This is a genomic window from Pseudomonas sp. RT6P73, from assembly GCF_054897715.1.
Genome location: NZ_JBUBUV010000002.1, coordinates 3,131,051 through 3,243,530, shown reverse-complemented (window position 1 = coordinate 3,243,530; position 112,480 = coordinate 3,131,051). Strand labels below are relative to the sequence as shown.

The following is a 112,480-nucleotide window of genomic DNA, read 5'->3' as shown; positions in this document are numbered from 1 at the left end:
GACCCACGCTTCGGGGGTGGTGATCAGGAAACTCAGGGTCACCAGCGGCGTGGCGAAGGCCAGGGCGCCGCCGAGCAGGCCGGTTTTGCGTGAGAGCGGGTTGGACAGCACCAGCACGCCGATCAGGATTTCCACCACCCCCAGGCCATGGGAGAAGGTGTAGGTGTTGTTGGCGGACTGCCAGGCGCGCTTGTCCAGGTTCAGTTCACCTTCATGGGTCAGGTGCGTTTTGTAGTCTTGCGGGTGCTCATAGAAGAACGACAGAAACGGACTGTTGGCGACAAACGGGGTGATGCTGTCGGCTTCGTACGGGACGAATTTCAGCGCGCCGATCCACAGGAAAACGATGGCGATCGCCAGGCGCATCAGGTGGGTGCCAAGGGTGTCGAGTTTGCCGATGATGCGCAGCCCGGCGGTGAAGGAATGCAGCATGGGACTTCTCCAGCAATTCACGTTGTGTGGGAATGCGGGAAGTCTGCGGGTTTGCTACCTGGCGCTTTTGTGCGACGCGCTCAGGTTTTTGCTCGATCGTCTCAAATGTCCGGAGCCACGATCCGCTGCACCGGCGCTCAACGAAATCGCTTAGTCTTGTCGCTCCCCAAGGCTCGACGTGTTCGATCCGCTCATTTCCTCTGCGATGCGCTCCTATGAAGTCGATCGATAAACTCATCTCATTGGCCAACGTGCGCGGCAGCCTGGATTTGCGCTGCCAGTTTCAGGGCGACTGGGCGCTGGAGCACGAGCAGGAAGCGTTGGGCGTGGCGCCTTATCACATCGTGCTGGCGGGGGAGTGCCGGGTGGAGTTGCCTGGCGGTCAGCGCTTGCCGATGCGCGCGGGAGACATCCTGCTGCTGCCGTCAGGCACCGCCCATGTCATTCACAGTCCGGGCAAAACCGTTGCACCGAGCAAACCCCACGTCGAGACCGGCGGCGTGTTGCAGGTGCGTCGCATCGGTAATGCCAGCCCTGATCTGGACATGCTCTGTGGGCGTTTTCATTACAACCGCGCCTCGCTGCTGTTTGCCGCGTTGCCCGCGTACCTGGTGATTCCCCGCGATGCGTTGCCGGCCAATGGACCGCTGGCGGCACTGGTCGCGATGTTGCGCAGTGAGGCGGACGGCGAGCAGGCGGGGGCGCGGTTCTTGCTCGACGCACTGTCCCAGGCCCTGTTCACCTTGATGCTGCGGGCGCACCTGGCGACTCACGGCCAGACCAGCGGAACCCTGGCCTTGTTGGCGGACAAACGCTTGGGTCTCGCCTGGCAGGCCATCCTCGCCGACCCCGCGCACGGCTGGACCATCGAGGCCCTGGCCGACGCGGCCAGCATGTCGCGAGCGACCTTTATGCGCTCATTCGTGAAGGTGGCCGGCGTGTCGCCCTGGGTGCTGTTGACTCAGATACGGATGGAGCTGGCGTTCAGCTTGTTGAGTCATTCGCACCTGGGGTTGAGCGACATTGCCGCGCAGGTCGGGTATCAATCCCAGGCGGCGTTCAGCAAAAAATTCAAGGAAGTGTATGGCGAGGCGCCGGGGCGGGTGCGCAAGGGAATTTAGCCCAGGCCTCGGCGGGGAAACTGTCAGCGCTTCCTGACCACCGCCGTGCTGTTGCGCAAGGTTAATGTGAACGGCAACACCACATGCCGTTGTTCGATCGGTTTCTTCTCGATCAGCGCAATCAACATTTCCACGGCTTTCTGGCCGAAGGTTTCGGCCGGTTGTGAAATGGTCGTCAGGGGCGGATCGCAGTACGCCGCGAAGGGAATGTCATCAAAACCCACCAATGAAATGTCATCGGGGACTCGCAGGCCCTGTTGCTTGATGCGCTTCAATGCACCGATGGCCATTTCATCGTTTTCGCAAAACAGCGCCGTGGGGCGGTCGGGCAACGCCAGCATCGCGGCGGCACCGTCATCGCCGGCCTTGAGACTGAAATCGCCATGGCAGATCAGCGCGGGATCCGACGTGATACCGGCCTGATGCAAGGCGTCCTGATAACCGGCCACGCGATCGCGGGTCAGCGGGCTGCTTTTCGGGCCTTTGATCAGGCCGATCCGGCGGTGGCCCAGCTCGATCAAATGCTCGGTCATGGCCTTGGCGGCCGCGTGGTTGTCGAGGCGGATGGTGGGATGACGGCCGCCTTGAATCACCTCGCAGGCATTGACGATTGGCGGTAGTTCGGCGCTGGGGAAGGGCGCTTCGAAAGGATCATAGGCGCGCAACTGAATCACGCCATCGGCCTGATGGGCGTACACCAATTCGGCAAACTCCCGTTCGATTTCCTCGCGGCCCTGGGTATCGCACAACAGCAGCCGATAACCGGCGAGCTGGGCGGCTTGTTGCGCGCCGCTGATCACCTTGGCGAAAAAGGTGTTGGCGATGGTCGGCACCAGAATCACCAGGTTGCCGGTTCTGCGCGAACGAAATTGCACCGCCATCAGGTTCGGTCGATAACCGGCTTTTTCCACGGCGGCATTGACCTTGTCGCGCGTGTCGGGGAGCACGCGTTCAGGCGACTTCAGCGTCCTCGACACCGTGGCGACGGAGACGCCGGCCAGCCTGGCTACTTCGCGAATATTGGACAAGACCACCTCGTTATCGAACTGTGCAGCGGCGAGCTTAGCGCAGGTCGACGCCACCCCGAAATTTTCCTGGCGAATCATTCGGGGTTTGACACCTCGTCAAACAGGGCCTAAATTTCCGCCATGATGTAACCGGTTACATCGGCTTGAGGTTTCATCCCTTTAAAGCCGTCTGAAGCCGCCTCAAATAGAGAAGACTTGCGATGAATGCTCCACTGCAAAAAATAAGAATGGGCTTCGTCGGTGGCGGGGAGGGTGCCTTCATCGGTCAGGCCCACCGCCAGGCCGCCGGGCTCGATGGCCGTTTTGAACTGGTGTGTGGCGCGTTCAGTCGCGACCCCCGCAACAATCAGGACAGCGGTGCCGCGCTGGGTTTGTCCGCTTCGCGTTGCTACGGCGACTGGCGGCAGATGCTTGAGGCCGAGCGCGCATTGCCCGCCGACCAGCGCATGGAATTGCTGATCATTGTCACCCCCAATCACTTGCACGCCCCAATTGCCAGCGAGGCACTGAGTGCGGGGTTTCATGTGTTCAGCGAGAAACCGGCGGCGTTGAATCTGGCCGAGTTGCTGCCGCTCAAGGCTGTCCTTAAAAGCAGCGATCGCCTCTATGGCCTGGCCCACACGTACCTCGGTTATCCGATGGTCTGGCAGGCGCGGCAGATGGTTCGCGACGGCGTGATCGGCACCGTGCGCAAAGTGATCGTGGAATACCCCCAGGGCTGGCTGAGCGAGGATGTGGCGGGGCAGGGCAACAAACAGGCCGGCTGGCGCGATCTGCCTGAGCAGTCCGGGCTGGGAGGCTGCATCGGCGATATAGGCACCCATGCCTTTTCATTGGCCGAATTCGTCGCGGACCAACCCATCCAGCACCTGTGCGCGATGTTGAATACCCACATTGCCAGTCGGCAACTGGACGATGACGCGGCGATGCTGTTCAAGATGGCCGACGGTGCGAGCGGTGTGTTGATTGCCAGCCAGGTGTGCGCGGGGGAAGAGAACCCGTTGAAGATTCGCGTCTACGGCGACAAGGGCGGCCTGGAATGGCGTCAGGAAGAACCGTCGAGCCTGATCCATCGCTCCCTCGATCAACCGATGCGCGTGCTGCGTTCCGGTGTCGGCCAACCCTGGTTGTGCGACGCTGCGACCCGACGCATGCGTTTGCCGGCCGGGCATCCCGAGGGTTATCTGGAAGCCATGGCCAACCTCTACGCTGATTTCGCCACTGCTATTCGCAGCAACATCGACGGCAACGAAGCCCCCGGCGTACCGGGCATCGACGTCGGGTTGCGCGGCATGGCCTTCATCGAGACCGTGATTGCCAATCATCGTGGTGACACGAAATGGACCGAACTGGTCTGCCCACAATGAACCCGGAGCACTCTCCCGTGAACCCTAGTTCTCAAGCAGGCCTGCGCGGCCCGGGGATCTTCCTCGCGCAGTTCATGTCCGCCGAAGCGCCCTTCGACACCCTGGCCAATATCGCCCAGTGGGCGGCGTCCCAAGGCTACAAGGCCATTCAGCTGCCGACCTTGGGCACGCAGTACATCGACCTGGCGCGCGCCGCCGAAAGCCAGGATTACTGCGACGAATTGAACGCCGTCTGTGCTCAAGCGGGCGTCCAGATCAGTGAGTTGTCGACCCACCTGCAAGGCCAATTGGTGGCGGTGCATCCGGCGTTCGACACCTTGTTCGACGACTTTGCCCCGGCGCATTTACGCGGCCAACCGCAGGCGCGCACCGAGTGGGCCATCGAGCAATTGAAGCTCGCAGCCCGTGCCAGTCAGCGCCTGGGGTTGAAGGCCCACGCGACCTTCTCCGGTGCGCTGTTGTGGCCTTATGTCTACCCATGGCCGCAACGTCCGAGCGGGTTGGTCGAACAAGGCTTTGCCGAGCTGGCTAAACGCTGGTTGCCGATTCTTGATTGTTTCGAGGCGGCCGGTGTCGACCTTTGCTACGAAATCCACCCCGGCGAAGACCTGCACGACGGCGCCTCGTTCGAGCGTTTTCTTGAAGCAGTGGACCACCATCCACGCGCCGCGATTTTGTATGACCCGAGCCACCTGCTGCTCCAGCAAATGGACTACCTGGGCTTCATCGATCGTTACCACGCGCGCATCCGCATGTTCCACGTCAAAGACGCCGAATTCCGGCCCGATGCGCGCTCGGGCGTCTACGGCGGTTACCAGGGTTGGGTCGAGCGGCCGGGGCGTTTCCGTTCGCTGGGTGATGGTCAGATCGACTTCAAGTCGATCTTCAGCAAATTGACCCAATACGACTTCAGCGGCTGGGCCGTGCTCGAGTGGGAGTGTTGCCTCAAGGACTCCGCCCAGGGCGCTGCGCAAGGGGCGGCGTTCATTGAGCAGCACATGATCACCAAGACGCAGAAGGCGTTCGACGATTTCGCCAGCGTTCAGTCGGACGAAGGTTTCAATCGACGATTGCTGGGCTTGCCCGACGCCTGATCACAACGTTGTTCGCTTCTCTCTCCAACAAGAAAAACAATAAGACGGTGACTGTTATGTCCACGATGACCGCGCGATTGAGCGCCATGATGTTCCTGCAATTCTTTATCTGGGGCGGATGGTTTGTCACCCTCGGTACGTTCCTCGCCAGTAACCTGGGCGCCAGCGGCGGGCAGATCGGCATGGCGTTCTCTACCCAGTCCTGGGGCGCGATCATCGCGCCCTTTGTGATCGGCTTGATTGCCGACCGCTTCTTCAATGCCGAACGCATCCTCGCGGTGTTGCACCTGGTGGGCGCCGTGTTGCTGTATCAGCTGTATCGCGCGCCGGACTTCAGCACGTTTTACCCGTACGTGCTGGCGTACATGATGATCTACATGCCAACCCTGGCACTGGTGAATTCAGTGGCGTTCCGGCAGATGCGCGACCCGGCCCTCGAGTTCTCGCGCATCCGCGTGTGGGGCACCATCGGCTGGATCGTGGCCGGTGTGGTGATCAGCTTCGTGTTTGCCTGGGATTCCCAGGCCATGATTTCGTCAGGCGGGCTGCGCAATACCTTTCTGATGTCGGCGATTGCCTCTCTGCTGCTAGGCCTCTACAGCTTCACCTTGCCGCGCACTGCGCCACTGAAGCCTGAGGAGGGCCGCAGCGGCCTCAAGCAAATGCTCGGGCTCGACGCCCTGAGCTTGCTGAAGGACCGCAGTTATCTGGTGTTCTTCATCGCCTCCATTTTGATCTGCATTCCGCTGGCGTTTTATTACCAGAATGCCAACCCGTTTCTGGCGGAGATCGGCGTGACCAACCCGACGGCGAAGATGGCCATCGGGCAGGTTTCCGAAGTGCTATTCATGCTGCTTCTGCCGCTGTTCATTCACCGCTTCGGGATCAAGATTGCGCTCTTGGTGGGCATGCTGGCGTGGGCCTTGCGCTACTTGCTGTTCGCCTACGGCAACAATGGCGACCTGGCGTTCATGCTGTTTACCGGCATCGCCTTGCACGGCATCTGCTACGACTTCTTCTTTGTGTCCGGCCAGATCTACACCGACGCCAAAGCACCGGAACGCTTCAGAAGCTCGGCCCAAGGCCTGATTACTTTGGCGACTTACGGCCTGGGCATGCTGATCGGATTCTGGGTCGCGGGGCAGGTGACCGACCACTTTGCGCTGACGGGCAGCCATGACTGGAAGAGCATCTGGTTGTTCCCGGCCGGGTTCGCCTTGGTGATATTTTTCTGCTTTGCGCTGGCGTTCAAGGGGCGGCAGGCCGCAGGTGTTCAATCGACGGTCTGATCAGCGCTTTGCGCGCACTCACCGCCGCGGCTCGGCCACCAACAGCAACGACTGCGGCACCTGGCTTTGCGGGTGCTGCGGCTCCTGCAGGTCGGCCAGCCGAAACCCGGCCATGTCCAGCGCGTTCAGCCAGCTGGACAAGGTGCGGAAATACCACGGCATGGGCTGCCACTGGCCCTTGAACCCGGTAAAGGTTTCTTCCCGCCAACCATCCTGATAGTCGCCCGCCGCTGCGGCCCACGGATGCAGCGTCTGGATCACCAGCGCACCGCCAGGGGCGAGCAGGGCGTTCATGGCGGCGAGCAGCGGGATGATGTCCTGGTGCAGCAACGCGAAGTTGGCGCAGATCAGGTTGTAGTCGCGGCCGACGTCCACCTTCGCCTCCACCAATTCGTCATAGCTCGCCAGATGCACCGAGCAAGAACCCGCCGCCCGCGCCGCCTCGACCAGCGTCCCATCGCCATCCACACCAACCGCCGTGATGCCCCGTTTAGCCAGCGCGCGCAACAGCCAGCCTTCGCCGCAGCCCAGGTCGAGCACGCGCTCCGGCTGACGTCCCAGCACTGCCAGCAGGATGGCCTGGTCGGTGACCGTGAGGCGGCTTTCGATGGCGCCGCTGCGGATGGCTTCGATCCAGGAGTGGGCGTTGTGGTGCCAGCTGTCGAGGAGGGTGGATTCGGGGGCGGGCATGTCGAAGTCCGGCGTTGTGGGTTGGTTAGAAGAATAGGACATGCGCTGCCTATTTTTTCGGCAAATGCGCCAAGTCGCGGTTGAGTTGAATGCGCAGGGCGCGGATGAATTGTTTGGCGTTGTCGGTCATGGGTTTACCCGCCTGGAAAACCAGGATGCTGATAAACGGCACGTCGACACTGAACGGCTTCACCACCAAGCCGCGCCAAGATGGTGGTCGAGCCAACCGGATGTTTGGGACTGGCGGCTGTTCGTCATTCAGGCAAGGCGCTGGAGGGGAAGCGGGTAGGGGTGATCGTCAGCGGAGGGAATATTGATCTGGAGCGGTATGCCCGGTTATTGGGTTGATCGATTGGGAGGCAGGGGTGCCTTTGGGCCCAAAGCGGACTGGGTCACCCCAGCCCGCAAGGCAGGAGAGAAGAAATGCTTTCAGCAAACGTGGCGATCAACGGAGCTGTTCGGATCATCGTGTTCGCCTGTAGCAAAAGCCTCCCCCTCAATATGATAGACCCTCGGTTCTTCCGAAAAATAATCCTGTAAGCCCATCATGAACACCCGATGGTCTTCACTCGCTTCGAAGCCCGGAGTGTGATCCTCAAGTGATTGCCATCGCACGATCAGATTGAATAACTGGGGGGTTTCGATCCCTTGCGCGAGCAAGTGCCCGCGGTAACCCTTTGCGCGGCTAAGCAACGGAGCGACCTCGGCAAATGCACGTCTGAACGTTTCGATGTGTTCTTTATGAACGGGGAGTAGAGCGATCTCATAAATCATGGCGTTCCCTTCAAGTGAGTTCAGCGGTTTAAGCGTTCGCGCTGACGAGCTGAGCCAACGGCCCGACTGCAATCGCGATTTTTCCTTGAACACCGTTGTTCGGAGTCTCCAGCCGGGCATGGGCGAGCGCAATGTCGGCAAGCGAATAAACAGCGCCAACGTGTGGCCGCAACTGACCGCGCGCTACCAATGCGCTCAGCTCATCAAGCTTGCCGCGATTTTGTCTGGTGAAAACGAAGTGATAACTCGCGTTCTTGCCCCAGGCCTGAACGATGTTTTGTGGCTGTGCAATGTCCACAATCGTGACCACGCGGCCAAGTTGTGCGAGCACGTCGGGGCTACGCGACAGTGTGTTGCCGCCGATGGTGTCGAACACGACATCGACTCCGCGGCCATCCGTCTCCCGGATGATGGCGTCGACGTAATCCTCCTTTTCGTAGTCGATGACCACATCGGCACCTAAACGTCGGACGAACTCGGAGTTTGCCTCGCGCACGGTCGTGTACACCCTTGCCCCAATGGCTTTTGCCAGTTGGATCGCCACATGACCGACGCCCCCTGCGCCGCCGTGTATGAGAACGCTTTCCCCCACTCTGAGCGCCGCACGCACGGTCAGTGCTTCCCACACGGTTCCGCCGACCAGGCTCAGGCTTGCCGCTTCAAGATGGCTCAGCGAGGGAGGCTTCTTCCCGACAATGCTTTCGGCAGCAACGTGGTACTCGGCGTAACTCCCTGGTCCGTCAAATATCTGCGGGGTGTACCAGACTTCGTCTCCCACAGCGAAGGTCGTCACACCCGGCCCGACCTCTTCGACAACGCCAGATATGTCGTGTCCGGTAATCGCCGGCAGTTGTACCAGGTCGGGATAATCGCCACGTCGGACCTGATAATCCAACGGATTGACGGAGGTTGCCTGTACCCGGACCAGGATTTGTCCCGTGTGCGGCACTGGCTTGGGCACGTCGCACAGTTGGAACGATTCCGGGCCACCAAATGCTTCAAGGATTATCGCTTTCATTGTAAAGCCTCATTTCTGGAAAAAGGGATATCGGGAAATCTCGATATGAAAAGGCAAAAAAATACGAATTTCTCTATGGCATTGCTTTCATTGCTGAACCTCATTTCTGGAAAAAGGGATATCGGGAATTGTCGATATTCTGAGGGTGAAGATTAAAGCTCTCTCCCGATGATCTCGGCAAGAGCGCTGATGGTTGCTTCATTCCGCTTGTAGTAGGTCCACTGACCGATGCGCCTGACTTCGACCAAGCCCACTCGTTGCAGAGTTGCAAGGTAATCAGACACCGTTGACTGCGACAGTCCGACGCCTTCTTGAATACTGCTGACGCAAACGCCAACCGTATGAACGTCACCCTCATCCTGCGGAGGGAAGCTTTTCGCGGGATCCTTCAAACCTTTCAAGATTTCAAGGCGCGTACGGTTCGAGAGGGCTTTGAATATTTCGAGTAATTCCATGGCCTGAAGATATCGAAATTTACCGATATGTCAATATGTCAATGCAAGAGCCAGTTGCCGTTATGTGCAGCCAGCCAGCGGCAATCGTGATCTTGGTGCCTGCTTTCTAGCTATTGCCGAGTCTGCCAGAACGCCTTAGCGCCGCACTTAGTACACGCTGTCCGTACAAACCAACCAACGGTGGTGAGGCCCAGTTTGATCACCGAGAAATTCAAACCCCCAATGGCAGTAATCGAGATGGCGAGCAGCAGGTGCCTGGCTTTCATGTGGATCTTCCTTGAAGGGGCGTTGAGAAACGGCTCGTAAAAGCCCACAGCGCCAAAGCTGCAGCGCTGATCAAGGCGCCCAGCAGGCTGGTTGCCGTCCAGCCCCAGAGCGCATAAACCTGGGTCGCGGCTGCCGCCCCCAGCGCGCTACCGACCGAGTAGAAACACATGTAGGCGCCGACCATGCGACTTTGCGCGTCGGGTCGTGCGGCAAAAATGAGGCTCTGGTTGGTGACGTGTACGGCTTGTACCGCGAAGTCGAGCAAGACCACTCCCAAGATCAGCGCGATCAGGGACGTCTCGGCAAAACTGATGGGCAACCAGGAAAGCGTCAGGAGCCCCAGTGAAAGGCCGGTAGTTCGTTGTCCCAAACCTTGATCGGCCCAGCGACCGGCTCTTCTGGCAGCCAGGGCACCGGCGACGCCGGCCAGGCCAAACAGGCCGATGGCCGTGTGTGAAAGCGACAACGGTGGAGCGCTCAACGGCAGCACCATGGACGTCCACAGCACGGAGAAAGCGGCAAAGATCAGCAAGGCCAGCAGGCCCCTGATCCGCAGAACCGGCTCGGTCATGAACAGCTTGAAAAGCGACCCGATGAGCGCCGGGTAGGCGTCTTGATTGCGTGGCGACACCGCGGCAGGCACCACTTTCCAGAACACCGCCGCGAGTATCAGCATCAACCCTGAGGAAACGAAGTAAACAGCGCGCCAGCCCGCCAGGTCTGCGATCAGCCCAGAGGTAAACCGCGCCAGAAGAATGCCCAGGACAACGCCGCTGGTGACGGTTCCCACGGCCTGCCCACGTTGTGATGGCGTTGCCAGCACGGCGGCATAGGCCACAAGCACCTGAACGACCACGGCCAACAAGCCCATCACGATCATGGCTCCCAGCAGGGCCAGCCATTGCTGGGAGGCACCGACTGCTGCCAACGCAATTGCGGACAGCATCACTTGGGTCAAAATCAGCCGTTTACGGTTGACCCTGTCGCCCAGCGGTACGATGAACAGCAACCCCAGTGCGTATCCAGCCTGAGTGGCCGTCACCACGACCCCGATCAATCCTGAGGTGACGCCCAGGCTTTCAGCCATTGAGGCGAGCAAGGGTTGGGCGAAGTAAACATTGGCCACGGCCAGTGCGCAGGTGACGGAAAACAGTAACGTGAGCGACGGAGAAAGCCCCGGAGATCGGTCGATCCTGCTGCGTTCTCCCGTATCCGTAGGCGGCAATTGCGAAGGCTGCCGGGAGAAACGTTGGGCGTCTGCTGTCATGCGCGCCTCCGTGGCGTTAAACTGGTTTCAATTAACAACTTGTTTCGATTATTGCTGAATCGAGTTTTAAATTGCAACCAGGTTGTTCAGCAGGCTTGGCAATCCTCATCCAAAAGGTAAATACGATGGTCGAAGGCACTTCACCGCAAAGCAGCGAATGCCCCGTAGCAAGAACACTGGATGCGATCGGGGATCGCTGGTCGCTCATGATCATCCGCGATGCATTCGACGACATTCGCCGGTTCAGCGAATTTCAAAAGAGCTTGGGCGTGGCCAAGAATATTCTGGCATCGCGACTGAAGGCGCTGGTTGAGATCGGTGTGTTCGACGTTCGACCGGCGTCAGATGGAAGCGCCTACAAGGAGTACGTCCTTACGGACAAAGGGCGGGAGATCTTTCCGGTGGTGATCAGCATGAGGCAGTGGGGCGAACGTTTTCTGTTCGAGGCGCAGGAGACGCGTTCGGTGCTGTTGGACAACGAATCCGGCCAGCCTCTGTTGCCGATGGATGTTCGCTCATCAAGCGGTCAAAAACTTGGACCGTCTGACTGCCACAGGGTGAGGCTGGTTGACGGCGTTTCGTGAATCGATAGCCGACTTGCCTCTTACCAGCCTTTCACTCCACTCATATCGGGCAGCTTGTGAGCAATGCCTTTGTGGCAGTCGATGCAGGTGGCCTCGCATTTTGTCGCGGCGGGGCACATGCAATTGCGCATCGACGAGGGCGCCACCCTCGACGTGCGGGCAGGCGAACTCATTCTGCTGCCTCGCAATGACGTTCATACGTTTGGCAGTGATCTGAGCATTGCGCCCATGTCCGCGCGCGACGTTATTCAGCCGCCGGAAGTCGGCGGCATTTCCCGTATCAAGTACGGCGGGGGCGGCGGGGCCACACAGTTATTGTGCGGATTCCTCGGCTCTGAAACACCGTTCAGTCCGTTGCTTTCGTCGCTGCCATCCTTGTTGAAACTGGACGTACGCGCGACGGCTTCGGGAGCCTGGATTGAGAGCTCATTCCGTTTCGCGGTCAGTGAGATCGCGGCAGGGCGCGTCGGCTCGGCAACGGTCATCGCCAAGCTGTCCGAATTGCTGTTCGTCGAAGCCGTCAGCCAGTATGTCGCGAGCCTCCCGGCCGAGCGCCGCGGATGGCTGGCGGGGTTGCGAGATCCGCATGTCGGGCGTGCATTGGCACTGCTCCATGCTCGTCCAACCGAGGGCTGGACCGCAGAAGCCCTGGCGCTTGAAGTGGGCATGTCGCGTTCGGTATTCGCGGAGCGTTTCACGGCATTGGTCGGACAGCCACCGATGCAATACCTCACGCTCTGGCGTATGCACGTGGCGGCTCAACAGCTGCGCGAAGGTCGCGGTAATGTGGCGCAAATCGGCTTCGCTGTTGGCTACGAATCCGAAGCCGCGTTCAGTCGTGCATTCAAACGCCAATTCGGCACATCGCCCGGGACTTGGCGCAGACAATCCGCATGAGCTGACATTGAACCGGGGCCGCGGTCCGGTAAAGAAACCGCGGCAGCCGATCAATCAGGCGGGGAGCAGGCCTTTCTGCTTGGCGACATGCGTTGCCATTGCGTCCATCAAGTCCGGGGACAGGCAGTCGTAGGGCTCCAGGCCGATCGAGCGCAGGCGTTCACGGACCGCCTTCATTTGCGCGGGCGGTGTGCCGGTTTCGATAATGGAAGACACAAACGCCGCGAAGCCCGGCGCCGCCCATCCGCGCTGGGGTGAGAGCTCGGTGTGGACGAAGTCCAGGCCATAAAACGCATGGTCCTTGTTCTCGATGCGCCCGAAGAGATGGGCGTGGCACTGCTTGCAGGCGTGGCGCTGGATGGTGGCGGATTCGTCGACAATCGCCAGTTTTTCGCCGTGGGCAGTGACGCTGACCTTATCCCGAGGTACCACGGCAATGACGGCGAATGTCGCGTTTTGTGGTTTCCAGCATTTGCTGCAGCCGCACGCATGATTATGCAGCGTTTGTGCGCCGATCTTGACCTCGACCTTGTCGGTCGCACACAGGCATTGCAGGGTGCCACCGGTGAAATTCGCGGCGGCGGGTTGGATACCGTTGTCCAGTAAAGGGTGAAGTTTCAAGGTAGTCATACTGGCATCTCCTTTTTCAGGGTGCCCCCAGATAAGAATAGCGGTTGCGCGTTATGACAGGCGCGATTCCCGTGTCGCGCTACTCAAACCCTCGGCCGTCACACTAATGCGCGAGTACACCAGCCACCCAAATAGCAGCACGCCGCAGCCAATGAGGATTGATGCAACGCCAATCAGTGGCTCGACTGACGGGAAGCCCTTGAGCCGCAGCGTGAGTGCACCGAGCATCACCGGGACGCCAACGTTGTACGTCCAGAACTGTGCGGCAGCAACGCGCCCTTCGGTGATCGACGGGTGCGCTGTGCCGATGATGCCGAACAGGGCCATCGACACCCATCCCAACAAATTGATATGGGCATGTACCGCGAAGAGCGAGTGGTCGCCGGACGCACCCATCGCCACACCCAACATCACGCCAATGGCAAAGTAGAGGGCAGCGAGCCGAAACCAGGTCCGCGAACGGGGGTTATGATTCATGGCATTCACCTCATGCGCCCTGAGGCGCGCTCAGTTGCTGAAACAATCGATTTGAAGTCGCCGCGAGGTTGTGCAAGCGACCTCTTGTTGGTGGGTGATTCAGTGTCTATTATGAGACTAAAGTCTCACGACAAGACAGGATCTCATTTACTCCATGCCAAATTCGAAGTCAAGCCCGTCCAGCGGTGACGGCGATCAGGGCCGCGACAATCAGAAGCGCCGAACGCGCCAGGCGCTGATCGATGCCGCCATCGCTTTGCGCGACGAAGGCCATAACCCGACACTTTCGCAAGTAGCCGAGCGCGCGATGGTGTCGCGCGCCACGGCGTATCGCTACTTTCCCTCGACCGAGGCGTTGATCAGCGAGACCGCGGCCGACCGTGACCTGCCGCCGCTGGAGCGCATCTGGCGGCCGGGAGACGATCCGGTAAAGGGCATTGGTCTGGCGGCGAACGCGTTGAACAAACTCTTGATCGACGACGAGATCGGCCTGCACGTGATGGAGCGCTCGTTCATGACGGTGTGGCTCGAAAACGAGTCCCACGAGACGCCGCTGCGGCCTGGACGGCGCATGAGCTACATCGAGCCGATTGTCGACTCACTGAAGGACGTGCTCTCACCCCGGGCGCGCAAACGGTTGAAGCAGGCGCTGTCGATCGTGATGGGCACCGAGGCATTGATCGCGGTGCGCGATATCAGTCGCGCAAGCGTCGAAGAATCACTCGACACCGCCGCCTGGGCCGCTCGGGCGCTCGTTCGTCAGGCATTGGCGGAGGATGAAGAGGCGCGACGGAAGCGCAATGCTGCGAGCTAGCGGTCTGCTTCTCCAAATGAAACGGCCGGCCGGAGTGATGTGAATCGGGTGCTGCCGTAGGCCAACCCATAAGCAGGAAAGCTGCCTCTGCCATGGGCGCCTGTATCTCATAAATGAGTGGCGTCTGTGTCTATCGAAAGTATCACTGGATGGGTACGGTCCAGACACTCTTTCACTGATGAGGCAACCATGGATCTAACGGCTATTCCCTTTGGTACGACCGATTGGTCGACTGTCGAGCCTGTCCAGTACGCTGGACAGACCGGTACCGCCTGGTGGCGAACCTGCCAGTTTGGTTCGACGCGTGTGCGGATGGTTGAGTACAGCCCCGGCTATCTGGCCGATCATTGGTGCTGGAGAGGTCATATCCTGCTGTGTCTGGAAGGCGAATTGCACACGGAACTGGAGGATGGTCGCCAGTTCACGCTCACCGCCGGGATGAGCTATCAGGTGGGCAACAACGCCGAGGGGCATCGATCATTCAGCACTACGGGGGCCAAGTTGTTCATTGTGGATTAACGCTGGGATTGATTCTTGCGGACAGAAATCGGTGGTGCGGCCTGCCCATCAGAACAATGGGCAGACCCGTGCAACTCAGCTTTTAGCGCAACGAGCGGAAGGCTGCGCGCAGTTCCTTGGCGAACAATTCAGGCTGTTCCCAGGCAGCGAAATGGCCGCCCTTGTCCACTTCGTTGAAATAGATCAGGTTGGGATAGGCGCGCTCGGTCCAGGTTTTCGGCGCCTTGTAGATCTCGCCAGGGAACACGGTCACCGCGACAGGGATCTTGATGTCCTGGGTCTTCTGTTCCACGGCATTGAAGTTGTTGGTGTTGTTTTCCCAGTACAGGCGAGCGGACGAGATAGCGCTGTTGGTCAGCCAATAGAGGGAAATGCCGTCGAGTATTTCGTCCTTGGTCAGGGATTTTTCCGCATCGCCGCCGCTGTAGGTCCATTGGTTGAATTTGTCGAACATCCACGCGGCGAGGCCTGCGGGTGAATCCGACAAGCCGTAGCCGACCGTTTGTGGCCGGGTGCTCATCATGGCGCCGTAAGCCGCATTTTTGCCGAAGAAGGTTTTCAGCGACTCATAAGCCGCGGTCTCCTTGGCCGACAGGCCGGCGGGAGGAGGGGTGCCGTCGTTGATCGCCTTGGCGACATCGGCGGGCACGGTGGCCGGCATGTTCACGTGGATCCCCAGCAGGCCGGGCGGTGCCTGGCGCCCCATGGCATCGGCGATCACCGATCCCCAGTCGCCACCTTGCGACACGTAGCGCTTGTAGCCCAGGCGCTTGACCAACACATCCCACGCCACGCCGATACGGTCGGGACCCCAGCCGCCGTCGTTGGGTCTTTGCGAGAAACCGTAGCCAGGCATCGAGGGAATGATCACGTCAAAGGCGTCTTCGGCACGACCGCCGTAGGCCGTCGGGTCGGTCAGCGGGCCGATGGCTTTGGTCAGTTCCAGAATCGAACCGGGCCAGCCATGGGTGAGCAGAAGCGGCAGGGCGTTCGGATGTTTGGATTTGACATGGATAAACTGGATGTCGAGGCCGTCGATTTTGGTCACGAACATCGGCAAGGCATTGAGTTGGGCTTCAACTTTGCGCCAGTCGTATTGGGTGCCCCAATAGCCCACGAGCGCCTGCAGCTTTTCCAGTTGCACGCCCTGGGATTGATCATTGACCGTTTCGCGGTCGGGCCAGCGGGTCGCCAGTACACGTTTGCGCAGATCGGCCACCGCGTCTTCAGGAATGTTGACCTTGAAAGGACGAATGGCGCTGTCCTTCTCGACAGTGGCGGCGGCCTCAGGCGTCGTAGCGGCCCGGGCGTAAGAGGGCGAGACGAGGGCGACCAGTGCCAGAGCACCAGCGGTTGCTGAAACAGCTAACAGGCAGCGCCGGAACGCCGGAAATGATAGTGCTGACATGGTCGTACTCCAGGAGAATTGGGGGCGATAAAATTCAACGACGGACTACATTTGGATTACGCAACGGCGGTTTTCGAGCTAGTTCAGGAAGGCGTTGGCTTGCGACACGAAATCGTTGGCATATTGGAACAGGGCGCCATGCCCCGAATTCGGATAGATCAGCAACTTGGCGTTCGGAATGTGCTGTTGCAGCGTGTAGGAGTTCTCGGTGGGCACCATCCTGTCTTTGCTGCCGTTGACCACCAGGGTTGGCTGGGTAATCTGGTTCAATTGCGAAAAAGAGCCGTCCCCGGGAACGCTCCATTTGCCCAGCGCCGCCCCTTGGGCCGCGATGACTTTCATGGAGCTGAGCTTGTCGAGGCCTTCCGTGCGTTCGTGACGCCGCTCCCAGAAATCCCGGGCTGCCTGTTGGCTTGACGGTGCCGGATCGAAGAACAGATAAGCGGTTTCTTCCTGCGTGGCGATCGATTCGCGCAACGCGATTCCAGGAACCCGTGGATCATGTCCCGAGACCCCGCCGCGCGGCGACGTGCCCGCCAGGATCAGCCGGCGCACCAGTTGCGGATGGCGCAACGCAACTTCCTGCGCCACCATGCCGCCGATTGAGAAGCCAAGCACGTCGACTTGCGTCAAGCCGCGGGCGCGGGCAAAGGCGGCTACGTTGTCGGCCATGGCTTCGAACGAATCGGGTGTTTCACCGGTGCTGAGGCCCACGCCGGCATTGTCGAACAGGTAGACCGGCCGCTGCTGTGCCAGGCCATCGGTCACGGCCGGGTCCCAGTAATCCATATTGCCGCGAAAGTGCTGGAGCAAGATGACCGGAACGCCCGTCTGCGCGCCGAACTGGCGATAGGCATATCGCACGCCGTCAGCTTCGACGAATTGATTGGGTGCGCTGTTATGCGTGGTCGCCGGCGCCGCAATGGCGCCGCTGACTGCGAAGGCGAAGACAGCCCCGAGGGCCAGCCGCTGGAAGAGGTGCATGGGTGTGCTCCTTAGGCGCCGGTTTCGGGGTTGAGGTAAGCCGCTTGCCCACTAGACAGGCTGGCTTTTATGTCGCGTGTCCCTTGGTCTGCGAGTACTTCTTTCAGGCCAGCTTCCACGCCGTCCAGCGACTGGATCACGACGTCGGATGGCTGAACTTTCGGCACGTCGAAACCATGGGTCAGGTCGGTGTCGATAAAGCCCACGTGCAGACCTTGCACGCTGGTGCCCTGGCCTTGGAGTTCGATGCGCAGCGAGTTGGTAAAGCTCCACGCTGCCGCTTTCGATGCCGCGTAGGCAGACAGAAAAGGCGCCGCAATCCAGGCCGCATCCGACAGCACGTTGACGATTGCGCCGCCGCCGTTGGCTTTAAGCACAGGGGCGAAGGCCAGGCTGACGTGCATGACGCCGTAGTAATTGGTTTCGAAGATTTCGCGGGCCATTTCCACCAGGCCAGGTTCCAGCATGGAAGGCAGCAGGCGGGCGATGCCTGCATTGTTGACCAGCAGCGTCACGTCGCCTGCTTGGGCCACTGCCGCGGCAACCGACGCCGGGTCGCTGACGTCAAGACGAATGGCGATCACCCCCGGAATGTTGACGCCTTCAGGGTTGCGCACCCCGGCGTAGACCTTGCTCGCGCCACGCGCCACGAGCTCTTTAGCGAACGCAAGGCCAAGACCACGGTTGGCGCCGGTAACGAAGGCAACGGAATTTTTTATTTTCATGATCGTGTGCTCTGGTTGGATGAGGCTTTCGCCCTGTAAGATTGCGCTCGCAATCATTGAGTTAATAATGGCGCTCGCATTTATTAAAGTCAACATAAATATTCTTGTCGTAATAAAACCTTGTAGGCGCTGGATTCTTGTTAATTGTGAGCGCAATCATAGTATGCAAGAATGAACACGGAGGAACCTCATCATGAAAATCTCGAAAGAAAAATCAGAAGCCAATCGCGCCGCCCTGGTGGAGACCGCCAGCCGCCTGTTTCGCGAGAAAGGGATCGACGGTGTGGGCGTAGCCGAAATCAGCAAGTCGGCCGGCCTGACGCACGGCGCGCTGTACGCGCATTTCCCGTCCAAGGAAGCGCTGGCCGCCGAGGCGCTGGCGTGGAGCCTGGAGCAGGGCAATGCCAAGCTCTATACGGGCACGGTCGATGGCGAGCCAGACCTGGATCGCTTCCTGTCCGAGTATCTGGCCGTCGACAACCGCGACAACTATGCCGAGCACTGCGCAATGGCGGCGTCCGCCAGCGAAATCGGCCGCCAGGATGCTGCGATCAGCGCGAAGTACACCGAGGGTTACATGGTGCTGGTGCGGGCGTTTGAGCGCAGGGTCGCCGCCAATAATCCCGACGTCGACGCACTGGCCACCGCCATGGGCATCGTTGCGGCAATGGTCGGCTCGCTCTCGGTTGCGCGGGCCACGGCGAAGGCGCGGCCTGAGGTGTCGGCTCAGGTGCTGCGGGGTGTGCGTCTCATGATCGATGCTGCACTGAGCAAACCGGTGTAGTGGGAGTTTTGTCGCAAGGCTTGCGCGCAAGAGCACCTGGCGGTCGCAAATGGAGGGCGTAAAAAAGCCCGGCTGGTTAGGCCGGGCTCATTTTTGAGTACTTCGGTAAAGCTATTCATTTATACAGCGCGGTTTTCGATCAGGCGGTCGGAACCACCTTCGGCAACGCGGTTTTCAATCAGACGGTCGGAACCACCTTCAGCAACGCGGTTCTCGATCAGACGATCCGAACCACCTTCAGCAACGCGGTTCTCGATCAGACGATCCGAACCACCTTCAGCGACGCGGTTCTCGATCAGACGATCCGAACCACCTTCAGCGACGCGGTTTTCGATCAGACGGTCGGAACCACCTTCAGCCACACGACTTTCAATCAGACGATCCGAGCCGCCTTCAGCGACAACCGGGTGAGCAGAGGAAGCGGCGAAAGCGTTAACTGCAAAAACCGAGAAAGCGATGCTGAGAAGGATTTGGCGTTTCATGATTGTGTGCTCCGGGGTGTAGTTGTTTTGGTATGGAGCCGATCTTACGCCGCGGATTTTTTATGAGAACTTCATTGAGTTGATGGTGACTATTGATGTCAGCGATGGATGCGAAAGGCCCGGGCTAGACGCGATCAGGCCTCGCTGATCTTGCTGACACTGGTCACCTGACCATTCCAGACCATCTCGTAATGCGCTGCCTGAACGATTGATAAAACCGATCTCGGCGTCATCAGCGCCCAGCAATAACTGCCCTGCATCCGCACGGAGTGGTAACGAATCCCAGGCCATCGCGCCTCTTTGACGGACCTCCCCAAACGCCGCGATTCGGTGTAATCGTCAGGATCGTAAACAGGATCAGTGATCGCAATGGCGGCAACATCCCTCATCGCTGCATCCACGAAAGAGCAGGACAACCCCCGAAACACAAACCGCTCATAGTTGAGGCCCGGGACATTCGACCAGTACAGACTCTGGTGATGCCGCACCTCGGCCAACGCCGTTTCCATGGAGTCCGCCAGATACAACACCCCAAAACTGCCATCGCTGAACCGCGAGCCCGCCGGGTTGACGTGAGTAAAAGGCGCCGTCGCGTAAGAGCAGCCAGGAATGCCGAACGGAATCTGATCCCGCGCAATCAACTCAAGATGACCCACTTCATTTTTCAGCCTGGGATTGGTCAGCGCCTGAATCTGATACAGCACCTCAAACTCGTCCGCATCCGCCACGTCATCAAACATCGCAATCGGTGGAAACTTCGAATTGACCAATCGGTAAGCCTGCAGCTGCTCGCCGGCAAGTTCTGCCAGTTCGCTCACCCTCACCATTGCGCACCGCGCAGCACATCAATGCGTTTGAAGGTTTCATACAAGGAAATCATGTCGCCTTGAGCCATGATCTCCAGCGGGCTGCGCCCATTGAAAAACTCGTTGTGGTTAGCCATCGACGGGAAGCCGTAGACGTTTTCAGGGTTATCGAAGATCAGGCGCAGTGCGGCGTGGATGTTGAGGACAAAACTGATGCGTTGCATCTGATCTGAGTCCAGCGCGACGGACCATGAGGGATCGCGCTGCCGGGCGCGGGTGTAGGTGCTGCGGGAAATGCGCAGGATGCGACAGGCCTGATCGCTGGAGGCGCTCCATTTTTCGAGGATGCCGACTGCGGCGCGTAGGCCGGTGACGCATTGGGCTTTTGTGAAGGCTTGTTCCTGGAGGGGGACTGCCATGTTCTATGCCTCTATGAATCCATGGATTCAAAACTATAGCGATTGAATCTACAGAGCAAGGCAGGCCCGACCAATGGAATCTTCAATGACAGCGTTATTCCTCCACGCTGATACCCGATCCGCCTAATTCGCCGGGGACATCCTTCAGCTTGGGCAATCCATCTTTGATCCGCAGCACCGTCTCCTGATAGTGCACGTGAACACCCGGCGAGTACTCGAGATCCGGAATGACCGCCGCATACACATCGATCAGTCCTATCTCAGGGTGTTCAGTGAACAGGTGCCCGCCGCACGTCTTGCACCACTTGCGGAAACTGCGCGGTGTCTTGTTGTAGGTGCCGATGTTGTCGGCGCCCCGAGTCACTTGCACCGCGTCGGGTTTCCACAGCGTGAAGGCATTGACCGGTCCTGCTGACCAATGCCGACACGATTCGCAATGGCAATAGCCCATTCCGGCCGGCTCGCCGCTGACGGTGAACTCGACCGCGCCGCAAAAACAACTGCCCTGGTAAGACCGTTCAATGCTCATGGCATGACTCCTTTATCAATGGCCAGGCGATTACGCCGTTGCCCGTCTTCATTCGTCGATGTAGCGCACCGCTGTGGCCGGCGTACGTCGCACCTGCAGCTCGAAAATGTCCGGGCGCGCGTAATGCCCGGTGACGTCGAGCGCCCGCCGCGCCGGTGCCACGAGTGCGACGTCGATGTCCGCATACAAAATGCCTGCCTCCCGGTGTAAGGGACCGGCCACGATCCGGCCTTGAGGATTGACCACCACCGAGTCGCCGTCGTTGATCCATTCGTCCGGATCGGGAAACAGCTGCGTACGAGCCGGGAAGTCGTCGGGGATGTCGCTGCCACGCAGCAAGGTGCCGCTGCCGAGCACCCAACAGCGGCCTTCGAGTGCAATGTGGCGCATCGTGCAGATCCAGCCATCGCCACTGTCGTACGTGGGTGCGACGTAGATCTCCACCCCTTGGGCATACAGTGAATAGCGTGCCAGCGGCATGTAGCTTTCCCAGCAGATGAGCGTGCCAACGCGGCCGACCGGTGTATCGACCGTGCGCAACCCGGTTGCATCACCGAAGCCATGCACCATGCGCTCGGGATTGGTTGGCATCAGCTTGCGGTGGCGGTTGAGCACTGCGCCGTTCGCGCCGATAACGACTACGCTGTTATAGAGCGTGCCGCCTCCGTTGCGCCGGTCGCATTCATTGATGCCGCACACGATCGTCACAGCGTGAATCCTGGCGGCCTCACACAATTGGCTCAGGTCACCGTTGGTGATATCGACGGCGTTGGCCAGCAGCCGCGTATGCAACTGGCCCATGACAGCCCCGTCCCTTCCCGCCGCCAGCCGCCAGATCCATGACGGGTAACCTGGAATAAACTGTTCGGGCAAAACGATTAGCGAGGCTCCCGCCGCCGCTGCCTCATCGACTGATTGCACGGCCCGGGCGATCGTCGCGCTGCGATCGAGCAGCACGGGCGGGCGCTGAATGATGGCTACCGTTGTCATGGCGTTCTCCTTTGGAGTTTGGCTTTCGAAGTTTCAGCGTGCGCGTGGCGAAGGGGTCGGGCTAGTTCAAAAAGTGAAGCGTTGCAGTAGCGGGAGTCCAGACGATGGAAGAGAGCTACGGTCAGTTCTGCACGGTCGCGCGCGGTGCTGAAGCCCTGTGCGAGCGCTGGACACCCTTGGTGGTGCGCGAACTGCTGTGCGGCAGCAAACGCTTCAACGAACTGCACCGCGGCGTACCCCGGATGTCCACCAACCTGCTGGCACAACGGCTGCGCCACCTGGAAGAAATCGGCGTCATACACCGCACGGCCACCGGCAAAGTCTGGGAATACAGCCTCACCGAGGCGGGCGAAGAACTGCGCCCCATCATCATGGCGTTGGGGCACTGGGGCGCACGCTGGATCGGCAGCCGCCTGCGCGACGACCAACTCGACGCCGGATTGCTGATGTGGGACGTGCGCCGGTTCGTGCGCATCGAAACCTTTCCGTCGCGACCGGTGGTCATCCAGTTCACGTTCCGCGACGCGCGGCCCGGCGAGCAAGCGTGGTGGCTGGTGGTGGAGCAGGGTGTGGCGGATCTGTGTCGCGACGACCCGGGCCGCGAACTGACGCTGGTTGTGGATTCAAGCGTGCGGGCGTTGACCGAGGTGTGGACGGGGGACCGCACACCGAAAGAGGTGCTTCAGTCGCAGGAGTTGCGTGTGGATGGCGCGGTGAAGGATGCGCAGAGTTTGTGGCGCTGGTTGGGTACGAGTGCGTTTGCGGGGACTCGGAGTGCGGCGGTGACTCGGTAAGTTGACGAAATACCCATCAGGGAGCAGGAGAGCGCATCCCGGCGATGCGCCACTCGACTCAGAGCCAGTACTCCCAGAGTCGCGCCATCTGCTCTTTGGCTTTCACCGTGAGCGAGCGGCGCTGCCACTTTTCCAGCTTGATTTCGTTCGACTTCGCCAGATCAGCCATGAATGCCGCCTGCATCTTTTTTCCGAACCCGGTGCCCAGCACAACCACGTTGACTTCATCGTTGTGCAGAAAGCTGCGCCAGTCGAAGTTGGTGGAGCCGACACTCGACCACACGCCATCGATGACTGCCGTCTTGACGTGGAGCAGCGCGTCACGGCGTTCGAAAAGCTTGACGTTGGCCTTCAGAAGCTCGCTGTAGTAAGCGCGTCCGGCATGAAACACCAGCGACGAATCAGTGCTGCTGGGCAGCACCAGTTTGACGTCGACGCCACGTGCCGCCGCCTCCTTGAGTGCCGCCAGCAACTGCGGATCGGGCACAAAGTAGGCGTTCGTCAGCCATATCTCGGTCTGCGCGCTATGCAGCGCCGAAATCAGCGTCGCGTAGATCAGGCTGAACGGCTCATCTGGCGAGCTGCCGATGGCGCGAACCACCTCGGTGCCTTTGCGCTCCTGTGGCGGAAAGTATTGGCGAGCGGCGAGCGGTTCACCTTTCTGGGTCGTCCATGTTTCGATGAAGAGCTTCTGCAGATCCGCAACCACCGGCCCCTCGACGCGCAAGTCGGTATCGCGCCAGGGCAAATCACCAGTGGGGCGAGTCTTCGAGTGAGAGCTGAACGAGCCCCCCGAATAGACGCTGCTGATGTTGATCCCGCCAAGAAAGGCAATACGGCCGTCCACTATCAGCAGCTTTCGGTGGTCGCGCTGGTTCACGTCCCAGCCCGCTTTGGCCGTCGCCGGATTGACCGGGTTGTACTCCAGCACCTTGATGCCCGCTTCGGTCAATCGAGCGAAAAACGCTGAGGGTGTTCCAAGGGTTCCGACGCTGTCACGGATCAGATTGACCTGCACACCTTTGTGTTGCTGAGCGATCAGTGCGGCGGCGAAGCGCTGGCCGACTTCATCATCGTCGAAGATGTAGGTCTCCATGTTGATGTGGTCGCGCGCACCTTCCACCGCTTTGATCATCGACTGGTAGGTGGAGGGGCCGTCCTGCAGCAAGTCGACCTTGTTTCCTTCCGTTAGCGGGCTACCGACAACGGATTCTTCGATAGCGAGGTGCACATCAAAGATGTTGGTTTCTGCGCCTGTGGACTTGAGTCGGTCGAGAATGGCTTTGCTGCGCTCGGCTGACAGAGGTCCGTGGACCCCGTCGAGTTGCACTGGCGCAGAGGGCGCGCGAGCCATGTCGGGCACTATCCTCGGCAATGCACTGCAGGCAATCACCAGTGTCAGCAACACCGCCACGCACAGCACCAGAGGAATACATACACCCTTGCATCTGGTTAGAAGATTCATCAGGCCACCTCTTGGCGAGGACGGTGATAACGCACTGTCGGGGCGTCTTGCAGACAACACAAGGCGCCTTGATAGACGGCTTTCAGCGCTTGATCAGGGAAATCTTCGTGCCCTCGATGCTGACTCCAGCCATTAACCCTTGCTGGTCAAATATGAACGCGTAGGCATCGTCCTTCAGCGTCGAACTGGACAGGTTCTTCGAGATCCCTTCATCCACTACAACGACGGTGGGCCCTACGCCGATTTCCCACCCCTTGGTTTCGCGAACATAGTTCACGGCTTTATCGGTCATGAGGAAAACCACATAGCCATACGACTGGGCACCTGCCTGCAGCCCCCATGACCCGGTCACGGAGTTGTAATAACCCTCAACTGTCTTGCCTTTGAACAAAACGCCTTCGCCATAGCTGCCACCAAACACAAGGCCAGCCTTGATGATTTTCGGGAAAACAAGTATCGCTTTGGCGTTGTGCGACATGGTCTCGGCAAATGGTTGAGTTTTGTAGAGCGTTTGCAACGCTTGCCGAGAGTCGGTATTCAGATCCTCGGCGGTTGCCGCACCGGCAGAGTTCAGGAAACTCGCTGATGCCAGTGAGGCAGTCGCGAGGACCATGGATAGGAAGAACCGCATTGACTGAGTCATTTTCGTACTCCGATACGGGAGCATTGGATGTGAGCAGCAGTCTGCACCTGCCCCCGGCAGAATCCGAGCCTACTGAATTGATCCGGCGCACCCTACAGTGTGTGAACGACTGGCTTCGTCCTTGAACGAAATAGGCTAGAAGCCTTTGATCATTGGCGATGCCATCAACTGCTTTGACCTCTGGGCGCGGGGCGGGTTCGTCGGTAAATACCGTGAGGTAGGGGAGGCCGGCCAGATGATTCTCAGATATGTTTACTGGAAATGATCTACGCCGTGTACGCGACTCCCAAGGAATGCTGCCTTCATTGCGGATGCTGATCGATTTCATGGCTGGGCGAATAAAATTACTGAATTACCCGATGCGCGGGATGTGTGCGGTCATAAGGTTGTGAACGCGCGTTATGATGGTTGTTTGCCGTTCCCGCTTAAGGCTTCGCCACAGGCCTATCTGCAACAGTCGTCGTCTGCCTGGCCGCTGGATAAGATAAAGTCAGCTGAACTCTCATATCTATGTTCATCACCTCTTAAACTAAAAAAGCGAGAGCACGCAAGCACACTCCCGCCAAAACTCAATCCGATATTACTGAAGCAGTTTCAGTACAGCGGATGGCAGCTGATTTGCCTGGGCCAAAACAGTGGTGGAAGTCTGTTGCAGAGTTTGCTGTTTGGTCAGGTTAGCTGTTTCTGCGGCGAAGTCGGTATCTTGTACGCGACCTTGCGCAGCAGTAACGTTTTCAGTGAAGTTTTGCAGGTTGGAGATGGTGCTGGTCAGACGATTTTGTGAAGCACCCAGATTTGCACGGGTTGCACCGATAGCAGCGATTGCAGCATCGATTGCGGTGATCGCGTTGTCGATGTTTGATGAGCTACCATCACCGGCAGGACCAGTCGAAACATGAGTACGACTACCTACCTGCAGGCTGTCGATGTAGAGCGTCGAGTTCAGGGTAAGGTCGATATCGCTGGCAGTACTAGTATTGGAACCCATTTGCAGGGTCATGGTGTTAGCCGAACCGTCCAACAGATTTTGGCCGTTAAAATTGGTGGAAGCTGATATACGAGTCAGTTCGTCAGACAGCTGAGCAAATTCTGTATTGGTCGCGGTCTGGTCAGCAGTACCGCTGGAGTCGTTACGTGCTTGAATAGCCAGTTCACGCATACGCCGCAGAATGTTGGCCGATTCTTGCAGAGCGCCCTCAGCGGGCTGAGCCATCGAGATAGCGTCGTTTTCGTTTCTTCCTTGCGAGTCCATACGAACACCTCATCTGTGGGGTCAAGAGCATCTACGCTTCCAAGTTCAACTTGAAAACCTTCTCACCATGGAAACTCAATACTAAAGACGAGAGCTGAAGCATTTCTACTGTCAAATCTGACAGGTATTTATAACCATTGGCGATAGCTAGGAATGCATTAATGGAGACAGGTGTGGACGCTCGCTATTTACTTCACTTGAACTGAGCAACCAGCCAATCCTTCAACCGCCCAAACGCCGGGTCCTCGGCCTTTTTCTCATTGACTATTAATACTGCACCGACTCCTGAGCGTCAGTTCTACCGTCACCGGCCGCACCAGGCGCCCCTGTTGCGTATGGGCGGGCCGTGCTATTGAAGTTTTTCGGTTTGTAATGAATCGATTTGCAGCAGGGGGCCCTGAAGCGCCAGCGACAAACTGTCTGCCAGGCTCCTGGCCTGCTGAGTCGCGGCCTCCCGCGCGCGCAAATCAACGTCTTCCCCCAGGATGGTTTTCTCCACAATCACCGAATGCACGTCTGTGACGCCGATAAATTTCAGCCAGGCTTCCACGTAGGGTTTCTGGAAGTCGAAGCGCTCCGCCGGTGTGATCGACTGCGCCGAAAAATCCAGGCCACGGGCGTACATCACCACGGCGAGCTTGTTGTGCAGCATGCCTTCCAGACCGCGGTCCGGGTCAACGCTGAACAGGATGTCTTTCTGCGATACCAGGTCGATGAAATGCTTGAGTTTGTACGGGATGCTGAAATTCCACAGCGGTACGGACATCACGAGTACATCCGCCCGGTGCAGGTGTGCAGCCAGATCTTCCAAGGTGTTCCAGGCGTCCTGTTGCGCCGGGGTCAACGGCGTGCCATTGAGTCCGGCGTATTTGGCTTCCATCGCAAGCTCATCGAATTCCGGCAGAGCCATGTTCCAGAGGTCGAGGGTGATGATTTCGGTTTCCGGGGTGTTTGCTTGATAACGCGCAATGAAGCTTCGCGCGACTTCAAGGGAAGCCGAACGGTGCTTGCGTGGAGAACATTGAATATGGAGAAGCGTCGTCATGGCACACCTTGAATGATGGGTAGGCAGGGCAGGTGGGAGCATTGCAACATAGTTATATTTGAAATATAAATCGTAAATTCCTACTCGATTGATCACGTATAAAACTATGTTCGATGCTCTCCTGCTCAAGACCTTTGTCACGGTCGTCGATGAAGACGGCTTCAGCCGTGCAGCGCAGAAGCTGCACCTTACTCAGTCTGCGGTCAGTGGCCATGTGCGGCGATTGGAGGAGCAGATTGGTAAACCCCTGTTGACGCGTACCACCCGTTCCCAGCAATTGACGGCCGATGGCGAGCGCCTGGTCTCTTATGCGCGCACGATCCTCGCGTTGAACCGCGATGCCTGGACAGACCTGACACGCACGCCGTTTCACGGGCGGCTGCGGATCGGGGTGTCCGAAGATTTTGTCGAGTCTCGATTGCTGCGCACTGTTCAGGCGTTCGCGGCGCAGTACCCCGGGATGGAAATCGAAGTGCAGGTGAACATTCCGGGTTCGTTACTGGCGCTGATGAAACAAGGGCATCTGGAGGTGGTCATCGGTTCGCTGTGCGAAACCAGCGAAGCGGGGCTGCTACTGTGGCAAGAGCCGTTGGTATGGGCCTGGTCGGCGCAACCCGTCACCCGGTTACCGACGCCGTTGCCGCTGGCCCTGTTCCCCGAGCCGTGCCCTTATCGCGAGGCCGCACTGACGAGGCTGGCGCAGGCGGGGATTGCCCAGCGCACGGCGATGTTGTGCAGCAGCACTGCCGGGTTGCGGGCGGCGGCACTGGCAGGCTTCGCGGTAGCGCCCATGCCACTCAGTCAGTTGGGGCACGGACTGGCGGTTCTTGGGGCTGAACAAGGGTTGCCGGATTTGCCGGATGCGCAGTGTCGGCTGTTCACCTCGGCAGATGCGGATCAGGCGATGGTGGCAGCGGTCACTCAGCTCATTGTGGCGTATTGCTCCACGCGCAGGGCTTGATTGTCCTGCCTTTCGGGAGCTTGGCTGAGTAAAGTCAGAGCATTAAAAAGCCCGGCTGATCAAGCCTAATGCTGTTCACTTAAGTATTTGAGTCCAAGCCGGGCTTATCCGAAAATCCGATGCCAGACCTCTGGCATCGGATTTTTTATGTCTGTTCAACAAGATCTGCTCGACCTCGGCGACCTTTTCAACTTCTGCGACCTGAGCACCTTCACCCAAAACATTCCCATCGAGTGGGTAGCGTCTGCGCTGGATCTTTCCAGTCAGGCGACCATTCGCCGACGTCGCCTGCCCGCTGACCAAGTGCTCTGGTTGGTACTCGGCATGGCCTTGTTTCGTGACGAGCCGGTTCATGAGGTGGCCAGACGATTGAACATCTGCGCTCAAGGCCTGGCCACCGACCACTTGTTGGCCCGCAGTGGTGTGACCGAGGCGCGCAAGCGACTCGGTGCCGATCCTGTTGAGTGGTTATTCCGCAAGACCGGGACCCAATGGGGCGCGGAGCGCTATGACGATGATACCTGGCATGATCTGCAGGTATTCGCGGTGGACGGTGCACTTTTGCGTACTCCGGATACGCCCGAGCTTCGAGATCACTTCGGGTCGGGAAACACTCCAAGCGACCGCCAGACGCCGTTTCCGATGCTGCGCTTGGTGGCCCTGATGAATGTGCGTTCGCACGTGATCATGGATGCTCAATTGAGCCCTTATCGACGCAGTGAAATGCGCTTGGCCGACGAATTTTTGCAGCAGATACCCGACCACTCGGTGACGCTGTTCGACAAAGGTTTTTGGGGTGCCGAGCTGCTGTCGAGCCTGAGCGGAGCAGGCATCAACCGTCATTGGTTGATCCCGGCAAAAAAGGGACTGGTCTGCGAGGAAGTGGCCCGTTACAGCCAGCACGACAGGTTAGTGCGTATGAAAGTCTCACCGCAGGCCAGAAAGCGAAACCCGGTTCTTCCAACGCACTGGGAAGTACGCGAAGTCAGTTATGAAATCAAAGGCAAGGTGAAGACCGTCATGACGTCGTTGCCGGCCAAGACCTACAACACTCAAGCCGTTGCCAAACTTTACCAAGAGCGTTGGGAAATCGAATTGGGCTTCAGGGACATCAAGAGTTCGATGCAACAGAACGCAATGACCTTGCGCAGCAAAAAAGTCGAGCTGATCTATCAGGAAGTGTGGGGGCTATTGCTGGCTTATAACGTGATTCGTCGAGAGGCCAGTCAGGCGGCGGTGGCGTTTGGCCGACCACCCTCGGACATCCGTTTCAAACCCGTTTGTCAGTACATCGCCGTGCAACTGATCGTGATGGCGGCGGCTAATCCGATTTCAGCCACAGGAAGACGCTTGGCTGAGTTGAGAGCAGGGATAGGAGGATTGTTTCTGGATCACCGCCCAAGGCCTTCGAGACCAAGGACGGTGAAAATTTCGAAAACCCGATTTCCAGTGGACCGTAAGGCTGCTCCGCTTAAGTGAACAGCATTAGGCTGATCAAGCCGGGCTTTTCGTTGAGTATCGCGGTGAAGCCATTCATTTATACAGCGCGGCTTTCGATCAGACGGTCGGAACCACCTTCAGCAACGCGGTTTTCGATCAGGCGATCCGAACCACCTTCAGCAACGCGGTTTTCGATCAGGCGGTCGGAACCACCTTCAGCGACGCGGTTTTCGATCAGACGGTCGGAACCACCTTCAGCGACGCGGTTTTCGATCAAACGGTCGGAACCACCTTCAGCGACACGGTTTTCGATCAGACGATCCGAACCACCCTCAGCCACACGACTTTCAATCAGACGATCCGAGCCGCCTTCAGCAACAACTGGGTGAGTAGAAGAAGCGGCGAAAGCGTTAACTGCAAAAACCGAGAAAGCGATGCTGAGAAGGAGTTGGCGTTTCATGATGGTGTGCTCCGGGGTGTAGTTGTTTGGTATGGAGCCGATCTTACGCCGCGGATTTTTTATGAGAACTTCATTGAGTCGATGGTGACTATCGATGGCGGCAATGGATGCGCCTTACGCCCAGGTCTGCCCGAGCCTTCCCAAATCGGCCTTTTGCAGATCCTCCGCGCTAAGCACAATTCGGAACTTGCAGTTGGCATTGAAGGTGAGAAAAAAGGGCTCGGCCAAAGCGGGGATGTCGGATGCCTCTTTCACGTCGACCAGAAAGATCCCGCCGCGCATGCCATCTTGCTCGGTAAAATACGCTGCCTCCGGCTTGATGCTCGCCAGAATGCGCTCAATCATTTCGCCCACCCTCCCGGTTTTGACAAGGGAGTTGAAGGGTTCATTAGGGCATTCGACCATCAGTAACATCTTCATCATTCAATCCTCTGCTCAACCTGCAACCCAACTCTATAGCCAGGACTTTGCGCCTGACGCCCGTGCCGCTGGCCTTCAATTCCACAGTCCTCGCAGCGCGTTCTATCAAGAATAGCGAAGCGTGTGCCGGCCCTCAGGCAGGGTTACCGGTGGTCATGAAGCCTCGCTTCGAGAGGTGAGAAGTCCTGAGGGTCGGCCTTGCTGCGCGGCTCGGGGACGAACCGCTCAACGCTCAATTCGACTGCTTAGGCGGGTAGTTGCCGCGCAAGCCCTCGGACTTGTTGCCGGTTTTGCTGGGCAGGTTTGACACGACCGGGCGGGATCTGGGTTGAGGGTTGGAGCGGCTGCGGGGTTGGGGTTGTTTGCTCATTGTGCGTCTCCTGATTTTTCAGTAATCGCGAAACGGCCTCCTGATAAAGCTTAGTTGCTTGGCGTAATCGGCTGCATGGTCTGGCGCTTGGGGAATATTCTGGGAGCGACCAAAAATGGGCAGTGACCAACCACAAATAAAACGGGCGCCTGACCAGGCGCCCGTTTTCATTTACTCCGCTGCCTGCGCCCGCAAACGCCGGCCGATTACATCCATCAAGTCACAGCCATCGCGCAACGGAATGGCCAGCAGTTTGGAAAAGTCCGTCAACACTACCGTGTCGCAACCGAGCTCGGCGCGGAAGGCGATGTTTTCCAACACCTGCGTTACTGTGCGGATGCGGTAGTCGGCCATGGATTGCAGGACGTCGAGTGGGGCTTGGGTGTCGATGAGCAGGGAGGCCGGGATCAGGTCGATTCCGGTGAGTGGCATGTATCTTTCCATAGATGAAACTCCGATCAAGGCAAAGGTTGACTGTCCCTCAATCGTCGCCAAACGAATGGGTGACAGCTGTACGCAGGTTGGCGAACCGGGATCGGAATACCGGCAGACCCGAAGGTCTCCCGCGCACAGCTGCCATAAAGACAACTTTGCGGGCATGCAGAAGCGCTTGCATTAAAGCACAGCGCTTTTGCATCCGATCGATCAGGTCGCCAAACCCGAGTCGCCATTGTGGGCGACGCAGCGGACTCTAAGCTTCATCGGAACGGTGGGCAAGGTGAGGGATTCCGAGAGTTATGTAGGAATTTTATGGTCGTCCTAGGACCTTTGCTCATCACGGCCAATCGAGCAAAGGTGAAAGCTTTATTTCAATAAGGGCGTCACCCAAATAAGCCAGCCACCCGTTAATTCATGGTTTCTTCTCCGGAACCACAAAACTCACCTCTGTACTGGTCAGAATCTTATGACTCGGATCAGCCACCTCAAGAAGCACCTTGTGAGCGCCTGGCGTCAGCCCAACCAAAATTATCGGATCTTCACTGGTGTGCGCCCATGTACCTTTCCAGTCGTCGACGGTCACGTGAAGGTGGCCGAGTCGTGGTGATACTTCAACGGCCGTTTTGCCAAAGACCGGCATGATCCGGGCGTGCTCGGTTCGATACTGGATGATGACAACTCCGCGGGCGAGCGGCGCGGCGAGTGGCGGGTAGGCAATGAGTTTTGGCCCCGTCTCGGACTCCAATGGGAGTATGGCCGGTGGGGAATGGGTGTCTGCTACCTCTTGACCCAACGCGGCTACGCAAAAGAAGGCACCCAAAGCAAGGGCGGATAGATTTCTGAGAGCGAGGGGCATGGCATTTTTCTCCCGCGTGATCTCATTCAAGGCTAGATCAAGCCGAGCCGTTGTCTATGCCAAAGCGGCCATGCTCTGCAAAATTGCCGAGTGGGGGAGGGACAGAAAATGGGTGCTGAATACGAGCCTTTTAATGACTTTGATCGGCCAAAGACAGCCCGCGGATCGAGCGACGCAAAATGAGAGCTAAGCTTCCTTCTATTGTCGGGCTTATTGAGCAGATGGCCATGGCGTATATCCGCGTTTAGCGGTCACCACGCGGTTACAACATTCTGCCGGATCTTGAGCGTCAGCCCTTCACCACAGCCTCGGAGGGGAGCCAATGAAACGTTTCGTCATGCTCATCGCGATCTCTTTGCTGACCACTGCTTGTCAGAGCACAAATGATAATGGCGTCACCCGACTGGACAATTGTGTCTGCTATAAATCGCCCGAGGCGCAACATTTGCAAGCATCGGAAATAGCTTGGAAAGACCCCGAAACGTTGCAGAAACAATTCTCACATTGCATTTGCCGAGCCTTGGTTGACCTGAAGAAGGTCGATGATCCCAGTAAACTTTTCGTACCTGGAACCGAGATAAGAACGGAGCTGAAATAAAACAAGTGGTGTGGTGTTTCCGATCACTGACTGAAGGTGGCGTGCGAAACAGGCCGGAGCTGTCCGGGCTCAACGTCCATATTCAACGTACGGGCCCAAGTCGAAACCTTGCGTATCCCAGTTGATTCGATAAATCACTTCTTTCCCTGACTTGATCTTGGCCGCCACGGTTTTGATCGCGGCACCCGCACATAATCCAGACTCGGCGAGCCCGGTGCCGAGATTCACTTCACCGGCAGGCAAAACGAAAGATGCCTTCTGACCGGGACCTATCTTGGCTGCGCGCTGACCATCAATGTAGAACACGGCGTCACATCCCGAACCGACAAACCCGTCATCACGGAGAACGGTAAGTCGTCCCGGATCTTCCGTACCTTGGCTTTTGAACGCGTACATCTCACTGGCCGGCACAGGCCGCGCTTCAGAAACCCGCATAGGTGATGTTGCGCACCCGCCCAAGGCCAGCAAGAGCGCTCCCGTTGCGATAATCCTTCGCATGATTTTTCTCTCCTGAAAAAGTGGCAGGCACCGTGATCACAGGGCGCTCGCATCGTTTTCGTGGTGATCTGCAAAGGCCATGAGCACCTCCAGATCGAGCACATCCAATTTTATCTGGGCGATAAAAGCGGAGAAGGCCAGGTTGGCGGCGAGTAGACGTAGATCGCAGGCCCAGGCCGGTAGATGGGTGGGTCCCTGGAGCCAGCCGGACTCGAATAGCGGAGCCAGGCGAACGGTATCCGCCAGGCTGAGGCGTCCCGCAAACAAATGCCCCACCAGTTCCGGTCGATTGTCGCGGATCGCGATGCGCAGCAGGGTATGGACACCCAGCAAACCCGTCAGGTAGGCGGCATCCTTGGTAAATGCCGAACCACCACGCAGGTCGGCGCCACGGAAGACCCGCTGGGTTGAGCGGAAGGACTCCTCTTGCGACTGGCCGGCGGCTAGAAAACCCTCGAATACCTGTATGAAATCGGCGCCGTCCAACGCTTGCTGGACCGCAAGAACGCGCAGGGCCAGGCGGCGCAATCGGCTGATGTCCATACTGCCAGTGAACAGTTCTGCCAGGGTGGCAATGCCTTCCTGAGTTTGAGTCGTGCGTGGCGCTCCCAAACCCAGGCTTTTGAGGTTGGGCTGGAGCGCGCCATTTTGTGCGGTAGCGACATGCACGAAGGCCTCATGTTGCAATAGCTGATTCTTGTCCAGCTCAGAGAACAGTGCGCCGCTACGCAGACGAATGCGGCTTGACCCGGCGATCGCCTTGGCAACAAGGGTCGGGTCGAGCACGACCGTGACCCGGCCCTCGCCGAAGAAACGGTCCAGTTCCGGCTGCATCCAGGCAGCGAAGGCCTCGGCCGGGATATCTGCCTGAGTCGGTGGAATCCGGGCACCCCCCAGCAGGGCGTCGGTGGTTGTGAGGAAGAAACGGGCCGCGTCCAGCATGCTGAGTTTCTGGCCCGGATAATAGAAATCCGGGCGCCGGTACAACGCGGATGAATATTGAGTGAAGGCGGGAGTGCCAATCGCACCGAGCATACGTCCAGCCGTGGCATAGCTGCGCGCTGTCATGGCGAGGTAGTTCCCGGCTGGATGCCCCTGATCGCAACGCCCGATAAAAGCTTCCAGCGCGGCGATGTCGGCGCTGTGCTCGCGCGGGTGCTGCTCGACTTGAGGCAACGCTGCTTTGCCTGCGCGCCAATGCGCCAGGAAGACTTCCTCGACACCATCCGGCCAGGACAGGGCATCCAGTACGCGAATCTTGCGAGCCAGACCGGGTAGAGCGGCATCCAGTTCAGACAGGGGGGCGCTGCTCATGAAGTCTCCCTTGAAAGACGAGGTTCCTTCGAAAAAGCTTAGCCGTTGCAACGCATTGCGTTGTAACCGGTCAAGGGACTTATGCTGTTCAGCGCCAGACCTCAACTTCGCAAAACCCTCAAAGCAACCGATCAATGGCAGAATCCCCCTCAACTTGATCGTTTTGGAGACCACCATGCTTCGTGCGTTTGAACGAAGACTCGACCCCTTTCCTCCTGACGAGGTACCACCGCCACCCGCTGGCCTGGCTCGCTTCCTGTGGGCCTGTACCCGGGGCGCCCGCGGTTACATCCTTGCGCTTGCGCTGCTCAGTGCCGGTGTGTCGATTTACGAAGCCTGGCTGTTTTCCTTCCTCGGGCAGGTCGTGGACCTGCTCTCGACCTGGCAGGCAGGCGGTGAAGCGGCGGCGCAGGAAAGTCGCGTGTTGTGGGGCATGGGCATCGTCATGGTGGCCAGTGTCGGACTGGTGGCGCTGCGTACCATGGTGCAGCACCAGATATTGGCGATTAACTTGCCGTTGCGGCTGCGCTGGGACTTCCATCGCCTGATGCTGCGGCAAAGCCTTTCGTTTTTTTCCGATGAGTTCTCCGGCCGAGTCACTACCAAGGTGATGCAGACTGCGCTAGCGGTGCGCGACGTGTTATTCACCCTTATCGAGATCGCACCCGGGATCGGGGTTTATTTCATTGCGATCATCGCACTGGCCGGCGGCTTCGCTCTGAAACTGATGCTGCCTTTCGTTGCCTGGATCGTGTTGTTCGGTCTGGCCATGCTGTACTTCGTACCCCGCCTGGGGAAAGTCGGGCAGGAACAGGCCAATGCGCGGTCGATGATGACCGGGCGTATCTCAGACGCATACACCAACATCACGACGGTGAAGCTGTTCTCCCACTCCAATCGTGAAGCGCACTTCGCGCGTGCAGCGATGGAGGATTTCAAGCAAACCGGCTTCCGCCAGATGCGCCTGGTCAGCCAGTTCGAGATCGTCAACCAGGCATTGGTCGTGGCGTTGATCATGGCTGCAGGTGGTTATGCCCTGTGGCTATGGCACCAGGGTCAGGTCGGCGCGGGTGCCGTAGCGGCAATCACCGCCATGGCGTTGCGTATCAATGGCATGTCGCACTGGATCATGTGGCAAATGACCTCGCTGTTCGAGAGCATCGGCACCGTGCAGGATGGCATGGCGACGCTGACACAGGGCGCCAAGGTGCAGGACGCGCCGGATGCGGCCAAGCTTGTGACCTCCGGCGGCGCGGTCATCTTCGATAAGGTGAGCTTCAACTACAATGGCGAACGCCAGGTGCTCGATGGCCTGAGCCTGAGCATCCGCGCTGGCGAAAAAATCGGCCTGGTTGGCCGCTCTGGCGCCGGAAAATCCACGCTGATCAACTTGCTGCTGCGCTTCTATGACGTCGACAGCGGAGAGATTCGCATCGACGGCCAAAACATCGCCCACGTGACGCAAGACAGCCTGCGCGGCTCCATCGGCATGGTCACGCAGGATACTTCCCTGTTGCACCGTTCCATTCGCGACAACATCGCCTACGGCCGTCCCGATGCGACCGACGCGCAAATCCGCAACGCCGCGGCCAATGCCCAGGCCGACGGGTTCATCAGCCAACTGAGCGACCGGCAAGGCCATACCGGCTACGACACCCTTGTGGGTGAGCGCGGCATCAAGCTGTCGGGCGGCCAGCGCCAACGCGTCGCGATTGCCCGTGTGATGCTCAAGAACGCCCCGATCCTGCTGCTTGACGAGGCCACCAGCGCGCTGGACTCGGAAGTCGAAGTCGCCATTCAGGAAAGCCTTGATGAAATGATGCAGGGCAAGACCGTGATCGCGATAGCCCATCGGCTGTCCACGATTGCGGCCATGGACCGGCTCATCGTCATGGATGACGGGCGCATCATCGAACAGGGTACTCACACCGAATTGCTTGGGAAGAACGGCGTCTATGCGCGGCTGTGGCACCATCAAAGCGGCGGGTTCCTGGGTGAGGATCAGGGAGTGGTCGAGGCTATGGATCAGGTGTGAGGGTGTAGGGTGCGCAGCCGGAGTCGGGTGCACGAAAATATCAGCCTGGATCAAAGCCATGTTTTTAGGTGGCGCGTACTCCGGGACTTTAGAGGTGCGAATTTATCTGCATAGTTTTTTGGCTGTGCCGACTGGCCGCTTCTGGCCGATGTCTGCTATTGGAAGGAGGCTGCAATCGATCCGGAGCGACAACGGAGGCGATTGATACCGCCACTTCTATCTTGAGCGGGCCAAAACGGCCGGCGCTTAGCCAGCCATATAGGTTGCGATCGACTCGGGTTAAACCACAAATCTCGAGACCAGACCATTGAGTGAAACGGCCAGCCGCGAAAGTTCCTGGCTTGCAGCGCTGGTTTGTGTCGCGCCGGCAGCGGTCTGCGAAGCCAGTTCGCGGATATTGATGAGGTTGCCATCCACTTCCCGGGCTACTTGCGCTTGCTGCTCGGCCGCACTGGCGATCACCAGGTTGCGTTCATTGATCTGCGCGAACGAGCAGGCAATCTGATCGAGGGCTTGACCCGCTGCCTGTGCCACTTCCAGGGTGTCGTGCGCGCGGGTGTTACTTCCTTGCATCGCATTGACGGCCTGCACGGCCCCTTGTTCGATGGCCATGACCAACTGCTCGATTTCCTGGGTCGAGCGCTGGGTACGATGCGCAAGGCTGCGCACTTCATCGGCGACTACGGCAAAACCGCGACCTGCCTCACCCACCCTGGCCGCTTCGATGGCCGCGTTGAGTGCCAGCAGATTGGTTTGCTCGGCAACCGTGTGAATGACATCGACCCACCTGGCTGATGTCCCGGACCCGGCCTGCCAGATTTTCTACTTCACCAGCCGTTGCAGTGACGCCGCTGGCCAGTTCGCCGATAGCGTCAACCGTGCGCAGCACCTGCTGCCGGCCAAGCTGCGCGGTCAAGTCCGACGCCCGTGTGGCATCGGCCGTGGAACTTGCGTTGCGGGTCAAGGCTCTGCGCCACTGACATTGCGATGACCAAGGTCATGCGTGATCGGCGCCGCTCGGTCGATCCTCACCTGTGCAAAGCGCTGAAACCCACGGGTGGCGTGGGGTCAGCTCGAGGAAAAGATGGCAGCCTCAACGCTCCATGACATAGGTACCAGGTGCGGGGCACAGGGGCGGGTACTTGCGCGAGCCGAGCTTCTTCGGCGGCGGCAGGCTGTCGCCCGAGCGCTGCCCGATCCATTCACGCCAATGCGGCCACCAGCTGCCTTGCTGGCGCTCCCCGGCGTCCTGCAGCCAGGCTTGCGGGGTCTCGGCGGCGGCAGGCGCCGCGTAGTAGAACGACTTGGGGTTGCCCGGCGGGTTCACCAGGCTCTGTAGGTGACCAGCGTTGGACAGTACGTATGTTGTGTCCTCGCCAAACAACCGCGCGGTGCCGTAGCAGCCCTGCCAAGGTGTGATGTGGTCGGTGGTACCGCCAACCACATAGGCTCCCACCTTTACCTGGGTCATGTCGATCGACTCGCCGGCAATATCCAGGGACCCCGGGTTGCTGTAGGGATTCTGCTGGACCAGGTCGAGGTAGTCCGAGTGCAGTTGGGCGGGTAGCCGCGTGGTGTCATTGTTCCAGGCCAGGATGTCGAAGGCTGGCGGCTTATTGCCCAGCAGATAATTGTTGACCCAGTAGTTCCAGATCAGGTCGTTGGGCCGCATCCAGGCGAACATGCGGGCCATACCCTGGCCACTCAGCACCCCTTTGCGCCGGGAACTGGCCTTGGCCGCGCGCAGGACGGACGGGGTGGCGAACAGCCCCAAGGTGGTGTCGTCCAGTGCCGAAGGCATGTCGAGCACACACACGGCCCAGCTGGTATTGGCTACCTTGTGGCCTTCGCCGCGAGCCGCCAGCCAGCCCAGATAGGCCGCCAGGGTGATGCCGCCCGAACAAGAGCCCCACATGTTCACATCCTGGCTACCGGTGATCCTGCGCGCCACGTCCACAGCTTGGTCGAGGCACAGCGTGTAATCGGACAAACCCCAGTCGCGGTGCTCGCTGGTGGGATTGCGCCAGCTGATGACGAAGAGGGTGACGCCGCTGTCCTGGATCCACTTGATCAAGCTTTTCTCTGGCGACAGGTCGATGGCGTAGTACTTGTTGATTTGCGGCGGGGACATCACCAAGGGCCGTGCATAGACCTGTTCGGTACTGGGGGCGAACTGCAGCAGTTCGAACATCTCGTTGCGAAACACCACTTCACCTTTGGCCGTGGCGATGTTTTCCCCAACCTTGAACGGCGTGCTGTCGACCTGTCTCGGTAGCCCACGGTTGGTCAGCATATCCTCGCCGAATTGGCGGATGCCCCTGGCCAGGCTCATGCCCCCGGTGTCCACCAGCTTTCGCAGCGCCGCCGGATTGGTCAGCGGCGAGTTGCTCGGCGCCATTGCATCGGCCAGGAGCGCTGCTACGAACCGGGCCCGGCTCTTTTCCAGTGGGGCAAGGTCGGTGGATTCGATGAAGCGGGTCATCTCACTTTGGCCGGCCAGGTAGCTCTGCAGTAGTGCGCGCAGGAAGGCATTGGATTGCCAGGCCGGATCGGTGAAGCGCTTGTCCTTCGGGTTCGGCGCGATGCTGGACTTGCCGCCGACGATATCCCGCAACTCCTTCAGGTAGCCCCCCAGATGAGCGCCCGCTTTGAGCGGCGACTTGCCCACGGCCTTGAGCAGGTAGCCGGCCGAGCTGGCCAGGTCCGCCGCGCGCACGCTGACGAGCGGATGGCCTGCAAGGGGCTGGTTGGCAGTTAAACCGATCAGCTCATTTTGCTGGTTGCTGTCCGGGAGATCGGCATCCTCGCGAGGGCGACGCTTTCTGCCGGTCGCCGGGGGACGCTGGGTGTGGGTTGCGGTATCGCTCGTTCGGGTGGATCTGCTCATGGAGGCTCTCGTGTTTTCGGGCGCTGTGTTGTTTTGCACCTACTCTAGGCAGCAGCGGCGTCGGCCATCTTGCATCGCACGACAGCGAATTTTCATTTCATGACAAGCAATTCGCGGGCGATGAACTGAACGGGTGTCCTGTACGTTTCAGCAGGCAGTTTCGAGCAAATGCTTCTGGCTTATTGCCGTCCGTGACGGAGGACAACTAACTACCCAAAGCGGTCATTCATGATCGGCAGGAAATGGTCGATTGCTGCCTGTCATCCAAGGTAGCAATCGACGCTGTATTCAATCTGTCGAGTTTCTGCTGCGCGTCATGTGTATGAGGGCCGATCGGCCGTTTCCCAAAGAAGGTCGCTCCTCGATGGCATAAGGTACAAACCCAAGCTTGGGGTAGAGCAGCAGCCCTGCCGTGTTTTCGTTAAAACAGGAAATCTGCACCTCGTTGGCTCCGTAACGATCGAATGCCAAGCCGGTCATCGTCTCTACGAAAAACGTGGCCACACCCTCGCCCCGAGCGCTTGGCGAGACGATGACATTGCCGATACAGCAAACGCCATTGCGTTCAGCTCGATAGAAATTGGCAAACCCGACGACAGTCCCGTTGATCTCCACGACGGTAGAGTCGAAGCGTTGAGAGATCGCGGTATTCAACTGCCTTTCCGTAAGCGGAAAGTGCGCCTTTGGAAACATGAAAAACAACTCTTGAGCGTTCTGAGGAAAGCCGCAGATCAATTTCACGTCGCTAGCCTTCACTGGCCTGTGGTTCAGTTTCATTGCTCGTCTCTAAGCTCCATGAGTCAGTATTTTAGCGGCCAGCTCAGGGTGATGGAAAGCAATGGCATGTCTGCAAATGGCTGATGGCTGCCCCTGGTGATAGGCAGCTTTTGGCCGAAAGCTAACATCGTCCATACTCTCTAAATCTTGGAAATCGGAGCGCGTTGGCGTCAGCTCCCTAGCGTAGAATTGCAAACCGCCAGCCCCACCCGAGACGGACCCTCAATGCAAATCCCCACAACCAATCACCCCCTCTGGAAAACCTACCTCCTTTTCCTCGCCCCCATGGTTCTCTCCAATTTCCTCCAATCCATGTCGGGCACCATCAACAGCATCTACATCGGCCAAATGCTCGGCACCCAAGCCCTGGCCGCCGTCTCCGGCATGTTTCCCATAGTCTTCTTCTTTATCGCCCTGGTCATCGGCCTCGGCGCAGGCGCGGGCGTGCTCATCGGCCAAGCCTGGGGCGCACGTGAACCGCATCTGGTGAAAACCATCGCCGGCACAACTTTGCTCTTGGGTGCAATGATCGGCCTGACAGCCGCGGTGCTAGGCAGCGTTTTCGCAAGACCCGCGCTGCAAGGCCTTGGCACGCCGGCCGACGTCCTCGACGACGCGGTGTCCTACGCCCACGTCATGATGTGGATCATGCCTTCGCTGCTGGTCTATGTGCTTTTCACCCAACTGCTGCGCGGGGTGAGCGATACGGTGTCGCCGCTGATCGCGTTGCTGGTGTCGACGTGTATCGGGTTGGCGCTGACGCCGGCGTTGATCAGGGGTTGGTTCGGGTTGCCGATGATGGGGATTCAGAGTGCGGCGTATGCCGGGTTGGCGGGTAACTTGTCGGCGATGGGGTGGCTGGCGTGGCGGTTGATTAGCAAGGGGCATCCGTTGGCGCCGGATCGGGAGATGTTTGCGGCGATGCGTTTGGACCTGGTGATTCTCGGCAAGGTGTTGCGCATCGGGTTGCCAACCGGGTTGCAGATGGTGGTGTTGTCGGTGTCGGAACTGGTGATTCTGGTGCTGGTGAATCAGCACGGTTCGCAGGCGACGGCGGCGTATGGGGCGGTGACGCAGATCGTCAATTACGTGCAGTTCCCGGCGCTGTCGATTGCGATCACCGCATCGATTTTGGGTGCTCAGGCGATCGGGGCAGGGCGCCTTGAGCGCATGGCGCCGATCCTGCGCACGGGGCTGTTGATCAATGTGTGCCTGACCGGTGGTTTAGTGGTGTTGGGTTATCTGTTGTCGCACTGGTTGCTGGGGTTGTTCCTCACGGATGATTCCACCCGGGCGATGGCGGAGCATCTGTTGCACATCATGCTCTGGAGTCTGTTGGTGTTTGGCTTCCAGGCGATTGTCGGCGGCATCATGCGCGCCAGTGGTTCCGTGCTGGTGCCGATGGCGATTTCGATTTTTTGCGTGGTCGGGGTGCAGTTGCCGGTGGCGTATGTGCTGGATGCGCGGTTCGGGTTGCAGGGTGTGTGGATGGCGTTTCCGGTGGCGTATCTGGGGATGCTGATGTTGCAAACGGCGTATTACAAACTGGTCTGGCAACATCAGAAGATTGAGCGGTTGGTGTAGGGTAGCGACCACAGCGATCTGTCCCTGATCGATGCCCGGACCTGCGACGCAAGTTCCGCCAGTAATTAGGTCTTCATCTTCCTTGGCGAGTGGAATGGTAAAAGTATGACTGTTTCAGTGGGGGCAGGTCCTAAATGCGAGCAGCTCGTTATTGCACTTTTCGTAAGTAACCTAACAACTAATGGATCCAATAAACAATATTGGAAACCCCTGTAATTCACCAGCCCAGTTGTCATGGGGCTGACAGAGAAGTTGATACGTTAGTACCGGCGTATGGGACGTTCACAATAACCACCGTTTGTCGGTGGTCTGCTCAAAAAATGAACATTCCGGGCTCGCAGGCCTCTGATCCTGCAGCACGTCACCCAAGACCTGCTCCTGCAGCCGCAGAAAAGAAGTGGAAAATAAACCTCATGGGCATTGAATGCCAATGGGGATTTTTTTACCTGAAATTCAGGAGGCAATAAATAGCCGGTCAATGGTTCGCCAGGCGAATCAATGGGCTACGCAGTGCCAAGTCTATGAGTTGGCATATCTTATAAAAGTAAGATCGCGCAGGGTTTTGAAAAGTTTAATACCCTGTTTAATACCGATCTGTACTATCGAATAAGGTGGAGAAAGTACCGTGGCGATAAATACAATTATGAGCCTGCTCGAAAATAAAGAATGCATGGAATTTTTGCGATTGGGCGTTATTTACGTTCATTTGGTAGCGTGTTGTGTAGCCATCGGCTTGGTATTGACCAGTGACATGGCGATGGTTAGAGACCTGTTAAAACGAAAAACATTTACTGAGCATGATAATGCTCATCTGGAAAGTCTTCAGAAGTCTGTCATCGCTGCATTGATAGCGTTGTGGGTGACGGGTGCGGCAATCATCGGTATTGATTACCTGGAAAAAGGTATGAATTACTTTATGAATCCAAAGCTTCACGCCAAAGTGATTATTGTCGTGTTGCTGAGTTACAACGGGATCTTGTTGCATCGCCTGGTATTGCCCGCACTGCAAAAGGCGGGCTCCTTGCTCAATCTCGGGTTCAGCGCACGGATGATGGCGCTGTTCTGCGGCTCGCTGTCGGCCGTGTCCTGGATGTATGCGGCCATGCTGGGGGTCGGGCGCCCGTTGGCCTGGAAATACTCTCTCTCCGAACTGTTGATGGCGTATCCGCTCCTGATTGCACTGGGTTTCCTTACGATGCTGGCATTGACTCAGCGTCTGAAAATACAGGACTCCATCGTTATTTCTCCGCGGACAGTAGCGAGCGCACGGTAGTCCGGTTCACTGGGTAAAACTTGCGGGCTTGTACTGAGCCTGACAGGCGCGACCTTCTTTGTGCAGGTGATCATAAAAGCCTGCATCAGGGAGGTCGCTTTGTTTTAAGTCAGAGGGCCGAGTGCTTCCAGGCATTAAACACTTCTGTGAAAAGCCCAGTATGAGTTCGCGCTGACGCCGACGATGCGACCTGCGGGCGGGTATATCATGGCCAAACTTGATGCAAGCCTCTGTCAGACCGACAATCCTGAGTGACCATCTGACGCGAACCGACAGGCGTGATCGCCTGAGGAGGTTTTCCAATGAGTCTCTCATCGCCCACCATTCTGCAAGATCGGGCCGCGGCCGGTCGGCGTCTGGTGGAACCGTTACTCAAATACGCTCATCGCCCCGACATCGTCGTCCTCGCCTTGCCCCGTGGCGGTGTACCGGTGGCCTATGAAGTGGCCACTGCCCTAAAAGTTCGCCTCGACCTGATGCTGGTCCGCAAGCTCGGGGTTCCGTCCCATGAAGAGTTCGCGATGGGCGCGATTGCCAGCGGCGGCATCCAAATCCTCAACGAACACGCACTGCGGGTTCACCCGATTGATCAGGCCACGTTCGAAGCCGTGGTTGCCCGGGAAACCCGGGAGCTGTTGCGGCGTGAGCAGGCTTACCGGGGAGCGCGGGCGTCGGTGCAGCTCAAGGATCAGGTGGTGATTCTGATCGACGACGGCCTGGCGACAGGCGCCTCGATGATGGCCGCGGTCCACGCGGTGCGGGTGCATGCGCCGGCTCGCATTGTCGTCGCTGTGCCGGTGGCGCCAATCGAGACGGCGGAGGCGCTGCGCAGTGAAGTGGATGAGCTGATTTGCCCGTTGATGCCGGAGTGGCTGATGTCGATCGGCCGTTGGTACATGGATTTTTCCCAGACCTCGGATGCGGAGGTGATCAGGCTGTTGCAGCGGGCCTGGCTGAGAGAGTCCAGCTCCGCTCAACGGTAAGCGGGCGGGGTAATTCCGATTGTCTTCAGTGCGTCGCTGCTTGCCTGCCCATCCGAAATCACAATTGGACTGGGCTTTGTCGTCTAGTGGGTCTCAAGCCAGTCCTGAAACCGCGTCGCACCGACAATGGGATTGGCGCCCGGTGTCAGCGACTGGTCATCGATCGGCGCACCGAAGTAAGGAACCGTGTCGTCCGCGACGGTCTGGCGCGGATCCTTGGTGTGCTTCAGGTAATCGCTCGCGAACTCGATGAGGGGGCGGTTTTCAGGGCCGGCCACCTCGACGGTCTGATTGATCGGCGCTTTCAGCGCGATGTCCGTCAATGCCGCCGCCACATCGGCCGAGGCCACCGGTTGCAATGCGGCGGACGTCAAGTGAATGGTCTCGCCTTCCTCGCGCCCGGAGTGAGCAATGGCATGGATAAACTCAAAGAACTGCGTGGCCCGCAGAATCGTGTAGGGAATGCCCGACTTCTTGATGAGTTTTTCCTGGGCCATTTTCGCCCGGAAGTAACCACTGTCGAGCATCCGCTCAGTGCCGACGACCGACAGGGCAATATGGTGTTTGACGCCGTCGATCTTCTCCGCCGCGATCAGGTTGTGCCCGGCGGTTTCGAAGAAGTGCAACGCCGCGTGGTCCTCGAAAGAGGGCGAGTTCGCCACGTCGACCACCACGTCCGCACCTTTTAACGCCTCCGTCAGCCCTTCACCGCTGATGACGTTGACGCCGGTGCTCGGTGACGCCGCCAGGGCTTCATGCCCCAGGTCCTGCAGGTTCTGGCAGAGTTTGCTGCCGATCAGCCCAGTGCCACCGATGACGACGATTTTCATGTCCTGTCTCCCGATGCGGTGAGTGCTTCCGTCATTAAACACCTGTGCGGGTGGCGGTATCGGGCGCTGGATCGCGTTGGCCGACAAATGGTCGGAAGTCTCGATGCCAAGTGGAATAAACGACGGTTCTTTGCTTTAGTCCACCTATCGCTGGCACTGCGAGTGCCACGACCGGAGCGCCCCATGAATGCTCGATCCCCGTCGTATTCCGTACTGGCCGTTGCGCTTGCCTTTGGCTTTCTCCCCTGCGCCAAAGCGGCCGAATACACGCAAGTGAATGAAACCGCGAGCACAATCTCCTTCATCTACAAACAGTTCAGCTCGCGGGTGTACGGCACGTTTGGCAAGTTCAAGGCCACGCTTGATTTCGACACGGCCAACCCCACAGCGGGCCATGCTGCGCTCACCATTCAGCTCGACAGCATCGATGCCGGCAGTCAAGACGCGAACACTGAGCTGCAAAAGCCTGCCTGGTTCTACGCGCAGAAGTACCCCGAGGCGACGTTTGAATCGACCGGCGTGAAAGCGCTGGGTGACCACCGCTACACAATCACCGGCAAACTCACGCTCAGAGGCGTCACCCGTGAGGTGGCCGTTCCGGTGCTCCTGAAAGAAGAGAACGCCATCGGGATCTTCGATGGCCAGTTAACGCTCAAGCGTAGCGACTTCAAGGTCGGTGAGGGGGAGTGGGCCGATAGCGTGGTTTCCGACGTCATCAATATCCGGTTCCGGATGGTTGCGCCGCAGCACTAGCGACAGGCATCAGCCACGGCCTTCTCGGCACGTTCAATTTCCTGCTTGATGTCAGTGGTGATGCGTTGTTCCTTGTGTCTCTGTTCGAGGAATATCTGACTCCCCTGGTTTTTCAACTCTGCGTCGGACGCGGCGTCCTGCGCCTGCAACTCGGCAGCGTGGGCGTCAATGACGGCTTCAACCTCGGCATCATTCTTCGCGGTATCCAGGGCGGAGACCAATTTGTCGACTTCCGCTTTCTCGGCATCGGCGTAAGCATCGACGGACAGCCCGGCAGCCATCGCTCGTGCGCGAATTTGCAGGGTTTCCATATGCTGATGTGCTGTCTTGCACACTGCATCCTGCCGTGCGCTCTCAACCGCTTTCCATTCAATAAACCCATACGTCGTCACACTGATCACGGCCAGGGTGATGATGGCGCTAAATAATTGGGCTCTCACATTGCACAACCTCAACAGTCAGGGGGACGGTATTGGGTGATGATCGCCGGATTCCGTTCGAGGCCTAAAAAGCGTAGCAGGGCGGGTTGCAGGTTGACGGCGCAATGTCATTTGGCTTGATCACTACAAGGCATGGGGAGCGCACTTGTGTGCTATTACTTTTCTGACGATTGTCACTGGGGCTTTCAAGTAGAAGCATGGACGCATAAGTGTGAATTAGCGCGTACCCATGAGTTTTAATTGTCTGTTTGCCTGAGTGGCAAGGTGCCACAATCGCTTTTTTTGTCGCAGCATCATGATCAGGCGGATCAAATGGGTGGCCCAGGATTTCGGCACGACCAGAATACTTTCATCGCCGCGCAGGTGCGCAGTGATCGATTGCATCAGCTATTCCACCAGTCATTCCCTGCTATTTTCGGCAGTTTCCTGGCCGCGCTCATGCTATGCGGCCTATGCTGGGAGCGTTTTGATCACGCCGTCATTTTTTGGTGGATTGGCCTGCTGACCGCCTCGTCGTTGCTGCGCATCCTGATGTTCGTTGCCTGGTTTCGCTGCCCGGAAAATGAACGCACCCCGCAACGCTGGGAGAAGAGATACTGGTTCACGCTGGTGTTCTCCGCCAGTGTTTGGGGGGCGGGCGCTCTAGCGGTCATGCCCGCAAACGACCTGTTGTCACAGGCGTTGGTCATGCTCTTCGCCGTCGGCATGTCGGTCAGCGCTGTGTCGTGTTACTCGTCCTATCGATACATGACGTTGGCGTCGATTGGCCTGGTCTTGTTGCCGTGTACCCTCTGGCTGCTGTTTCAACCGACAGCGATGCAAGTCGGCATGGCGCTGGCCGTACTTGTGTTCGCCTCGTTCGTGGCCAGCGCGACACGCAAACTGTCCGAAGCCTTGGAAACCGCGTTCCAGTTAACCCGTGAAATGGAACGCGCCCATCGGATCGCCACGTATGCCGCACAAACCGACGAACTCACCGGCCTGAAAAACCGCCGCGCTTTTTTCGAGCACGCCCAGCAATTGTTCCATGACTGCAAAAACAACCGGTTACCCCTGTGCGCGGTGATGCTGGACATGGATCACTTCAAGCACATCAATGACACCTACGGTCATCAGGTCGGCGATCAGGTTTTGCGGCAAATGGGCGTGATCATTAATCGGTCCTTCCGCGATACCGATGTCTTCGGCAGGCTCGGTGGCGAAGAGTTCGCGATCCTGCTTCCGAATACGTCGATTGAAATCGCCCTTAACATCGCCGACCAACTTATCCAGTCTATTGGTGGATTGATGACCGGGCCGGTTCACCGCATATCGGCGAGTCTGGGTGTTGCGGCGTTGGAGATCGGCGACAACGATCTGCAGAGTTTGCTGAATAACGCGGATAAAGCGCTGTATCGAGCCAAGGCGCGTGGGCGTAATCAGGTAGCGGTTTCGGAGTAACGGGGGGCATCAAGCCGGATACGTCAGTTATGACATGGGTCAACTGGATCGAGGCCAGTTACGGATAACGCGATTTTGTAGCAGCTGGCGCAGCCTGCGTTCGGCTGCGCAGCAGTCGTAAACCCTACTCGCGCGGTCTGTCTGATATACCGCGTGTTCTGATTTTACGACTGCTGCGCAGCCGAACGCAGGCTGCGCCAGCTGCTACAGGGTGCGGTGTTTAAGCGAGCTTCACGTTCATGGTGATCCGCGCAGTGAACACTTTCTTGCCTTCGGCATCATGAATATCCACCGGCACTATCTTGTCGCCCTCCGTCAGCCAATCCACCGCCTCACCATCGGCCACTGCCGTCACATCTGTCTTGGCCTTGGCCAGGTACTCGACCGTCATCCCTTTTGGAATCCAGCGCGCACCCGCGGGAATGGACACGTCGGTCATCGTCCCGGCAGCCAGTTCGGCGGCGTTGCACATCGCAATCGCGTGAACCGAGCCCAAGTGGTTGGTGATCTCCTTGCTGAACGGCACCTGCACCGTGGCATGGCCCGGACGCAACGCCGAGATCAGCGGGTTGATGGTGCTGAAGTAGGGCGCCACCTGACAGGCCATTTTGCTGAACGCTTCCGGGCCGGCGCTATTAAACATGCTGAGAAACTGACTCATTTTGAAGCCTCGCTGAGGGGGGGGTTACAGAATTATGTTCCGTACCAGAATAATGTTCTGTTACGGAACAGTATTCTGTTGCGGTGAAATCTGTCAACCTAGCGCAGCTTTCTCATCGGCAGCCGACTGCCTTGTCATTGATTTTCTTGGTCTGTGTCCAGCATGGAAACGTCAGATTTACTCGAGCGCAGTTACCCCGGCAGAAGAGCCGAACTCAAGCGCGACATCTTCAGAAGAGCTCTGGCCCTGTTCAACGAACAAGGGCTCGAAGCCACGACCATCGAAATGATCCGCGCCGAATGCGATACCAGCGTGGGCGCGATCTACCATCATTTCGGCAACAAGGAAGGCCTGGTGGCCGCGCTGTTTTTCACCGCGCTGGACGATCAGGCACTGCTTCGCGACAGCTATCTCGCCGAGGCACAGACGACCGAAGAGGGCGTGCACGCGCTGGTCCACAGCTACGTCGATTGGGTGGACAGCCAACCCGAGTGGGCGCGGTTTCAGTACCACGCGCGATTCGCCGTCACCAAAGGGCCGCTCAAGGATGAACTGGCCGCCCGTAACAAAACCCGTAATCAGAAGCTCGGACAATGGCTGGCAGAACCCGGCCGAAGGAATGAGCTGGGAGCGTTTCCTGCCGAACTGCTGCCGTCGCTGATCATCGGCCAGGCCGACAGTTACTGCCGGGCATGGTTGTCGGGGAGGGTGGCTGGCAGTCCGAAGGACTACAGGAAATTGCTGGCAGAAGCGGCGTGGCGGTCAATCTGTGACAATAGTCCCGCCGAAACCCAGTAAAGCTATCCCGGAGTCAGAATTTCAATGCCGCAACTCACCCACTTCGTAGCCCCGTGCCCGGAGCACATCAACAGCCAGATCCTGCAGATGGTCGTCGACAACCTGACCGACATCAGCATGGTCGGCATCGCGCCGAGCAACCCGCTGTACAACGTCTATCAGTACGCGGTCGGCTACGAAGTGCACCTGTACCTGGAAGCCCTCGGCGGGACCAAGGGCATTGCGGTCGAGTTGCTCGTCGCCACCGACGATGAAGATCCTGAGAAGGTCATCGGCTTTCTGCTGTACCTGCCGGTCAAGGATGATCCCGAAGCGTGTGGCGTGGCCTACATGGCCGTCGACGCGGGTCATCGTCGTCGAGGCGTCGCACGGGCCATGTTGCAAGACATGACCAGCCGCTACCCGCACGCCGAACTGACCTGCACCGTCGCCAAGGTGCCGTGGTTCGAGTCGATGGGTTTTCAGGTACTCGGCGTGCGCGGCACGCAGGTGCTGATGAACACCCGCGACCACGGCAGTGAAGGCTTGATGGGACTGCTGGATGTCACATTTATCTACAGTTCTTTAGAGGTCCGGCAGATACATACCTACTTGCTGCAAAAACACGGAAAGCGCGCAATGGTCGATGCTGAAAAACAGCGCGACCGGCATTTGGACCAAATGACCCACAACGCCAAGGTGTTTGTGCTGAATCGGTTGGGCCCGAGCGCGGCGAACGAGCCCCGTCTGGACTAGACTCATAAGTCCTTTCGGAAGCGCGCGGTCATCGAGCCGTGATATTCTGCGCCCCAACTTGGTTTGACCTATTCAGTTTGCCCGTCCCTGAGACGTGCCAGCAGGATCAATGTCGCTCAAGTAGCTGAAGCCAATAATGATAAAAAGTCAGTTCAGTAGGGACATATAACTGAGGTCGATGCAGACAGTCGGCCTTGTGTGCCCACCCTTCGATTCTTGTATACGAGCACCCACGACGTCCTGCCTGAATGTCGTGAACCAGTGGCTCCGTGAATGAGGATGGAAGGGCGGATGGCGTTTTATCATAGGTGCTACAGATGTTTAAGAAAATGAACACGGCCCTGCTGGGGCTGGCTTTGTCGATGGGGATCACGTCCGTTCACGCGGAAGAGGCAAAGAAAGTTGATGTACTGCTGATTGGCGGCGGCATCATGAGTGCGACCCTGGGTGTCTGGCTCAATGAGCTGGAACCCGGCACTTCGATGGAAATGATCGAGCGCCTCGACGGCGTCGCCCTGGAAAGCTCCAACGGCTGGAACAACGCCGGTACCGGTCACTCCGCCCTGGCCGAGTTGAACTACACCCCGGAAGACGACAAGGGCAACGTACAGATCCCGAAAGCCGTTGAAATCAACGAAGCCTTTCAGATCTCCCGTCAGTTCTGGGCCTGGCAGGTTCAGCAAGGCGTGCTGAAAAACCCGCGTTCGTTCATCAACTCCACACCGCACATGAGCTTTGTGTGGGGCGATGACAACATCAAGTTCCTGAAGAAGCGCTACGAAGCCCTGCAAGCGAGCCCGTTGTTCGCCGGCATGCAGTACTCCGAAGACCCGGCTGTGATCAAGAAGTGGGTTCCGCTGATGATGGAAGGGTGCGACCCGAACCAGAAAATCGCGGCCACCTGGAGCCCGATCGGCACCGACGTCAACTTCGGCGAGATTACCCGCCAGTTCGTTGCGCACCTGCAAACCACACCGAAGTTCGACTTGAAACTGTCTAGCGAAGTGCAAGACATCACCAAGAACGAAGACGGCACCTGGCGCGTCAGCTACAAAAACCTGAAAGACGGCAGCAAATCCGAAACCGACGCCAAGTTCGTGTTCATCGGCGCGGGCGGCGGTGCACTGCACCTGCTGCAGAAGTCCGGCATTCCTGAAGCCCAGGAATACGCAGGCTTCCCGGTGGGCGGCTCGTTCCTCGTGACCGAAAACCCTACCATCGCCGAGCAACACCTGGCCAAGGCCTACGGCAAAGCCTCCGTTGGCGCACCGCCAATGTCGGTTCCACACCTGGACACCCGAGTCCTGGACGGCAAGCGCGTCATTCTGTTTGGCCCATTCGCGACCTTCAGCACCAAGTTCCTCAAAGAAGGCTCGTACCTGGACCTGCTGACCACCACCACCACGCACAACGTGTGGCCAATGACCAAAGTCGGCATCAAGGAATACCCGCTGGTCGAGTACCTCGCCGGCCAACTGATGCTGTCTGACGAAGACCGCCTCAACGCCCTGAAAGAATACTTCCCGAACGCCAAAGCCGAAGACTGGCGCCTGTGGCAAGCCGGCCAACGCGTGCAAATCATCAAGCGCGATGAAGCGGCGGGTGGCGTGCTGAAGTTGGGTACTGAAATCGTTTCTTCCGCTGACGGCTCGATCGCTGGCCTGCTGGGCGCTTCGCCGGGCGCATCGACTGCTGCACCGATCATGCTGACCGTGCTGCAGAAAGTGTTCAAGGACAAGGTCGCTTCGCCAGCCTGGCAGGAGAAGCTGCACCAGATCGTGCCGAGCTATGGCACTCAGTTGAATGGCAGCCCTGAGAAGGTCGCGCAGGAGTGGGCTTACACCGCGAAGGTGCTGCAACTGACTCCGCCGCCGGTGATTGGTCAGGTGGTAGCTCCTGCTGCTGCTCCGGCTGACGCTGATAAAGCAAAGGCTCCGAAGGCTAATGCTGCTAGTGATATGGCTTTGTAAGTAGAAGCGTTAATCAGAAAAGCCCACTGGACCGGGGACGGTCAGTGGGCTTTTTTGTGGGGAGTCGTTTTCAAGGGGCAGATTCGTCTCGGTGCTCTGTCTGCTTTCTACTGTGGATTCAACTGGTCGATGCAGCAGATTGGCTACAGTCGACCCAGAGCTGACGGTGGCGACGGGCAGAAAGCGTCCATGAAAGAGGGGGGGCTTCAGTGACGATGTGGTCTGGGTTCTCTGCTGCCTTTATACGTTGTAAGGACCTTTGAAGTTTCCATAGTGGCAACCTGGGTTCTTGGTAAGGAAAAGAATTTCTAGGTAGGGGTTGACCAGGTATTTTGATCCTGTATTATTCGCCTCCCGCTGACGAGCAGCTTGATGCTGGCTTCAGCCTAAGTAATTGATTTTGTTAATAAATTCATGAGCTTTTAAGGGTTGCAGTTTGAGGAAGCGTGCTGTAGAGTGCGCTCCTCGGTTGAGACGAAAGATCTTAACCAACCGCTCTTTAACAACTGAATCAAGCAATTCGTGTGGGTGCTTGTGGAGTCAGACTGATAGTCAACAAGATTATCAGCATCACAAGTTACTCCGCGAGAAATCAAAGATGTAACCAACGATTGCTGAGCCAAGTTTAGGGTTTCTTAAAAACCCAAAGATGTTTGAACTGAAGAGTTTGATCATGGCTCAGATTGAACGCTGGCGGCAGGCCTAACACATGCAAGTCGAGCGGCAGCACGGGTACTTGTACCTGGTGGCGAGCGGCGGACGGGTGAGTAATGCCTAGGAATCTGCCTGGTAGTGGGGGATAACGCTCGGAAACGGACGCTAATACCGCATACGTCCTACGGGAGAAAGCAGGGGACCTTCGGGCCTTGCGCTATCAGATGAGCCTAGGTCGGATTAGCTAGTTGGTGAGGTAATGGCTCACCAAGGCGACGATCCGTAACTGGTCTGAGAGGATGATCAGTCACACTGGAACTGAGACACGGTCCAGACTCCTACGGGAGGCAGCAGTGGGGAATATTGGACAATGGGCGAAAGCCTGATCCAGCCATGCCGCGTGTGTGAAGAAGGTCTTCGGATTGTAAAGCACTTTAAGTTGGGAGGAAGGGCATTAACCTAATACGTTAGTGTTTTGACGTTACCGACAGAATAAGCACCGGCTAACTCTGTGCCAGCAGCCGCGGTAATACAGAGGGTGCAAGCGTTAATCGGAATTACTGGGCGTAAAGCGCGCGTAGGTGGTTTGTTAAGTTGGATGTGAAATCCCCGGGCTCAACCTGGGAACTGCATTCAAAACTGACAAGCTAGAGTATGGTAGAGGGTGGTGGAATTTCCTGTGTAGCGGTGAAATGCGTAGATATAGGAAGGAACACCAGTGGCGAAGGCGACCACCTGGACTGATACTGACACTGAGGTGCGAAAGCGTGGGGAGCAAACAGGATTAGATACCCTGGTAGTCCACGCCGTAAACGATGTCAACTAGCCGTTGGGAGCCTTGAGCTCTTAGTGGCGCAGCTAACGCATTAAGTTGACCGCCTGGGGAGTACGGCCGCAAGGTTAAAACTCAAATGAATTGACGGGGGCCCGCACAAGCGGTGGAGCATGTGGTTTAATTCGAAGCAACGCGAAGAACCTTACCAGGCCTTGACATCCAATGAACTTTCCAGAGATGGATTGGTGCCTTCGGGAACATTGAGACAGGTGCTGCATGGCTGTCGTCAGCTCGTGTCGTGAGATGTTGGGTTAAGTCCCGTAACGAGCGCAACCCTTGTCCTTAGTTACCAGCACGTAATGGTGGGCACTCTAAGGAGACTGCCGGTGACAAACCGGAGGAAGGTGGGGATGACGTCAAGTCATCATGGCCCTTACGGCCTGGGCTACACACGTGCTACAATGGTCGGTACAGAGGGTTGCCAAGCCGCGAGGTGGAGCTAATCCCAGAAAACCGATCGTAGTCCGGATCGCAGTCTGCAACTCGACTGCGTGAAGTCGGAATCGCTAGTAATCGCGAATCAGAATGTCGCGGTGAATACGTTCCCGGGCCTTGTACACACCGCCCGTCACACCATGGGAGTGGGTTGCACCAGAAGTAGCTAGTCTAACCTTCGGGAGGACGGTTACCACGGTGTGATTCATGACTGGGGTGAAGTCGTAACAAGGTAGCCGTAGGGGAACCTGCGGCTGGATCACCTCCTTAATCGACGACATCAGCTGCTCCATAAGTTCCCACACGAATTGCTTGATTCATTGAAGAAGACGATAGAGTTACTCTAGTTGTGTGGAGGGTGACTGTCTTTTATGTAAAAGCTTAGAAATGAGCATTCCATTGTGATGATGGTGAATGTTGATTTCTAGTCTTTGGCTAGATCGTTCTTTAAAAATTTGGGTATGTGATAGAAAGATAGACTGGACGTTACTTTCACTGGTAACGGATCAGGCTAAGGTAAAATTTGTGAGTTGCTCTTAATTGAGTATTATCGAATTTTCGGCGAATGTCGTCTTCACAGTATAACCAGATTGCTTGGGGTTATATGGTCAAGTGAAGAAGCGCATACGGTGGATGCCTTGGCAGTCAGAGGCGATGAAAGACGTGGTAGCCTGCGAAAAGCTTCGGGGAGTCGGCAAACAGACTTTGATCCGGAGATGTCTGAATGGGGGAACCCAGCCATCATAAGATGGTTATCTTAAGCTGAATACATAGGCTTAAGAGGCGAACCAGGGGAACTGAAACATCTAAGTACCCTGAGGAAAAGAAATCAACCGAGATTCCCTTAGTAGTGGCGAGCGAACGGGGACTAGCCCTTAAGTGGCTTTGAGATTAGCGGAACGCTCTGGAAAGTGCGGCCATAGTGGGTGATAGCCCTGTACGCGAAAATCTCTTAGTCATGAAATCGAGTAGGACGGAGCACGAGAAACTTTGTCTGAATATGGGGGGACCATCCTCCAAGGCTAAATACTACTGACTGACCGATAGTGAACTAGTACCGTGAGGGAAAGGCGAAAAGAACCCCGGAGAGGGGAGTGAAATAGATCCTGAAACCGTATGCGTACAAGCAGTGGGAGCCCACTTTGTTGGGTGACTGCGTACCTTTTGTATAATGGGTCAGCGACTTATTTTCAGTGGCGAGCTTAACCGAATAGGGGAGGCGTAGCGAAAGCGAGTCTTAATAGGGCGTCTAGTCGCTGGGAATAGACCCGAAACCGGGCGATCTATCCATGGGCAGGTTGAAGGTTGGGTAACACTAACTGGAGGACCGAACCGACTACCGTTGAAAAGTTAGCGGATGACCTGTGGATCGGAGTGAAAGGCTAATCAAGCTCGGAGATAGCTGGTTCTCCTCGAAAGCTATTTAGGTAGCGCCTCATGTATCACTGTAGGGGGTAGAGCACTGTTTCGGCTAGGGGGTCATCCCGACTTACCAAACCGATGCAAACTCCGAATACCTACAAGTGCCGAGCATGGGAGACACACGGCGGGTGCTAACGTCCGTCGTGAAAAGGGAAACAACCCAGACCGTCAGCTAAGGTCCCAAAGTTATGGTTAAGTGGGAAACGATGTGGGAAGGCTTAGACAGCTAGGAGGTTGGCTTAGAAGCAGCCACCCTTTAAAGAAAGCGTAATAGCTCACTAGTCGAGTCGGCCTGCGCGGAAGATGTAACGGGGCTCAAACCATACACCGAAGCTACGGGTATCACTTAGGTGATGCGGTAGAGGAGCGTTCTGTAAGCCTGTGAAGGTGAGTTGAGAAGCTTGCTGGAGGTATCAGAAGTGCGAATGCTGACATGAGTAACGACAATGGGTGTGAAAAACACCCACGCCGAAAGACCAAGGTTTCCTGCGCAACGTTAATCGACGCAGGGTTAGTCGGTCCCTAAGGCGAGGCTGAAAAGCGTAGTCGATGGAAAACAGGTTAATATTCCTGTACTTCTGGTTATTGCGATGGAGGGACGGAGAAGGCTAGGCCAGCTTGGCGTTGGTTGTCCAAGTTTAAGGTGGTAGGCTGGAATCTTAGGTAAATCCGGGATTCTAAGGCCGAGAGCTGATGACGAGTGTTCTTTTAGAACACGAAGTGGTTGATGCCATGCTTCCAAGAAAAGCTTCTAAGCTTCAGGTAACCAGGAACCGTACCCCAAACCGACACAGGTGGTTGGGTAGAGAATACCAAGGCGCTTGAGAGAACTCGGGTGAAGGAACTAGGCAAAATGGCACCGTAACTTCGGGAGAAGGTGCGCCGGTGAGGGTGAAGCATTTACTGCGTAAGCCCATGCCGGTCGAAGATACCAGGCCGCTGCGACTGTTTATTAAAAACACAGCACTCTGCAAACACGAAAGTGGACGTATAGGGTGTGACGCCTGCCCGGTGCCGGAAGGTTAATTGATGGGGTTAGCTAACGCGAAGCTCTTGATCGAAGCCCCGGTAAACGGCGGCCGTAACTATAACGGTCCTAAGGTAGCGAAATTCCTTGTCGGGTAAGTTCCGACCTGCACGAATGGCGTAACGATGGCGGCGCTGTCTCCACCCGAGACTCAGTGAAATTGAAATCGCTGTGAAGATGCAGTGTATCCGCGGCTAGACGGAAAGACCCCGTGAACCTTTACTATAGCTTTGCACTGGACTTTGAATTTGCTTGTGTAGGATAGGTGGGAGGCTTTGAAGCGTGGACGCCAGTTCGCGTGGAGCCAACCTTGAAATACCACCCTGGCAACTTTGAGGTTCTAACTCAGGTCCGTTATCCGGATCGAGGACAGTGTATGGTGGGTAGTTTGACTGGGGCGGTCTCCTCCTAAAGAGTAACGGAGGAGTACGAAGGTGCGCTCAGACCGGTCGGAAATCGGTCGTAGAGTATAAAGGCAAAAGCGCGCTTGACTGCGAGACAGACACGTCGAGCAGGTACGAAAGTAGGTCTTAGTGATCCGGTGGTTCTGTATGGAAGGGCCATCGCTCAACGGATAAAAGGTACTCCGGGGATAACAGGCTGATACCGCCCAAGAGTTCATATCGACGGCGGTGTTTGGCACCTCGATGTCGGCTCATCACATCCTGGGGCTGAAGCCGGTCCCAAGGGTATGGCTGTTCGCCATTTAAAGTGGTACGCGAGCTGGGTTTAGAACGTCGTGAGACAGTTCGGTCCCTATCTGCCGTGGACGTTTGAGATTTGAGAGGGGCTGCTCCTAGTACGAGAGGACCGGAGTGGACGAACCTCTGGTGTTCCGGTTGTCACGCCAGTGGCATTGCCGGGTAGCTATGTTCGGAATAGATAACCGCTGAAAGCATCTAAGCGGGAAACTAGCCTCAAGATGAGATCTCACTGGGACCTTGAGTCCCCTGAAGGGCCGTCGAAGACTACGACGTTGATAGGTTGGGTGTGTAAGCGCTGTGAGGCGTTGAGCTAACCAATACTAATTGCCCGTGAGGCTTGACCATATAACACCCAAGCAATTTGTGAGCTCGAAAGGGCACCAGATTGCGGTGTGTGAAGACGAAACGAACCGAAAGTTCGACTGTACTCACAACAGCAGCACAAAACACCGAAAGCTATCACCTACCCATTCGCTGGAGCGTGAACCTGCAAAGGCCCACGACCTGGCTACCGAATTTCTTGACGACCATAGAGCATTGGAACCACCTGATCCCATCCCGAACTCAGCAGTGAAACGATGCATCGCCGATGGTAGTGTGGGGTTTCCCCATGTGAGAGTAGGTCATCGTCAAGATTAAATTCCGAAACCCCAATTGCGAAAGCAGTTGGGGTTTTGTTTTGTCCGCAGGAAAGTGACGTGACAGGGAGCTCTATTCTGTAACGTCAAAAACACTGGATCGGGTAACCGCTGCCAGTCATTTGGCGAGTAGCTAAACTGATAGCGAAACCTGTAACCGTCCCACCGCAAAGAGAGGGATAACCTGCCTCAGACCATCGCTCATCAAACTTGAGGAGAGCATCATGCTATTCCACGTAAAAATGACCGTGAATCTACCCGCCGACGTAAACCCCGAGCACGCCGCCAGGCTCAAGGCCGATGAAAAAGCCTTGGCCCAGCGCCTTCAAGAGCAAGGCAAGTGGCGTCACCTGTGGCGCATCGCGGGGCTTTACGCCAATTACAGCGTTTTTGATGTGGACAGCGTAGAGGAATTGCACGACTTGCTGATGCAGTTGCCGCTGCACCCCTATATGGCGATTGAGGTCGATGCGATGTGTCGGCATCCAGCCTCCATCCATGAGGATGACCGCTAGGTCCACGCTATTTCCACTCGTCAATCAGACGTTGTTGTCGCGGTACTGGTTTCGGGCAGGACCTGCGTCCTGCGCACCCAAATCAGCAGGATCAGCACAAGAGCGATGTTCAACAGCGCGAGGCCGCCGAGGACTGCCATGGTGACCGTTGCGCCATAGCACTCTTGCAGGAAACCCCCACCCAAAGGGGTCAGCGCTTGCGCAATCAAAAAACTCCACGACGCCGCCGAACGCGCCCTCGACCACTACCTCAACCCGGGCGCCCACATCATGGCCAGCACCCACGAACCCGAACCCATGTTCCTCGCCAACCCCAAGTACGACACCGAATCCCTGCTGGCCAACGCCAGCGAGTCACTGGGCTCGGCCACCACCATGCTCAGCAATTTCGCGGCGTTGCTGGACAACTCACACCGCAAGACCCTGCTGGGGATCACGCAAGTGGTGATGCTGGGAGAATTGGCGGTGAACCAGGCATTGGATAACGTCGAACGCAAAAGCGTAAATCACCCACCCCTGTGGCGAACGGGCTATGTGGCGAGGGGGTTTGCCCCCGTTGGAGTGCGGAGCACTCCCAAAAATCTTCAATAGGTGCCGAGATTTTGGGGCTGCTACGCAACCCAACGGGGGCAAGCCCCCTCGCCACAACGCGCTGCTCGGCAGCTGCTACACATCCAGCCTTCTGATCCGTATTTTCCTTCGCCATCTGCCTCTGTAATGCACCCAGCCTGCGGCTCACAATGACAGCACGGTCCGCAGTCGCGCAGTCACTGCACCGTAAACTCATAAATGTAGGAGGCCCTATGGGCAAGATGGCAGTTTTCCTGGGTGGATTTCTGGTGTTAACCATTTTGATTGGTGCCTTGGCCACGATCTCTCCCGCTTAGTCCCTTCCTCCCGTCTGCAAAAAGCACAACGCCTCCACAGTGGGAGGCGTTGCGGTGCAGCGCAGAAATGACCGATGGCGATGGTTTCAAGCCTCGCCGTAACGAAGGCTGATCATCGCCCGGTGCGAACAGGTTAACGGTTGTCTTTACCCAGCCAACGATAGGTCACGCCACCGATGACCGCCCCCAACATCGGCGCCAGCCAAAATAGCCACAGTTGCTCGATCGCCCAGCCACCCACAATCAGTGCCGGACCTGTGCTGCGCGCCGGGTTCACCGAGGTATTCGTGACGGGGATCGAGATCAGGTGGATCAGGGTCAGCCCCAGGCCGATAGCAATCGGTGCCAGACCGGCAGGGGCACGTTTGTCGGTGGCACCGAGGATGATCAGGATGAACATCGCGCTCATCACCAACTCTGTGACAAACCCCGCCGCCATCGAGTAGCCACCTGGCGAGTGTTCGCCGTAGCCATTGGACGCGAGGCCACCGGCCAGTTCGAAGCCGGGTTTGCCACTGGCGATGAAGTACAGCAGGGCTGCTGCAATCACCCCGCCCAGCACTTGGGCGAAGATATAAGCGGGCAGTTCTTTGGCCGGAAACCTTCCGCCCACCACCAGTCCGACCGAGACCGCGGGGTTGAGATGACAGCCGGAAATGTGGCCGATGGCGAAGGCCATGGTCAGCACGGTCAAACCAAACGCCAGGGAAACGCCCAATAGACCAATCCCCACGCCTGGAAACGTCGCGGCCAAAACTGCACTGCCGCAACCACCAAACACCAGCCAGAACGTACCTAACAACTCAGTAGCCGAACGTTTAAACAGAGACATAAGACGGTGTCCTATTGAGATGGAGCCGAAACACTAACGAGAGATGTCCGCTGCCGATGTAGGACATTTCCCAAGCATCACGCTTCATTTTCCTACGCTCTGTTTACGCTGAAGATGGGGGGCAAGTGCTCCGGAAAAAAGACTCAATGCGGACTTGGCAGTTGATCAAACATCTTCCCGCCAGCGCCGCGCCTGCACGATCAGCGCCGGTGCGAAGTGCAGCACCACCATCCGCACCAAGTGATGCGTCAGGATAAACACCACGTTCAGCCCGCCACTGAACGCAACGATGGCGATGGTTTCGATGGCGCCCGGCATGTACGCCAGCCACAACGACAAGGGATCGCTGCCCAGCAACCGCCCGGCCACGCCGGCAAACGCAGCTGCGATCACCAGCATCAGGCCGACGGCGATCAGCCCGGCGCGGCCATGGCGGACGAGCTCGACAAAGGTGATGTCCTTGAATTTCGAGCCAATCAGCACGCCGATGAGGACGGAGGCGGAGTCGACACTCCACTGCGGCAGGTGGAACGTCTCGAGGTAGCCTAGCTTGATGTAGGCCCCGGTGATGACGATTGCGGTGAGCATGAACGGTGCCGGCACGCCGACGCTCAACAGCAGGCGGCCGAGCATCAGGCACAAGGCGATCAGCGACAGCAGGGTCAGTGCGGTGCTCACGTCCAGCGGGCTGCTCTGCGCAAGCGCCACGTCGATATGTCCGGGAATGCAAAAACTGACCAGCAAGGTGATCGACAACAGTCGGACCAGGTGCACAACGATCACTTTGCCGGACGCGCGTTCGGACTCGATCAAGTCGAAGACGGCGGCGAGTGCGCCGGGATACACCGATAACAGGGAGTCTTTGAGGTTCCAGCCCGAGACTCTGAACAACCAGCAACCGGCAACGGTGCTCTGGACCGTCAGGCACAGCAGCATGAAACCGAGGCTGGGCAACATGGCCGCCACGGTGTGGTTGTCCCACGAGGTGAACATCAGACCGGTCGCGATCCCCAGCACGATTTGCACGTAGCCAAGGCCGAAGGGCAGGGTGGGGGAGAATTGCAGGTTGCTGGCGATCAACGCGGTCGCGAGTATCGAACCGAGCAACAGGCCGTGGGGGATGCCGGCGTATTGCAGCGTGGTGCCGACGCCGGTGGCGATCAGCAAACACAATAGGGTTTTCATGAGTCGTCCTTGATGCTTGAAGTAAGCCAGCGGTTCCATTTGGGCCATGCACGTTTTCCCACTTAACGGCGTGAGGCGTCAAGTGCGCACTTCTCAGCGCTTTAAAACGCGATCTCTATCGTGCTGGCTCGAGACTCAAATGATTCGGGGCTCAAAGATGCTGCCCGGGGGCGCAGTCTTCCACCTGATTACCATCAGCCGATGGTGCCGCTGCGATCTGGCATTACCTACTTGGAAATGGACGTGACTGCGGTTGAGATCAACGAGCGAATAAAAGTTTGAATGAATTTTGTAGATGACCGACGACTGGCTTTAAAAGTTTGTCTTTCAGGTGGTTCAACACCGCCTGTCGCGAGCGATTAATCTTTTTCAAATTATTGGACGGGCATGAGCTTCAGATAAATATGGGCGCCGCATTGGGTGAATGACCGAATGGGTATCGGCGCCTTTTAGGCCAGAGGAGATTCGTCATGTTCTTACATAACAAACGACTTCAATACACCGTGCGCGTTGCCCAACCCAACCCAGGGTTGGCGAACCTTCTACTGGAGCAATTCGGTGGAGCCCAAGGCGAGCTGGCGGCTGCGTCACGATACTTCACCCAGGCGTTGGCCGAAGATGATCCGGGAAGAAAGGATCTGTTGATGGACATCGCCACCGAAGAGCTCAGTCACCTTGAGATCGTCGGGTCAATCATTGTGATGCTTAACAAGGGCGCTAAAGGGCGCATGGCAGAAGGCGTCGAAGATGAGGGCGAGCTATATCGTTCGATCAATGGTGCCGGTAACGACTCACACATCACCAGTCTTTTGTACGGAGCCGGCGCGCCTCTCACTAACTCGGCGGGCGTACCGTGGTCAGCTGCCTACGTCGATACCATCGGCGAACCTACGGCAGATATGCGTTCCAACATTGCCGCAGAAGCACGCGCGAAAATCGTTTACGAGCGGCTCATGAACATCACTGATGATCCTGGTGTGAAAGAAGCTTTGGGCTTTCTCATGACAAGAGAGATCGCCCATCAACTGTCCTTTGAAAAAGCCTTGCATTCGATCCAACCGAACTTCCCTCAGGGCAAGCTTCCTGGCATGCCCGAGTTCACCAACGTTTATTTCAACATGTCCCAGGGTGAGGAAAGCACTCGTGGGCCTTGGAACCAGGGGGATGATTGGGACTACGTCGAAGATCCGGCGCCAGCCGTTGACGGTGGTGATGGCACAGCGAGTGTCGAATTAAGCGCCGAAGATGAGGCGCTATTGCTGGATATGAAGGCTCGCACGATGTCTGACCCTGAAAGTAATCCGATAACGGGCGCAGACCTGGGGGCCGGTGTGCAGGGTAAACCTGAGGCCTGATGATGATCACCGCATGCCGTTCAGGCATGCGGTGCCTTACTGTTGCTGAAGCTCTGGAGTACATCAGATGGACGCTAATTCGAATCCCGTTTTCGCAGATACCACGCAGGATTTCACCCGTCTTTTCATTGCCACTAGCTGGGCATTCGAGCGAGATGCTCTGCGTATAAAAAAACTGATCTACATGGACGCACCTGTTGCAGGATTCAGGCTTTAGAACGGGTGAAATTGAACATTGGTCATCCATTGAGATGAAGCTTAGGTAACCTGACAAGGAAGGTAGTGCCGTGTCCTTGATTCGACATCACCTCAATGACACCGCCATGCGAGGCAACGATCTCTGAGGCGATGAATAAGCCCAAGCCCAATCCTTCACTAGGCCCATGGTCGATAATCGAGTGCTGAGAAAACCGGCCCATTGGATTAAAAATGAAGGGCAACACGTCGTCAGGGATCGGTTCCCCGCTGTTATGGACGGAGAAAACAACGCTCTGCCCTGAAGCGTCGAGCGCCACCTCTATGGGGGACTGGTTATCACCGTGCTTCACAGCGTTGCTTATGATATTGGAGAAAACCTGCTCCATTCGCGCACCATCAAACTCTCCGTAAGCTGACGCTTTCTTCTCGAAAAGAATATCCGTATTGGGTTGGAACGCCCGGATCTCATCTACGATGTGCTCGCACAGGGGCAATAGATCCAAGGCCTCTTTTTTGACAGGAATTCCCGGTCCCATCTGACACCTTGTGAGATCCAGTAGATCACCGACAATCTGACTGGCGCGCTTAACGCTGGTGTAAATTTGAGAGGAAATTTTAGTCGCCCTTACGCCAAGTCCCTCCGAGCGCCGCAACACATCAGCGCCGAGCAAAATAGCGCCCAACGGTGTTCGTAAATCATGGCCCAGGATGCCGAGAAAAACGTTGCGGGATGCCTCAACTGCTCGCGAGTAGCTCGCAATGGACTCTGCTAGCGCTTGGTCAATTGCTTCATGAAATCGAGTCATATCATCCACATCAAGTGGACTGCCGGCCTTGATTTGCTTTAACCACTGGCTGAGTACGCTTGTCCTGAGAGCGCGATACTCCGACACCATTTGATCAATAGTGAAACCTGCCATCAATCTCGTAACCGCGTGCGTTTCCGCAGGCGTTTCCGTATCGGTCGTTGGCGCATTTCCCTGAGCTTTCGCAATTTGCTCTTCAACCGATTGTTTGGTGCGTAGGTCGAGCACAATGGCATGAAGCATTTGCTCGGCATGATCCCGAAGAGCCTTGGTATCCAGCGGCACGCCTGGTGTGTCAATCGTTCGCGCAAAATCTTCCCAGGCCTGCAGAATTGGCTCAATATTTTCGTTGATAAAATTTGAGAGACGCATGCCTGTATTCCTGGTTGAAAAGGCGAACTCCGGACGAGAAAGGAAGGGAAGCCGCTAGGTGCAGGAGAGCACGGGTTGTTGTTTTGGCATGACCGCCAGTAGAGAACGTTATGCCGATCGGGGGGGCATGTCGTGTGTCCGTGGTTATGACCTGATTTTTTGACCCCTTACTCCTTCCGACTCCTCAAAGCTATGCGCAGTTCACTAGGCAAAAAAAGGACGAGATAGCGTGCACATAGGCGCACGTCATCCAGTCCTTTTATAACCATAACTCAGCCTATGTCTTCAGACTTGGCCGTGGTCATCGTTCAGCCGCGTGGAGGGCTGATGGCCGCCTGGCGTCAGAATGACTTTCCTGCAATCGTCTTCCTTCTTGTCGAACATCTTGTAGCCTTCAGGAGCCTGTTCCAGCGACATTCGGTGGCTGATAATGACCTCTGGCGCCAGGCGACCGGCCTCAATATGTTCTAAAAGCTCTGGGAGATAACGTTGAACATGGGTTTGCCCCATTTTGAAGGTAAGGCCTTTGTCGAATGCGTCGCCAAACAGGAAGCCATGAATGAATCCGGAGTACACGCCTGGCACACTCACAATACCGCCGCGTCTAACGGCAGCGATGCATTGACGCAACGCTTTACCACTACTGCCTTCCAGTTTGAGCGTAGCTAGCACCGTCTCTGTGGTGCTGCCTTTGGCTTCAAAACCCACCGCATCTACAACGCCGTCAACGCCACGCATACCTTTGGTTTGTCGAATGATCGTATCGGCTGGATCGTCATCTTCATCGAAATTGATTGGAATTACGCCATAGGTTTCTTGTGCGTAAGCCAAGCGATAGGGGTGGTGGTCGACCATGAAAATCTGATCTGCACCCAGCATCCTTGCGCATGCGGCACTTAACAACCCGACTGGGCCTGCACCATAGATGGCGAGGCTCGAGCCTTTGCCAATCCCGGCGTTCGTCACGGCTTGAAACGCGGTAGGCAGGATGTCAGAGAGAAACAGAACCTTTTCGTCCGAGAGTGTCCCTGGGACTTTGAAAGGCCCGGTGTTGGCTTTGGGGACACGTACGTATTCCGCTTGCCCCCCAGGTATCCCACCATACATATGACTGAAGCCAAAGAGTGCAGCACCCGAAGGGATAGCCTTTTTATTCAGAATCGCTCCCCGTCCTGTGTTGGTCGTTTCACACGCGGCGAACAAGTCCATCTGACAAAAGAAGCAGCTCCCACAGGCGATAACGAAAGGAATGACTACACGGTCGCCTGGTTGAACGGCAGTGACTGCTGAACCTGTCTCTTCAACGATCCCCATAAATTCATGACCGAAGATATCGCCATGCTCAACAGTCGGGATCTTTCCGCGATAGAGATGGAGATCAGAACCACAAATTGCGGTGGCCGTAACTCGTAGAATGATGTCGTCGCTATTCTCAATAACCGGGTCGGGAACAGTGTCGATTTTTACGCTATGCGCGCCGTGATAGGTAAGTGCTCTCATGACGTCCTGCTCCTCACATTAGCTTGATGGTTAGCGGGAGAGGAGCAATGACGGATGGAAGTTCAGAGATATGTGGATAGACGAGACTAGCGGTCGATGAGTGGGGCTGCCGTTATGGAGAGGCGGGCGAAGTCAGCAGTCGAGCTGAGTTAATGTCGGTTACAACTCTTGAATTTGTCTAATCCGCATTGTACTGAGTGAAGCATTGCTTCACACGTCCAGGGTTTGGCTAAGAAACTGATATTGGGGCCAAGCTCGAGTACTCTTTGAACGCCTCCTGAAGTCAATATCATGGGAAGCAACGGCCACCGAAGTGTCACAATTTTGCTCAGATCGTACCCATCCAAAAGGCCGGGCATGTTTATATCGCTTATTATCAGACAAAGTTGATGGGTTCCGCTTTCCAGAAAAACCATTCCATCATCCGCCGAAGCGTAAGAGACGACGATTTCCCCTATGTCTTCGATGATTTCTATGAGCAACATTCTTAGCAGTTCATCGTCTTCCAAAACAAGTACCGACGGAGCGGTCATTGTTATGTACTCCTCTGATTGGCATTTGCAGGGTGCTTAGCAGGCTCGATCGGGAGCGTTACAATAAATTCACTCCCTTTGTCCTCACCTTCACTTCGGCCAATAATCGTCCCACCATGTGCTTCAACCAACTCACGAACCACGGTTAGACCGATCCCCAATCCAGACCCGCAAAAGCCTACAGCTTTGGCGTCCCGCACATACGGATCGAATATGAAGGGGAGCGTCTTGGCGGCGATGCCAATGCCGTCATCGGAAACACGGATATGTAACAAATCAGGTTCTAAAGTAACGGATAACTTGACGTTACCTTTATTTGGTGTGTATTTGACTGCATTGCTGAGCAGGTTGTGCAGAATTTGAGTGAGGCGAACCGGGTCGCCATTCATTACCAGCGTTTCATGTGGAAACCTGGTGCTGAATTGCAGATTTTTAGCCACCATCATTGGGCGGCACGCCTCAACGGCAGCACTGATGATTTGAATAATATCGATATCTGCGCGATTAAGTTGCAGCCTGCCACCGCTGACGCGAGAGACGTCCAACAAATCCTCAACGATGCGGGACAGATGCTGAACCTGTCCTTCAATCAACGCCCGCATTCGGGGCAGTTCAACGCTGGGCACGCTGACCATTCGCTCTGCAATCATGCTGATCGGAGTTAACGGATTGCGAAGCTCGTGGGCCACCTTCGCCAGTACACTTTTTTGCTCCGCCAATGCCTGCTCAGCTTTGGATTGCATGTCTTGGGCGTTGAAGGCGGCCAGAACCAGTTGCTCGTTAGCTTCAAGCGTTTCCTGACATTGATCAGGTACTCCAGTGTGCGGCGCTGTGGAATCTGGCTCATCCAGCAGCTTCAACACCAGTTGTTGATTGGCCTCAATCAGAAGTTCAATCTTCTTCTTATCTCTAAGGTCACCCTTTACTCCAATTAGATCTTTTTCCAGCGATACAAGGAGTTCCCGAGATTGGACGATTTTTTTCCCCAACAGTAAGAGTTCGCGGGCGGCATTTGCCACTCCACGTTCGTTCTCGCTGTTGGTCTCACTCATAGGTGCACTCAACCATTTTGATCTCCAAGGGGGGCGTCATCAGGGCTGCTTTTTTTGGGCCGACCACCCAGTAAACCTTCCTGACCGTGAAGCATTTCCCCAACCTGCAAGCCATTATTGTCAATATGGTACAGGCGCAGCTCATCGGAGTGAGCGCTGGCCCGAACCTTGACTACGCCCATGATGCGCTGCAGGCGGCTGTCTACTTCGATGTAGCGTTGAACGATGATTGCATCGGTCAGGAACGCTGTACCGTAGGGGCTGAACCGTAGATCGGTGTAACGGTCTTCGAGTTCAGAGGTCATCAACACAGTAACACCGATACCGGTCAACGCTGTGACCAGCCGTGACAGCGACTCACGGTAGTCTTCGCGAAACGTTGGAGCCACTGCCATTTCGAAACCCGAGAGCGAATCGATGACCACTCTGGTGGCTCCCAAGCGGCGGATCTCTGTCAGCAGCAAATGGACGACCTCATCGATAGAAAGATCGGGTGCGTGGCTCTCGCCCAGTCCGACCTTGCCTTCAAGAATCAATGCTGCGAGGTCAGCGTTGCGCAAGCGATTGGGGCGTTGCTCGAATACCGCGATCACTCCGGTTTCACCGTTACGGGCACCTTCGGCGAGGAGCGTTGACGCCAAAATGCTTTTTCCTGAACCGGAGGGGCCAGCCACCAGCAGCGAGTAACCCTTGGGCAGACCTCCGCCGAGCATTTCATCAAGCCCCGGCACGCCAACAAGAGAAGCGTCCGTATCTCGAAGCATCGTGATAATCACATCGGCGACGTGGTCAATGTCTTCGAGGTGATCTACCGATAACGCTCCGAACTCCGCTCGTCAGCTGCTCGAAACGCTAACCACCTGCAGCAACACTAAGTGACAAGCTTTCGGGATTTATCAATCATGTGTCCAACAGTGCTGGTCGTAGAAGATGATGAAATACTGCGTTCACTGTTGGTAGAGGCTATGTCGCTGTTGGGATTATTTGTGATTGATTGTGCATCTGCGGATGATGCTCTTCTCGCGCTGGAAGACTCGTCTTCAATATCATTGGTAATGACCGACGTCTGTATGCCGGGCAGCATGGACGGACTGGAATTGGCACAGGTGATTTGGTCACGCTGGCCTTGCCTGCCTGTCATCGTCACCTCCGGGGACAGGTCGATTCCTGACGGGTTGTTGCCTTCCAACGCTATGTTCCTACGCAAGCCATCTTCGCTGGATGTATTGCATAAAGCGGTCAGGAAATATCTGCCGGTGTAAAGTCGGCATCGAACAGATCTGCAACGACGTTTATACCAGCCCAACTGTTGTTCATAACACGCGATGAACTCCGGCTCATTTATTGGGCTGCTCGCCACCCTGGTCTTATGCGAGGTTAGCGCGAGCAATATCCGCTCGCTGGCAGGTTTAAGGGACAGCCGGTATTGCCGCCGATAATCAATCCGATTGCATCACTCGTCCTGACGACGGGTGTAATGCAACAGCCGATCGGTTTCGGTCTTGACCACCAGGTAGCACTCGCAGCTGAGCCGCTCAAGGCGCGTTCTATCCAGGACAGTGATCTGGCCTCGGCTGTACTCGATGACGCCTTGGCGCTGCAGTTTGCCGGCCGCTTCAGTGACGCCTTCGCGGCGTACGCCCAGCATGTTGGCGATCAGCTCCTGGGTCATGTTCAGGCGATTGCCGTGCAGGCGATCCAGCGACAACAGCAGCCATCGACACAATTGCTGATCGATCGAGTGGTGGCGATTGCACAAGGCGGTCTGTGACATCTGGGTGATCAGCGCCTGGGTGTAGCGCAGCATCAGCATGAGCAGATCACCATGACGATTAAATTCTTTCTTGAGCTTTTGCCCAGGCAGACAAAATGCAGTACCGGCACTCTGCACCACCGCCCGACTGGAGGTGCTTTCGCCGCCCATGAACAGCGCAATGCCGATCAAACCCTCGTTTCCGACCACGGCGATTTCTGCTGACGAGCCATTTTCCGTGACATGAAGCAGGGAAACGATGGCGTCAGTCGGAAAGTAAACGTGCCGCAAGGTATCCCCGGGTTCATACAGCACATCGCCCAGCGCCAGGCTGACTTGCTCCAGATGCGGAACAAGACGCTGGAGGTCGACGGCCGGTAGCGCCGCAAGTAGATGGTTGTCGCTTGGTGCGTGGGAGGCATGCATGGCAGAGCATCCGTGGCGGAGCAGGGGTGTGCCGGCTCAGGGTACTCCCATGCACGCCAAGGTTGGTGGCCAATGTCTACTCATCGGCGGCACGCTCGTATTCCAGCGCCTGAGGCCTGGGTGTTCGGGCGCGGCAATCCACCCGAACCCAACGCTCTCGGCCGTCGTCATCCAGTGTCAGCGTAGCGTCACGCAATGGCTGGCCGTCGAGGGTCATGGAGGTGAAGGTCGAACTGCCCTGACGCACATCAAAATGGTAGAGGGTTTTGCCAAAGCGGTAGTGCAAGATAAAGCCCGGCCAATCGACGGGTATCAGCGGTTCGATTCTGAGCGTGCGGCCGCTGCGTTGTACGCCCAGCAATGACTCGACGATCAGCCGGTACATCCAGCCGGCAGAACCGGTGTACCAGGTCCAGCCTCCACGCCCGGCATGGGGCGCGGCGCCGTAGACATCGGCGGCCATGACATAGGGCTCGACCTTATAGGTGTCGATTTGAGCATTGTTGGCAGGGTCGGCGGGATTGATCAGGTTCAACAGTTCCCACGCTTTGCCGGCTTCACCCAACTGCGCAAACGCCATGCCCGCCCAAACGGCAGCATGGGTGTACTGACCTCCGTTCTCGCGCACGCCAGGCACGTAGCCCTTGATATAACCCGGGTCCAGGGCACCCTTGTCGAACGGTGGATCAAGCAGCAACACGGCACGGATCTCACGTTTTAGCAGATGCTCATCCAGTGACTGCATGGCCTGGATCTGGCGCACCGCAGAGCCGGCCCCTGACAGCACTGACCAGCTTTGAGCAATGGAATCGATACGACATTCTTCATTGCTCGCCGAGCCGAGCAGTTGCCCGTCATCGAACCATGCACGGCGATACCAGGCGCCGTCCCAGGCGTTTTGTTCGAGGTTGCGTTGCAGTGTCACCGCACCGTCGCTGCAACGCTTGGCAAATTCGTGATCACCGTGCAGGCGGGCGGTCACCGCGAATTGCTCCAACACCTGGTGGCTGAAGAAACCCAACCAGACACTTTCACCTGCACCCAGATGGCCGACGCGATTCATGCCGTCGTTCCAGTCACCGGAGCCCATCAGCGGCAGTCCGTGATGGCCGCGACGCAGGCTATGTTCGATGGCACGCACGCAGTGTCGATACAGGGACTCTCGCAGGTCCGACACCCCGGGGAGGTCATAGTAGGACTCTTCGCCGGCCCCGAGTAGACGTCCTTCCAGGTACCCGGCGTTTTCTTCCAGTACACCCACATCCGCGGTCATTTCAACATAGCGGTTGGTGGCGGCCACCAGCCACAAAAAGTCATCGGAGCAGGCCGTGCGAACCCCTCGATTCATTGGCGGGTGCCACCAGTGTTGCACGTCGCCTTCCACATACTGATGGCCGGCGCACAGCAACAGATGCGCCCGCACGGCTGCCGGATCGGCATGGATCATCGCCATGCTGTCCTGCAACTGATCGCGGAAACCGATGGCACCCCCTGATTGGTAGTAACCGCTTCGAGCCTGGAAGCGGCAGGCGATGACCTGGTACATCAACCAGCCGTTGACCATGACGTCGACCGCAGGCGCGCCCGTTTCAATACGAATCGCTCCGAGCAATGAGCGCCAGTGTTCCCGTACTTTATGCAATTCCTCGGAGGCGGCCAGGCTGCCCCGATAACGCTGCACCAGCTGGGTGGCGGCGTTACTGGAAGACGCTGCCCCCAGGCGCAGAATGACTTCCCGGGTGTCGCCCTCGCCGAGTTCGATCGACACTTGCAGGGCGGCACAAGGGTCCAGACCACCGCCCATGCGCCCGGACAGACCGGCGTGCTGCATCGCTGCCGGTGAGGCGAGGGTGCCATGGCGGCCAATGAATTCAGTACGGTCACCGCTGACACCGTGATCGATCGTGTCGGTGTCAAAGAACGCCACCCGCTCGGAAAACTCCACCGAATAGGCGTTGCGGGCGAAGAAGGCCCCGCTGGCGGGGTCCGATTGGGTGACCACATGCATCGCCGATTTGCTGCGCAGATCGCCCAGCACCCATTCCACATACCCTGTGACCGACAATGACCGGCGGCGTCCCGAGCGGTTGCTCAACAATAGCCGAGAGAATTTGATCGGCGCATCCAGCGCCACGTAGATCCACAGCTCGCTGTAAATGCCGTCTTCTTCATGTTCGAACACGCTGTAACCGAAACCGTGACGGGTCTGGTACGGGCCTTGTCCGGAGCAGGGTTGAGGCGCTGCAGACCAGAAGTGCCCGGTCTCTTCATCACGCAGGTAAATGGCTTCGCCGCTGCGATCGGTGACCGGATCGTTGTGCCAGGGCGTCAGGCGAAATTCATGGGCGTTTTCGGCCCAGGTATAGGCGCTGCCTGCCTCCGAGACCACCGTGCCGAGATGTGCATTGGCGATCACGTTGACCCAGGGCGCGGGTGTCGGATCGGGCGCGAGCCCGGTGATGATGTATTCACCGCCATCGGCGCTGAAGCCGCCATATTCGTTGCTCAACAGCAGGAAGGGACGGTTCGGTCGTACCGGTGCCGGCCGAGCCTGAAAATGCCGGGTCGCCACAAACGGCGCGTGCACCGGTGATACTTTGCGCCGGTGCATCTGTTCGGCAAGGCTGCCCAGATCTTCGTTCAACACCAGCCTGGCAACCGAGAGGAACAGCACGCGATCTTCATTCGACATCTGCTGCGCGGGGCGCACAAAAATACCGCCCGGGCGATCCAGCAGAGTGGCTTCACTGCCTGAGGTGATAAGGCCCAGGATCGCGTCTTGCAGTTGCTGGCGATAACCCGCCTGATCTTCGTTCCAGATCAGCAAATCGACCACCAGGCCTTTTTGTCGCCAGTAGGCGTGGGCCTGAATCAATTGCCGCACCAAGGCGATGTTATCCAGGCTTTGGATTTGCAGCAAAACAATGGGCAGGTCGCCGGAGATGGCCTGACCCCAGAGTCCCGGCTGATTGCGGCGATTGGCAATCAGCACCGCATTGTCGGTGCGCGTCGAGGCGTTCGCATACAGCAACGACGAGGCCATCTGCTCGAACAGACGGGCGTCCGACAACGAGGCGTTGAGCTGACGCAGAAGCACCTGGCTATGCGTCCAGGACAGGTCGAATACCCGGTCGGCGAGGTGGCGGTCGCGGTATTTGTTGATGAGATAGAGGCAGCCGTCACGGTTGTCGGCTACGCCGGTGACCAGGTCGATGGTGGCCTGCTGGCCGGGTTGCAGGGTAATCCTGCAGCGAATCGCGACCACCGGATCGAGCACCGGGCCCGCACTTCCTGATAAGCGCTGACAATTGGCATCCAGGGCGGCAGGTGACACAAGGCTGCGTCCTCGGCCGATGAACCGGGCGCGATCGGTTTCGTACGAGATCGCATCGATGTCCACTCCGTGTGCCGCCAGCAAATGGCACATCCACGGTGTTGGTTCATCGCTGGCGCGGGGGCGGCGGCTGCAAACAATGGCCTGAAGCGCAGGCAGTAATTCGGTCTGCACGAACAACTTGCTGAATGCCGGGTGCATCGCGTCGCTGGCTGGGGATGTCAGCACAACTTCGGCGTAGGTGGTGATCTCCAGTGTTTTGGCTGATGACGCGAGGTTTGTGACATGCAGGCGGCGCAGTTCGATGTTGTCTTCAGGTGAGACGACAATTTCCAGATGCGTGTCGAAATCCAGGTTGCGCGCGCGGAACTCTGCACGGGAATCGCAGAAGATCGCCTCGTGGCTCTCGGGTTTTTGCAACGTCGGTTGATGCGCAGCCGACCAGACCGTGTTGGTCTGGACATCGCGCAGGTAGCAGAACATCCCCCAATTGTCTTGAGAAGTGTCCTCCTGCCAACGGGTGACGGCCATTTCATTGTGCCGGCTGTATCCACCGCCGCCGCTGGTCAGCATGACGTGGTAGCGACCGTTGGAAAGCAACTGCACGGCCGGGCGTTTGCGTCCTGGATCAGAGAACACTCGAAGCCCCGTATCCTGGCCCGGACCAACTTCACCGAGCACTGGCGACTGTGCGGTTTGCAGGTACGGCGCGGCGGATTTGGGCACCCGCTCCTGCAACAGCAGCAAGGCTGATTGCAGCGCCGGTTGAGCCTCGAATCGGCGTTGCATGGGTTGATCGAGCAGCAGGCTGGTCAAGGCCAGCAGGCTCATGCCCTGGTGGTGAGCCATGAACGACCGGACCACGGCGAAGCGCTGGCCGCGCGGTAGGCGGGCCTCGGTGTAATCCACCGCTTCATACAGACCGAATCGCCCTGAAGAGACCAGGGCAAGACGTTGCAGGTTTTTGCAGGCCGCATCGGCATCGACCATTAATGCCAGGGCGCTGGCGTAGGGCGCTATCACGACGTCATTGCTCAGCCCGCGCTGGAGCCCCAGGACCTGAACGCCGAAAGCGCGGTATTGATAATTGAAGTGCGCGTCGACGGTGGAGTAACCCGATTCCGAAACGCCCCAGGGAATGCCCAGTCTGTTGCCATGTTCGATCTGTACCGATACGGCGGCGCGGCAAGTCTGGTCCAGCAGGCTGCCGTCATAGTTGGGCATCACCACCATCGGCATCAGGTATTCAAACATCGAGCCCGACCAGGACAGCAACGTCGGTACGCCAGCGTTTTCACTCAGTAGCCTTCCCAAGGTGAACCAGGCGCGTTGGGGAATCTGACCTTGCGCAATAGCCACGAAATTGGTCAGCCGCACCTCGGACGCCAGCAGGTCGTAATAACCGGTGTCGAGCCTGCGCTCCTCGGCGTTGTACCCGATGACGAACAGGTCACGCTGGTTGTCGTAAAGCCACGAGAAATCCATCTGCGCCAGCGACGTCGCCAATAGCGCCAACTGATCCAGGGTCTTCATTCGCTTCGCGGCGTCACTGCGGACCCGGTTGATTTGAGAATGATGGTCGGTGGCCCAGTCGGCGGGGTTCAGACCTGCCAGCTGACGCAAGGTGCGTGGTGATTCAGTCGTGACCAGGGGGGCAGGGAGTTGATAGCGCTGCAGTTCTTCTGTCCAGTCGATGCATTGCCGGGTAAACGCTGCTCGCCAGTACAGGCTTTCCGCGTCGGTGTCCGTTAGCGTGCTTGTGGCCGTGACGTGAGCCGTTTGCAGCAGGTCTGCCAGCGCCTCGGTGGTCGCCGCTTGTGAGGCATGTTCAAGGCCTTCTCTCAGTTGATTCAGGGCGTCTTCATCCGCCCCCGAGGCGCGCTGGGAGTCTGCAAGGATATCCAGGGTATCGCGCAGGCCCTTGATCACGGCAGGGCCGAACATCGGGGCGTCTGCCAGTTGCGCAATGCCGGTGCTCAAGGTCAGCAGCAGGCCCGCCAGGTTCCCGCTGTCGACAGTGGAGACGTAATGCGGACGCAGCGGCTCGAGGGTCTGCGTGTCGTACCAGTTATAGAAGTGCTGCCGATAACGCTCCAGACCCTCCATGCTGTCCAACGACGCCGAAAGCCGGGACAGCAGCCGTTCGGTACTCAAATAGCCGAAATCGTGGGCGGCCAGGTGGGCGAGCAAGGACATGCCCATATTGGTCGGCGAGGTGCGGTGGGCAATGGCAGGCCTGGGTTCTTCCTGCACGTTGTCCGGTGGCAGCCAGTGATCTTGAGGCCCGACGTATTGATCGAAGAATGCCCAGGTCTTGCGCGCCAGCACCCGCAGGAAGCGCAAATCCTCCGTCGACGGTGCGAACTCCGACTGCTGGGGTGCCGAGCTGAGCCACCAGGCGATCCAGGGACCTGCCAGCCACGACAACAGCAGCGGACTGGCAATGGCCAGCGTCTGCGGATCCTGCGCCAGCAGGGCCAGTGAGATCAGGGCCGACACCGGCGCGATCCACATCTGGCGATAGAGGCCAAACAGCTGATTATCGGTGGTGCGCTCCACCTCGCGCGAGGGCTGCCATTGCAAAAGCCGGCGTCTGCTGAAGCCGATTCGCCAGAGCGAGCGCAAGACTGCATCGGCGCTGTAGAACATCTCGAAGGGCAGCCAGGCGAGCGTCAGACACGCCCGGGCCAGGTCCTGTGCCAGATCACCCAGCACCGCCCTGAGATATTGTCCATAAGGCACATCAGCGAGGGGCTGCATCAGATCAGTCACCGCGCGAAGCACCGGTTGAATCACCATCAAGCCGATGACTGTCAGGGTCCAGTTCATCGGCTGACTGCTGGCAAACCAACCCCATGCAAACATCAGCAATAGCGCCAGCGGCTCCAGGCTGCGTCGCAGATTGTCCAGAATCTTCCAGCGTGCCATGACGCTCAACCTGTTGCGTACCCACTTGCCCTCGGCGTTGCGCGCCCAGGGCAATGTCCACGGCAGCAATTGCCAGTCACCGCGGACCCAGCGATGCCTTCGTTTGACATCGGCACCATAGCGCGAGGGGTATTGCTCGTAGACTTGCACGTCGCTGAGCAGGCCGGATCGTGCATAACACCCTTCGATCAGGTCGTGGCTGAGAATCTGGTTATCCGGCAAGCAACCTTCCAGGGCGCAGGTGAACGCATCCACGTCGTAGATGCCCTTGCCGATGAAGGAGCCTTGCTGGAACAGGTCCTGGTAAACATCCGATACCGACCGAGTGTAGGGGTCGACGCCGGCATCACTGCCAAAAACACGGGCGTAGATCGAGCGCGTGGCGCTGGTCAGGCTGATGCCCACTCGCGGTTGCAACACCGCGTAGCCGGAAATGATCTGCTCGCCCGCACTGTCGAACAATGGACGATTCAACGGGTGCATCATGGCCGCCACGCATTGGCGAGCGACGTCGCGCGGCAGCAGGGTGTCGGTGTCCAGCGTGATCACGTAACGCACCCCGCGCAACGGCGTGAGGTCACCGACGATGGCGTTGAAACGATCCAGTCCATTGCCGCGCAACAGGGCGTTGAGTTCAATCAGCTTGCCGCGTTTGCGCTCGTGGCCCATCCACACGCGTTCGCTCGCGTTCCAGCGACGCGGCCGATGCAATAGAAGGAATCGGTCGCTGAGTCCGTCCGCGTATTTTTGGTTGAGCAGGGTGATTGCACGGGAGGCCCGTGTCAGCAGCTCGGCGTCTTGCGGCTGTGACTCTTCAGTCGCATCCAGAAAATCGCTGAGCAAGGCGAAATACAGGTTGCTGTCGCGGTTGGCGAGAAAACGTACTTCCAGACCTTCCACCAGTTCGTCCACATCTGCCGGGCTGGCGATCAGCGTCGGGATCACCACCAGACTTCGCGCGTCATCGGGAATGCCGTTGGCGAAATCCATTTTCGGCAGAGTCGTCGGCAACATGCTGAACGTGACCAGCCAGTTGATCAGGCTGATCGCCAGGCGGCTGGTCATGATCAGGCAAGGAATCGCCATCATCAGAAGCGCCGCATCAGGCATCCCGTCGCGCTGCGCGGAGGCCAGTAGAGGCCAGGCGAAGATGAGCGTCAGAAACGCCACCGGCGCCAGGTAAAACATCAACGGTGACTGCTGCAACAAACGTTTCCAGCGCTCATGAAGCGGTACCCGCGCGTTGAGCCGTCGCTCGAGCGTCGGCAACCCTGCGCTGATCAGGAAATACCCGACATGGTGGGCCAGCAATGGGCTGGAGACTGAGGCGGTTCCGGCTGCGGCGAGATTGATCGCGGCGCGGGCGACCTGGATTTCCGAATGCTGGGGGCTTCTTCGGGCAAGGCGTTCAATGACATGCCGGTAGCTGTCACGGGTTTTGAAATCCATCGCCCGGTAAATCGCTGCCGGGTCTTCATTGAGAATCTGTTCGACATGACTCATCGACTCGACGAACTCGCGCCAGTCAGTGGCGGACAAGAGGCGCAAGCTGCCGATGCTGTTACCGATGGACACCTGATCCGCTGCCTGTTGTTGCGCATCAAGCTGCACCTGGCGTTCGATGCTGGAGCCTGTCTCGCTCAACATCTGTTCGATCCAGTTCAACGCCAGCGCCAGGGCTGCGTTCTGACCCTGCAGGCTGCGGGTGAATTCGGCGACAAAGGCGGGGGTCATCGGCGGAGCGGAGCGAGCCATGTCAGCAACGGTCAGCACCACGTTTTTGGTGTCTCGTTCTGAGGTTTCGATCAAGCGTTCGGCCCAGTCATCGGCCAGATTGCGATCATCGGCGTTGGCCATGACTCGCGAGGCCACTCGCCGCAGGTTTTCGATCAGCGCCAGACGCAGCATGATCGGTATCGCCCACAGCTCGCCCAGCGCAAGTGGCATCACTGTCTGATAGGAAAGAATAAAGCGGCTCAGACTGTCCTCATCGACTCGACCGTCGCCATGGGAGATGGTCTCCAGGGCGATGTCATAGACGCGAGGAAGCCCCGCAGACGGGCCGTTGATCAGCCGTGGCAACTCACGGCTGTAGCCTTTGGGCAGGTGCGTTCTGGCGGCGCGGATGTTGTCCTCGACCAGATAGTAATTGTCCAGCAGCCATTCCGCTGCCGGCGTCACGCGTCGGCTGGACATTTGCGCGTTGGACAGCGCCGTGCAGCTGCGCTTGAGCAGCTCCTCGTTATCGTCGAGCCTGTGCAGCATCGAGTCCCGTGCGGACAGCGTGGTCAGGCGATGCTGGCCGGCCAGAGCGATGCCGTGATTGGCCATCTGGTCGGCGCTGAAAAGCTCCGAGCGCAATATCGGCTCGTATTCGAATCGCTGTGGGGAAAACTGTCGGGTTCGCCAAAAGCCGGACGAGCCAGAAATTACCTTCTGTATGCGTGTCCATATGCTGTTCATAAGGTCCTGAGCCTGAAACGCACAATGCAATTGCGTGCGTTTTGATAGGTGCGCCAACGCAGTGCGCCAGCCCCGAGCAGCGCTTGGTGGACATAGCTTCTCAGCTTCAGTGTGGGGAACTGGAGGGCTGTTCGTCTGTTCGCTGGCGAACATAGCCGGCGCTCTTTGGATGCGGTCAAGTTAAATGGAACGCGTGAGCGCTGTTGATATCTACTCCCCACGACAACCGGGGGGAGCACGATGAAAGAGGCGAGAAGAAGGCTGGCCGTAAAAACCTGGCAAGAGCTCTTTACACTGTCCGAAAACCGCATCGATGCTGAAGACAGATACGACAGGCTATTGAGGTCTGCTGACGACATGGAGCGCGAGGGCCTGATTACCAGTATCGAGTGGCGCAAACTCGTTCAACAAGCCGGGACATTGTTTGCAAGTAACGCAGAGTGCATGCGCGAGGCACGTGCGAGACAAAATCGGCACGTTGCCATTCAGTGGTGGGCTCCAGCGAAAGTCGCGCGCTTCTAGCCAGAAGCTGACTTTCGCCGGGCCCTCACGGCCGACCTTGGTTGTTTTCAGAACGACGCTGAACAACCTTCTCTAATACAGTGGTGTCGAGGGCCCAGCGTGATGACTGCTTACTCGGAAGTAAGCGCGACGTTCCCCTTCACGTGTTGGGTATCAGCTGCCGTCTGGCGACCCACCTTGAACCATGCGGCGTACAACGCCGGGACGAAGAAAATCGTCAGCAGCGTCGCCACGGTAAGGCCGCCCATGATCGCAATTGCCATCGGTCCCCAGAACACACTGCGCGTTAGCGGGATCATTGCAAGCACGGTGGCCAGCGCCGTCAGCATCACCGGACGTGCTCGGTGAATGGCGGCATCCAGCACAGCATTCCACGGGTCGCGCCCCTCGGCGATCTCGATCTGCACTTGATCAATCAGGATCACTGCGTTGCGCATGATCATGCCACCCAGAGCAATGATGCCCAGAATCGCAACGAAGCCCAGCGGCGACTGGAACACCAGCAGCGCCGGCACCACACCGATCAGCCCCAGCGGGGCGGTCAGCACGACCATCCACATGCGGGAGAAATTCTGCAGTTGCAGCATGAGCAACAACAGGATGGTGATCAGCATCAGCGGGGCCACCGCAAGCAGCGCTTTGTTGGCCTTGTCACTTTCCTCAACGGCGCCGCCCACGTCGATGCGGTAACCCGACGGCAGCTTCGCTTCGACGTCCTTAAGCAACGGCTCGATCTCCTGCGTCACCGATACACCTTGTTCGCCATCTATCACGTCAGCACGCACCGTGATTGCCATATCGCGGTTGCGGCGCCAAAGCACTGGTTCCTCCAGCTCAGAGCGCACTTGTGCGACTTGCGACAGTGGCACAACCGTGCCCTGGCGCGTGTAGAGGTTGATGTCTTTCAGTGTGTCGAGGTTCAAGCGTTCCTCTGGTACGGCGCGGGCGACGATGTCGATCAGGTCTTCGTGCTCACGTAGCTGCGACAGGGTTGCGCCGTTCATCACGGTCTGGGTCGCCAGCGACACGTCGGCTGGCGTGAGGCCCAGCGCGCTCGCCTTGTCCTGATCAAGCTCGACCTTCAGCGTGCGAACCGGGTCGTTCCAGTCGAGTTGGAGGTCGCGGACCTTTTGGTTGGACGCCACCACCTTCTCCACTTCACGGGCGATCTTGCGCACCACTTGGGTATCGGGACCTACGACACGGAACTGCACCGGGTAGCCGACAGGTGGCCCCAACTCGAGCCGGGTCACGCGTACCCACGCCTGTGGGAATTGTTGGTCTGCCGAGGCCACCAGCCGCGCACGTACCCGCTCGCGTGCATCCAGGTCCTTGGTCATCACAACGAACTGGGCAAAACCCGGATTGGGCAGCTCGGGGTTGAGCGAAAGATAGAAACGCGGTGCGCCGGCGCCGGTGTAGGCGGTATAGAAACGCACGTCCTCGTCCTTCGCCAGGATCTCCTCCATGTGCTTGACCTGCTCGGTCGTCGCGGCGAACGAGGAACCTTCCTTGACGCGCAGGTCAATGACCAGTTCAGGACGCGAACTGTTGGGGAAGAATTGCTGCGGCACCAGCTTGATACAGGCCAGAGCAAGCACCAGAGCGGCAACCGTCGCACCGATGACCACCCAGCGACGCTCGATGGCGGCGTCGATCAGGCGGCGCAGGCTGCGGTAAAACTTCGTGTCATGCGGATCAGCGTGCTGGTGCTTGCCCAAGTCGTTGGGCAGCATCTTGACCGCCAGGTACGGCGTGAAGATGCCGGAACAGATCCACGAAAACAGCACCGCGGCGCCGACGATCCAGAAAATGCCACCCGCATACTCGCCTGTGGTGGATTTCGAGAGGCCGATCGGCAGGAAGCCCACGACGGTGATGAGTGCGCCGGTCAGGCGCGGCATGGCGGTGGACTGATAGGAAAAGGCGGCCGCCTTCACGCGGTCCATGCCGGTTTCCATTTTCGCCACCATCATCTCGATGGCGATGATGGCGTCATCCACCAGCAGTCCCAACGCGATAATCAGCGAGCCGAGCGAGATACGCTCGAGGTTCCAGCCCATCGCCAGCATCACCAGCGCCACGCCGCCCAGCACCAGCGGCACCGTAGCCGCGACCACGAGGCCGGCGCGCCAGCCCAGGCTGGCAAGGCTCACCGCGATCACGATGATCAGCGCCTCGGCCAGCGCGCGCCCGAAGTCCAGGATTGCATCCTTCACCGTGGTCGGCTGGTCGGCCACCAGCTCCAGCTCCACGCCGTGTGGAAGTTCCGACTGGATCTTGATGACGGCTGTGTCCATCGCTTTGCCAAGGTCCACGATGTTGCCATCGCTGGTCATTGTGATGCCGAGCATCAGCACGGGCTGGCCGTTGTGGCGTACCGTGTAAGTCGGCGGGTCCTCGAAGCCACGTGTAACGGTCGCAATGTCGCCGAGCTTGATCAGTCGGCCGCCCGCGGTGATGGGCACGTTGCGGATCGCCTCTTCGCTGGCGAACTGGCCGCTCACGCGCACCATGACGCGGTCGCCGCGAGTATCGATCTGGCCCGCCGGCACCATGGCGTTCTGGCTCTTGAGGCTGTCGGCAATGGCCAGCGGTGTGATGCCCAGCGCGGCCAGGCGCTCGTGCGAGAACTCGACGTAGACACGCTCGGCCTGCTTGCCGATGAGATCGATCTTCTTGACCATCGGCACCTTCAGCATCTGGCGCTTGATGTCTTCGGCCGCGTGCGACAGGTCGGCGTGGCCGACGCCGTCGCCCTTGATGGCGAACATCAGGCCGTACACGTCGCCGTACTCGTCGTTCAGGATCGGGCCGATAACGCCGTCAGGCATCTCGAGGCTCAGGTCGTTGAGTTTCTTGCGCGCCTGGTACCAGGCCTCTCGCTGGTCAGCCTTGGAAGTGCCACCGCGCACGGTGAGCGTCATGCCCGCGTAGCCTTGTCGCGCGTAGGTGACCACCTTCTCGAAGTTGTCGATCTGCTCGAATTTCTTCTCCATGCGGTTGAGGACCTGGTCCTGCAACTGCTGGGCAGTGGCGCCCGGCCAGATGACCATGGCGGTCATGGAGGGTACGGAAAAGTTCGGGTCTTCGAGCTGGCCGAGCCGGGTGAAGCTGAAGGCGCCGGCCACCGCCACAATGAGGAGCATGAACAGAACGATGGCGCGATGGCGCAGCGCCCAGTCGGTGAGGTTGAAATTGTTCATCGGGCGGCCTGCTGTGTGGTGTTCGCGTCAACAATCGCTGCGCCGGGAAGCGCGACCTTCAGGCCGGACGTCATCTTCTGGACGCCGGCAGTGATGACCAATACGCCAGCCTGCGGCCCGGAGACGAGCACCTGGTCATTGCGGTAGCCCCAAACTGCCACACGCTCCAGCTCGACGGTGCCTACCGGATCCTTGCCCGTGGGCGTCACGACCCAAAGCGCCGGCTGACCGCCGTTTTGCGTCAGCGCCGTGGCTGGCACTGCCGCCACAGAGACACTTGTCATTACACGCTCGGCCATCACGGTGGCGGTGGAGCCCAGCGGCAGCGCCTGCACTGGCTTGAGCCGCGCGCGATAGGTGCGCGTCTGGGCTGCCGCCTGGGGCGACAGCTCGCGCAGCGTGACATCGAAGACCTCGCTTGGCGCACTGGCCAGCGCGGCCTTGAAACGCGCGTCCTTAAAAACGGCTAGCTGATCTTCGGGCACGTCGATGACGATCTCGGATTCATCCGGGTTCGCGATCGAGACAACCGGTTGACCCTCCGGCACGACCTGCCCGGCCTCAAAGCGCACAGCCGTGACGACGCCGCTACGCGAGGCCCGCAGTACGGTGTACTTGAGCCGGTTGCGCGCGAGTTCGAGCTTTCGCGCCTCGGCCTCGGCGGTCGCATGCGTGGTTTGGGCATTGGTCTGCGCGCGCTCGGCGTCGGCCGCACTGACCGAGCCGTCAGCCTTCAACGCAGTCAGGCGCTGGCGGTCCGAGTCGGCCTGACGCGTCTGCTCGACGGCAACCGTCCACTGTTGTCGCGACGCTTCCTCGGCGAGGCGGTAGTCGCTGTCATCCAGCACAGCCAGGATGTCGCCTTCACGCACAAACTGGCCTACCTCGACCTTGCGCTGGGCTACCTTGCCACCCACGCGGAAGGCCTGGTCGACTTCATGTCGCGACTGTACGGTGCCTACGTAGCGACTGATGTCGCGGGCACTGTCGTAGCTGATTGCAACGGTGCGCACCGGTCGTGGTGCCTGCACGGTGGGCTGGTCGGGGCTACACGCGGACAGCATGACGGCTACGGCCAAGGCGCCGGCCGCAGTAAGGGAATTCTTCAAGACGGTTCCTCTTTGGAAAACGACAGATTCTTAGGAAAGTGGTGGCCGGTCGGCTTTGGCGGATGCGGTTGGATTGGAGGGTTGTTCGAACACCTGCCAGCCCCCGCCCAGTGCCTTGTAGAGCTGCACGCTATCGATCAGCAGGCGAGTGTTGCTTTCGTTGGAGTTCAAGCGGGCCGCCAAGCGCGCCCGCTGCGAATCCAGCAGTGGCAACAGGTCGATTTGCCCGCGGTTATAGAGCGATTGGGCGCGGTTCTGCGCAGCCTCGGCGGACGCGGCGGCCAATTGCAGCGACCCGGCACGGCGCCGCTCTTGCGCTAGCGTGACGAGGGCGTTCTCCACATCCTCGAGTGCCCGTACGATGCCGTCTTCGGCGCGCAGCAGCGCCTCTTTTTGAGCGCTTTCGGCAGCATCATTGATTGCTTGCGTGCGCCCGGCGTTAAAGAGCGGCATCGCCAGCAAGCCCGCCACGTTGGTGAAGCGTGCAACGCCGAGATCGGCTCCGTTCAGGCTCAAGCCCTGGCGGCCGAAGGAGGCATCGAGGAACAGCCGTGGAAACCACTCGGCCGCAGCCTGCTTGCGGCGCGCATTGGCTGCATCGAGTTGCGCCATCAGCGCCAGCACGTCGGGTCTGCGTTGCAGTAGCTCGGCGGGCTGGCCCGGCTTGGCCTCGGGTACCACTGTCACATCGCTGATCGAAGTCTGGATGTTCGCGGTATTGAAAGACTGGTCGGCAATCAGCACCGCGATACGATGGCGCGACACAGCCACCTGCGTTTCCAGCGGCGGAATCTGCGCCCGCGCCGACAAGGCGTCGGTCTGCGCGCGTTCGACGTCGAAGGCGGATGCCAGTCCCGACTGCTGGCGCGCAACCACTAGACGCAGCGTCTCGTCCTGCATCGCCGAGATGGCACGCAGTGTCGCGACCTGGCGTTGCGCGCCGACCAGTGTGAAGTAGTTGCTGACGACATCGCTCATCACCATCAGGCGTACGCCGCGCATGCTGTGCTCCGTGGCCAGCGCATCGGCGTCGGCCGCCGCTGCACCGGCGCGCAGGCGGCCGCTCAGGTCGAGCTCCCACGAGACGTCCAGGCCCGCACTGGTGGTCTTGGTATCCGGATAACCCTGTTTCGTGGCCGAGTTGTAGCCGCTACTGCGATCGCTGCCGGAGGCGGATGCGCCGACACTCGGGAACAGCCATGAATGGCTGACCGTTTCGCCAGCACGCGCGGCGCGCAGGCGCTCGGCGGCAATCTTGACGTCGCGATTCTCGCGCGCAGCCCGGCGCACCAGATCCGTCAGCACCGGGTCGTGGTAAACCTCCCACCATGCCGCCTCGGGTTCCATTTCGGAGGCCGTGCTCGCGGAGAAGTTGCTCGGCAGGTCTACCGACGGCGTGAGCACTTCGGTGGAGCAACCGGTCAAGACCAGGGCAACAGACGCGGCGAGCGCTGCCCCCATGACGATGCTGGCCACGCGTTCGGCATATTGCAGGGGCGTCTGCCCGTTGCGGGTCAACAGATGGAAAGTTGGAAGTCGCGGCATCGGATTGGGACTCGTGAAGATTCGAGGTGGCATCAGCGTAGGGCCCGGTGTGCGCGAAGTCGTCAGCGAAGGGTCGCCGTTCGGTCGCCATATCGAGCGCTGATTTTGTGGTGGAGGCGTCACTCGCCGCCGGCATCGGCCGTGTGCTCGCCGGTTGCCAACGCGAGGTCCGATGCAATCGACTCCAACAGCTCTTCGGCGGACGAAAACTCGCGCTGTCGTCCGGTGACCAGGTTTTCGAGGCGGCCCACCAGGGCCCCCGGCGCGGCGTCGCTACGCAGCTTCACTACATACGAGCGGCGGCTCGGGTATTTGGATTCAGGGTTCAGGATCATCGCAGACCAGGGGGCAAGAAAGTTCGACGACAGCGTAAGCCGCCCCCTGGGTCGAGTCGTAAGCGAAAGGTCAGGCTTCGGTCGGGACAGTAACCCGGGGCGCAGAAAAATCGCGTCGCTTCAAGCCGGCCTGGCAGCGTGAATCAGCGAGCGCGCACGTTTCGCCAGCGTGGTTCCGTCAGTTTCGGGTGACTGATCAACCAGCATGGCCAATGCCTTTAGGTCCTCGGCCGTGGCGTCGTGGTGCTGGCACAGTTCGACCAGCGCTTGCAGCTCCAGCCACGGTGCTTTCTGGGCGCGAGCTTCTTCAACCGCGCGCCGCACCGCAGCGATGCCGGCGTCGGGCTGGCCCTGTGTTCGCGAGATCGCTGCCTCCAGCAGCAATAGCTGCGGCAGATAGACGCGCTCGCCCAGTTCCTCGCCCACCCGAAATGCTTCCTGCAGCTCGACTTGCGCTGCGTTGCAATCACCTGCGAGCAGCAGCGCCTCGGTGGCGTAGCCGAGGACCTCGCTGGCACCGGAGCGCATTCCAAGCCCAGTGTGTTCTTCATAGGCCTCACGGATGCGACGGTAGCCGTCGTGCGGTGCACCGTTGCGCGCGTCGGCCCAGCCGCGCCACCAGCGGCAAGCCGTACGCCCGAGGGCGAGTGAATATTCATCGACCAGCGCCTGCATGTCGTCTGCCAGCGCAGCCACACGCACGTGGTTTCCCATCCGCACCTCGATCAACACCTCCTGCCACGCGGCGACCAGCCAGGTCATGGGCTGGCGCAACTTCTGCGCGCGTGCCCGTGCCTGCTCCATGTGAACTCGGGCTTGTTCAAGCAGGCCAGAACGCACCAGCTCTATGGCCAGCATGCCGTGCAACATGACTTGAGGATCAGCCGCAAAGACCTCGTTTGCCCCAATATCCAGCGGTTTGGCGATCGCAAGGGCACGCTCTAACCAATGGCGAGTCGCTTGCGTGTGTCCCTGCATATGATGTACCTCGCCCTGGACGATGCACGCCGCCAGCATGAGCTCTTGATCATTTGCATCTGAGGAAAGGGTTTCAGCACGATCCGCCACCTCAAGTGCCAGCGCATAGTCGCCGCGCAGACCAAGCAGATAGCCGAATCCGTGCAGCAGGCGACCGCGCATGGGGTGTTCAGGTACATCCGCCAGTAGCGTGTATGCACGTTCGAAAGCGTTCCTGGCTTCGCTGCCGACACCGAACATGTGGAAGGCCGAAACCCCCTGCAGCGTAGCCAGGGTAATTTCGAGGGAGTTGCGCTCCGTTCCTTCGGGCGCCTGCATCAGCAGGACCAAGGCGCGCTCAGTGAGGCCAATGCACAACTCCGGGCTGAAGTGCAGTAGCGCGGCTTCTGCGGCCTCGGCGTAGTAATGCAACGCAATCATCGGCTGCCGAGCCCGGTCGAAGTGCATCGCCAGCTCCGAGGCAGCAACCGGTACGCCGGTCGCGCGCTCACGTTCGAGGGCAGCGCCGACCTGGCGATGGAGTTGGGTGCGCAATGAGCGCGGCGTGCGGTCGTACAGCACTTGGCGGAAGAGAGCATGTCGGAAAGAGTGGGGTGGCTCTACCGTCTCTTCAACTTCTGTGGCCCGCGATCGTTTGAGCCATACCTGTTCGAGTATCAGCTCCTCACAGGCGTGGGCCACCGAAGCGAGGTCGCGCTCGAGGGCCAGCGAAACCGTCTCGATTCGGAATTCACCCCCGCACACCGCTGCGGCCGAAAGGAGGGTACGTTGCTCCGGACCCAGCCTGGCGATGTAGTGATCAATGATTGCTGCAAGGTTTTCGGGAACCGCCAGATCCGCAAGCCGAGCCTCGATGGTGGTTTTGTCGTCTTTTGGGTCCATCACTTCACTGGTGATTGACGAAACGAACAACGGCACACCGTCGGTCCGTTCGTGCAGAGCGCGCACGAAGGCTTCATCGCGTGCCAGCGAGGTCGAGGAGCGCAGCGCAACATAGTCAGCGACCTCGGTTTCCGAGAACGGGTCGAGCACCACTTCCTCGCACAGACGTTGAAGGCGCAGTTCGTGGCGCAACGAGCTGAGTGGATGATCGAGCGCAACCACCTCGGTGAGTCGGAAGCTCGACAGCCACATTAACCGCGTGCGGCCACGTCGCCGAGCCACATAATTGATGAGCTGGACCGTCGCCCGATCGCTCCAGTGCAGGTCTTCGGTCACCAGCATCAGCGGGCGCTGCTCTGTATAGCGGTCCAGCAATTCGCCCATTTCCCTCAGCATGCGATCCGGGCCGACACCGGCAAGCTCGCGCCTCAATGCGTCTCTCTCCTGCGTGGTACTCAACCAGGGGAGTTGCAGCAGCCAGGTCGGTGCCGTGGCGCGCATGAGCGCCGGCAGGGTGGGGTCGCTGCGGCACAGATCGGCTAACGCCTCCAGCACCGGCAGATACGGCTCGCCGGCGCCGTAGTGCTCCACGCAATGGCCGCGTGCGCAGGCGATGTCGCCAAGGCCAGTGAGGAAATGTTCGATCAACGTGGTCTTGCCGATCCCCGGCTCTCCGGCGAGCCAGACCACTGCGCGCTGGCCGCCATTCGCCCGCTCCCAGGCCCTTTGCAGCCTCGCAACCTCGTCAGTGCGACCGATGAATGACGGTGACGAAGGTGTGCCGGTCGCTGTAACCGTCGCGGATGCAGGCGGCATCGAAAGTGCGGAGGAGGGTGGGGCGATGAAGCGATAGCCGCGCCGCGACACCGTCTCGATGAAGCGAGGCTGCCTGGAATCGTCGCCCAGCACCTTGCGCAGATCGCTGATGGCCGTTTTCAGGACCGAATCGCTGACGAACCGATGCCCCCACACGGCATCAAGCAAGGCGTCCTTGGTCACCAGCGATCCTGGCTGGCGTGCAAGCGCGCATAACAATGTGAAAGGCGTTGGTGCCACTGCAACGGTTTCCCCATTACGCAACAGGCAGGCGTTGGACTCGTCGAGCTCAAATTCGAAGAAGCAGAGCAAGACTGGATCTGGGTGGGGCTGCGGACGTGCCACGGTTGATTCCTAAAGACTAAAACAGGGTTGTGCGCCGCGAAGCTTCACATGGGGTTCGATACTGGAAACCGGTGTGCCCGACTTCCTGGTCCTTTCGACCAGCCTTTTGAATTAACGGCTCTCCAGCCTCGGCAGTCTTGAGCCATTGCTCCAATGACAACGCTGATCGGCTCTGAAGCCAAGCGTCGCCGGTCGGAAACTGGCACACGCGCAAACTCGGTTCACGCCGCGTACTTCGGCCCGCCCCTTGGCCCCAACGCGACTTGAGCATGATCTCAAAAAATAATGACAAAAACATCAATATTGAAATATCTTTCAATATTGAATACCTTCACCTTGCCTGACGATGAGACCACGATTCTCACGACTTCAATCACAACAAGGGCTCGAGATGAACAACAACAAGAAAGTTTGCGAATTGCCTCCCGCCGCCGTCGACGTGCTGGTTATCGGTTATGGTCCGGTCGGTGCGACAATTGCGGCGCTGCTCGGCCGCTATGGGGTCACGACCCTGGTACTGGACAAGGTCCATGACGTCCTACTGATGCCACGTGCCATTGCTCTAGACAACGAGGCGCTGCGCATCCTGCAACAGGCCGGTTTGTCGGAAGACGCTTTCGAGAAGATCGTTATCCCTGAAGTGAGGATGCACTCCCCGGTACTCGGTCAGTTCGGTCGAGCCAATACCGAGGGGTGCGTCGACGGCCATCCGAAACTCGTGACGTTCTATCAACCTGATCTCGAACACGCGATGCGCGGCCAGGTTTCCCGGCTCAAGACCGTGACCCGCCGGGGTGGCTTCGAGCTAGAGAGCCTGGTCGAGGAGTCGGATGGCGTCGTCGCCTCCGTACGGGATCAGAATGGGCAATCGCATTCCATTCGCGCCCAGTACCTGGTCGGTGCGGATGGCGCAAGCTCCAGAGTCAGAGCGCTGATTGGCCAGGAATTCGAAGGGCAGACCTATGCGGAGGATTGGCTGATTGTCGATGTCAAGAACCGGCATAAGTCTGCGATTGATCACATCGAGTTTCTCTGTGATCCGCGACGGCCAACGCCGCACATGCCGGCACCCGGTGGCAGGGAGCGTTGGGAGTTCATGCTGCAATCCGGCGAGTCCCGGGAAGAGCTGGAAAGCCCTGAAAGCATCGCCCGGCTGATCGCGCCATGGATCAACCCGCAGGAGCTGGAAATCGAGCGCAAGGCGGTGTATCGATTCCATGCGCGCTGCTGCAACAGATTCAGCAAGGGGCGCGTCTTTCTCGCCGGCGACGCAGCGCACATCACGCCTCCGTTTGTGGGGCAGGGCCTCGTAGCGGGACTTCGAGATGGCGCCAACCTTGCCTGGAAACTGGCTTGGGTCCTTCGCGGTCATGCCGCGCCAGCAATACTCGATACCTATGACATAGAGCGCCGCCCCCATGCCCGGGCAATGATTAATCTCGCGAAACTGATGGGCCGTCTGGTGATGCCCAAGAACAAGATCGCCGCGTTCTTTGTGCACGGCCTGATGCGCACGCTGGCGTTGACTCCCACTACCCGGAGGTACTTCGAACAGTTGGACATCAAGCCGAAGAACACCTTCAAGCACGGCCTGTTCGTGCAGCATCGCCGGGGCGACAAGCTGGTACGTGGCAGCCTGTTTCCCCAAGCCTGGACTCGCAACATGCAAAAGCAGATCAAACTGAGCGACGATGCGCTTGGAGATCACCTGACCCTGGTTGGATTCGGTGTTGACCCGTTGTCACTGCTGACCCCTGATCAGATCGTTTCCTGGGAAAAAATAGGAGGCCACTTTTTAGAGGTCAGAGCACGGGGCCAACGCTCCGGCGGCAGCTGTGACTTCATCGAAGACATGAACCATGAGATCCTGCCGCTGGCTGCCAAGGGAACGCTCGTCGCGGTTCGCCCCGACCGAATCATCATGCACCACGCCCCCGGCGCCGAGGCAGGCAACCTCCTTCGAGACTGCAGGAACCTGTTGGCCAGCGGAGACGCCACTCCGGACAACGTTTCCATTACCATCAACGAGCCCATTAGATTGCGAGCTTGATCATGCATCCCCCCACACTTCCTTTAGAAGCTGCTGCGCCAGAACCTCTTACGAGAGGTCACAAGAAGCGTGAGCGCACCCGTCGCGGCCTGGTGGACGCGGCATTGCGTCTTATCGCACGGAAGGAAGTGGGGGAGATCGCACTGCTCGAGGTCGCCGCGGAAGCCGCGGTGTCCAACGGCACCATCTACAACTATTTTCGCACTCGCGACGAAGTACTGGAGGCGGTGGGCATCGCCATGGCCGCCGAGTTCTCCGATGCCATTTCCGCTATGAGCAGGGACGTGCACTGCGGTGCGCAGCGGCTTTCGATTGGTGTGCGAATGTTCGTATGCCGGGCGGCGGCAGACCACCAATGGGCGAATGCGCTGCTGCGCATCTTGCATTTCGACCAGGCCATGCGCTCGCGTCTGGCTGATCATGTACTGGGCGACCTGCGTGAGGGACTGCGTGCGGGCACATTTGCTTACGAGGACGAAGGGGTCGCCCTGGATATTGTCTTGTCGTGCACAACCGGAGCCATGCGCTCGGTTGTCGAGGGACGGGCAGTGACGGAGCACGATCTGCGGGTTGCCGAAATGGTTCTTCAGGCTCTGGGCGTCACACCTGCCAGAGCCAGGAAAATTGCCGGAAAACCGCTACCGGCCTGACCCACTACCTGGCTTGATCAATCCATTGCCGATAGCTCTTCGCCTGGCGACGAGCCTTCAGTTGGTTGCCGATCAATGCCATGAGTGGCGACGTCCCGGGTTTTGTCCGTTTCCCTCGACTCAGCAAGCCGAGCTGCTTCTTGATCACCGATGCCACTGCCAGCGATGCCAACGTCTTGTTCTTCCAGCGGACGACGATGGGCTCCACTCTGACGTCCCGACCTGCCATCCACTGCCTCGGCAGGGCTGGTTCGATTGCCAGTGCTGTAGCAAGTCCGACCATCGACACCGAGCCGCTTACCACTCGCTCCGCGACCTCCTTTCTGCGCACACCGCCGGTGACCATCAGCGGCATGCGCGCTATTTCTCCTATTTTCTCCGCGAATTCGAGAAAGTAGGCTTCTCGAGCAAGGCTGCTGCCATCGCGGGTCTGCCCCTGCATGGCCGGACTTTCGTAGCTGCCACCCGACAACTCGACCAGGTCGACTGCCTTGGCGTTAAGCATTTCCACTACACGAGCCGCATCCGCGGCATCGAAACCGCCGCGCTGAAAGTCCGCGGAATTAAGCTTCACGGCGACGCAAAAGATCGGTGCCACTCGCTGGCGAATCGCGTCGATGGTTTGCAGGAGAATGTGCGCACGGTTTTCCAGGCTGCCGCCCCAGCGGTCGTCACGCCGATTGGTCAAGGGCGAAAGGAATTGGCTGAACAGGTAGCCATGCGCGGCATGAATCTCCACACCGGTGAATCCGGCACGCTCGGCCAGCACCGCCGCTTGGGCATAGCGCTCAATCAGCTCTTCGATCTCCCGCTCTTCCAAAGCCCTGGGCAGTACAAACGCTTTTGAAAGCCCGGGAATATCGACCGCCACTGCGGAAGGGCCCCTTGCCGATTGCCCCATTGAAGCCAACAGCTGCCGTCCGGGATGATTGATTTGCATCCAGGCCTGGGCTCCGCGACTGCGGCAAGCCTCGGCCCATAACTTGAACTTGCCCAGGTTCCGATCGTCCTCAAGCACTACGCCAGCCGGTCCGGTCAACGCATGGCGGTCAACCATGACGTTGCCAGTGATGATCAGGCCGGCTCCACCCTCTGCCCAACACTGGTAGAGCTTAACCAGCGCCTCGCCTGGAGCGTGTTCCTCATTGGCAAGGTTCTCCTCCATGGCAGCCTTGGCGATTCGGTTTGAAATCACCGTGCCGTTGGGCAATCGAAGTGGATTGAAGAGATTTGAGCCGGTCATGTTCTGTCCTTCAGCTAATAAAAATTAGGCCAACACATAATTGAACACGCGTGTTCAATTATGTCAATGCGTAGGGCTTTTTATAGGCGTCAGTAACATTGATCAAGGCAGTCAGATTATTAGGGTTTAGGCCGTTTTTCAGACAGGAGAACCAAAATGCTAAAAAATAGTGTTGACGTAAAATGAACACAAGTGTTCAATCGGCCCATAAGGTAATCCTGGAGAGAGAACCGTGGAATCCCTGAATCCAACACAGCGCCGCATTCATCAAGCCGCCTTTCGCCTGTTCGCTGAAAGAGGCACCTCGCAAGTCAACATTCTCGACCTCGCGCAAGAGGCCGGTGTGGCGCGTGGAACGGTCTATAGCAACATCGACAGTATGGAAAGCCTGTTCGAGGCAGTCGCTGGCCAGCTTGCGAAGGAGATGCATGAGCGCGTCAACAAGAGCTTTGATTCCCTCACTGATCCGGCTCAGCGCCTTGCCAATGGCATTCGATTCTTCATTCGTCGAGCGCACGAAGACTCCCAGTGGGGCGCGTTCATCCATAAATTCGCCATGAGCAATTCGTCGTTGCGCGAGATGTTCAGCAGCCAAGCGACCACGGATCTTTTGAGCGGGCTTTCCACGGGGCGCTACACGTTTGCGCAAGAGCAATTGCTCTCAGTACTTACGTTGATATCGAGCAGCGTTCTGGGCTCGATTTTCCTGGTACTGGAAGGTCACAGAACGTGGCGCGAATCGGGCTCTGACACCGCCGAGCTGATACTGCGGGCATTGGGTGTGCCGCCAGAAGAGGCTCGTGCGGCGGCGACCAAAGAGCTGCCGGCACTTCCGTCTCTCGACTGAACGCGTAACTGACTTGATTAGATAACGCCCCTGGTTTTTCAGGGGTTAGGGACAGCTTTGCCCTAAAAACCCGGAAAACAACAACAATGAACAACAAAAACGAATTGCACCGGTTGGCGACGCAACAGCCCACCCGTCACCCGCAGCCAACGGTGAAGGCCCAGGATCTGACTCACCTGATCTTTCAAAGACCGGATTTGAATGCGGCGGCGCGTTTCCTGACTGACTTCGGCCTGACGGTCAGTCGGCAGGACGCCGATACGCTCTATCTGCGGGCCACCGATGCCCCCTCATATTGTTACCGTGTCCATCGCGCAGAACAGGCTCGTTTTATCGGGTTCGGACTTGCCGTCCAGTCTCTGGACGATCTGGAAAAACTCACGCGAATCCCGGGTGCTTCATCGGTAGAGAAGTCGGAGCATCCTGGCAAAGGGTATTGCGTCAGACTGACGGATCCTTCCGGTTTCGTTGTGGAAGCGGTTTGCGACCGGACGCCAGGCAAGGCTCTGGCGCATAGAGCTCCTTTGCACTGGAATCTGGCGAACGAGCAACCGCGAATCAACGCCACACAGCGCCCGCCGATTGCTCCCCCTGAAGTCCTCAAGCTTGGCCACATCGTCATCGAAGTGGCCGACTACCAGGCGACTTGCGCCTGGTACACGCGCCATTTCGGGTTTATTCCCAGCGATGTGCAGGTACTCCCCGACGGCACGCCTATTGTCACGTTCATGCGCCTTGATCTCGGTGATATTCCTGCGGATCACCATACGCTCGCGATTGCACAAGGGTTCATGGCCACCTACAGCCATAGCGCCTATGAAGTCGTCGATGCAGACGCCGTGGGAATGGGGCAACGCGTTTTGCGCGAGCGCGGTTGGGAGCACTCATGGGGCATCGGCCGGCACATTCTGGGCAGTCAAATCTTCGATTACTGGCAAGACCCTTGGGGTGACAAGCACGAGCATTACTGCGATGGGGATCTTTTCACGGCCACCCGGCCTACGGGCATTCATCCGGTGAGCCCCGAGGCAATGGCCCAGTGGGGGCAGCGCATGCCCAAGAGTTTTACAAAACCCAAGATGAGCCTGGCCAAGCTGATTCTGCTGATCCGCAACCTTCGACGCAGCCCGGACCTGACCCTTCGAAAGTTGGTAACACTCATGCGGATGTTCGGGTAGAGCTGCCGCCATGTCGGGCAATTCAACCAGATACGGCCGGCGCGATGTGCTCAAAGCCGGCGCTGTGATCGCCGGAGGCTCGTTGATTTACATCATTACCAGCCCTTCACAAGAACAACACCAGAATTCTCATGCCATCGAGCACGGGAAAAACACTGCTCCAGGAGTACCTTCAATGTCTGCTGTACACGTAGTCCGCTTTGAATTTGAGAACGGTATCCACTGGGGCGTGCTTCGCCAGGGCCGTATCACAGTTGTCCCCGGTGTTTTTGAAACCACCGGTGACTTCATTCGCCAGAACAGCATCGACGACCTCGCTCAATTGAAAGGTTCTGAGCTTGCGCAGGGCGATGTAAAACTGCTGTCGCCGGTGACCCGAAACCAGCAGTTCGTCTGCCAGGGTGCCAATTACCGTCAGCACATGATCGAGTCGGGCATGGACCCGGACGCGAAGAAATTCAACATGATCTTCACCAAGGCGACGAGTTGCCTGGTGGCGGCTGACAGCGACCTGATCAAGCCGCGCCACGTGCGCTTCCTTGACTACGAGATCGAACTGGGCCTTGTGATGAAGCGCTCGATCACCGGCGCTGTTGCGGTCACCGACGCCAATCTGCATGAGTTCATTGCAGGCGTCGTCATCGTCAATGACTACTCGGCGCGTGACATTCAGATTCCCCAGATGCAGTTCTACAAGGGCAAGAGCTATCGCACTTTCGGCCCGGTCGGCCCTTACCTGTGCCTGCTGGATGCCAAAGACATGCATTACCTCAAAGCACTGCAGCTGCGCCTGACCGTCAACGACCAAGTGCGCCAGAACGACAGCACGGCCAATCTGGTTTACGGCCCCGCTGAAACCCTGACTGAACTCTCCGCCTTGCAAGATCTCGCCGTTGGAGACCTGATCGCCACCGGTACGCCTGCCGGCTGTGCCCTGACGATCCCTTCACCTGCCAAAATGCGCATTGCAGCCCTCCTGCCAGAAGCCACCAAGTGGAAGCTTTTCCTCAAGGCGCAGGAAGGCCGGACGCAGTACCTCAAGGGCGGTGACGTGGTCGAGGCACGCATTCGTAGCGCCGATGGTGTGATCGATCTCGGCGTGCAACGCAACCGCGTCGTGGAGGAGGCCTGATGGTGGTGCAGACCCTGAATGACATCGAAAGCCTTGAACGAGTCCCCTTGTCGGAGCGTGGCCTGGCTTCCAGCACGTATGAAGCGCTGCGACTGGCGACCGAGTGCAATCCCCAGGCACCGGCGCTCAGCTTCTTCGCCGATGCCGCCGATTTCAAGCGCACCTTCGAGTGGAACTACGCCGAGCTCTTCGCGGATATCACCCGCGCGGCAAATGCCTTCCATGACCTGGGCATAACACCGGGTGAGGTAATGGCCTTCATCCTGCCCAACTTGCCAGAAACCCATTTCACTATCTGGGGCGGGGAAGCAGCGGGCATCGTCATGGCGATCAATCCGATGCTCGAAGCGAAGCAGATGGCTGGCTTGCTGAACGCCGCGAAGGTATCCGTGGTGGTCACGCTTGCGCCAACTGCGGGTAGCGATTTGTGGCCAAAACTGGCTTCGCAGCTGGATCAGTTGCCTACGGTCAGGTCTGTGGTTTGGGTCAGCATGGAACCCTATATCGCCGAATCGGTGCGTGGGGCTCGGCAAGCCATGGCACAGCATGAACGAGAGTTACACAGCGATATCGCGATCCACGATTGGCGATCGCTGATGAATACTCAGCCGCACACCCACCTGAAGAGCGGTCGGCAGATCCGCGAGGATGAGTGCTCCTCCTACATCTGCACGGGCGGCACCACCGGGCTCCCCAAGATCGCCGCGCGAACCCATGGCTCGGAAGTATTCAATGCATGGGCCATCGCCGCTCACATGCAGCCACGCAGTGATGTCCAGGTTCTGTTTTGTGGCCTGCCGCTGTTTCATGTCAATGGACAACTGGTCACCGGACTGATGCCTTGGACTCAAGGCGACCATGTGATTCTCGGGACGCCTCAGGGGTATCGTGGCGAGGGGGTGATTCCACGATTCTGGGAGATGGTCGAGCACTTCGGTATCAACCTCTTTTCCGGCGTGCCAACGGTCTATGCCGCGCTTTTGCAAAATGAATGGCAGGGCCGCGACCTCTCCAGTCTTCGCTATGCAATCTGTGGCGCCGCACCCATGCCGGCGGAGCTGTTCCGAGAGTTCGAGCGCCGGACCGGGGTAAAGATTCTTGAAGGGTATGGTCTGACCGAGGGCGCCTGCGTTTCTTCAATCAATCCGCCCCATGGTGAGCGCCGTATCGGCTCCATCGGGGTACGGATCGCCTACCAGAACATGCGCGCGGTTGTGCTCAATGATGCTGGAGAGTACCTGCGCGACGCCAACGTGGATGAGATCGGCGTCATTACGATCAGTGGTCCGAACCTTTTCGAAGGTTATCTGGAGGCGCGTCATAACCAGGGCCTCTGGATCGATATCGACGGTAAGCGCTGGTTGAATACGGGCGATTTGGGTCGCCAGGATGAGCAAGGTTACTTCTGGCTGACCGGACGCAAGAAGGAATTGATCATCCGTGGCGGCCACAACATCGATCCCAAGCAAATCGAGGAAGCCCTGCAGACGCATCCTGCCGTCGCTTTGGCCGCTGCAATCGGCAGCCCCGATGCCTACTCGGGCGAGGTGCCGGTCGCCTACGTCCAACTGCGTCCCGGGCAAGTTTGCGACGCCGAAGAACTTCAGGCGTTTGCTCATCACAACATCAGCGAGCGGGCAGCCGTTCCCAAGCGCATTGAAATCCTCGAAGCGTTGCCACTGACTGCCGTGGGCAAGATATTCAAGCCTGCTTTGCAGCAGCGGGAAATTGCCAAAGTAGTCCAGCAGGAAGTGGGGCGCCTGGGGCTTTTGGACATTGCTGTTGAGGTCGTGCAGGACAATCGCCGTGGGCATGTTGCCTGCATCAGGGCCGGAACTGACCAGGAAATACTGGCTCCGCTCTTGGGGCGCTATAGCTTTCAAGTCGAGTGGATTAATTGAGTCACTGATTCGCATCCGTAAGCCCGGCCATTAAGCCCTGGCCTGGTAAGCCAGGGCCTTTTACACAACTTCGATCAACTCCAACTGGCACTGAGAGGTGCACAGGACGGCGAAGCCTTGCCTGCGTGCAACCAACAAAAACAATAAACAAGAGGTGGAAAATGAAACTGAATAACCGTGTGATTCCGTGTCTCTCTGCTCAGCGAAAGTGTGCAGTCTGGATTAAGTTCACCAGTGCCATGGCACTATTCAGCGCCTCTACAATTGCAGGCGCTAATGGCATTGCTTTAAACGAACAAAGTGCAAGCAGTGCGGGAACGGCTTATGCAGGAAGGTCGTCTTCGGCGTTGGACGCCAGCACCATTTATGGAAACCCGGCAGGCCTGACCAAGTTGAAACGCAGTGAGATTTCCGGCGGGGCAGCGGTCGTCTCGGTGAGTGATGACATCAGTGATGCGCAGAGCAGTGCCTCGGGAACGAATAAGGGAGACTCGGTTCCCTTAGAGGCCGTGCCCTTTGCTTATATGTCGACGCCGCTTGATGATCGTTTTTCGATTGGCCTGGGCCTCTATGCTCCGAGTGGTCTGATCAATGATTACGAGAGCTCTTTTCAGGGGCGCTACCACGGATCCTATAGCACGACTAAGGAGGTCACCCTCCAACCTACCATTGCCTGGCGGATCAATGATTACGTGTCCATTGGTGGTGGACCGACCATAAACCGTTTCAATGCAAAACTTCAGAATTACCTGGCCACCGGCGCACTGAACAACGGCCAGGACACACTGGTCACCGTCAAAGGCGATGACACGGCACTTGGCTACAACGTAGGCATCCTGGTTGACTTTACTGAGGCAACCCGTTGGGGGATTAACTATCACTCGAAGGTGGACTATGAACTCAAGGGGCATACTGAGGTTTCTGGCTCCCCGAGCGTTATCCCGCTGGACGGAAACTATGACAACAAGATAGACCTCACGATGCCCGAATCCGTGGATACGTCCATCACCCATCATTTCAATAGTCGCTGGACCGGATACTTGGGAGCCACCTGGAAACGTTGGAGCCGGATCCAGAAAATCGAGGCCATCAACAGCGGTCTTTCCCCCGTGGGCCAGGCGGCTGGCATGGGAACTGTGATCGAAGAAATGAACTGGCGCGACACTTGGTCTACCGCCGTTGGCGCCTCTTATCAATTGAACCAACAATGGCTGCTTCGCGCAGGCTACGCCTATGATCCGTCGCCCATCAGGAATGCCGATCGCAGCGTGCGAGTTCCGGTTGGGAATCGCCAAGCCGTGACCTTGGGTGGCGCTTATTCGCCGAATGACGATCTGACAGTGGACTTTGCTTATGGTTATCTGTGGGATTCCAAAGTCTCTGTAAAACAGTCGGACAACTCCGGCATTCAACCGGAATACAGTGCCAACTACAAAAACAGTGCGAATGGATTTTCAGTGCAGGCCACTTATCGGTACTGATGGACGCGATTGCGTTTCTTACCTAAACACAAACATTCAAAGCTTCGATTCAGGCTCACTCTGACGCGTAATGCCAAAAGCCCGCAAAAAGCGGGCTTTGGTTTTTTACGAGTAAGGCTTTAAGCCTGGCGCGCAGTAAATGCCGAGTAGCTGTTCATCAGGTTGCGGTAGTTCGGAATGCGCTGGGACAGCAGATTGCCCAAGCCTTCGATGTCGTTGCGCCAGTCACCCTGCAACTCGCAGGCAACCGAGAACCAATTCATCATTTGCGCGCCCGCTTGCGTCATGCGGGTCCACGCCGCCTGTTGCACGGTGGTGTTGAACGTGCCGGAAGAGTCCGTAACCACGAACACTTCAAACCCTTCAGCCAGGGCCGACAGCGTCGGGAAGGTCACGCAAACGTCGGTCACGACGCCGGCGATGATCAGTTGTTTGCGACCGGTTGCCTTGATCGCCTTGACGAAGTCTTCGTTGTCCCAGGCGTTGATCTGGCCAGGACGGGCAATGTAAGGCGCGTCCGGAAACATTTCCTTGAGCTCCGGCACCAGTGGGCCATTGGGGCCTTGTTCGAAACTGGTGGTCAGGATGGTTGGCAGGTCGAAGAACTTGGCCACGTCAGCCAGGGCCAGCACATTGTTTTTGAACTCATTGGGCGAAAAGTCCTGCACCAGCGAGATCAGGCCGGTCTGGTGGTCGATCATCAGGACTACGGCGTCGTCTTTGTTCAGGCGGTTGAGAGTGGCGTTGCTCATGATGAAATCCTTTATCGAGATGGGTAAGTGGCTTCGTTCAACATGGGCCCAGATTAATCATCTACGGATAAGGGAAAAAGAGGGTGAAAACGGTTTAACTGTCAACTCAGGGGGGACAATCGATTGCGAGCGTAAGGCGACGGAGGGCAGAAGCCCGAGAATATGAATCTTTAGCGGTGGCCACACTCCACTCTTTGAGAGGTGCCTGCTTCTCACATAGCGGTGATACCCCGCTGGGGCTCACATCATGACTTCGATAGAAGACTTCAGAATCCATTCACACGCGCTGCTGATCGAGCTGGATGCTGCCACCATGGGCATCATGACGCTGGTTTCATCCCGCTGTGTTTCCGGGCCCGACTGGGACGACGCGACTAAGCGACATCACGATGCTTATGAACTGTGGAATGCGTTTCTCAATAGTCCTGCATCTGCCTTGAGTCCTCGTTGAATTCGAGTGACGCGTCTTCAAAGAGTGTCCGGCCACTGGCCATTTGCAGTCTCGCTATTCAACAAGCTCGACGTAGCTAGACTCCCCACCTCCAGTCGCGCCCGACAACCAACCCCATACGAAGGTCAGAGTGGTACGTCCTGCGTGATCAACGCCAACCGTGCCACGAGACCAGCCGGCAAGAATCTCGCCCTCCGTAGTCAAGCAATGATAAAGAAGCTCAATGGTGTCGGGGCCTGTCATGCGTCCGACCTGATTACCCAAGCCGCTGCATCTAGCGTGTCTTGGCCTCAGTCTCGATGACTGCTTAACGCACAACATCCACTGCAGTGAACGTATACACGCTATTCGATTTGTCTGACGTCGACTCCAGCGTCAGGGAAACACCCAAATCCTCGATAAAGGCGTTGGAGGTTTTACTGGTGCCCAGTTCGCACTCAAGTGCGATGGCGTCGCCGGTCAGCGAGGCGAATACCTGCCGGGCGGGGAAGCGCTGACCCACGGTGCAAGTCGTTGACAGCTTTACGGGTTTGTCGGTTGGCCGGGCAGGCACTTCTTCCATGATCAGGCGAGCGCTCAACGTCTGGCCGGGGCTCCAGCTCGTCGGGGCTTTAACCTCAAGTTCGCGGGTGAGCAACACGCGTCCATCGCCTACGCCGTTCATTTTCGACTTCAACTGAATCAGGCCCGCCAGGGTGAGACGCTCGACGTGGAAGGCTTCGCTGTAGATCTCATTCTTCTTCAGCAAACCGCCGTCTGCGGTGTATTCAACCGTCACCGGACGATCCTTGATCGCATTGCCGGTCCTGGTGGCGTAGGTGTAGCTCAACGTTTTGAATTTCGGTTTGAGCAGAGGTGAGTCGAGGCGCTTGAGCACGTCTTCCGGTACGGCGACACCGGCAATACTCATATCCGGTTGTGGCTGAGGGTAATCAGCCGGCGCGATGTCCGGGCGCAGTTGGGCGAGCATCGTACCGTCAACGGCGCCTTGCAGAGAACAATTGACCCGCGACTGAGTGCCCTGTTTGCCTTCCGCCTCGACGATCAAGATGCGTTCCACACGTTTGCTACCCGGCGCCGTGCCTGGCTGCGGCTGGATGACACGCCATTGGTCACCGACCTTGAGTTCACTGCGCACATAGGACGAGCCTACATCCTGCAATTGCCCGGGTTGCTCCATCAGCGGCGCGAGGCGCTTGGCCACTTCGTCTACGCTGCCTTCAACAATAAAACCCCAGTAATAGTAGTGACCCAGTTGGCCGAGGTCGCTGCTCTCGTCGACATAGGACAACAGTTTCATACCGGCAACGATCGGCGTACCGCGCAGAGGCACCGAATTTTCCGGGCTGCTGCCGCGGTTTTTGACGGCTATCCATGCTGCATCTTTTTCCTGCTTAAACGGCGCAAACGCCCCCCAGGCATCGCGGTGGGTGTTCAGGCTGGCGAAGAAACCGGCATCGCAGCGGGTGAAGGCCTTGAGCGTTTCGGTCAGCGCGGCATCGCTGGCTTGGGCGATGGTGGGCAGGAGCAGAGCGCAAGCAAGGAGCAGAGCAGGGGACGGCAACTTCATCGAGCGGGATGTCCTTATCAGTGGGCTGCGCGGATCGGCGGCATATGGCCATTATCCAGAAGCTGGAGGGTGAGCTCCAGTTGTTCTTGTGCACGTCACCATCGACTTACAAACGCATTCCTCCAATGTCGGCTTCTGGCCGTAAACCAGCTGCCCCGACGGGCTGCTACCAGCCAAGAGCTGGCGCGGACGCAGGTCTCCTGAAGTGGGGGATTCGCAGAAAAAGTCAGTCTGTCGCGTCCTGCGATTATCCTGGGGGCGCCTGGTTCGGGACTACGCTAACGCTATGCAGGTCGTCGATCAATTGTGATCCACTGTTCGCGCTGCGTCCGTCCCTGGAGCGTCCAATGCCGTCCATCACCACGCGCCTGGTGGCGCTGTTTGTTCTTTGCCTGACGCTTGAAGTGCCAGCCCAGGACAACACCTGTCCAGCCGGCGAGAGACAAGTGTGCCTGGACGGCTGCATCTGCCTGCCAGACGTGGGACCGCTGCTCGGCCCCCTGCCTGACGACATCTACCAGATAGCGGCACCTGCCCTGGCGCTCTGGCTGAACCAAGCCCGCGCGGAAGCAGCCAATGCCGGCATTCAACCCATTCCATCGCACATACGGGAGCAACTGCTGCGCTGGTACGACCCCAGCGTCCTCGATACCGCGCGCTACAAAGTCAGCGACAACAGCCAATTCAACGCCGCCACTGCCATGTTGCAAAACCCCGATGTCGGTGCCGTGACGCTGATCGACATCATCCTCTTCCGGGACGCTCAAACCGCAGAACAAAATATCGCGCTGTGGGCGCACGAACTGAAGCATGTGCAACAGTTCCAGGAATGGGGAGTAGAAGGATTTGCCCAGCGGTATACACAAGATTTCAATGCGGTGGAGGCGCCGGCTTATGCCATACAGGCTGAGGTCAGACGGTCGGTGCGGGAAGTGGCTTATTGAAGGGCCGTGGATCGGTCACGGAGCAAGCCGTTATGCTTTCGGCACTCCCGGCACATCCATGTTTATCTTGCGCCAAGCGGCTTCGGACAAGCTGTAAACCGAAAAAGCGATCAACCCCAAGGCCATCACCATCAAAATCACGCCTCCGGCCGGCAGGTTCTGGAGCGCATCGAGGGCCTCCTTCATGCCGGGTGGATCCATGGCTTTATAGCGCGAGCCACTGATTATCAGCAGCAGAGCGATCTCGATAAAGACGACGCCACGAGCTATCAGTCCGAACCGAGACACTGGGCGGACGTACCGCATGACGTCTTCGTCAGCTTCAAAATACTTCTCGAACGACGACTTCCATCCCTTGATGATGTGCGCGATGCCTACGCCGAGAGGGACGAGTGCGATGAGGTACACCCCTACATTCGAGTGTTCCCAGGACAGCAGATACGCCAGTAAATCCCTGGTTTGCCCACCCCCGGAGTTACCCGAGCTTCTGATCCCGCTAACGAGTAAGCCCAACGCAAAAAAAGCCACCGCGCCGTTGACTACACCTCCCGCCAACAACCCTGCCCGAATCACCAAACCCTTCATTTTGTTACCGTGATGATCGACGTCGCGTATGGCTTGCAACACACGCCAACCGGCGAAAGCGAGCAGGCCCGCTACCACTAACCCGACTAAAACATAGCCGAATGGCTGGCTTAACAAGGCCTCCAGGCTCTTTTGACTGTCCTTCGGTTTTGTCGAGTCTTGAGCCGCCAGCAGCGCGAAGATGCCAACGATCAGGTAAAGAGCGCCTCGAGCGGCATATCCGGCCCGAGCGAGTAAAACGAGGGTGTGGTGCGCAGACATGGGAGCTTATTCCGGAGAGGTCATAAAGAGCAGACCTGTCCAATTGCGAGGGGTTCGATTGAAGGCAGGGGTTTGATCGATTCCGGATTTCAATTACGGAAACAACGCCTGGTTCCGGAACAAAGGGTATGAGCTTTTCCAAAGGCCACCTCCATCCATATCACCGGATCGAGGTGGCCCATTCCAGGCCTCACAGATTCAACAACGGCATTACTTCGCGTCGAAGCGATCCAGGTTCATCACCTTGGTCCACGCCGCCACAAAGTCCTTCACAAATTTCTCCTTCGCATCACTGCTCGCGTAAAGCTCGGCCAGCGCCCTCAACTGCGCATGAGAGCCAAAGACCAGATCAACACGGGTCCCGGTCCACTTCACTTCACCCGTGCTCCGATCGCGTCCTTCAAATTCCTCATTGGCCTCCGAGGTCGGTTTCCATTCCACGCCCATGTCCAGCAGGTTCTTGAAGAAGTCATTGGTCAACGCTTCTGGCTGCTGGGTGAACACGCCGTGTTTTGTTTGCCCGACATTGGTGTTCAACACGCGCAGGCCACCCACGAGCGCGGTCATTTCTGGCGCGGTGAGCGTCAGCTGTTGCGCCTTGTCGATCAACAGATGCTCGGCCGAAACGGTGTAGCGGGATTTGAGGTAGTTTCGGAAACCATCGGCGATGGGTTCAAGGAAGCCGAAAGACTCGACATCCGTCTGCTCTTGCGAGGCGTCCGCCCGACCCGGTGTGAAAGGCACCGTGACGCTGTGACCGGCATTTTTCGCCGCTTGTTCGACACCCGCGTTACCGGCCAGCACGATCAGGTCTGCCAGCGAGATTTTCTTGCCGCTGTTGTTGAACTCGTTCTGAATGCTCTCGAGTTTCGCCAGCACGTTCCCCAGTTGCTCAGGCTGATTGGCTTGCCAGAATTTCTGCGGAGCCAGCCGCAGACGACCACCATTGGCGCCGCCACGTTTGTCGGAGCCGCGGAAGGTGGAAGCCGCTGCCCAAGCCGTTGATACCAGCTGCGAAACGCTCAGGCCCGAAGCAAGCACCTTGCTCTTGAGCGCTGCGACGTCACTGTCGTTGATCAGGGCATGGTCGACCTCCGGGATCGGGTCTTGCCACAGCAATTCCTCACGTGGCATTTCCGGGCCGAGGTAACGGGAGAGGGGGCCCATGTCACGGTGGAGCAGCTTGAACCAGGCACGGGCGAATGCGTCGGCCAACTGATCCGGATTGGCCAGGAAGCGCCGCGAGATCGGCTCGTAGATCGGATCGAATCGCAGGGCCAGGTCCGAGGTCAGCATGGTGGGATTGCGCCGTTTGGACGGGTCGTGAGCATCCGGAATGGTGCCGGCACCGGCGCCGTTTTTGGTGACCCACTGGTTCGCTCCGGCGGGGCTTTTGCTCAGTTCCCACTCGAAGCCGAACAGGTTTTCCAGGTAGTTGTTGCTCCACCGGGTGGGCGTGGTGGTCCAGGTCACTTCCAGGCCGCTGGTGATGGTGTCCGGGCCTTTGCCGGTGCCGAAGCTGTTCTTCCAGCCAAAGCCCTGGGCTTCGAGGCCCGCGGCTTCGGGCTCGGCACCGACGTTGTCGGCAGGTCCGGCACCGTGGGTCTTGCCGAAGGCGTGGCCGCCGGCGATCAGCGCCACGGTTTCTTCGTCATTCATCGCCATGCGCCCGAACGTTTCACGGATGTCCTTGGCCGAAGCGACGGGGTCCGGGTTGCCTTCAGGGCCTTCGGGGTTCACATAAATCAGGCCCATTTGCACGGCGGCGAGCGGGTTTTCCAGGTTGCGTCCTTGTTCGGTCCGGCTCTCCTCGTTTTCTCCCGGCTCAGCAACGAGCGGGCCTTCGCCGGGTTCTTGCATGGGTTCGTTTTCTTTACCGTAGCGGGTGTCACCGCCCAGCCATTTGTTTTCCGAACCCCAATACACGTCTTCATCCGGTTCCCAGACGTCGGGCCGGCCGCCGGAAAAACCAAAGGTCTTGAAGCCCATGGACTCCAGCGCAACGTTGCCGGTGAGGACGATCAAGTCCGCCCAGGAAATTTTACGACCGTATTTTTGCTTGATCGGCCAGAGCAGCCGGCGCGCCTTGTCGAGGCTGACGTTATCCGGCCAGCTGTTGAGCGGTGCAAAGCGCTGTTGTCCAGATCCGGCGCCGCCACGACCGTCACCCGTGCGGTACGTGCCTGCGGCGTGCCAGGCCATGCGAATGAAGAGCGGCCCATAGTGACCGAAGTCCGCCGGCCACCAGTCTTGGGAATCGGTCATCAGCGCCGTCAGGTCCCGCTTGACCGCTTCAAAATCCAGGGTCTTGAATTCCTCGGCGTAGTTGAAGCCCTCGTCCGTGGGGTCGGACAGGGACGAGTGCTGGTGCAGGATTTTCAGATTCAGTTGGTTCGGCCACCAATCGCGGTTCGTGGTGCCACCGCCAGCGGCGTGATTGAACGGGCATTTCGATTCATTTGCCATGTGCGAGCTACCTTTGGTCGTGTTCATCCGGCTATCAGCCCGGGGTGGGCGTTAGATAGCAACGAGCGAAATCAATGACATAGGCTGCAGGGCCAGCAGTTGGATCAACTGATTGTCTGGACCACACGGGAAGTCTGAACAGCGGCAATCGAGTTGCCTGTGCGGTGGCCCACGGGTGGCCTAGTCAAGCTTCGGACTCATTCCTGTCTCCCTATCAGCACTAAACCGGCCAGCTTGTTCCGCCAGCGCTGGATACAGGTTAGACCCCACTTGGGAAGTCAGCTAATAGGAGGAGTATTGGGACGTGATAGGCAGAGTCTTTTACCGGTGTAGCGAGGAGGACCCGCGTCTATCTGAAGCTTAGACGCGGGTTTTCAGGCCTGTGAGCTTACTTTTGTACGTTCTGGTACAGCATCAATCTGGAGGTTTCATGCATGGCGCGGGTCAGCTCCGACAGGCGTTTGAACTCTTCAGGGTTTTTCTCGGCGACGTTGTCCAGCGGCGTCATCGAAGCCAGGTCATGAAGAGTCGGCGAGCTGCCGTCGTGCTCCATCTGCACCATGTAGTGTTGCGTCACCCCGGCAATGAGCGGGAACGTTCCCTCACGCAAAACCAGCGGCACCACGCGTTCACCCTCGGGCGCGGGCTGCTGGATATCACGGCCCATGCCGCTGTTGCGAAACTCAAGACCGGCCATCCCCGCCACGGTAGGCAGCAAGTCCACCAGGCCGACCGCTTCCTCGACCTTGCGCGTCCCGATCAAGCCCGGCGCATGGATGATCATCGGCACCGCATTGCTTTCCAGGCCCAGTTGCTCGTAGGCCGGTGCCAGGAAAGGGATCTGCGCGATTCGAGTGTTGTGGTCGCCAAACATCACGAAAATGGTGTTTTCGTACCAGCCGCCGGCCTTGGCGATTTCCATCAAGCGTCCGAGGTTGAAGTCCAGCAAGCGCACGGCGTTGTACTGCTCGACACTGCGCGATCCTGCGGCCTGTACTTCGGCCAGGGTAGGGTGCTTGACCTCGAAGCCGTCATTGCTCTTGGGAATCGTGAACGGACGGTGATTGCCAGCCGTCTGCACATACGCAAAGAACGGTTTGTCCTTGGGCAGTGCTTGCAGGATCTGATCGGTTTCCTTGAACAGGTCCAGATCGGAAATGCCCCAGACATCCACCACCGGGGATTTCCAGTCCCGCTCTTCGAACAAGCGTACGCCGTCGATGCTTTGCCGAATCAGGGCATTCATGTTGGCCCAGCCGGAGTTGCCGCCGATGGTGTAGATCTTCTCGTAACCGGTGAAGGCATTGATTAGCGTGTTTTGCTTGGTGATCAGCGGATTTCGCGTCGCGGTTTCCTGGCGCGTGACGTCAGGCACGCCACTAATGCTGGCCCAGACGGTTTTCGCGGTCCCAGTCACCGGCACATAGAAGTGCTTAAAGAACCAGCTCTGGGTGGCCAGGCGATCGAGATTGGGCGTCGGATTGATCGGGTTGCCGTAAGCCCCGACGGCGCTGGTGCCCAGCGATTCAAGCATGATGAACATCACGTTCGGCGGACGCGAGCCCGGTACTTTGTAGGGTTGTGGCGCCTGGTGACGGACGAAATCAAGGGTCTGCGGATCAGGCTTTTCGACCCCCAGGTAGTTGGCCATCACCGCGTAATGCTCACGTACCTGCGCTTCGTCGTAGCGCGATTGGCCAACCTTGACCGTATCGTAGAGGAACAACACCGGGTTCAGGCCCAGCGCGGCCATTTGGTTATTACCCGAGAAAAACGCATCGCTCCAGCGCAACGGAACGGGGTTCTCAAGGTTCATGTTTTCCACACGACCCAAAATGCCCAGCAGCACCAACACGACCATCAACGCGCCACCCCATGTCGCGGAGAGCGGGTGAATGTTTTTGCGGGGGCGATCCAGTGTGACGCGTTCCAGACGCACCAGGACCAGAGTCACCAGCGCGACCGTTGCCAGCCAACCCAGTGAAATCCAGATGACCGGGTAAGTCTGCCAAACCATGTCGCGGGAAATTTGCGCATCCTCGATGAAGCGCAGCACGGTGGCGTTGATCCTCACGCCCAGGTAGGCGTAATGGCCAAAGTCGATGATGTAGATCAGCAGCATTACGCTCAGCACGGCGACCAGATACACGCGTGCGATCCGCCGAAGCAGGCGGCTGCGGAGCAGGTTCCAGCGAGGAATCCAGGCCAGCAATGCCAACGGCAACATCGTCAGGATGGCCAGGCGCAGATCGAAACGAAAGCCGATGTTCAGGGTTTCCCAGACGCCCTTTGTGTCGATCAGGGCTTTGGGTTCGAACCCGGAGAAGCCGAAGAAGAACACCACCCTCAGCAGTGCAAACAGCACAAACACAATCGCTGTAGCGCCTAGCCAGTAATGTAAACGTCTCGAGTGCAGCCAACCCATCCCTGTTCCCCTGTTAAAAAGTCGTTAAATCTCAAACGGATTTGAATTCGTCGCTGACCGCACCACGCCGCTTGTTTGAGCGGCGGTACGTCCAGCGTATGGCAAGCGTCAGCAATGCCACGCAGCAATACAGACCCAGCAGCGGATCGACCAGGTAATCCCAATAGTTTTGCGAAGGTTTGATCCCGGCGATGAAGGCCAGGGTCGCGCTGGCCAGCATCAACACGGCGAGGCCATTGCGCAGATAAAACAGGCCCAATGTCAGCACTGCGAAGAAAATCAGCATGGGTCGCGGGCTGTAGCCGAACCGATAGGGGTCCAGATCACTCATGCCCAGGGTAGCCGGGTACAGCACCACGGCCATCACGGCAAAGAGGATCAATACGCCGGTTTTGCCCCGCGCCGGTGGCAGCATGTCCAGCCGACGCAAACAGCCCCAAGCCATGAACACCAGGGTGGTGATCGCAAGGTCATCAATGTAACTGCGCAAATACGCGGCCAGGGACAACCCTTCCTGCGATATGAAACTGGCTGCCAGCAACGCAGCCAGCAGCGCGATCCGCCAGGCCCTGGACAAGCCGAACGAAGGCAGCACCAGGAAGAGGATCATTGCGAAGCTGACATGGGCTTGCCACAGGCTGATCATTTGAGACGCTCGTTGAGCCACGCATCGTTAAAGGTAACGTGCTTGATAAAGGTGTTGTTCCAGGAATAAACCAAGTGGTACATGCCGTCAGGACTGCGGATGAAGTACGGGTACTCGTATTCGAATTCACAGCCTTGGCTCTTACAGACACGGTTGTCGAGGTTATCCAGAAACTCCGCTTCCAGCGATTGGCGACGTGCGCCGCTGGACCCGCGGAACTCTTTGCCGATGATCTCCTTATAGGCTTCGGGAGAAAACGGAGCGCCCAGTGGATCGGGTGATTTGTCCAGGTCCCGCAACGAGCGCCAATCGTCCATTTTGGCGTCGGTCCCATACAGACTCAGCTTGAAGCGTCCCTCCTGCAGATCGTTGAGCGCCACCAGCAACCCGTGTTCGGGTGTTGCCACGGCCGCCAACGAAGAATTCGGATTCGAGGGATCGAGCGGATAAGGCTCACTCCAGGTTTGCCCGGCATCTTCAGTGCGGGTCGCCAGAACACGGTGATGGGTGTTTCCGGCGTAACGCAGCAAGGCGATACCGCGCTGTCCGTCCAGCGGAACCACCGTGGGTTGCAAAGAATTCTTGCCGTGGCTGATGCGGAATTTGTCGATCACATCGCCATCTGCGCTCAGGTAGAGGTACTCGGCAAACTTGCCCAGAAATTCGTGGTACACCGGCAAGCCGATCGAACCGTCGGCATGAAACACCGGTGCAGATCGGACCAGGGTGCTGATGTTCAGAAAGGGCGACGTGATCAACTGACGAGGTGCGGACCAATGTTCACCGAAGTCGTCGGAAACCATCACATTGACCGCGCTGCCGGCCCAACCACCCATGGACACCGACACGTAGAACAACCACACGCGATTATCCGGGGCGAGGGCAATCACCGGATTGCCCAGCTTGCGAATGTATTTTCGAGTGCCCTGTTGGGTCGAATCGCGAGTCGCCAAGACCTGCTCCGCACCCCATTCGCCGGTTTTCGAGTCGAACCGGGCGGAGCGTACCTGCACATCGGCTGCACCTTCGCGCGAGCCGGCGAACCAGACCGTCATCAGGCTGCCGTCGGGCAAGGCGGTGACCGCCGAGGAATGCACGAAATCGACGAGCCCGGAGGAGGCGAAACGGCTGGTATAAATGGGCTTGGCCACTTTGCCGGCGACTGCCATCACGGGGCTTATCTGGGCAAAGGAAGAATGCGTATTGGCAGGATTGATGACCCACGCGGTCGCAAACAGGCAGGACAGTGCGAGGTAGGCGCAGAGGGCAGGAATGCTGGGAAGTTTGATGCGCATGACTACGTTGGCATTCTCTGGCCCGATAAGGCGCTCAACGTAACACTCAGTAGTACACGATCGGGTTTTATGATGAGTTAAATTGTAAGCAGGTATTTGTAGCTTGCTGCCGGGTGGGCGTGCGGAGGTTGGATGAGCGTCTTAGAAGTGCTGGACTAGAGGGATTTAGCTGGGCTAAGGGCCGTGGCAGCCGTTGGTCGTAAAAGCCGGGGCGGTAATCGTGGCGTCATCGGGATTTGGGTTGTTTGTTCGGGCCTCTTCGTCAAAACGCCGCCCGGGGCAAGCGACGCTCCCACAGGTAATCGGCGTCGCTCACATGATGGGTGATCGACCCAAAACACTCTGGGAGCGTGGCATGCCGGGGAGGTTGGCTCAACGGGATTGATCGACGACCTCAATCTGCGTCAACCCTATCAGCTCAGCCTGCTTTAAAATTTCCTCCGGCGTCGCGTCCGCAGTAGGCATGATCAGACTGTTCTCTCCATCCCCAAAATGCAGCTGCAGCAAGTGCATCGCCGCCTCATGGACGGATAGCTGCGGCTGCTTCAGTTCGAACAAGTGTGTGCGGGGCTCGTCTTTGAACAGGTAGTGCAGCGTGTACTTGTGCATGGTGGGATCCTTGTTATGGGAGAAGAGATGCTGATTATCCCGACTGGGTTGTCAGTTGTTAGTTCAACGGCTCGGCTTACCCTTTCCCTATTGAGCGACTCGAGGTTATCGAGGAGCTGTAGAAACTCATCGGCACCGTGGTGATACACGGGAAGCAGCGTAACAAACGTCATGCTCCTGATTTGATTAGCACCTGCCGCCGGATGGATAAGAACTCGTTGTACAGGGCTTTTAGTTTCTCGATCTGCTGCGTGGGTGGTCGACGCTTCTGGGTGTACTGACCGTGTTCCGCATTCGCCGTGTGTCTGCACCTGATTGTTTCGTTCTTGTCTGGGCCATTATGCTTTTCACGACACAGCTGGATTTTATTCGGGAAGGTGATGGCTACCTGGCTGCGCTGATCAACTATCGCTACATCGCCAATGCCCTTTGGAGCACTGCGCAAACGGTTGAGTTTCTTAACGCGAAATAAGCCAGAGCAATGGGCTGCGCCTCGACATTCGAAGCGCAGCCTTGCCACCACTAAATCCGGAATGGGGTGTGTGATCGTCCCCCTGTAGCAGCTGTCGAGCCCCGCGAGGCAGCGTCCGGCGGCGAAGCCGTCGCAAACCCTGCAACTGAGTTTCTTCAGGAAAACCGCAGTCGCAGCCTCGCGCTGCTCGACAGCTGCTACAAAATCCCAAATCCCCAAATCCCCAAATCCCAATGCCCGTTTGCGGCCGCGGTGCTGTAACGAAAAACCTGCCTTTGGTCGGCGTGCCTGAACCGCATTCGTGATGAGTTGATCCATTCTGAAAGAACTTCGGGGAGCGCTGCCATGCACTCGTTTGCCAATCTGCTGACACCGGCTCATGCGCTAAAGCTGCGAGCGCTCAACGCCTGGCATCTCGCCCTTGAGGACTTGAGGCTGCGCATGGAGTGTCCCGACGCCTATCACGAAGAACTGATTCGTCAGTCGGACGAGATGGACCGCCTGGGAATTGTGAGTTGGCAGGAGTGGCGCGATCTCAGGGTTGAGGCGGATCAAGCGTACCTGCGCGCGATCGCAGGCGAGGATTATCACCGAACGCTGAATACGGGGAGTGGCTGATTGAACCGGGTAGCAGCATGAACAAAACCATCAGCGCCACTGATCTGGGCATAGATTTGCAGCGCGGGGACGAAAGTGCCCTATTCAAATGGTTCATCGCCAGCTTTCTGATGGGCAAGCGGATTCAGGCTGAAATCGCCGCGCAGGCGTATCGCGTCATTGTTGAAAAACATGCGAGAGATTCCGCGCTGAAGCTTGGGCACTGTACTCATCGGCAACTGGTGGGCATGTTGGGCGAAGCCCGTTACGTGCGTTATGACGAAACCACAGCCCTGCGACTGCTAAAGCTCAGCGCCAAACTGCACGAAGAATACGCCGGGAAGATTGGCAACATTCAGCGCGTCAGTGAAAACCGCCAGGCGTTCGAAAAACGCCTCGCGGAGTTCGAAGGGGTAGGGCCCAAGACCATTGAAATTTTCATGCGTGATGCGGGGGCCGTGCTGTATTGAAACACCCGGGGTGGACGCTCAAATACTGCAAACGGCACCCTGAAACACCACTCGCCCAAACTGCGCATTGGCGTCCAGCGGCGTGACAGCCAGCAGTTGATCCAGACGGACTTCCCGCTGGCCATCAGCCGTTTCTAGGCACAGAAACTCTTCCTTGTCGCTGGAGGTACGCGTCGTCAGCGCTTTGGCGATCAGGCGTGCGCCGTCGTTCAACTCGATATCCAATCGATAACCGCGCAGGCAGGCGATCTCCAGATAGTCGTGCAGATCGCAGTTCAAAGGCTGATACGCGTTCATCTCGTTACTCCTGGCAACCTTGCAGTTTGATGATGAAGTGACCTTGTTTGCTGATCGCCTCCGCGACGACCGGGTTGGTCGGTTCAACGTGGCAGAACCGGCATTCATTCTGTGAAATATCTTCGTCCTGAACGCCCTGTTCATCAAGGAAACGGCGGACGTACGACTTCGCCAGATCAGGGTCGTTGCTGTCGATCAATACATCGAAATGCAAGTAGCGGCCATCTTTGGTGCGTACGTGGGTATCGAACACTTTAACGCTCATCATTTGCTCTCCTTCAGTTTCCAGGTGCCGGGCAGAGACAGGTCGCCCGAGGCAATGTCATAGACGCTGCTCACGCAAAGCAGTGGGTTGTGCAGATCGGCATTGACCTTCAGGGCCGCGGTGACGCCGTCGTAGTTGAAACTTTCAGGGAAGCCCACGGCTGCCAGAGGCACGCGAATTTTCGCGGCATTTTTCTCGACGCTCAGGTCGTAGCCGGGGGAGTCGATGTAGATCGGCGCGCCAGGCCAGGTGGCGGGTAGCTTGGGCTTGGCATCTTTGGGGATGTCGCGAACTTTCAGGCCACCAGGCCCGCAGCTTTCATCTTTGGTCAGCACCACCCAGTGGGAATGCCAGAGGCCGCCGTCGTTGTCCTTCTTGCCGTCCTTGTTCTCGTCCAGTTGCGGGGTGTCGTCGAAGTCCGGGTGCGAGGTCAGTGCCAGAGCGAGAATGCCTGACTTCGCTTCAAACCCGACGGCTGCGCTGTCCAGACTGGTCGGCCAGACATAGCTATAAACGTCCGCACCTGCGAAAGCGCCTTTAGCCACTGGCACCCGACTACCGGCCTTGCCGTCGACCAATTGTTCAAATACCAGGTTGTTGCCTTCCTTGAAGACACGGGTATGAACGAGATCGAACGCGGCGTCAGTCGTGCTCTTCTCGCTGCTGATACCTGCCGAATCGTGGGCCCACGCGGGTGCTACCAGAAGCGTGCTGATGGCCAGTGCCAGTAC

97 protein-coding genes, 3 rRNA genes and 8 pseudogenes (2 of these 108 cut by a window edge) are annotated in these 112,480 nt (G+C 58.2%); 42 read left to right on the top strand and 66 right to left on the bottom strand.

Features of this window, described 5'->3' with window-relative positions; translation table 11 throughout:
* Positions 1 to 432 carry the 5' portion of a reactive chlorine resistance membrane protein RclC gene (gene rclC / locus ACYZT6_RS15395; protein ID WP_462027640.1) on the bottom strand. It extends 141 nt beyond the left edge of the window, so 432 of the gene's 573 nt are visible here — the first part of the coding sequence; it begins with the start codon at positions 430 to 432; its stop codon lies beyond the left edge, outside the window.
* Positions 433 to 647: 215 nt separating this feature from the next.
* Between rclC and ACYZT6_RS15390 the strand changes: the two genes are divergently transcribed.
* Entirely contained in the window at positions 648 to 1,553 is a 906-nt protein-coding gene (locus ACYZT6_RS15390; protein WP_462027639.1) for an AraC family transcriptional regulator, read from the top strand.
* 23 nt (positions 1,554 to 1,576) lie between these two features.
* Here the strand turns inward: ACYZT6_RS15390 and ACYZT6_RS15385 are convergent, their stop codons facing one another.
* The gene (locus ACYZT6_RS15385; RefSeq protein ID WP_462029958.1) at positions 1,577 to 2,581 is read right to left on the bottom strand and encodes a LacI family DNA-binding transcriptional regulator; all 1,005 of its coding nucleotides are present in this window, start codon (positions 2,579 to 2,581) and stop codon (positions 1,577 to 1,579) included.
* A 200-nt stretch (positions 2,582 to 2,781) separates the two neighbouring features.
* Between ACYZT6_RS15385 and ACYZT6_RS15380 the strand changes: the two genes are divergently transcribed.
* From ACYZT6_RS15380 to ACYZT6_RS15370, 3 genes are read left to right on the top strand one after another with little or no spacing between them, the layout of a single operon-like run.
* A complete protein-coding gene (locus ACYZT6_RS15380; RefSeq protein ID WP_462027638.1) occupies positions 2,782 to 3,948 on the top strand; it encodes a Gfo/Idh/MocA family protein in 1,167 nt (388 codons plus the stop codon).
* Positions 3,945 to 5,042 (top strand): sugar phosphate isomerase/epimerase family protein, encoded by a 1,098-nt coding sequence (locus tag ACYZT6_RS15375; RefSeq protein ID WP_462029957.1) that lies wholly within the window; start codon positions 3,945 to 3,947, stop codon positions 5,040 to 5,042. Before ACYZT6_RS15380 ends, ACYZT6_RS15375 begins: the two co-directional genes overlap by 4 nt.
* 56 nt (positions 5,043 to 5,098) lie before the next feature.
* Positions 5,099 to 6,331, top strand: a complete 1,233-nt coding sequence (locus tag ACYZT6_RS15370; RefSeq protein ID WP_462027637.1) for a nucleoside permease — start codon at positions 5,099 to 5,101, stop codon at positions 6,329 to 6,331.
* Between the two features lie 18 nt (positions 6,332 to 6,349).
* Here ACYZT6_RS15370 and ACYZT6_RS15365 read toward each other — a convergent pair whose 3' ends face one another.
* Positions 6,350 to 7,021 carry a class I SAM-dependent methyltransferase gene (locus ACYZT6_RS15365; RefSeq protein ID WP_462027636.1) on the bottom strand — a complete coding sequence of 224 codons (672 nt, stop codon included), beginning with the start codon at positions 7,019 to 7,021 and terminating at the stop codon, positions 6,350 to 6,352.
* Positions 7,022 to 7,070: 49 nt separating this feature from the next.
* A complete protein-coding gene (locus ACYZT6_RS15360; protein ID WP_462027635.1) occupies positions 7,071 to 7,214 on the bottom strand; it encodes a hypothetical protein in 144 nt (47 codons plus the stop codon).
* Positions 7,215 to 7,219: 5 nt separating this feature from the next.
* Here ACYZT6_RS15360 and ACYZT6_RS15355 point away from each other — a divergent pair.
* Positions 7,220 to 7,369: pseudogene (locus tag ACYZT6_RS15355) on the top strand (serine dehydratase); the annotation flags it as partial.
* Between the two features lie 81 nt (positions 7,370 to 7,450).
* Here ACYZT6_RS15355 and ACYZT6_RS15350 read toward each other — a convergent pair.
* The 5 genes and pseudogenes from ACYZT6_RS15350 to ACYZT6_RS15330 all read right to left on the bottom strand — a co-directional run bounded on the left by ACYZT6_RS15350 (position 7,451) and on the right by ACYZT6_RS15330 (position 10,802).
* A complete protein-coding gene (locus tag ACYZT6_RS15350; RefSeq protein WP_462027634.1) occupies positions 7,451 to 7,795 on the bottom strand; it encodes an antibiotic biosynthesis monooxygenase family protein in 345 nt (114 codons plus the stop codon).
* 28 nt (positions 7,796 to 7,823) lie between these two features.
* Positions 7,824 to 8,813, bottom strand: coding sequence for a zinc-dependent alcohol dehydrogenase family protein (locus ACYZT6_RS15345; RefSeq protein ID WP_462027633.1), 990 nt, complete (start codon positions 8,811 to 8,813; stop codon positions 7,824 to 7,826).
* 152 nt (positions 8,814 to 8,965) lie between these two features.
* Entirely contained in the window at positions 8,966 to 9,268 is a 303-nt protein-coding gene (locus ACYZT6_RS15340; RefSeq protein ID WP_461974527.1) for an ArsR/SmtB family transcription factor, read from the bottom strand.
* Positions 9,269 to 9,444: 176 nt separating this feature from the next.
* Positions 9,445 to 9,534 (bottom strand): annotated as a pseudogene (locus ACYZT6_RS15335) (EamA family transporter); the annotation flags it as partial.
* Entirely contained in the window at positions 9,531 to 10,802 is a 1,272-nt protein-coding gene (locus ACYZT6_RS15330; protein WP_462027632.1) for an MFS transporter, read from the bottom strand. The gene ACYZT6_RS15330 and the pseudogene ACYZT6_RS15335, both read right to left, overlap by 4 nt.
* Positions 10,803 to 10,927: 125 nt before the next feature.
* Between ACYZT6_RS15330 and ACYZT6_RS15325 the strand changes: the two genes are divergently transcribed.
* On the top strand, positions 10,928 to 11,386 hold the full coding sequence (locus tag ACYZT6_RS15325) for a winged helix-turn-helix transcriptional regulator (RefSeq protein WP_462027631.1): 459 nt from the start codon (positions 10,928 to 10,930) through the stop codon (positions 11,384 to 11,386).
* A gap of 20 nt (positions 11,387 to 11,406) precedes the next feature.
* On the opposite strand, the gene ACYZT6_RS15320 is transcribed toward ACYZT6_RS15325, so the two are convergent.
* The gene (locus tag ACYZT6_RS15320; protein WP_462027630.1) at positions 11,407 to 11,517 is read right to left on the bottom strand and encodes a NapC/NirT family cytochrome c; all 111 of its coding nucleotides are present in this window, start codon (positions 11,515 to 11,517) and stop codon (positions 11,407 to 11,409) included.
* Here ACYZT6_RS15320 and ACYZT6_RS15315 point away from each other — a divergent pair.
* Positions 11,474 to 12,283: pseudogene (locus ACYZT6_RS15315) on the top strand (AraC family transcriptional regulator); the annotation flags it as partial. The gene ACYZT6_RS15320 and the pseudogene ACYZT6_RS15315 sit on opposite strands and share 44 nt — an antisense overlap.
* A gap of 54 nt (positions 12,284 to 12,337) precedes the next feature.
* On the opposite strand, the gene gfa reads toward ACYZT6_RS15315, so the two are convergent.
* Together gfa and ACYZT6_RS15305 are read right to left on the bottom strand one after the other, a co-directional pair.
* Positions 12,338 to 12,913 (bottom strand): S-(hydroxymethyl)glutathione synthase, encoded by a 576-nt coding sequence (gene gfa / locus ACYZT6_RS15310; RefSeq protein ID WP_462027629.1) that lies wholly within the window; start codon positions 12,911 to 12,913, stop codon positions 12,338 to 12,340.
* Positions 12,914 to 12,964: 51 nt separating this feature from the next.
* Positions 12,965 to 13,390 (bottom strand): hypothetical protein, encoded by a 426-nt coding sequence (locus ACYZT6_RS15305; protein ID WP_462027628.1) that lies wholly within the window; start codon positions 13,388 to 13,390, stop codon positions 12,965 to 12,967.
* Positions 13,391 to 13,544: 154 nt separating this feature from the next.
* Here ACYZT6_RS15305 and ACYZT6_RS15300 point away from each other — a divergent pair, with 154 nt between their 5' ends.
* Positions 13,545 to 14,204, top strand: a complete 660-nt coding sequence (locus ACYZT6_RS15300; protein WP_462027627.1) for a TetR/AcrR family transcriptional regulator — start codon at positions 13,545 to 13,547, stop codon at positions 14,202 to 14,204.
* Positions 14,205 to 14,393: 189 nt separating this feature from the next.
* Entirely contained in the window at positions 14,394 to 14,723 is a 330-nt protein-coding gene (locus ACYZT6_RS15295) for a DHCW motif cupin fold protein (protein WP_462027626.1), read from the top strand.
* A gap of 82 nt (positions 14,724 to 14,805) precedes the next feature.
* Here the strand turns inward: ACYZT6_RS15295 and ACYZT6_RS15290 are convergent, their stop codons facing one another.
* From ACYZT6_RS15290 to ACYZT6_RS15280, 3 genes are all read right to left on the bottom strand, one after another.
* A complete protein-coding gene (locus tag ACYZT6_RS15290) occupies positions 14,806 to 16,131 on the bottom strand; it encodes an epoxide hydrolase family protein (RefSeq protein WP_462027625.1) in 1,326 nt (441 codons plus the stop codon).
* 78 nt (positions 16,132 to 16,209) lie between these two features.
* Positions 16,210 to 17,115 (bottom strand): alpha/beta fold hydrolase, encoded by a 906-nt coding sequence (locus tag ACYZT6_RS15285; protein WP_462027624.1) that lies wholly within the window; start codon positions 17,113 to 17,115, stop codon positions 16,210 to 16,212.
* A gap of 11 nt (positions 17,116 to 17,126) precedes the next feature.
* The gene (locus ACYZT6_RS15280) at positions 17,127 to 17,840 is read right to left on the bottom strand and encodes an SDR family oxidoreductase (protein ID WP_462027623.1); all 714 of its coding nucleotides are present in this window, start codon (positions 17,838 to 17,840) and stop codon (positions 17,127 to 17,129) included.
* A gap of 193 nt (positions 17,841 to 18,033) precedes the next feature.
* On the opposite strand from ACYZT6_RS15280, the gene ACYZT6_RS15275 reads away from it, so the two are divergent.
* Complete coding sequence (locus ACYZT6_RS15275; RefSeq protein WP_462027622.1) at positions 18,034 to 18,624, top strand: TetR/AcrR family transcriptional regulator; 591 nt, start codon at positions 18,034 to 18,036, stop codon at positions 18,622 to 18,624.
* Positions 18,625 to 18,743: 119 nt separating this feature from the next.
* Here ACYZT6_RS15275 and ACYZT6_RS15270 read toward each other — a convergent pair whose 3' ends face one another.
* The 5 genes from ACYZT6_RS15270 to ACYZT6_RS15250 all read right to left on the bottom strand — a co-directional run bounded on the left by ACYZT6_RS15270 (position 18,744) and on the right by ACYZT6_RS15250 (position 21,850).
* On the bottom strand, positions 18,744 to 19,106 hold the full coding sequence (locus tag ACYZT6_RS15270) for a hypothetical protein (RefSeq protein WP_052909715.1): 363 nt from the start codon (positions 19,104 to 19,106) through the stop codon (positions 18,744 to 18,746).
* Between the two features lie 134 nt (positions 19,107 to 19,240).
* Entirely contained in the window at positions 19,241 to 19,933 is a 693-nt protein-coding gene (locus tag ACYZT6_RS15265; RefSeq protein WP_462027621.1) for an RES family NAD+ phosphorylase, read from the bottom strand.
* Positions 19,927 to 20,331, bottom strand: a complete 405-nt coding sequence (locus ACYZT6_RS15260) for an antitoxin Xre-like helix-turn-helix domain-containing protein (protein ID WP_461974494.1) — start codon at positions 20,329 to 20,331, stop codon at positions 19,927 to 19,929. The genes ACYZT6_RS15265 and ACYZT6_RS15260 overlap by 7 nt, the downstream gene beginning before the upstream one ends.
* Before the next feature lie 94 nt (positions 20,332 to 20,425).
* Positions 20,426 to 20,860 carry a GFA family protein gene (locus ACYZT6_RS15255; protein ID WP_462027620.1) on the bottom strand — a complete coding sequence of 145 codons (435 nt, stop codon included), beginning with the start codon at positions 20,858 to 20,860 and terminating at the stop codon, positions 20,426 to 20,428.
* Between the two features lie 48 nt (positions 20,861 to 20,908).
* Entirely contained in the window at positions 20,909 to 21,850 is a 942-nt protein-coding gene (locus tag ACYZT6_RS15250) for a carbon-nitrogen hydrolase family protein (protein WP_462027619.1), read from the bottom strand.
* Positions 21,851 to 21,954: 104 nt separating this feature from the next.
* Here ACYZT6_RS15250 and ACYZT6_RS15245 point away from each other — a divergent pair, with 104 nt between their 5' ends.
* A complete protein-coding gene (locus ACYZT6_RS15245) occupies positions 21,955 to 22,644 on the top strand; it encodes a winged helix-turn-helix transcriptional regulator (protein ID WP_462027618.1) in 690 nt (229 codons plus the stop codon).
* A gap of 58 nt (positions 22,645 to 22,702) precedes the next feature.
* Here ACYZT6_RS15245 and cls read toward each other — a convergent pair whose 3' ends face one another.
* The 4 genes and pseudogenes from cls to ACYZT6_RS15225 form a co-directional block, all read right to left on the bottom strand.
* Entirely contained in the window at positions 22,703 to 24,058 is a 1,356-nt protein-coding gene (gene cls / locus ACYZT6_RS15240; RefSeq protein WP_462027617.1) for a cardiolipin synthase, read from the bottom strand.
* A 133-nt stretch (positions 24,059 to 24,191) separates the two neighbouring features.
* Positions 24,192 to 24,752, bottom strand: a complete 561-nt coding sequence (locus ACYZT6_RS15235; protein ID WP_462027616.1) for a lipid-binding SYLF domain-containing protein — start codon at positions 24,750 to 24,752, stop codon at positions 24,192 to 24,194.
* 580 nt (positions 24,753 to 25,332) lie between these two features.
* Positions 25,333 to 25,989: pseudogene (locus ACYZT6_RS15230) on the bottom strand (flagellin); the annotation flags it as partial.
* A 364-nt stretch (positions 25,990 to 26,353) separates the two neighbouring features.
* A complete protein-coding gene (locus ACYZT6_RS15225) occupies positions 26,354 to 27,049 on the bottom strand; it encodes an FMN-dependent NADH-azoreductase (RefSeq protein WP_462027615.1) in 696 nt (231 codons plus the stop codon).
* A gap of 106 nt (positions 27,050 to 27,155) precedes the next feature.
* Here ACYZT6_RS15225 and ACYZT6_RS15220 point away from each other — a divergent pair, with 106 nt between their 5' ends.
* Both ACYZT6_RS15220 and ACYZT6_RS15215 read left to right on the top strand, forming a co-directional pair.
* A complete protein-coding gene (locus ACYZT6_RS15220; protein WP_462027614.1) occupies positions 27,156 to 28,010 on the top strand; it encodes a LysR substrate-binding domain-containing protein in 855 nt (284 codons plus the stop codon).
* Positions 28,011 to 28,157: 147 nt separating this feature from the next.
* On the top strand, positions 28,158 to 29,489 hold the full coding sequence (locus tag ACYZT6_RS15215; RefSeq protein WP_462027613.1) for an IS4 family transposase: 1,332 nt from the start codon (positions 28,158 to 28,160) through the stop codon (positions 29,487 to 29,489).
* 58 nt (positions 29,490 to 29,547) lie between these two features.
* Here the strand turns inward: ACYZT6_RS15215 and ACYZT6_RS15210 are convergent, their stop codons facing one another.
* The 5 genes from ACYZT6_RS15210 to ACYZT6_RS15190 form a co-directional block, all read right to left on the bottom strand.
* Positions 29,548 to 29,910, bottom strand: a complete 363-nt coding sequence (locus ACYZT6_RS15210; RefSeq protein WP_462027612.1) for a hypothetical protein — start codon at positions 29,908 to 29,910, stop codon at positions 29,548 to 29,550.
* A gap of 114 nt (positions 29,911 to 30,024) precedes the next feature.
* Positions 30,025 to 30,330: a panthothenate synthetase gene (locus ACYZT6_RS15205; protein ID WP_462027611.1), complete on the bottom strand. Its 306-nt coding sequence runs from the start codon at positions 30,328 to 30,330 to the stop codon at positions 30,025 to 30,027.
* Between the two features lie 232 nt (positions 30,331 to 30,562).
* The gene (locus ACYZT6_RS15200) at positions 30,563 to 30,700 is read right to left on the bottom strand and encodes a hypothetical protein (RefSeq protein WP_462027610.1); all 138 of its coding nucleotides are present in this window, start codon (positions 30,698 to 30,700) and stop codon (positions 30,563 to 30,565) included.
* A 171-nt stretch (positions 30,701 to 30,871) separates the two neighbouring features.
* Positions 30,872 to 31,144 (bottom strand): hypothetical protein, encoded by a 273-nt coding sequence (locus ACYZT6_RS15195; protein WP_462027609.1) that lies wholly within the window; start codon positions 31,142 to 31,144, stop codon positions 30,872 to 30,874.
* Between the two features lie 406 nt (positions 31,145 to 31,550).
* Positions 31,551 to 31,994 (bottom strand): DUF6130 family protein, encoded by a 444-nt coding sequence (locus tag ACYZT6_RS15190; protein WP_462029956.1) that lies wholly within the window; start codon positions 31,992 to 31,994, stop codon positions 31,551 to 31,553.
* Between the two features lie 322 nt (positions 31,995 to 32,316).
* Here ACYZT6_RS15190 and ACYZT6_RS15185 point away from each other — a divergent pair, with 322 nt between their 5' ends.
* Positions 32,317 to 32,592 carry a hypothetical protein gene (locus tag ACYZT6_RS15185; protein ID WP_462027608.1) on the top strand — a complete coding sequence of 92 codons (276 nt, stop codon included), beginning with the start codon at positions 32,317 to 32,319 and terminating at the stop codon, positions 32,590 to 32,592.
* Positions 32,593 to 32,661: 69 nt separating this feature from the next.
* Here the strand turns inward: ACYZT6_RS15185 and ACYZT6_RS15180 are convergent, their stop codons facing one another.
* The gene (locus ACYZT6_RS15180) at positions 32,662 to 33,090 is read right to left on the bottom strand and encodes a hypothetical protein (protein ID WP_462027607.1); all 429 of its coding nucleotides are present in this window, start codon (positions 33,088 to 33,090) and stop codon (positions 32,662 to 32,664) included.
* A 36-nt stretch (positions 33,091 to 33,126) separates the two neighbouring features.
* Positions 33,127 to 34,404 carry a flavohemoglobin expression-modulating QEGLA motif protein gene (locus ACYZT6_RS15175; RefSeq protein WP_462027606.1) on the bottom strand — a complete coding sequence of 426 codons (1,278 nt, stop codon included), beginning with the start codon at positions 34,402 to 34,404 and terminating at the stop codon, positions 33,127 to 33,129.
* Positions 34,405 to 34,579: 175 nt separating this feature from the next.
* Here ACYZT6_RS15175 and ACYZT6_RS15170 point away from each other — a divergent pair, with 175 nt between their 5' ends.
* Positions 34,580 to 36,439 (top strand): ABC transporter ATP-binding protein, encoded by a 1,860-nt coding sequence (locus ACYZT6_RS15170; protein ID WP_462027605.1) that lies wholly within the window; start codon positions 34,580 to 34,582, stop codon positions 36,437 to 36,439.
* 279 nt (positions 36,440 to 36,718) lie between these two features.
* Here the strand turns inward: ACYZT6_RS15170 and ACYZT6_RS15165 are convergent.
* A pseudogene (locus tag ACYZT6_RS15165) lies at positions 36,719 to 37,207 on the bottom strand (methyl-accepting chemotaxis protein); the annotation flags it as partial.
* A gap of 4 nt (positions 37,208 to 37,211) precedes the next feature.
* On the opposite strand from ACYZT6_RS15165, the gene ACYZT6_RS15160 reads away from it, so the two are divergent.
* The gene (locus ACYZT6_RS15160) at positions 37,212 to 37,430 is read left to right on the top strand and encodes a hypothetical protein (protein WP_462027604.1); all 219 of its coding nucleotides are present in this window, start codon (positions 37,212 to 37,214) and stop codon (positions 37,428 to 37,430) included.
* 102 nt (positions 37,431 to 37,532) lie between these two features.
* Here ACYZT6_RS15160 and ACYZT6_RS15155 read toward each other — a convergent pair whose 3' ends face one another.
* Together ACYZT6_RS15155 and ACYZT6_RS15150 are read right to left on the bottom strand one after the other, a co-directional pair.
* Positions 37,533 to 39,326: an alpha/beta fold hydrolase gene (locus ACYZT6_RS15155; protein WP_462027603.1), complete on the bottom strand. Its 1,794-nt coding sequence runs from the start codon at positions 39,324 to 39,326 to the stop codon at positions 37,533 to 37,535.
* A 288-nt stretch (positions 39,327 to 39,614) separates the two neighbouring features.
* Positions 39,615 to 40,103 (bottom strand): GNAT family N-acetyltransferase, encoded by a 489-nt coding sequence (locus ACYZT6_RS15150; protein WP_462027602.1) that lies wholly within the window; start codon positions 40,101 to 40,103, stop codon positions 39,615 to 39,617.
* A gap of 225 nt (positions 40,104 to 40,328) precedes the next feature.
* Here ACYZT6_RS15150 and ACYZT6_RS15145 point away from each other — a divergent pair, with 225 nt between their 5' ends.
* The 3 genes from ACYZT6_RS15145 to ACYZT6_RS15135 all read left to right on the top strand — a co-directional run bounded on the left by ACYZT6_RS15145 (position 40,329) and on the right by ACYZT6_RS15135 (position 43,943).
* Entirely contained in the window at positions 40,329 to 41,687 is a 1,359-nt protein-coding gene (locus tag ACYZT6_RS15145) for an MATE family efflux transporter (protein WP_462027601.1), read from the top strand.
* A gap of 625 nt (positions 41,688 to 42,312) precedes the next feature.
* A complete protein-coding gene (locus ACYZT6_RS15140) occupies positions 42,313 to 42,960 on the top strand; it encodes a hypothetical protein (protein WP_462027600.1) in 648 nt (215 codons plus the stop codon).
* A 302-nt stretch (positions 42,961 to 43,262) separates the two neighbouring features.
* Positions 43,263 to 43,943, top strand: a complete 681-nt coding sequence (locus tag ACYZT6_RS15135; RefSeq protein WP_462027599.1) for a phosphoribosyltransferase — start codon at positions 43,263 to 43,265, stop codon at positions 43,941 to 43,943.
* A gap of 83 nt (positions 43,944 to 44,026) precedes the next feature.
* Here ACYZT6_RS15135 and ACYZT6_RS15130 read toward each other — a convergent pair whose 3' ends face one another.
* Positions 44,027 to 44,773: an SDR family oxidoreductase gene (locus ACYZT6_RS15130; RefSeq protein ID WP_462027598.1), complete on the bottom strand. Its 747-nt coding sequence runs from the start codon at positions 44,771 to 44,773 to the stop codon at positions 44,027 to 44,029.
* A gap of 183 nt (positions 44,774 to 44,956) precedes the next feature.
* Here ACYZT6_RS15130 and ACYZT6_RS15125 point away from each other — a divergent pair, with 183 nt between their 5' ends.
* Positions 44,957 to 45,526 (top strand): YceI family protein, encoded by a 570-nt coding sequence (locus tag ACYZT6_RS15125; RefSeq protein WP_462027597.1) that lies wholly within the window; start codon positions 44,957 to 44,959, stop codon positions 45,524 to 45,526.
* On the opposite strand, the gene ACYZT6_RS15120 is transcribed toward ACYZT6_RS15125, so the two are convergent.
* Positions 45,523 to 45,966, bottom strand: coding sequence for a hypothetical protein (locus ACYZT6_RS15120; protein WP_462027596.1), 444 nt, complete (start codon positions 45,964 to 45,966; stop codon positions 45,523 to 45,525). The genes ACYZT6_RS15125 and ACYZT6_RS15120 overlap by 4 nt on opposite strands.
* A 312-nt stretch (positions 45,967 to 46,278) precedes the next feature.
* Here ACYZT6_RS15120 and ACYZT6_RS15115 point away from each other — a divergent pair, with 312 nt between their 5' ends.
* The gene (locus ACYZT6_RS15115) at positions 46,279 to 47,406 is read left to right on the top strand and encodes a GGDEF domain-containing protein (protein WP_462029955.1); all 1,128 of its coding nucleotides are present in this window, start codon (positions 46,279 to 46,281) and stop codon (positions 47,404 to 47,406) included.
* Positions 47,407 to 47,626: 220 nt separating this feature from the next.
* Here the strand turns inward: ACYZT6_RS15115 and ACYZT6_RS15110 are convergent, their stop codons facing one another.
* Positions 47,627 to 48,067 carry a hotdog fold domain-containing protein gene (locus ACYZT6_RS15110; RefSeq protein ID WP_461954560.1) on the bottom strand — a complete coding sequence of 147 codons (441 nt, stop codon included), beginning with the start codon at positions 48,065 to 48,067 and terminating at the stop codon, positions 47,627 to 47,629.
* Positions 48,068 to 48,229: 162 nt separating this feature from the next.
* Here ACYZT6_RS15110 and ACYZT6_RS15105 point away from each other — a divergent pair, with 162 nt between their 5' ends.
* From ACYZT6_RS15105 to catC, 7 genes are all read left to right on the top strand, one after another.
* Positions 48,230 to 48,865, top strand: coding sequence for a TetR/AcrR family transcriptional regulator (locus tag ACYZT6_RS15105; protein WP_462027595.1), 636 nt, complete (start codon positions 48,230 to 48,232; stop codon positions 48,863 to 48,865).
* Between the two features lie 24 nt (positions 48,866 to 48,889).
* Complete coding sequence (locus ACYZT6_RS15100; protein WP_462027594.1) at positions 48,890 to 49,600, top strand: GNAT family N-acetyltransferase; 711 nt, start codon at positions 48,890 to 48,892, stop codon at positions 49,598 to 49,600.
* 317 nt (positions 49,601 to 49,917) lie between these two features.
* Complete coding sequence (mqo, locus tag ACYZT6_RS15095) at positions 49,918 to 51,570, top strand: malate dehydrogenase (quinone) (protein WP_462027593.1); 1,653 nt, start codon at positions 49,918 to 49,920, stop codon at positions 51,568 to 51,570.
* A gap of 655 nt (positions 51,571 to 52,225) precedes the next feature.
* Positions 52,226 to 53,764: ribosomal RNA gene (locus ACYZT6_RS15090) — 16S ribosomal RNA — on the top strand.
* Positions 53,765 to 54,100: 336 nt separating this feature from the next.
* Positions 54,101 to 56,992 (top strand): 23S ribosomal RNA (locus ACYZT6_RS15085).
* A 174-nt stretch (positions 56,993 to 57,166) separates the two neighbouring features.
* Positions 57,167 to 57,282 (top strand): 5S ribosomal RNA (gene rrf, locus ACYZT6_RS15080).
* Together the 16S, 23S and 5S rRNA genes form the textbook arrangement of a ribosomal RNA operon.
* A 227-nt stretch (positions 57,283 to 57,509) precedes the next feature.
* The gene (catC, locus tag ACYZT6_RS15075) at positions 57,510 to 57,800 is read left to right on the top strand and encodes a muconolactone Delta-isomerase (RefSeq protein WP_462027592.1); all 291 of its coding nucleotides are present in this window, start codon (positions 57,510 to 57,512) and stop codon (positions 57,798 to 57,800) included.
* Positions 57,801 to 57,820: 20 nt separating this feature from the next.
* Here the strand turns inward: catC and ACYZT6_RS15070 are convergent, their stop codons facing one another.
* Positions 57,821 to 58,009, bottom strand: a complete 189-nt coding sequence (locus tag ACYZT6_RS15070) for a hypothetical protein (RefSeq protein WP_462027591.1) — start codon at positions 58,007 to 58,009, stop codon at positions 57,821 to 57,823.
* On the opposite strand from ACYZT6_RS15070, the pseudogene ACYZT6_RS15065 reads away from it, so the two are divergent.
* Positions 58,008 to 58,298 (top strand): annotated as a pseudogene (locus ACYZT6_RS15065) (DUF6124 family protein); the annotation flags it as partial. The gene ACYZT6_RS15070 and the pseudogene ACYZT6_RS15065 overlap by 2 nt on opposite strands.
* A gap of 522 nt (positions 58,299 to 58,820) precedes the next feature.
* Here ACYZT6_RS15065 and aqpZ read toward each other — a convergent pair.
* Both aqpZ and ACYZT6_RS15055 read right to left on the bottom strand, forming a co-directional pair.
* Entirely contained in the window at positions 58,821 to 59,519 is a 699-nt protein-coding gene (gene aqpZ, locus ACYZT6_RS15060) for an aquaporin Z (RefSeq protein WP_462027590.1), read from the bottom strand.
* 165 nt (positions 59,520 to 59,684) lie between these two features.
* Entirely contained in the window at positions 59,685 to 60,704 is a 1,020-nt protein-coding gene (locus ACYZT6_RS15055) for an AbrB family transcriptional regulator (protein ID WP_462027589.1), read from the bottom strand.
* Positions 60,705 to 61,174: 470 nt separating this feature from the next.
* Here ACYZT6_RS15055 and ACYZT6_RS15050 point away from each other — a divergent pair, with 470 nt between their 5' ends.
* Positions 61,175 to 62,059 carry a manganese catalase family protein gene (locus tag ACYZT6_RS15050; RefSeq protein WP_462027588.1) on the top strand — a complete coding sequence of 295 codons (885 nt, stop codon included), beginning with the start codon at positions 61,175 to 61,177 and terminating at the stop codon, positions 62,057 to 62,059.
* A 239-nt stretch (positions 62,060 to 62,298) separates the two neighbouring features.
* On the opposite strand, the gene ACYZT6_RS15045 is transcribed toward ACYZT6_RS15050, so the two are convergent.
* From ACYZT6_RS15045 to ACYZT6_RS15025, 5 genes and pseudogenes are all read right to left on the bottom strand, one after another.
* On the bottom strand, positions 62,299 to 63,435 hold the full coding sequence (locus ACYZT6_RS15045) for an ATP-binding protein (RefSeq protein ID WP_462027587.1): 1,137 nt from the start codon (positions 63,433 to 63,435) through the stop codon (positions 62,299 to 62,301).
* Between the two features lie 285 nt (positions 63,436 to 63,720).
* On the bottom strand, positions 63,721 to 64,935 hold the full coding sequence (locus tag ACYZT6_RS15040) for a zinc-dependent alcohol dehydrogenase (RefSeq protein WP_462027586.1): 1,215 nt from the start codon (positions 64,933 to 64,935) through the stop codon (positions 63,721 to 63,723).
* A gap of 149 nt (positions 64,936 to 65,084) precedes the next feature.
* Positions 65,085 to 65,468 carry a response regulator gene (locus tag ACYZT6_RS15035; protein ID WP_462027585.1) on the bottom strand — a complete coding sequence of 128 codons (384 nt, stop codon included), beginning with the start codon at positions 65,466 to 65,468 and terminating at the stop codon, positions 65,085 to 65,087.
* A gap of 2 nt (positions 65,469 to 65,470) precedes the next feature.
* Entirely contained in the window at positions 65,471 to 66,520 is a 1,050-nt protein-coding gene (locus ACYZT6_RS15030) for a sensor histidine kinase (protein ID WP_462027584.1), read from the bottom strand.
* A gap of 8 nt (positions 66,521 to 66,528) precedes the next feature.
* Positions 66,529 to 67,257, bottom strand: a pseudogene (locus tag ACYZT6_RS15025) (RAD55 family ATPase); the annotation flags it as partial.
* A 177-nt stretch (positions 67,258 to 67,434) separates the two neighbouring features.
* Between ACYZT6_RS15025 and ACYZT6_RS15020 the strand changes: the two are divergent.
* The gene (locus ACYZT6_RS15020; RefSeq protein ID WP_462027583.1) at positions 67,435 to 67,782 is read left to right on the top strand and encodes a response regulator; all 348 of its coding nucleotides are present in this window, start codon (positions 67,435 to 67,437) and stop codon (positions 67,780 to 67,782) included.
* A 191-nt stretch (positions 67,783 to 67,973) separates the two neighbouring features.
* Here ACYZT6_RS15020 and ACYZT6_RS15015 read toward each other — a convergent pair whose 3' ends face one another.
* The 7 genes from ACYZT6_RS15015 to ACYZT6_RS14985 form a co-directional block, all read right to left on the bottom strand.
* On the bottom strand, positions 67,974 to 68,699 hold the full coding sequence (locus ACYZT6_RS15015) for a Crp/Fnr family transcriptional regulator (RefSeq protein WP_462027582.1): 726 nt from the start codon (positions 68,697 to 68,699) through the stop codon (positions 67,974 to 67,976).
* A gap of 76 nt (positions 68,700 to 68,775) precedes the next feature.
* Positions 68,776 to 77,424 carry a GH36-type glycosyl hydrolase domain-containing protein gene (locus ACYZT6_RS15010; protein ID WP_462027581.1) on the bottom strand — a complete coding sequence of 2,883 codons (8,649 nt, stop codon included), beginning with the start codon at positions 77,422 to 77,424 and terminating at the stop codon, positions 68,776 to 68,778.
* A 632-nt stretch (positions 77,425 to 78,056) separates the two neighbouring features.
* On the bottom strand, positions 78,057 to 81,152 hold the full coding sequence (locus tag ACYZT6_RS15005) for an efflux RND transporter permease subunit (protein WP_462027580.1): 3,096 nt from the start codon (positions 81,150 to 81,152) through the stop codon (positions 78,057 to 78,059).
* On the bottom strand, positions 81,149 to 82,261 hold the full coding sequence (locus ACYZT6_RS15000) for an efflux RND transporter periplasmic adaptor subunit (protein ID WP_462027579.1): 1,113 nt from the start codon (positions 82,259 to 82,261) through the stop codon (positions 81,149 to 81,151). The genes ACYZT6_RS15005 and ACYZT6_RS15000 overlap by 4 nt, the downstream gene beginning before the upstream one ends.
* 30 nt (positions 82,262 to 82,291) lie before the next feature.
* Entirely contained in the window at positions 82,292 to 83,806 is a 1,515-nt protein-coding gene (locus tag ACYZT6_RS14995; protein WP_462027578.1) for a TolC family protein, read from the bottom strand.
* 119 nt (positions 83,807 to 83,925) lie between these two features.
* A complete protein-coding gene (locus tag ACYZT6_RS14990; RefSeq protein WP_461982501.1) occupies positions 83,926 to 84,141 on the bottom strand; it encodes a hypothetical protein in 216 nt (71 codons plus the stop codon).
* Between the two features lie 120 nt (positions 84,142 to 84,261).
* Positions 84,262 to 87,162: an AAA family ATPase gene (locus ACYZT6_RS14985; RefSeq protein ID WP_462027577.1), complete on the bottom strand. Its 2,901-nt coding sequence runs from the start codon at positions 87,160 to 87,162 to the stop codon at positions 84,262 to 84,264.
* A 391-nt stretch (positions 87,163 to 87,553) separates the two neighbouring features.
* On the opposite strand from ACYZT6_RS14985, the gene mhpA reads away from it, so the two are divergent.
* On the top strand, positions 87,554 to 89,212 hold the full coding sequence (mhpA, locus tag ACYZT6_RS14980) for a bifunctional 3-(3-hydroxy-phenyl)propionate/3-hydroxycinnamic acid hydroxylase MhpA (protein ID WP_462027576.1): 1,659 nt from the start codon (positions 87,554 to 87,556) through the stop codon (positions 89,210 to 89,212).
* A 2-nt stretch (positions 89,213 to 89,214) separates the two neighbouring features.
* A complete protein-coding gene (locus tag ACYZT6_RS14975; protein WP_462027575.1) occupies positions 89,215 to 89,862 on the top strand; it encodes a TetR/AcrR family transcriptional regulator in 648 nt (215 codons plus the stop codon).
* Between the two features lie 4 nt (positions 89,863 to 89,866).
* Here the strand turns inward: ACYZT6_RS14975 and ACYZT6_RS14970 are convergent, their stop codons facing one another.
* The gene (locus ACYZT6_RS14970; RefSeq protein ID WP_462027574.1) at positions 89,867 to 91,105 is read right to left on the bottom strand and encodes an NADH:flavin oxidoreductase/NADH oxidase family protein; all 1,239 of its coding nucleotides are present in this window, start codon (positions 91,103 to 91,105) and stop codon (positions 89,867 to 89,869) included.
* A 232-nt stretch (positions 91,106 to 91,337) separates the two neighbouring features.
* On the opposite strand from ACYZT6_RS14970, the gene ACYZT6_RS14965 reads away from it, so the two are divergent.
* From ACYZT6_RS14965 to ACYZT6_RS14945, 5 genes are all read left to right on the top strand, one after another.
* Entirely contained in the window at positions 91,338 to 91,952 is a 615-nt protein-coding gene (locus tag ACYZT6_RS14965; RefSeq protein ID WP_462027573.1) for a TetR/AcrR family transcriptional regulator, read from the top strand.
* Positions 91,953 to 92,038: 86 nt separating this feature from the next.
* On the top strand, positions 92,039 to 93,130 hold the full coding sequence (locus ACYZT6_RS14960; RefSeq protein WP_462027572.1) for a VOC family protein: 1,092 nt from the start codon (positions 92,039 to 92,041) through the stop codon (positions 93,128 to 93,130).
* A gap of 175 nt (positions 93,131 to 93,305) precedes the next feature.
* Entirely contained in the window at positions 93,306 to 94,262 is a 957-nt protein-coding gene (locus ACYZT6_RS14955) for a fumarylacetoacetate hydrolase family protein (RefSeq protein WP_462029954.1), read from the top strand.
* Positions 94,262 to 96,163, top strand: a complete 1,902-nt coding sequence (locus tag ACYZT6_RS14950) for an acyl-CoA synthetase (RefSeq protein ID WP_462027571.1) — start codon at positions 94,262 to 94,264, stop codon at positions 96,161 to 96,163. The genes ACYZT6_RS14955 and ACYZT6_RS14950 overlap by 1 nt, the downstream gene beginning before the upstream one ends.
* 161 nt (positions 96,164 to 96,324) lie before the next feature.
* A complete protein-coding gene (locus tag ACYZT6_RS14945) occupies positions 96,325 to 97,644 on the top strand; it encodes an outer membrane protein transport protein (RefSeq protein WP_462027570.1) in 1,320 nt (439 codons plus the stop codon).
* A 119-nt stretch (positions 97,645 to 97,763) separates the two neighbouring features.
* Here the strand turns inward: ACYZT6_RS14945 and ycaC are convergent, their stop codons facing one another.
* Positions 97,764 to 98,396 carry an isochorismate family cysteine hydrolase YcaC gene (gene ycaC, locus ACYZT6_RS14940; RefSeq protein ID WP_462027569.1) on the bottom strand — a complete coding sequence of 211 codons (633 nt, stop codon included), beginning with the start codon at positions 98,394 to 98,396 and terminating at the stop codon, positions 97,764 to 97,766.
* 247 nt (positions 98,397 to 98,643) lie between these two features.
* Between ycaC and ACYZT6_RS14935 the strand changes: the two genes are divergently transcribed.
* Positions 98,644 to 98,847, top strand: coding sequence for a hypothetical protein (locus ACYZT6_RS14935; protein WP_462027568.1), 204 nt, complete (start codon positions 98,644 to 98,646; stop codon positions 98,845 to 98,847).
* A gap of 54 nt (positions 98,848 to 98,901) precedes the next feature.
* On the opposite strand, the pseudogene ACYZT6_RS14930 reads toward ACYZT6_RS14935, so the two are convergent.
* Positions 98,902 to 99,111: pseudogene (locus tag ACYZT6_RS14930) on the bottom strand (hypothetical protein); the annotation flags it as partial.
* A 43-nt stretch (positions 99,112 to 99,154) separates the two neighbouring features.
* A complete protein-coding gene (locus ACYZT6_RS14925) occupies positions 99,155 to 100,417 on the bottom strand; it encodes a hypothetical protein (protein ID WP_462027567.1) in 1,263 nt (420 codons plus the stop codon).
* Positions 100,418 to 100,764: 347 nt separating this feature from the next.
* Here ACYZT6_RS14925 and ACYZT6_RS14920 point away from each other — a divergent pair, with 347 nt between their 5' ends.
* The gene (locus ACYZT6_RS14920; protein WP_462027566.1) at positions 100,765 to 101,361 is read left to right on the top strand and encodes an eCIS core domain-containing protein; all 597 of its coding nucleotides are present in this window, start codon (positions 100,765 to 100,767) and stop codon (positions 101,359 to 101,361) included.
* 30 nt (positions 101,362 to 101,391) lie between these two features.
* Here ACYZT6_RS14920 and ACYZT6_RS14915 read toward each other — a convergent pair whose 3' ends face one another.
* From ACYZT6_RS14915 to ACYZT6_RS14885, 7 genes are all read right to left on the bottom strand, one after another.
* Complete coding sequence (locus tag ACYZT6_RS14915; protein WP_462027565.1) at positions 101,392 to 102,207, bottom strand: DUF1206 domain-containing protein; 816 nt, start codon at positions 102,205 to 102,207, stop codon at positions 101,392 to 101,394.
* A gap of 210 nt (positions 102,208 to 102,417) precedes the next feature.
* Positions 102,418 to 104,673, bottom strand: a complete 2,256-nt coding sequence (katG, locus tag ACYZT6_RS14910; RefSeq protein WP_462027564.1) for a catalase/peroxidase HPI — start codon at positions 104,671 to 104,673, stop codon at positions 102,418 to 102,420.
* 388 nt (positions 104,674 to 105,061) lie between these two features.
* Positions 105,062 to 107,098 carry an LTA synthase family protein gene (locus ACYZT6_RS14905; RefSeq protein ID WP_462027563.1) on the bottom strand — a complete coding sequence of 679 codons (2,037 nt, stop codon included), beginning with the start codon at positions 107,096 to 107,098 and terminating at the stop codon, positions 105,062 to 105,064.
* 31 nt (positions 107,099 to 107,129) lie between these two features.
* Positions 107,130 to 107,744, bottom strand: coding sequence for a hypothetical protein (locus ACYZT6_RS14900; protein WP_462027562.1), 615 nt, complete (start codon positions 107,742 to 107,744; stop codon positions 107,130 to 107,132).
* Positions 107,741 to 109,039 carry a sialidase family protein gene (locus tag ACYZT6_RS14895; protein WP_462027561.1) on the bottom strand — a complete coding sequence of 433 codons (1,299 nt, stop codon included), beginning with the start codon at positions 109,037 to 109,039 and terminating at the stop codon, positions 107,741 to 107,743. Before ACYZT6_RS14895 ends, ACYZT6_RS14900 begins: the two co-directional genes overlap by 4 nt.
* A gap of 372 nt (positions 109,040 to 109,411) precedes the next feature.
* Complete coding sequence (locus ACYZT6_RS14890) at positions 109,412 to 109,648, bottom strand: hypothetical protein (RefSeq protein WP_462027560.1); 237 nt, start codon at positions 109,646 to 109,648, stop codon at positions 109,412 to 109,414.
* A 169-nt stretch (positions 109,649 to 109,817) separates the two neighbouring features.
* Positions 109,818 to 110,438, bottom strand: coding sequence for a hypothetical protein (locus tag ACYZT6_RS14885; protein WP_462027559.1), 621 nt, complete (start codon positions 110,436 to 110,438; stop codon positions 109,818 to 109,820).
* Between the two features lie 27 nt (positions 110,439 to 110,465).
* On the opposite strand from ACYZT6_RS14885, the gene ACYZT6_RS14880 reads away from it, so the two are divergent.
* Positions 110,466 to 110,738: a hypothetical protein gene (locus ACYZT6_RS14880; RefSeq protein WP_462027558.1), complete on the top strand. Its 273-nt coding sequence runs from the start codon at positions 110,466 to 110,468 to the stop codon at positions 110,736 to 110,738.
* 17 nt (positions 110,739 to 110,755) lie between these two features.
* Positions 110,756 to 111,187, top strand: coding sequence for a DNA methylase (locus tag ACYZT6_RS14875; RefSeq protein WP_462027557.1), 432 nt, complete (start codon positions 110,756 to 110,758; stop codon positions 111,185 to 111,187).
* 18 nt (positions 111,188 to 111,205) lie between these two features.
* Here ACYZT6_RS14875 and ACYZT6_RS14870 read toward each other — a convergent pair whose 3' ends face one another.
* The 3 genes in view from ACYZT6_RS14870 to ACYZT6_RS14860 are tightly spaced (at most 4 nt apart) and all read right to left on the bottom strand, a layout consistent with a single transcriptional unit that may run on beyond the window.
* Positions 111,206 to 111,484, bottom strand: coding sequence for a Rho-binding antiterminator (locus ACYZT6_RS14870; protein ID WP_462027556.1), 279 nt, complete (start codon positions 111,482 to 111,484; stop codon positions 111,206 to 111,208).
* A gap of 4 nt (positions 111,485 to 111,488) precedes the next feature.
* Positions 111,489 to 111,749 carry a DUF2024 family protein gene (locus ACYZT6_RS14865; protein ID WP_462027555.1) on the bottom strand — a complete coding sequence of 87 codons (261 nt, stop codon included), beginning with the start codon at positions 111,747 to 111,749 and terminating at the stop codon, positions 111,489 to 111,491.
* Positions 111,749 to 112,480 carry the 3' portion of a hypothetical protein gene (locus tag ACYZT6_RS14860; protein WP_462027554.1) on the bottom strand. 9 nt of this gene lie beyond the right edge of the window, so only the last 732 of its 741 coding nucleotides appear in the window; the start codon falls outside the window, past its right edge — the gene reads right to left on this strand; its stop codon occupies positions 111,749 to 111,751. The genes ACYZT6_RS14865 and ACYZT6_RS14860 overlap by 1 nt, the downstream gene beginning before the upstream one ends.

What these genes read in the sequence shown, in the direction of transcription:
- ACYZT6_RS14950 (WP_462027571.1), top strand. Translation starts at nt 94,262, where the DNA reads ATGGTGGTGCAGACCCTGAATGACATCGAAAGCCTTGAACGAGTCCCC.
- ACYZT6_RS15160 (WP_462027604.1), top strand. Translation starts at nt 37,212, where the DNA reads ATGACATCGACCCACCTGGCTGATGTCCCGGACCCGGCCTGCCAGATT.
- ACYZT6_RS15200 (WP_462027610.1), bottom strand. Translation starts at nt 30,700, where the DNA reads ATGAGCAAACAACCCCAACCCCGCAGCCGCTCCAACCCTCAACCCAGA.
- ACYZT6_RS15375 (WP_462029957.1), top strand. Translation starts at nt 3,945, where the DNA reads ATGAACCCGGAGCACTCTCCCGTGAACCCTAGTTCTCAAGCAGGCCTG.
- ACYZT6_RS15055 (WP_462027589.1), bottom strand. Translation starts at nt 60,704, where the DNA reads ATGAAAACCCTATTGTGTTTGCTGATCGCCACCGGCGTCGGCACCACG.
- ACYZT6_RS14880 (WP_462027558.1), top strand. Translation starts at nt 110,466, where the DNA reads ATGCACTCGTTTGCCAATCTGCTGACACCGGCTCATGCGCTAAAGCTG.
- ACYZT6_RS15365 (WP_462027636.1), bottom strand. Translation starts at nt 7,021, where the DNA reads ATGCCCGCCCCCGAATCCACCCTCCTCGACAGCTGGCACCACAACGCC.
- ACYZT6_RS15300 (WP_462027627.1), top strand. Translation starts at nt 13,545, where the DNA reads ATGCCAAATTCGAAGTCAAGCCCGTCCAGCGGTGACGGCGATCAGGGC.
- ACYZT6_RS15005 (WP_462027580.1), bottom strand. Translation starts at nt 81,152, where the DNA reads ATGAACAATTTCAACCTCACCGACTGGGCGCTGCGCCATCGCGCCATC.
- ACYZT6_RS14870 (WP_462027556.1), bottom strand. Translation starts at nt 111,484, where the DNA reads ATGAACGCGTATCAGCCTTTGAACTGCGATCTGCACGACTATCTGGAG.
- ACYZT6_RS15115 (WP_462029955.1), top strand. Translation starts at nt 46,279, where the DNA reads ATGGGTGGCCCAGGATTTCGGCACGACCAGAATACTTTCATCGCCGCG.
- katG (WP_462027564.1), bottom strand. Translation starts at nt 104,673, where the DNA reads ATGGCAAATGAATCGAAATGCCCGTTCAATCACGCCGCTGGCGGTGGC.
- ACYZT6_RS15135 (WP_462027599.1), top strand. Translation starts at nt 43,263, where the DNA reads ATGAGTCTCTCATCGCCCACCATTCTGCAAGATCGGGCCGCGGCCGGT.
- ACYZT6_RS14885 (WP_462027559.1), bottom strand. Translation starts at nt 110,438, where the DNA reads ATGGATCAACTCATCACGAATGCGGTTCAGGCACGCCGACCAAAGGCA.
- ACYZT6_RS15330 (WP_462027632.1), bottom strand. Translation starts at nt 10,802, where the DNA reads ATGACAGCAGACGCCCAACGTTTCTCCCGGCAGCCTTCGCAATTGCCG.
- ACYZT6_RS14970 (WP_462027574.1), bottom strand. Translation starts at nt 91,105, where the DNA reads ATGACCGGCTCAAATCTCTTCAATCCACTTCGATTGCCCAACGGCACG.
- ACYZT6_RS15040 (WP_462027586.1), bottom strand. Translation starts at nt 64,935, where the DNA reads ATGAGAGCACTTACCTATCACGGCGCGCATAGCGTAAAAATCGACACT.
- ACYZT6_RS15110 (WP_461954560.1), bottom strand. Translation starts at nt 48,067, where the DNA reads ATGAGTCAGTTTCTCAGCATGTTTAATAGCGCCGGCCCGGAAGCGTTC.
- ACYZT6_RS14925 (WP_462027567.1), bottom strand. Translation starts at nt 100,417, where the DNA reads ATGAAGTTGCCGTCCCCTGCTCTGCTCCTTGCTTGCGCTCTGCTCCTG.
- ACYZT6_RS15035 (WP_462027585.1), bottom strand. Translation starts at nt 65,468, where the DNA reads ATGACCGCTCCGTCGGTACTTGTTTTGGAAGACGATGAACTGCTAAGA.
- ACYZT6_RS15105 (WP_462027595.1), top strand. Translation starts at nt 48,230, where the DNA reads ATGGAAACGTCAGATTTACTCGAGCGCAGTTACCCCGGCAGAAGAGCC.
- gfa (WP_462027629.1), bottom strand. Translation starts at nt 12,913, where the DNA reads ATGACTACCTTGAAACTTCACCCTTTACTGGACAACGGTATCCAACCC.
- ACYZT6_RS15305 (WP_462027628.1), bottom strand. Translation starts at nt 13,390, where the DNA reads ATGAATCATAACCCCCGTTCGCGGACCTGGTTTCGGCTCGCTGCCCTC.
- ACYZT6_RS15215 (WP_462027613.1), top strand. Translation starts at nt 28,158, where the DNA reads ATGTCTGTTCAACAAGATCTGCTCGACCTCGGCGACCTTTTCAACTTC.
- mhpA (WP_462027576.1), top strand. Translation starts at nt 87,554, where the DNA reads ATGAACAACAACAAGAAAGTTTGCGAATTGCCTCCCGCCGCCGTCGAC.
- ACYZT6_RS15100 (WP_462027594.1), top strand. Translation starts at nt 48,890, where the DNA reads ATGCCGCAACTCACCCACTTCGTAGCCCCGTGCCCGGAGCACATCAAC.
- ACYZT6_RS14935 (WP_462027568.1), top strand. Translation starts at nt 98,644, where the DNA reads ATGACTTCGATAGAAGACTTCAGAATCCATTCACACGCGCTGCTGATC.
- ACYZT6_RS15265 (WP_462027621.1), bottom strand. Translation starts at nt 19,933, where the DNA reads ATGGTGAGGGTGAGCGAACTGGCAGAACTTGCCGGCGAGCAGCTGCAG.
- ACYZT6_RS15320 (WP_462027630.1), bottom strand. Translation starts at nt 11,517, where the DNA reads ATGCGCAATTGCATGTGCCCCGCCGCGACAAAATGCGAGGCCACCTGC.
- ACYZT6_RS14890 (WP_462027560.1), bottom strand. Translation starts at nt 109,648, where the DNA reads ATGCACAAGTACACGCTGCACTACCTGTTCAAAGACGAGCCCCGCACA.
- ACYZT6_RS15145 (WP_462027601.1), top strand. Translation starts at nt 40,329, where the DNA reads ATGCAAATCCCCACAACCAATCACCCCCTCTGGAAAACCTACCTCCTT.
- ACYZT6_RS15125 (WP_462027597.1), top strand. Translation starts at nt 44,957, where the DNA reads ATGAATGCTCGATCCCCGTCGTATTCCGTACTGGCCGTTGCGCTTGCC.
- ACYZT6_RS15235 (WP_462027616.1), bottom strand. Translation starts at nt 24,752, where the DNA reads ATGACTCAGTCAATGCGGTTCTTCCTATCCATGGTCCTCGCGACTGCC.
- ACYZT6_RS14975 (WP_462027575.1), top strand. Translation starts at nt 89,215, where the DNA reads ATGCATCCCCCCACACTTCCTTTAGAAGCTGCTGCGCCAGAACCTCTT.
- ACYZT6_RS15130 (WP_462027598.1), bottom strand. Translation starts at nt 44,773, where the DNA reads ATGAAAATCGTCGTCATCGGTGGCACTGGGCTGATCGGCAGCAAACTC.
- ACYZT6_RS14920 (WP_462027566.1), top strand. Translation starts at nt 100,765, where the DNA reads ATGCCGTCCATCACCACGCGCCTGGTGGCGCTGTTTGTTCTTTGCCTG.
- ACYZT6_RS14955 (WP_462029954.1), top strand. Translation starts at nt 93,306, where the DNA reads ATGTCTGCTGTACACGTAGTCCGCTTTGAATTTGAGAACGGTATCCAC.
- ACYZT6_RS15340 (WP_461974527.1), bottom strand. Translation starts at nt 9,268, where the DNA reads ATGGAATTACTCGAAATATTCAAAGCCCTCTCGAACCGTACGCGCCTT.
- ACYZT6_RS15190 (WP_462029956.1), bottom strand. Translation starts at nt 31,994, where the DNA reads ATGCCCCTCGCTCTCAGAAATCTATCCGCCCTTGCTTTGGGTGCCTTC.
- ACYZT6_RS15290 (WP_462027625.1), bottom strand. Translation starts at nt 16,131, where the DNA reads ATGTCAGCACTATCATTTCCGGCGTTCCGGCGCTGCCTGTTAGCTGTT.
- ACYZT6_RS15370 (WP_462027637.1), top strand. Translation starts at nt 5,099, where the DNA reads ATGTCCACGATGACCGCGCGATTGAGCGCCATGATGTTCCTGCAATTC.
- ACYZT6_RS15285 (WP_462027624.1), bottom strand. Translation starts at nt 17,115, where the DNA reads ATGCACCTCTTCCAGCGGCTGGCCCTCGGGGCTGTCTTCGCCTTCGCA.
- ACYZT6_RS15255 (WP_462027620.1), bottom strand. Translation starts at nt 20,860, where the DNA reads ATGAGCATTGAACGGTCTTACCAGGGCAGTTGTTTTTGCGGCGCGGTC.
- ACYZT6_RS14865 (WP_462027555.1), bottom strand. Translation starts at nt 111,749, where the DNA reads ATGAGCGTTAAAGTGTTCGATACCCACGTACGCACCAAAGATGGCCGC.
- ACYZT6_RS15295 (WP_462027626.1), top strand. Translation starts at nt 14,394, where the DNA reads ATGGATCTAACGGCTATTCCCTTTGGTACGACCGATTGGTCGACTGTC.
- ACYZT6_RS14995 (WP_462027578.1), bottom strand. Translation starts at nt 83,806, where the DNA reads ATGCCGCGACTTCCAACTTTCCATCTGTTGACCCGCAACGGGCAGACG.
- ACYZT6_RS14875 (WP_462027557.1), top strand. Translation starts at nt 110,756, where the DNA reads ATGAACAAAACCATCAGCGCCACTGATCTGGGCATAGATTTGCAGCGC.
- ACYZT6_RS15225 (WP_462027615.1), bottom strand. Translation starts at nt 27,049, where the DNA reads ATGACGACGCTTCTCCATATTCAATGTTCTCCACGCAAGCACCGTTCG.
- ACYZT6_RS15205 (WP_462027611.1), bottom strand. Translation starts at nt 30,330, where the DNA reads ATGAAGATGTTACTGATGGTCGAATGCCCTAATGAACCCTTCAACTCC.
- mqo (WP_462027593.1), top strand. Translation starts at nt 49,918, where the DNA reads ATGTTTAAGAAAATGAACACGGCCCTGCTGGGGCTGGCTTTGTCGATG.
- ACYZT6_RS15050 (WP_462027588.1), top strand. Translation starts at nt 61,175, where the DNA reads ATGTTCTTACATAACAAACGACTTCAATACACCGTGCGCGTTGCCCAA.
- ACYZT6_RS14960 (WP_462027572.1), top strand. Translation starts at nt 92,039, where the DNA reads ATGAACAACAAAAACGAATTGCACCGGTTGGCGACGCAACAGCCCACC.
- ACYZT6_RS15195 (WP_462027609.1), bottom strand. Translation starts at nt 31,144, where the DNA reads ATGGAAAGATACATGCCACTCACCGGAATCGACCTGATCCCGGCCTCC.
- ACYZT6_RS15015 (WP_462027582.1), bottom strand. Translation starts at nt 68,699, where the DNA reads ATGCATGCCTCCCACGCACCAAGCGACAACCATCTACTTGCGGCGCTA.
- ACYZT6_RS15150 (WP_462027602.1), bottom strand. Translation starts at nt 40,103, where the DNA reads ATGAAACTGAACCACAGGCCAGTGAAGGCTAGCGACGTGAAATTGATC.
- ACYZT6_RS15010 (WP_462027581.1), bottom strand. Translation starts at nt 77,424, where the DNA reads ATGAACAGCATATGGACACGCATACAGAAGGTAATTTCTGGCTCGTCC.
- ACYZT6_RS14895 (WP_462027561.1), bottom strand. Translation starts at nt 109,039, where the DNA reads ATGCGCATCAAACTTCCCAGCATTCCTGCCCTCTGCGCCTACCTCGCA.
- ACYZT6_RS15170 (WP_462027605.1), top strand. Translation starts at nt 34,580, where the DNA reads ATGCTTCGTGCGTTTGAACGAAGACTCGACCCCTTTCCTCCTGACGAG.
- ACYZT6_RS15245 (WP_462027618.1), top strand. Translation starts at nt 21,955, where the DNA reads ATGGAAGAGAGCTACGGTCAGTTCTGCACGGTCGCGCGCGGTGCTGAA.
- ACYZT6_RS14990 (WP_461982501.1), bottom strand. Translation starts at nt 84,141, where the DNA reads ATGATCCTGAACCCTGAATCCAAATACCCGAGCCGCCGCTCGTATGTA.
- ACYZT6_RS15045 (WP_462027587.1), bottom strand. Translation starts at nt 63,435, where the DNA reads ATGCGTCTCTCAAATTTTATCAACGAAAATATTGAGCCAATTCTGCAG.
- ACYZT6_RS15380 (WP_462027638.1), top strand. Translation starts at nt 2,782, where the DNA reads ATGAATGCTCCACTGCAAAAAATAAGAATGGGCTTCGTCGGTGGCGGG.
- ACYZT6_RS15260 (WP_461974494.1), bottom strand. Translation starts at nt 20,331, where the DNA reads ATGGCAGTCCCCCTCCAGGAACAAGCCTTCACAAAAGCCCAATGCGTC.
- ACYZT6_RS15325 (WP_462027631.1), top strand. Translation starts at nt 10,928, where the DNA reads ATGGTCGAAGGCACTTCACCGCAAAGCAGCGAATGCCCCGTAGCAAGA.
- ACYZT6_RS14905 (WP_462027563.1), bottom strand. Translation starts at nt 107,098, where the DNA reads ATGGGTTGGCTGCACTCGAGACGTTTACATTACTGGCTAGGCGCTACA.
- ACYZT6_RS15275 (WP_462027622.1), top strand. Translation starts at nt 18,034, where the DNA reads ATGAAAATCTCGAAAGAAAAATCAGAAGCCAATCGCGCCGCCCTGGTG.
- catC (WP_462027592.1), top strand. Translation starts at nt 57,510, where the DNA reads ATGCTATTCCACGTAAAAATGACCGTGAATCTACCCGCCGACGTAAAC.
- ACYZT6_RS15210 (WP_462027612.1), bottom strand. Translation starts at nt 29,910, where the DNA reads ATGAAACGCCAACTCCTTCTCAGCATCGCTTTCTCGGTTTTTGCAGTT.
- ACYZT6_RS15345 (WP_462027633.1), bottom strand. Translation starts at nt 8,813, where the DNA reads ATGAAAGCGATAATCCTTGAAGCATTTGGTGGCCCGGAATCGTTCCAA.
- ACYZT6_RS15280 (WP_462027623.1), bottom strand. Translation starts at nt 17,840, where the DNA reads ATGAAAATAAAAAATTCCGTTGCCTTCGTTACCGGCGCCAACCGTGGT.
- ACYZT6_RS15030 (WP_462027584.1), bottom strand. Translation starts at nt 66,520, where the DNA reads ATGAGTGAGACCAACAGCGAGAACGAACGTGGAGTGGCAAATGCCGCC.
- ycaC (WP_462027569.1), bottom strand. Translation starts at nt 98,396, where the DNA reads ATGAGCAACGCCACTCTCAACCGCCTGAACAAAGACGACGCCGTAGTC.
- ACYZT6_RS14900 (WP_462027562.1), bottom strand. Translation starts at nt 107,744, where the DNA reads ATGATCAGCCTGTGGCAAGCCCATGTCAGCTTCGCAATGATCCTCTTC.
- ACYZT6_RS15155 (WP_462027603.1), bottom strand. Translation starts at nt 39,326, where the DNA reads ATGAGCAGATCCACCCGAACGAGCGATACCGCAACCCACACCCAGCGT.
- ACYZT6_RS15270 (WP_052909715.1), bottom strand. Translation starts at nt 19,106, where the DNA reads ATGAAACGCCAAATCCTTCTCAGCATCGCTTTCTCGGTTTTTGCAGTT.
- ACYZT6_RS15350 (WP_462027634.1), bottom strand. Translation starts at nt 7,795, where the DNA reads ATGATTTATGAGATCGCTCTACTCCCCGTTCATAAAGAACACATCGAA.
- ACYZT6_RS15175 (WP_462027606.1), bottom strand. Translation starts at nt 34,404, where the DNA reads ATGAGCAGCGCCCCCCTGTCTGAACTGGATGCCGCTCTACCCGGTCTG.
- ACYZT6_RS14915 (WP_462027565.1), bottom strand. Translation starts at nt 102,207, where the DNA reads ATGTCTGCGCACCACACCCTCGTTTTACTCGCTCGGGCCGGATATGCC.
- ACYZT6_RS14945 (WP_462027570.1), top strand. Translation starts at nt 96,325, where the DNA reads ATGAAACTGAATAACCGTGTGATTCCGTGTCTCTCTGCTCAGCGAAAG.
- ACYZT6_RS15250 (WP_462027619.1), bottom strand. Translation starts at nt 21,850, where the DNA reads ATGACAACGGTAGCCATCATTCAGCGCCCGCCCGTGCTGCTCGATCGC.
- aqpZ (WP_462027590.1), bottom strand. Translation starts at nt 59,519, where the DNA reads ATGTCTCTGTTTAAACGTTCGGCTACTGAGTTGTTAGGTACGTTCTGG.
- ACYZT6_RS15180 (WP_462027607.1), bottom strand. Translation starts at nt 33,090, where the DNA reads ATGCGAAGGATTATCGCAACGGGAGCGCTCTTGCTGGCCTTGGGCGGG.
- ACYZT6_RS15390 (WP_462027639.1), top strand. Translation starts at nt 648, where the DNA reads ATGAAGTCGATCGATAAACTCATCTCATTGGCCAACGTGCGCGGCAGC.
- ACYZT6_RS15220 (WP_462027614.1), top strand. Translation starts at nt 27,156, where the DNA reads ATGTTCGATGCTCTCCTGCTCAAGACCTTTGTCACGGTCGTCGATGAA.
- ACYZT6_RS15185 (WP_462027608.1), top strand. Translation starts at nt 32,317, where the DNA reads ATGAAACGTTTCGTCATGCTCATCGCGATCTCTTTGCTGACCACTGCT.